Raw genomic sequence first — 112,402 nt, 5'->3', positions numbered from 1 at the left:
CCTGGTTCTGTGCGTCATCGAAATCGATGTGGCCCTTGTCGAACGCGATGGCATTGAGTTCCAGCTGCCATTCGGAGGGGCCGCTGCTTTCCGGCAGCTTGAACGTCCAGGTGTTCGTGCCGTCCTTGCGACGCTCCAGGGCGATGGCCGGCTGGCCGAGGCGAATCTCCGGGACAACGATGCGATGCGTGATCAGCGGGAAGGGCGCGAGGCGGAAGTCGATCGAATCCAGGTGGGCGAAACGCTGGTTAGCCGCCCAGCTGGGGTTCGTGACGACGATATCGCGCGCGGTGAAGTGTGGCCATGGGATCAGGCTGACCAGTCCGCCTTCGCCGGGCTCGCGTGCCCAGTGCGCGGTGATGTCGCCCTGGATCGCGAAGGGCCGGCCAATGGCTTCGGACACCTTCTCGTTGATCGTGGGTTTCAGCCGGTTCCAGTCGAAGAAGGCGATGAACAGGATGATCGCGATGATCAACAGCAGGAAGATGCCCACCACCCACGCCAGGATTTTCCTGCCTCGCCGCATCATCGCTACTCCGCATTAGTGCATACGAGACCGTTGGTAACCCGGTAGGCGCCAAGGTTATGTGTTTTTGATGCGCATCGATTAAGCAACGTGTGTGCCGTGTGAGGATGCCACGACGGCATTCTTGCCTTATTCGCCTAGTCCACTGCCTTATTCGTGCAGCCTCGTCGTACACCCGCTGCCTAAGCTGCCATGGCAACCACCATGGACATGGCAGGGGTGAATAAAATGAGCAAGCGCACCGCGACCGTACGTACTCTTCCACGCCGCAAAGGTATCTACCTCGCGCTGGCTTCGCTGATAAGCGCTTCGTTCCTCCCCAGCACCGCATTCGCCGATTGCACGCAGATCACGACCACGGTCACGTGCTCGGGTTTCTCGGCGATTTCATACACGGTGCCGACCACCGGTGTGGTGGTTAACATCGGCGGCGATGGGCAGCTCTCCGCGCCCTTGCTGGGCGGGCCCATCCTCACCCTGACCGGCAACGGCATCACGGTGAACAACCAAGGGACGATCGACCCGAATTTGGGCGGTGCCCTGAGCATCGTTTCCGGTGGCCTGGTGGTGGGCAACGCATCGGCCAACACCATCAATATCAACAACCTTCCTGCCAGCGGCCCCACGGCGGCCGGGACGATCAAGGGTCTCGTCAACCTGGGATCCCTGTTGGGCGTCGGCGGCCAGGCCATCCTCGCCCAGAACGGCACGGGTGGCACCACCAACATCACCAACAACGGCACGATCGACATGAACGTGCTGGGCATTGGCCTGCTCAACACGTCGGATGCGCCGGCCGTCGTCTCTTACGGCGGCGCGCGGACCAACATGACCAACACGGGTTATATCCGTGGGCGCATCGGTTTCGCGCCGTCGCTGACGGCCGGGCAGGGCAATTCGTTCATCAATGCCGGCACCATCAGTGGCAGCGTCAACCTGGGCGATACCGCCACCGGCAACACCTTCACCGCGGTATCGGGATCTAGCGTCCTCGCGGAAGGCCTTTCGCTCAACGTCCTGAACCTGGTGACGGTCAGCGTGAACCTCAGCGGCAAGGGCATCGTCGATGGCGGTTCGGGCACGGGCCTCAACAACTTCCTCGTGCTGCAGAACGATGTCCTTACGCCAGGATCGGGCACGACCGGTACGCCCACCACCATCGATGCCGCGCAATACATCCACTTCCAGCACCTGCGGGTGAACAGCGGTACGTGGAACCTGCTCGGTGCGGTCGCGCTGTCCGACACCACGATCAACGATGGCCTCGTCAACTTCAACAATGCGGGTGCGTTCGGGCCTGGCACGCTGAACGCCAATGGCGGCACGATCGCGGCATCGGCTGGCGGCCTCACGCTGGCGAACAACGTTTCGTTGAACACCGGCCGCCTTACGCTGGGCGGCACGACAGCGTTCGGGATGAACGGCGTCATCAGCGGCGCAGGCGGCCTTACCATCGCCAATACGGGCATCGTGACGCTCGGCGGCGCCAACCTTTTCAGTGGCGGCGTGAACCTCAACGCCGGCGGCCTGTTGCTCAGCAATGCGGGTGCGCTCGGTGCGGGCACGTTGACGGTGGGCGCCACGGCTTCGCTCGATACCACGGCGCCGTTTAGCCTGGCCAACAACGTGGTCGTCAATGCGGGCCAGCTCAACCTGCTGGGCAGCCAGGCGCTGACGCTCAACGGATCGCTTTCGGGCGCGGGCAACGTGGTGAAGAGCGGGGCAGGCACGCTCACTCTCAACGGCGCCAGTTCCCTCACGGGCTCCCTTGGTGTCACCGGTGGCGCGCTGGCCGTGGGCGCTGGCGGCTCGCTCTCGCCCACGGGTGCCGTGTCGCTGGGTGCGGGCACCAGCATGGATCTGTCGGCGGCGGCGAACCAGACCATCGGTTCCATCGCGGGGGCGGGCAACGTCAACCTGGGCGCGCATACGCTCACGCTTAACGGTATCGGCAACACGACGTATTCCGGGGTGTTCACCGGCACCGGCGGTCTCGTGAAGCAGGGTACCGGCGTGCAGAGGCTGGCGGGTATCAACCTGTTCACCGGGGGCGTCGCGCTCAATGGGGGTGGCCTGCTGCTGGACAATAGCAACGCGCTGGGCCCGGGCGCGCTCTCCGTGGGGGGTGCTGGTGTCACCCTGGACGGGACCACCGGCCTGACCCTCACGAATGCGGTCAATCTGGGCACCGGCGCCTCCCTGAAACTGCTCGGCGGCCAGCCGCTGGTGTTCAACGGCGTGATCGGCGGCGCCGGCGCGTTGATCAAGAATGGCGCTTCGCAACTGACCCTCAACGGTGCGAACACCTTTGGCGGTGGCGTCACCCTCAATGCCGGTGGCCTGCTGCTGGGTAACGACGCCGCACTGGGTGCGGGCACGCTTACCGTCAATGGTGCCGGGACCATCGACGGCAGCGCCACGCGCACGCTCGCGAACAACGTGACACTCAACGGTGGCGCATCGCTCAACGTGCTGGGCGGCCAACCGCTCACCTTCAACGGCGTCATCTCGGGCGCCGGCGGCCTTGTGAAGAATGGCGCCTCGACGCTCACGCTCAACGGCGCGAACACCTTCACGGGTGGCCTCGATATCGCCGCGGGCACGGTGGGCATCGGTGCCGGTGGCCACCTTGCCGCGAACAACGCGGTCACCCTCAGTGGCGTGGGTAGCGTGTTCGATATCTCTGCCGCGGGTAACCAGACCATCGGCGCACTCTCCGGCGTCGCCGGCAGCACGGTGGCGCTGGGCGGCAACGTGCTTACGTTCGGTGACGCCACTAACCAGACGGTGGGCAGCACGATCACCGGCACGGCAACCGGTGGCCTGGTGAAGGCGGGTTCCGGCACCACCCTGCTTACCGGCGCGAATACCTTCGGCGGTGGCGTCAATCTGAGCGCCGGTGGCCTCGTACTTGGCAACGCCGGCGCATTAGGTACCGGCACGCTGACCGTCAGTGGTGCCAGCACGCTCGATACGTCCGCCGCCTACACGCTCGCGAACAACGTCAACCTCGGAGCCAATCTCACCCTGTCGGGCAGCAACAACCTGACACTGGGTGGCACGATCGGTGGCACGGGCAGCCTGACGAAGAACGGCGCCAACACGCTCACACTCAATGGCACCAATACGTTCAGCGGCGGTGTAAACCTCAACGCCGGCACGCTTGGCCTTGGCAACAGCAACGCGCTCGGTACCGGCGTACTCAACGTCGGTGGCAACGCGACGCTGGCGTCCACCGCGGCGCTCAACCTCGCCAACAACGTGAACCTGGGCACGGGCGCGACGCTTGCGCTGCCGGGCGCACAGAATCTCACGCTGGGTGGCGTGATCGGCGGGAGCGGCGCACTCAGCAAGAACGGCGCCTCGTTGCTGACGCTCAACGGCGCCAACACCTTCAGTGGCGGTGTGAACCTCACGGGTGGCGGCCTGCTGCTGGGCAACAACACCGCGCTGGGCACCGGCGCCCTCACGGTCAATGGCGCGGTCACGCTGGATAACAGTGCCGCGCTCAGCGTCGGCAACACGGTGAACGTGCTGGGTGGCGGCACGCTAAGCGTGGCCGGTAACCAGACGCTTGCACTGGGCGGCACCATCGCCGGCACCGGCAACGTGGTGAAGAACGGGCCGTCCACGCTCACCCTTAGTGGCGCCAATACCTTTACCGGCGGCGTGAACCTCAATGCCGGTGGTCTCGTGCTCGGGAATGCGAATGCACTGGGCGTCGGTGGGGCATTGAACGTCGGTGGCAACGCCACGCTCGATGCCAGCACGGCCCTTGCCGTGGGCAACACCGTGAACGTGGGTACGGGTGCAAACCTCGACGTACTCGGCACGAACGCGCTCACCCTGGCGGGCGCGGTGAACGGCGCAGGCAGCCTGACCAAGGATGGCCCGTCGACCCTCACGCTGGGCGGCGTCAATGGGTACACCGGTGGGACCACCATCAACGGCGGCACGCTGGCGCTTGGCGCCGGTGCGAAGCTCGCGGCCGCGGGCAGCGTTAACCTCGCCGGCGCCGGTGGCATCTTCGATATCAGTGGGGCGGGCGCAAACCAGACGGTGGGCGCGCTCTCCGGCGCGGCCGGCAGCACGCTGGCCCTCGGTGGCAACGCGCTCGCGTTCGGCAACGGCACCAACACCACGCTCAACAGCACCGTCACGGGCACGGGCGGCCTGGTGAAGGCTGGGACCGGGGTGGTGACCCTGGGGGGTGCGAGCACCTTCAGTGGTGGCCTGGCGTTGAACGCGGGCGGCCTGGTCGTCGGGAATAACAATGCCCTTGGCTCGGGCTCGCTCACCGTGGCCGGCGCAAGCACCCTGGACAGCAACGGCCCCATCGCGCTGGCCAACAACATCGCGCTTAACGCCGGGCTCACCGTGCTCGGTAACAACGCGCTGACGCTCGATGGCGTGCTCAGTGGAGCGGGCAGCCTGACGAAGAACGGCGCGGCGACCCTTACGCTCAACGGCATCAACACGTATACCGGCGGCACCCTCGTGAACACCGGCACGCTGGCGCTCGGCGCCGGTGCCAGCCTAGCGTCCACGGGCACGGTGAACCTTCTCGCCGGTACGACGCTCGATCTTTCCGCCGGCAACGGCGCGCAGCAGATCGGTACGCTGTTGGGCAGCGGCATCGTGAACCTTGGCGCGAATACGATCACCCTGGGCAGCGCGACCGACGGCACCTTTGCCGGTTCGGTGGGTGGCACCGGCGGCCTGATCAAGGTAGGTACGGGTACTGAAACGCTGACGGGCACGAACGCCTACACCGGCGGCACGCTGATCAACGCGGGCACGCTGGCGATCGGTGCGGGTGGCAGCCTGGCATCGACCGGCGCCGTCACGCTCACGGGTCCCGGCACCGGATTCGATATCAGCGCGGGCGGCAACCAGGCCATTGGCGTGCTCAATGGCGTCACGGGGAGCACGGTGACGCTCGGTGGCAGCACGCTGATCCTGGGTGGGGTCGCCAACGGTGCCTATGACGGCGTCATGGCCGGTACCGGCGCGCTGGTGAAGAACGGGCTGGGCACCCAGGAACTGGGTGGCGCGAACACGTTCAGCGGCGGTGTCACGCTCAATGCGGGTGGCCTGCTGGTGGGGAACAACGGCGCGCTCGGCACGGGCGCGCTCACGGTCGCCGGGAGCGGCTCGCTGGATGCGAGCACGGCGGTGACGCTCAACAACAACGTGGCGCTCGGCTCGGGCAACACGCTCGATCTGCTCGGCAGCAACGCGATGACGCTGGCCGGTACTGTGAGCGGTGCCGGTGGCCTCGTGAAGGACGGTGCGGCCACGGTCACGCTGACGGGGGCGAACACCTACACCGGCGGCACGACGATCAACGGCGGCACGCTGGCACTGGGTGCGGGCGGCAAGCTTGCCGCCACGGGTGACGTGGACCTCGCCGTGGCCGGTGCGGCGTTCGATATCTCCGGCAGCGGTGCCAACCAGACCATCGGCTCGCTCAGTGGCGTGGCCGGTACAACCGTGGGGCTGGGTGCGCAGACGCTGACCTTTGGTAATGCCACCGACCGCACCTACGCGGGCGCGATCACGGGTACCGGTGGCATCGTCAAGGTCGGTACCGGCGTGCAGACGCTCAGCGGTGCCAGCACGTACAGCGGTGGGACGCTGTTGAATGCGGGCGGCCTGATCGTCGGCAACAACAGCGCGCTCGGTACGGGTGCGCTGACCGTGGGTGGCCTGGCCACGCTCGACAGCAATGGCCCCGTCACGCTGGCAAACAACGTGGCGCTCAATGCGGGCCTCACCGTGCTGGGAAACAATGCGCTGACGCTCAGCGGCGTGATCAGTGGCGCAGGCGGCCTGACCAAGAACGGCGCGGCCACGCTCACCCTGACCGGCGCGAACACGTACACGGGTGGCACCAGCGTCAACGCGGGCACGCTCGCGCTGGGCGCGGGCGGCAGCCTTTCCACCGCGGGCACGGTGAACCTCGCCACGGGCGCGACGCTGGATATCTCGGGTGGCAGCGGCACGCAAAGCGTGGGCGCGCTGACCGGTACCGGCACGGTGGCGTTGGGTGCGAATACCGTGGCGCTTGGTGGCGCAGGCAACGGCAGCTTCGGCGGCGTCATCGACGGCACCGGCGGCGTGGTCAAGCAGGGCGCGGGCACGCAGACGCTCACCGGCGCCAGCACGTACACCGGTGGCACGACGATCAACGCGGGCACGCTGGCCCTTGGCGCGGGCGGCAGCCTTGCCTCGACGGGTGCGGTGAACCTCGCCGCACCGGGCACCGTGTTCGATATCAGTGGCGGTGGCTCACAGGCGATCGGTGCGTTGAATGGCGTCGCCGGCAGTGCCGTCAGCCTTGGCGGCAACGCACTGACCCTGGGTGGCGTCGGTAACGCCACCTACAACGGCACCATCGGCGGCACCGGTGGTGTCGTGAAGGATGGTGCGGGCGTGCAGGTGCTCGGTGGCACGAACACCTACACCGGCGGCACGACGATCAACGACGGCACCCTGGCCCTGGGAGCGGGCGGCAGCCTGGCGGCGACGGGCGACGTCAACCTCACCACGGCGGGCGCCGGGTTTGATGTCTCGGCGAGCGGCGCAAACCAGACCATCGGTTCGCTCTCTGGCGTGGGTGGCACCACCGTGAACCTGGGCGGGCAAAGCCTGGCGTTCGGCAACGTGACGGACCGCGCCTTTGATGGCGTGATCAGCGGCACCGGCGGGTTGGTGAAAATCGGTTCCGGCACCGAAGAGCTGGGTGGCGCGAATACCTTCAGCGGCGGCATCACGCTGATCGCCGGCGGCCTGAACGTCAGCAACGATGCGGCGCTGGGTACGGGCGCGCTGACGGTGGCGGGCGCGTCGACACTGGATAGCACCGCGCCGGTCACGCTTGCCAACAACATGGTGCTGAACGCCAACCTGACCGTAGCGGGTTCGAACAACCTCACGCTCGATGGCACGCTCGCGGGCACGGGCGCCCTTATCAAGAATGGCAATGCGCTGCTCACGTTGAATGGCGCCAACACCTACACCGGCGAGACCCAGATCAACGCCGGCACGCTCGCTCTTGGCGGGAACGCCAGCCTCTATGCGGGTGGCATCGTCTACCTTGCCGATGGCGCCGTGTTCGATCTCTCGGCGGGCAACGGCACGCAGACGTTCGGCACGCTGATCGGCAGCGGCCTGGTGAACATCGGCGGCAACAACATCGACGTGGGTGGCCCGGCCGACGGTACCTTCAGCGGCTCGATCGGCGGCACCGGCAGCCTGACCAAAGTGGGCACCGGCACGGAGACGCTGACCGGCACCAATACGTACACGGGTGGCACCTTCATCGACGAAGGCACCCTCGCGATCGGCGCGGGCGGCAGCCTGGCCGCGAACGGCGCCGTGACGCTGACGGCCCCGGGGACGGGCTTCGACATCAGCGCCGCGGATCCCCAGGTGATCGGCGTGCTCAACGGCGTGGCCGGCAGTAACGTGACCCTAGGTGGCAATGCGCTCACCCTCGCGGGCGTCGCCAACGGCGCGTACGACGGCGTGATCGTGGGCACCGGCAGCCTGGTGAAGAGCGGTGCGAGCGTGCAGGAGCTGGGTGGCGCGAATACCTTCAGCGGCGGTGTGACGCTCAACGCGGGCGGGTTGCTGCTGGGCGATGACGGCGCGCTGGGCACGGGCACGCTGAGCGTGGCCGGAAACGCCACGCTGGATACCAACAAGGCGTTGAACGTCAGCAATGACGTGGATATCGCGGCGGGCACGACGCTCGACCTGCTGGGCAGCAATGCGGTGACCTTCGGCGGCGTGTTCTCCGGTGCGGGCGGCCTGGTGAAGGACGGCGTGTCCACGGTGACCTTGACCAACGCCAACACGTACAGCGGTGGCACGACGGTGAACAGCGGCACGCTGGCCATCGGCGCGGGCGGCAGCCTGTCGGATACCGGCCCGCTCAACCTCGCCGGCACCGGCACCTTCGATATCTCCGGCGCGGGCGGTACGCAAACGGTCGGCTCGCTCGGTGGTACCGCCGGCACCAACGTCACCCTTGGCGGCAACTCGCTCGCCTTGGGTGGAGCCACGGATAACGCGTACAACGGCGTGATCACGGGGAGCGGCGGCGTCATCAAGGACGGTGCGGGCGTCCAGACGCTCAACGGCGCGAACACCTTCACCGGTGGCGTCACCCTGAATGCCGGCGGCCTGGTCGTCGGCAACGATGCGGCACTCGGCACGGGCTCACTCACGGTGGGCGGCGCATCGACGCTGGATTCGAACACGGCGGTGACCCTGGCCAACAACGTCGTGCTCAACGCCGGGCTGGACGTGCTCGGCACGAACAACATGATCCTCAATGGCGATATCAGCGGCACCGGTAGCCTGAGCAAGGAGGGCGCGGCGACGCTGACGTTGAACGGCACGAACACCTACACCGGTGGCACCTACATCAACGCGGGCACGCTGGCGCTTGGCGCGGGCGCCAGCCTGGCCTCCTCGGGCGTGGTGAACCTGGCGTCGGGCGCCACCTTCGATCTCTCCGCCGGCAACGGCACGCAGCAGTTCGGTACGCTGGTCGGTAGCGGCACGGTGAACCTGGGTGACAACGCGCTGGTGGTGGGTGGCCCCACGGATGGCACGTTCGGTGGCTCGATCGCCGGCACCGGCAGCCTGACCAAGGTGGGCACCGGCACCGAGACGCTCACCGGCGCCAATACCTATACCGGCGGCACGTTCATCGATGCCGGCATCCTGGCGATCGGCGCGGGTGGCAGCCTGTCGCCCAACGGGGCAGTGACGCTTAACGCGGCGGGCACGGGCTTCGATATCAGCGGCGCCACCAGCCCGCAAACCATCGGCTCGCTGGCGGGCGTGGCGGGCAGCAACGTCACGCTGGGTGCCAATGCGCTCGTGCTGGGCGGCGTAGGCAACGCGTCGTACGACGGCACCATCAGCGGTACCGGCAGCCTGGTGAAGAACGGGGCCGGCGTACAGGCGCTCGGTGGCCCGAACACGTTCAGTGGTGGGGTCACGCTCAACGCAGGGACCCTGGTCGTTGGAAACAACGCCTCGCTCGGCACGGGCGCGCTCACGGTCGGTGGCGCTTCCACGCTGGATGCGAGCGCCCCGGTCACGCTGGCCAACGACGTGGCGCTCAACGCGGGCCTCACGGTTGCCGGCAGCAACGACACGACGCTGGCAGGGGTGATCTCGGGCACGGGCAGCCTGACCAAGAACGGTGCGGCGACGCTGACGCTGACCGGCGCGGATACGCACACCGGCGGCACCACGATCAACGCCGGCACGCTGGCGATCGGCGCGGGCGGCAGCCTCTCGCCGGACGGTGCGGTGAACCTGGCCGGTACCGGCACGTTTGATATCAGTGCCGGCGGCAACCAGTCCGTCGCCACGCTTGGCGGCGTCGCGGGCAGCAACGTGGCATTGGGTGGAAACACGCTCACGCTCGGCGGCGCGACGGATGCCACGCTCAATAGCACGATCAGTGGCACCGGCGGCCTGGTGAAGAACGGCGCGGCCAACCTCACGCTGGGCGGGGCGAACCTGTTCAGCGGCGGCGTGACACTCAACGCCGGCGGGCTGGTGCTCGGCAACGACCAGGCGCTGGGTACGGGCACGCTCACCGTGGGCGGTCCGGCATCGCTCGGCAGCGTGGGTGCGCTCACGCTGGCCAACGACATCGCGCTCAATGCGGACCTGAACACCACCGGCGATGATCCGCTCACCCTCAACGGCGATATCAGCGGCGCGGGTCGCCTGTTCAAGGTGAACCTCAAGGTGCTCACCCTCAACGGCAACAACACCTACACCGGCGGTACCACCGTCAGCGGTGGCACCGTGGTGGTCGGCAACAACAACGCGCTGGGCACGGGTGACCTCGCCATCGATGGTGCCACGCTGCAGGCGGGTACCACGGTGACCCTGCCGAACGCAGTGAGCGTCGGCAGCAACGGCGTCACGGTGGATGGCGCGAACGACCTCACCCTGGACGGTGCACTCTCCGGCAGCGGCGGCCTGGACAAGGAAGGCACCGGCAGCCTGACCCTCGGTGGTTCGCTGGCCGACTACACCGGTGGCCTCACCGTGAACGGCGGCACGCTCACCGCCATCGAGAGTTACACCGGTGCTGTCAGCGTGGGTGCCGGCGCCACGGCGACGTTCAACGGCCCCGCCAACGACATCACGGCCGGGGGCCCTGTGGCAGGCACGCTCAACCTGGGTGGTGGTGATCTGAACGTCACCTACGGCAACCTCCCGGGCATCACCGGTACGGTCAACGGCAATGCCGATGCCACGCTGAACATCACCGGCAGCGGCGAAGGCTCGCTCGCCAACGGCGTGTTCAACGGCATCGGTAACCTCAACGTCGATGCCGGCACGCTGGCCATCGGCACGGGTACGAACGTGACCTTTGCAGGCGGCACCACGATCGGCGGCAACCTTGTCGTGAACGGCACGCTGGGCGGTCCGGTCACGGTCGGTAACGGCGGCGGCGTGGCGGGCGGGGGCACCATCACGGGCCCGGTCACGGTGGATAGCGGTACCGTGGCACCCGGCGGTATCCCCGGTGGCACCGGCGCGGCGGCGGACAACGGTACGCCTGGCACGACGCTCACCACGGGTGGCCTCAGCCAGACCGGCAACTCGCGCACCGTCATCCGTATCACCTCGCACGGCACCAGCGACCACATCGCCTCCAACGGCCCCACCACGGTGGGCGGCACGCTGGTGACCACGCCGACCGGTGGCGGCACGTTCGGTCCGTCGTCCACTTACACCGTGGTCACGTCGTCCACGCCCATCAATGGCAGCTACGGCAGCGTGGTGAAGGGCGACCTTCCGTTCCTCGACGAAGGTGTCAGCACCGTCGGCAACAACGTGATCGTCACCCTGACCCAGGCCGGTACCGGTGGCCCCGTGACCCCGGGTGGCGAGGGCGTGGGCTTCGATCAGTTCCCCGGCCTGAGCACGAACCAGCACAGTGTCGCGACCGCCCTGCAACACGCCGCGGCGTCTGGCAATGACGTCCTGCCGACCCTGCTGGGCGACCTGCGTGGCCTGCGGTCGGCCCAGGTGAACGGAGCGTTCGAGTCGCTGACCGGTGAAACCTATGCCTCGGCCGCCCAGGCCGAGCTCACCGGGCAGAGCCAGTACCAGGATTCAGTGTTCTACCGCCTGAAGCTGGAACGCGACACGGGCGAGAAGGGCACGGCCGTGTGGGCGGAGCCGTACACCTCCAGTAGCGACCTGGCGAGCAGCGCCAACGTGGCGCAAACCGACTACCGCATCCACGGCATCATCGTCGGTACGGATACGGACTTCGGCTCCGACCTGCGTGCGGGTGTGCATGCCAACTTCGCCAATGCGCGCACCGAAGTGCATAGCCGCGGTGACTACACCGACGTGGACCAGGCGGCGATCGGCCTGCATGCGCTGTACTTCAACGACAAGCAGTTCTGGGTGGAAGGCCTGGCGTCGTACGGCTGGCACAACGGTGACAGCCATCGCCGGATCAACGTCGGCGGCTTCACGCCGGAAGCGCGTGGCGATTACGACGGCAAGTCCACGAACGCCGCGATCGAAAGCGGTTTCCGCTTCAACCTCGGCAGCGCCATGCACCTGGAGCCGTTCGTCGGCGCGTACTACAGCAAGGTGAAGTACGACAGCTTCACCGAAAAGGGCGCGGGTGATGCGGACCTGAAGGTGGGTAAGGCCTCGGCCGACAGCCTGCAGTACGGCGCCGGCCTGCGTCTCTCCGGCGATATCGACCTGGGCGTGGCCAACACCAAGCTGCATCCGATCGCCATGGTGCGTTACCTGCACAACACCAAGGACGACATCAGCACGGTGAACAACAGCTTCGCCGGTCTGCCCACCGACAGCTTCACGGTGGAAGGCTCACGCCCGATGCGCAACCACTGGCAGGGCGCCGTCGGCGCCAGCTTCGACATCACGCCGGCGGCCAGCACCTTCGTGTACTACAGCACCGATCGTGGCGGGCATACCCGTAGCGATGCGGTGAACCTGGGGGTGCGGTGGAGTTTCTGATACCGGTTGGTGTCGCGAACGGCGTCGCCCACAGGGTGGGCTCCTACAACCGCGCCATTTTAGGAGCCCACCCTGTGGGTGACATCTTTCGCACCGAACTCCCAATTGCACGCGCTCGCGCTCCTATGCGGCGGTATTCATCAATGGCTGTTTAGCTCACGCCATCGCCCCAGCTCGCCGTACGATTTCGACTGCCAATGAATTCGGCCGCGCTGTCGCAGCATCTTGTCGACGAATGGTTCAGCTCGCTTGGGTCGCGGCTTCCATCGTCGTGCGTCTACAACCATCGCAGTGCCCCACGATGTAACCCCGAACACCCGGTGGCGTCCGCGCGTAGGCGTGGCCCAGATGACTTTCTTCGCAGCATCGAGAAGTACGAGCCTGCCTTCACGCTGCATCGTGGCGACGACGACGCGTCTGCCGCCTGTCTTGGTGGACCAGGCGACCGTGTGGTCGGCAGAACGGTAGACCGCGAAGTTTCCATCCGGAGTAAGCATCGCGAAGAAGGCGCCATCGGCAGAAGGGAGGGGCTGGCCTACGCCAAGCGATTGTCCTGGTCCAAGGACGGCTGCCTTGATTGTTCCGGCTGCAAGCATCATCCCTGAGCTAACGAGCAGGCACGCGATCTTGTGACGTGCGTTCATGGTCTAACCCTTGTTCAAGGCACCGGATTGGTGCGCTTGAAAGGCTAGGTGGCGCGCGCCGCGCTCAACAGAGGCGCGGCGAGCAGCGGGTCGTCAGCATTTCACTTGCATCGGTGTAGGGGATTCACCTCATCGGGTGCGACCGCGGCTCCTACAGGTGCGGGGCGGCGACCCAGTACCCGGTCGCTTTCACCCAGTCCTTGTCGATGCCACGATGCTCAACGAGCAGCGACCGCAAACTACGCGCACGCTTCGATTCGGTCGCCACCCACCAGAACGTGTCGCCCTGCGGAATCGGCAGGGCGGCAACCGCATCGTCCAGCGAGGGTGACGCACCGCGGATGAACCAGGTGACCTCGCGGGCGAGCGTCTGCTTCTCGTCTTCGGAGGCGATTTCCGCCAGCACGGTGACCTTGGTGGTCGCCGGCATTTCCTCCAGCCAGCGCCCGATCGCAGGCAGGGCGGTTTCATCGCCGACCAGCACGTAGTGGTCGTAGTCGTTCGGCACGATCATCGAACCGCGCGGGCCACCGACGCCAAGCTTGTCACCGACTTTCGCGCTTTCCGCCCAGGTGGAGGCCGGGCCGTCGCCGTGGATCACGAAATCGAGATCCAGTTCGAGCGACTCGGGGCGGAACTGTCGCGGCGTGTAATCACGCGCCGGTGAATGTTCCTTGCCCTCCGCGTACACCGGGCCATCCGGCGTCATCGTCGGCAGGTTGAACTCGCCGGTGGAGGTCGGCAGGAACAGTTTCACGTGGTCGTCCGGGGAGGCGGAAGGAAAGCCTTCCAGCTCCGGACCCTGCACGGTGATGCGGACCATGTGAGGGGTGAGGGTCTGCACCTTCACCACGCTGAGGATGCGCATGCGCACCTCGTGGCGAACGCGTTGGATCTGGTGTTTTTCACTCATCCCTGGCGCTCCGCGATCTGTTTGGCGGCGGCTTCGAGGATGCTGGCGACGCGCTTGAATTCCGCCTCGTCCCAGCTCTTGTGGTGGTTGATCAGTTGGTGCTTCAGCACATGCATTGCCTCGCGCACTTCATTGGGCACGGTCATCCGGCGCATGTGCCGGGACATCACCTGCAGGCGTTCGGTCAGCGCGTCCAGCGTGTCGCGGTTTTCGGTGAGGAAGGCGCGGCCTTCGTCGGTGATGGCGTAGAGCTTCTTGCCGCCGGTCTCCGCCTCGACCCGGGCGTAGCCCAGTTCCTCGAGCATGGTCAGGGTGGGGTAGATGGCGCCGGGGCTCGGGCTGTACTGGCCGTCGAACATCTCTTCGATGGTGCGGATGAGCTCGTAGCCGTGGCGCGGCTGCTCTTCGATCAGGGCCAGGAGCAGCAGGCGCAGGTCGCCGGTGCCGAACATGCGGCCGCCGCCAAACCGGCCGCCGCCACGGCCACCGCGGCCGCCTTCACGTTCGTCAAAGCCGAACGGGCCACCGCCGAAACGGCCGCCGCCCCGGCCGATGGCCGCGAAGTGCTCGTGGAAACGCTGGTGCAGGTCGTCGCGGAGGTGGCGCTTGGCGTGGTGGAAAAAGTGCATGGGGGTTCTCCGATATATCGTACGTAGTGATCGTACGATATATCTTAAGAAACACTCTTGGCAACCCCTCGCCGATATATCGTAGGAGACGCCTTTAGCCGAACGTGAAGGTAAAGGCGTGGAAGTTGGCCTTGGGGATCTTGATGGTGAGCACGTGGTCCTTGTAGCCGTCGCCGTCGAACAGGGTGTAGAGCTGCGAGGCCTGGACGGTGACCGGGGCCTGCGGCTTGCCGTCCACGGCGATCTCCAGGGTTACCGGGTCGTTGGCGCTGGCCACCATGTGCACCTTCTTCGCCTTGAAATGCAGGCGGATTTCGCCGCTGGCGCTGTCCAGCGTGGCGTTCTGCCGGCCGATCTCCCAGCGCCCGACCAGGGCGAACTGGTTAAGCTCCAGCCGCGCCGGGGCGGTGAAGTCACGGGTGCCTGTGCGGTCGCCCTCGGGGCTTGCGTTGTTCTTGCTGCGGTCGCTGCCGAAGTACATCTCCGGCGAGCCCAGCTGGTTGAAGTCCGGGGCGTCCTTGTCGGCGCCCGCGGCGGCGTCCGCCAGGCGCGGCAGGCCGAGCAGGGTGCGGATGGCGTTCTCCATCTCCATGTAGTTGCCCTCACCGAAGTGGTGGGCCACGACATTGCCGCGCTGGTCCACCAGGTACTCGGCCGGCCAGTACTGGTTATCCCAGGCGTCCCACGTGGCGAGGTCGTTGTCCTGGGCCACCGGGTAATGGATGTTGAACTTCCTGATGGCGTCGCGGACGTTGCCATCCTGCTTTTCGAAGGCGAATTCCGGGGAATGCACGCCGACCACCACCAGGCCCTTGTCCTTGTACTGGTCGTACCAGCGGGTGACGTGGGGCAGGGTGCGCAGGCAGTTAATGCACGAGTATGCCCAGAAATCGATGAGCACCACCTTGCCGCGCAGGCCCTGCATGGTCAGTGGCTTCGAGTTCTGCCAGGCGGCGATGCCGGCGAACTCAGGGGCGGTCTGCGCCGCGGCGGCCGGCTGGGCAAAGCCCACGGCGGCGGCCAGGAAAGCGAGGGCGAACAGGGCGGTACGGAAGCGGGGGCGCATGGGAACTCCGTTTGCGGGGGTGCCAGGAGATAGACCGGGGCAGGCCCGGCCACCTTACACCGCCTCAGGTAGGCTAAAATTGGTGTTTTGCCAGCCCAGCGAGCCAGCGGAAGCGACATGACCTCGATCAAGCAGGACGACCTCATCCAGAGCGTCGCCGACGCCCTCCAGTACATCTCCTACTATCACCCGGTGGACTACATCCGGAATCTCACCGCCGCCTACGAGCGCGAAGAGTCCCCGGCGGCAAAGGATGCCATCGCCCAGATCCTGATCAACTCGCGCATGTGCGCCGAGGGCCACCGGCCGATCTGCCAGGACACCGGCATCGTCACCGTGTTCCTCAAGGTGGGCATGAACGTGCGCTGGGACGATGCCACGATGAGCGTGGAAGACATGGTGAACGAGGGTGTTCGCCGTGCCTACAACCACCCGGACAACAAGCTGCGCGCTTCGGTGCTGGCGGATCCGGCGGGCAAGCGCATGAACACGCGCGACAATACCCCGGCCGTCATCAACGTCTCCATCGTGCCGGGCGATAAGCTCGACGTGACCGTGGCGGCCAAGGGCGGCGGTTCGGAAGCGAAGTCCAAGTTCGCCATGCTCAACCCCTCCGACTCCATCGTCGACTGGGTGCTTAAGACGGTGCCGACGATGGGCGCCGGCTGGTGCCCGCCGGGCATGCTCGGCATCGGCATCGGCGGCACCGCCGAGAAGGCGATGCTGCTGGCGAAGGAATCGCTGATGGAGCCGATCGACATCACTGACCTTCAGGCCCGTGGCCCGTCCAACCGCGCCGAAGAGCTGCGCCTGGAGCTGTACGAGAAGGTCAACGCGCTCGGCATCGGCGCGCAGGGCCTCGGTGGCCTGACCACCGTGCTCGACGTGAAGGTCAGCGACTACCCGACGCATGCCGCCAACCTGCCGGTGGCGATCATCCCCAACTGCGCGGCCACGCGCCACGCGCACTTCGTGATGGACGGCTCCGGCCCGGTGATGCTCGATCCGCCGTCGCTGGAAGACTGGCCGAAGCTCACCTACGACTCGTCCAAGGGCCGCCGGGTGAACCTCGACACGATCACCCGCGAAGAAGTGAACAGCTGGCAGCCGGGTGAAACCATCCTGCTCAACGGCAAGCTGCTCACCGGCCGCGACGCCGCGCACAAGCGGATGATCGACATGCTCAACCGCGGCGAAACGCTGCCGGTGGACTTCACCAACCGCTTCATCTACTACGTGGGCCCGGTGGATCCGGTGCGTGACGAAGTCGTCGGCCCCGCTGGCCCGACCACCGCCACGCGCATGGACAAGTTCACCCGCCAGATGCTGGAAACCACTGGCCTGCTCGGCATGGTCGGCAAGTCCGAGCGCGGCCCCACCGCCATCGATGCCATCCGCGATAACAAGGCCGTGTACCTGATGGCCGTCGGCGGCGCCGCCTACCTGGTGTCGAAGGCGATCAAGAGCTCGCGCGTGCTGGCCTTCGAAGACCTCGGCATGGAAGCGATCTACGAGTTCGACGTGCAGGACATGCCGGTCACCGTCGCCGTCGACAGCCAAGGCACCTCGGTGCATGAAACCGGCCCGAAGGTGTGGCGCTCGAAGATCGGCAAGATCCCGGTCGTCGTCGTCTAATTCGCCAGGCGGGCGGTGTGGCGGGCGATCTGCGCGTCTTCCTCGGTGGGGATGACGCGGCTGTTGAAGTCGCCCATCCACTGCAGACCCGCGAGGATCGCCTCGCGGGTTTTCACATCGTTCTCGCCGATGCCACCGGTGAAGACGAGCAGGTCCAACCCGCCTAGCGACGCGACCATGGCGGCGATCTGCTTGCGCGCCACGTGGACGAACACATCGAGCGCCAGCTTCGACGCTTCGTCGTTCGACGCATGCAGCTTGCGCATGTCGCTGATCCCGCCGGACAAGCCTTTCAGGCCCGACTCGCGATCCACGAGCGTCTCCAGCCGTTCCGCGTCGTAGCCCTTCTCACGCATCAGGTACAGCAGCACGCCGGGATCCAGGTCGCCGGGGCGCGTGCCCATGACGATGCCGCCGGTGGGGGTGAGGCCCATGGTGGTGTCGATGGACTGGCCATCGCGTACCGCGCACAGGCTGGCGCCATTGCCCAGGTGGGCGATCACCACGCGCGAGGGAAGGCTGGCACCGAGCTGGCGCACGATGGACTCATACGACAGGCCGTGGAAGCCGTAGCGCTCGATGCCGCCTTCGCGCAGGTCCGCGGGTAGCGGCAGGGTTTTGGCGACCAGTGGCATCGTCGCGTGGAAGGCCGTATCGAAGCAGGCCACTTCGGGTGTGCCCGGAAAGGCCTCGCGGGCACGCTTCACCATCGCCACCGCCGCGGGCACGTGCAGCGGCGCGAACGCTTTGGCTTCCTCCAGGTGCTGCATCAGCGCGTCGTCGATCAGCGCATGCGTGCGGATGTTCGGGCCGCCGTGCACGATGCGGTGGCCGATGGCATCGGGCGAGGGCAGCTTCTTCTCGCGCAACGTCGTCACGATCGCCTGCACCGGGTCGGCATCGCCGCCCGGTGCGTCGGCCTGGTCCGATAACAGTGGCTCGCACACCTCGCCATCCACCCGGTAAAGCCCGTATTTCAGGGAGGACGAACCGGTATTGAGGGCGAGGATGTGCCGCGGCATCAGTTCGCGTCCTCGGCTTTCCACTGCCAGTCGCGCACTTCCGGCAGGTCCCAGCCGTGTTCGCTCACGTAAAGCTTGTGGCGCTGGATATCCGCCCAGTAGCGCTGCGTGGCCTTCTCGCGTTCACCGGCAAAGCGGGGCACGCGGTTGATCACGTCCAGGGCGAGCTGGAAGCGGTCCATGTTGTTCAGCACCATCATGTCCAGCGCCGTGGTCGTGGTGCCTTCTTCCTTGTAGCCACGCACATGGAAGTTGTCGTGGTTGTGCCGGCGGTAGGTCAGCTTGTGCACGATGCCGGGGTAGCCGTGGAAGGCGAACACCACGGGCTTGTCCTTGGTGAACAGGTCGTCGAAGCGGTCGTCGTCCATGCCGTGCGGGTGTTCGTCCGGCGTCTCCAGCGACATCAGGTCCACCACGTTGACGACGCGGATGCGGATGTCAGGCACGTACTCGCGCAGCAGCATCACCGCGGCCAGCACTTCCACCGTCGGTGCGTCGCCCGCGCAGGCCATCACCACATCCGGATCGTCACCGCCGCGGCCGGCCCATTCCCAGATGCCCGCACCGGCGGTGCAATGGCGCACGGCCGATTCGATATCCAGCCACTGCCAGTCCGGCTGCTTGCCGGCGATGATCACGTTCACGTAGTGGCGGCTGCGCAGGCAGTGGTCCGCCACGGAGAGCAGGCAGTTGGTGTCCGGTGGCAGGTAGATCCGCACGATCTCGGATTTCTTGTTCGCCACGTGGTCGATAAAGCCCGGGTCCTGGTGCGAGAAGCCGTTGTGGTCCTGGTGCCACACGTGCGAGCTCAGCAGGTAATTCAGCGAGGCGATCGGCGGACGCCATTCCATCTTGCGCGTGGTCTTCAGCCACTTTGCATGCTGGTTGAACATCGAATCGATGATGTGGATGAAGGCTTCGTAGCAGGAGAAGAAGCCGTGCCGTCCGGTGAGCAGGTAGCCCTCCAGCCAGCCCTGGCACTGGTGCTCGCTGAGCACTTCCATCACGCGGCCATCGGGCGCGAGGTCTTCGTCGACGGCTTCGTACTCGGCCAGCCAGGTCTTCGGGCTGGCTTCGTAAATGGCCTCAAGGCGATTCGACGCCGTCTCGTCGGGGCCGAACACGCGGAAGCTGCGCATGTTCTGGCGCATCACCTCGCGCAGGAAACGGCCGAGCACGCGGGTCATTTCGGCCTTGTGGTCGCCCGGTGTTTTCACATCCTCGGCAAACTGCGCGAAGTGCGGCATGTGCAACGGCTTCAGCAGCAGGCCGCCGTTGGCGTGCGGGTTCATGCCCATGCGGCGCTGGCCGGTGGGCGCGAGCGACGCGAATTCCTCGCGGAAGCGGCCTTCCTCGTCAAACAGCTCGTGCGCGTTATAGCTCTTCATCCAGTCTTCGAGCTGCTTCACGTGCTCGTCGGTCTCGAACTTGGACAGCGGCACCTGGTGCGCGCGCCACGTGCCTTCCACGGGCTTGCCATCGACCACCTTGGGCCCGGTCCAGCCCTTGGGGCTGCGGAACACGATCATCGGCCAGCGCGGCAGCTTGGCCTGGTCGGCGCTTTCCTCGCGGGCTTCCTTCTGGATCTGGCGGATCGCATCCAGGCAGGTATCCAGCGCCGCGGCGAAGGCCTGGTGCATGGCTTCCGGTTCATGGCCTTCGACGAAGTGCGGATCGTAGCCGTAGCCGCGCATCAGGTCGCGCAGGTCGTCGTCGCCGATGCGCGCCAGCACCGTCGGGTTGGCGATCTTGAAGCCGTTCAGATGCAGGATCGGCAGCACGGCGCCGTCGGTCACGGGATTGAGGAACTTGTTCGAATGCCAGCTGGTGGCGAGCGCACCGGTTTCCGCTTCGCCATCGCCGACGACGCAGGCGACGATCAGCTCGGGATTGTCGTACGCCGCGCCAAACGCGTGGGACAGCGAATAGCCCAGTTCACCGCCTTCGTGGATCGAGCCCGGGGTTTCCGGCGCCACGTGGCTGGGGATGCCGTACGGCCAGGAGAACTGGCGGAACAGTTCGCGCATGCCGGCCTTGCTGCGGTCGATGCGCGGATAGATCTCGGTGTACGAGCCTTCGAGGTACGTGTGTGCCACCGGGCCGGGGCCGCCGTGGCCAGGGCCCATCACGTAGATCATGTTGAGGTCGCGCTGGACGATGGCGCGATTGAGGTGGGTGTAGATGAAGTTGAGGCCGGTCGTCGTGCCCCAGTGCCCCAGCAGGCGATGCTTGATGTGCTCGCGTTTCAGCGGCTCCTCGAGCATCGGGTTGTCGCGCAGGTAGATCTGCCCGACGGTGAGGTAGTTCGCAGCGCGCCAGTAGGCGTGCATGCGGCGAAGCAGATCCGGATCCAGCGTATCGGTCATGGGGAGGCCTGGGGAGCGACGGAAGTCGCGGCCCAGCCTAGGCCCGGGGGTATGGCAAACGCGTGAACGATCGTGCGGTATTAGTAGGAGCCAACCTCGCGGGTGTTGCGCTCCATCACTTTCAACGCATCTTCGGTTTTCTTGCGATTGCGTGCGGCTTCTTCTTCGCGGCTGGCGCGCTCGCGCTCGGCCAGTTCATGCGCCAGGCGGGCGGCGGCCTCGGCATCGCGGGCGGCGGCCGAGGTCATGACGGGGCGCTCGGGCACGACGGTGGTGGCTGCGGCGGTCGTCGGGGGCAGGGCGCCGGGGTCGGGCGACACGGCGGCAGGCGCCACAGGCGCGGGCGCGGGCGGCGCGGCGGCCTCGGCCACCGGCGGCGGGGCACCATCGCGCGTGCTCATGGCGCGCCAGGCGAACAGGCCAAGCAGGCTGGCGATGACCACGCCCATGACCACCGGGATCACATAGGAGCGACCGCCACGCGAACGGCGCCGCGCGGCGGCGGCCGTGCGCGCCACCTTCTCCGCGGGGCGGCTGCCCGGCGGGGCGGTGTCCAGGTGGTCGGGCAGCTTGAGCATGGCGCGCAGCAGGTCGCCATCCACCAGGTGCACACGCGGCTGGCGGCGCACGGCGTTGCGGGCGGCCTGGGTGAAGCTGCCGCGGGTGACGAGGATGCCGCGGCTGGCCGCCTCGTTCAGCATGGTGCTCAGCAGCTCCTGCACTTCGGCCAGGTCCACGAAGATCGCGTCCCAGTGGCCGCACTGCACGATCACGGTCTCGCTCTGGCGGTGCAGGCGCATGTCCAGGCCGGCGTGGGCCAAGGCCTTGAGGTCGTGCGCGGTGACGAGTTCCACGCGGTAGCCCTGCTCGCGGTAGTGCTCCGCCAACAGGTGCTCGAAATCTTGCCAGCTCAACCGGGCGAGGGCGTCGCCGGCGTCAGAGGCATGCGCGGAAAAGGCCAAAACGGACCCCCTGCCCGAGGATTAGAAAAGAGCAATCATACACTTATAGGGTATTTGCCGGAAATTCCTGCCGCTCGGCCTCGCCCACCATGGCATCGATGGCTCGCTCAATATCCTCGTCCCGCGCCTGGGGATGGACCACCACGCAGACCGACGCGGCCCGCGTGGTGCGCGTCGCCACCGGACAGCACACCCGGCCGTCGCTGGCGCGCATGGCCGGTGGGGTGGCGCGCGGCGTGTAGAACTCGCGCTGGAAGCGCTCGCCGTCCTGGGGGCCACCGGCCATGATGGAGATCCATATGTACATCCAAGGACTATCGGCGGCGCGTGCCCGGCGCGTAGAGGCAAATCCGGCAGAACACACTGTGAAACGGTTCCTTGCCGCCGGTGGGGGCCAGCCGTTACGCTTCTCGACTTGTGTCCGGGGGAAATCAGGGGATTGGAAGTGACGAAGTGTTTGTTGGCCGCCGCCGCGGCCATGTTGTTGTCCGCCTGTGGCGGCAAAGCCGTGATCGATGCCGATGCCAGCCGCATGGTGGCAGCCAGCCCGGATTCGCCGTGGCTCACCGTGGAAAACAAGGGCGCCGCCGTCCTCAACGTCAAGGGCCTGGATACGACGGCCCACGTGCAGGTGGCCCCGGATGTGGTTTCGGTCATCCAGGCGCAGCTGCGCCGTGACCTGCAGCCGAAGTACTTCACCGACCTGATCGTGGGCTGCCGCAACATGCAGGTGGTGGTCGCGGCCGCCCCGAAGGCGGATACCCCGGTGACCACGATCGACATGCAGGCCGATTGCCGCATCGTCGCCCGCGGCAAGGTGGTGGCGAAGGGCTACCGCGTCAGCCAGTCCATGCCGCTGAACGCCGCCGAGCCGCGCTTCGACGTGCAGGTGCCGGCGCTGTTGCAGTCGGCGTCGCGTGACCTCGCCAGCCAGCTGTGGACGGACGTCGTCGCCACGGGCGTGCACCGCTAAGCGAGCAGGTGCCTCAGGCCTCCGCCGCCGTCGGCGTGCGGAGGTCGTCGCGGGCCGCGACCAGGCGCTCCTGGTTGAAGCCCTGGGTCGGCGTGGCCAGCAGCACGCTGTCCGGGTCGGCCAGGCCTTGTTCCACCAGCACATCCAGCATCGCCACGCGGCTGGCCGCCAGCAGCGCGCGCCCCAGCGGCGTGCGTGCGCCCGCGTCCGCGGGATCCGCGCGCTCCGCCAGGGCCTGGACCACGCGGGAAGGAAACTGCCAGTGGCGGGCGGCGTGGAGCGACAGCCGTTCCACCTGCTGGCCGAGTGCCGCGACAAACGGGCGGCTCAGGCTGAGCTGGGCGAGCCCGGCCGCGTCGAGCTCCAGCATGATGGTCTGCGCCCCGGTCTGGCTGACCAGGCCGGCAAGGAAGGCTTCAAACGGATCGGCCGCCGGGCGGCTGAGGAACACGCAGGTGCGCGCGCAGCGCTCGGCGTGCTCCCACAGGCGGTCGCCCGCGGCGCGGCTGAGTGCGTCGGTATCGGTGCGCAGGATCGGCCGCATCACCAGCTGCATCACCACCCGGCGCAGGCCGTTCTGGCCCAGCAGGGTGATCGCCTGCGGCAGGCCGGTTACCGGGCGGGCGGTGCGGAAGTAAGCGCTGTTGGCGACGCGGATGATCTCGCCCACCAGCACGGTATCCCGGCTGATCTGCTCGGCCAGCGTGCGGCTGCTGCTGTCGTCGTTGCGCAGCGAGCGCATCAGCTGCGGCACCACCGACGGCAGGCGGGGCAGGGTGCCGACATCGAAGCGCTCCGTGCCGAAGGCATCGCGCACGCGGCGCGCCGCGGCCTGTTCGGTCGCGCTCATGGCCAGGTCGGCCGACGGCGCCACGCCGAGCAGCATGCGGTAGAAGCGGTCTTCGATTTCCTCGGCCGCGATGGCGTTGGTGGGCCCGGGGTGTTCCACGGCCACGCTCACGAAGGTATGCCCTTCGTGCTTTGCCGGGGGCACGGGCGTGCGGGCACCAAACAGCTTCCTGAAGAACCGGCCGATCACGGGCGAGACTGCCTCGATAGCAAAGGTGGGGACGTGTGATGAGTATATGCTCACGCCGACCCGCCCGGCGTCTTGCGCACAATAGCCCTCATGACCGATCTCCCACGCAGCCGCGTCGTCCTGCCGCCCGATGGCTGGGCCACCGTCCTCGACTTCCTCTGCGATCGGTTTCCCACCGTCCCTCGTGCCGACTGGGCCAGCCGCATGGCGCGTGGCCTGGTGGAAGAGGGTGACGTGACGCTGACACCCGATACGCCGTTCCGCCCCGGCGCCACCGTGGTCTATCGGCGCGAAGTGCCCGCCGAGCCGCGCGTGCCGTTCGAGGAAATGCTGGTCCATGTCGATGACGACCTGGTCGTCGCCGACAAGCCGCACTTCCTGCCGGTGATGCCGGCGGGCGCGTATGTCGAGGAAACGCTGTCGGTGCGCCTGGGCCGTCGCCTCGGCAACCCGGACCTCGTCGCGCTGCATCGGCTGGACCGGGCGACGGCGGGACTGGTCGTGTTCTCCGCGCGGCCGTCCAGTCGCGACGCCTATACGCGGCTGTTTCGCGAACGGCGCATCGAGAAGACGTATGAGGCACTCGCGCCGCCGCTGCCGGGCCTCGCGTTCCCGTATATGCACGAGAGCCGCCTTGAGCGCGGCGAGCCGTTCTTCCGCATGCAGGAAGTGCCCGGCGAACCGAATGCGCGGACCGTGATCGATGTGATCGCGCGCGGCGACACGCAATGGCTGTATCGGCTGACGCCGGTCACCGGCCGCAAGCACCAGCTGCGCGTGCACATGGCCGCGCTCGGTGCGCCCATCGCCGGGGACGTGTTTTATCCCGTGTTGCGCGAGGAAGCGCCGGGTTTCGCCGAGCCGCTTTGCCTGCTGGCACGTGAACTGCGGTTCACCGATCCGCTCGCCGGCCATGAACAAGTCTTTAGAAGCCCGCGCGAGTGGGGCGCCTCTGCTAAAATCCCGTTATCCCCACCGCACGTCCCCGGATGACCACCGCCCCTGGCTTTCGCACTGTTGCCCTGATCATCGCGAGTGCGATGTTCATGGAGCAATTGGACGGGACCATCCTGGCCACCGCGTTGCCGGCCATGGCCGCCTCCTTCGAGGTCTCGCCGCTGCACATGAGCGTGGCGCTGACCTCGTACATGCTCAGCCTCGCCGTGTTCATCCCGGCCAGCGGCGCCATCGCCGACCGCTACGGCTCGCGCAACGTCTTCCGTGCCGCCATCGCGCTGTTCACCGTGGGCTCGATCCTCTGTGGCCTGGCGAGCAACCTGCCGCTGCTGGTGCTTTCCCGCCTGTTGCAGGGCATTGGCGGCGCGATGATGGTGCCGGTGGGCCGCCTCGTGCTGCTGCGCTCGGTGCCGAAATCCGAACTGGTCAGCGCCATGTCGTGGCTACTGGTGCCCGCGCTGATCGGTCCCGTGGTCGGGCCGCCGCTGGGCGGCTTCATCGTCACCTGGGTGTCGTGGCGCTGGATCTTCTACATCAACGTGCCGATCGGCCTGGCCGGCATGTGGCTGGCCTCGAAGTACATTCCCGATATCCGCATCACCGAGCGCGTGCGCTTCGACCGGATCGGTTTCGTGCTCTCGGGTGTGTCGCTGTCGTGCCTGGTGTTTGGCCTGGAAATGGCCAGCCGCGGCGGCCAGTCGTTCAACCTGTCCACGGCGCTGATCCTTGGCGGCATGGTCGCGGGCGGCGTCTACCTCTGGTATTCGAAGCGCATCACGAATCCCATCCTCGACATGTCGCTGATGCGCTTCCAGACGTTCCGCCTCTCGGTGATCGCCGGTTCGCTCACGCGCATCACCGCCGGTTCGGTGCCGTTCCTGCTGCCGCTAATGATGCAGCTGGGCTTTGGCCTGTCGGCAGCGCATAGCGGCGTAATCACCTTCGTCTCGGCCCTGGGCGCCATGCTGATGAAGGCCACCGCCGCGCCGGTGCTGCGCCGTTGGGGCTTCCGCGCCACGCTGGTGTGGAACGGCGTGTTCTCGATGGTCTGCGTCGCCCTGTGCGCGGCGTTCCGGCCGGATTGGCCGCTGTGGATCATCTACGTGGTGCTGCTGTTCTCGGGCTTCTTCCAGTCACTGCAGTTCAGCGCGTACAACACGGTGGCGTATGCGGATGTGCCGAGCGAGCGGTTTTCGAGCGCGACGAGTTTTTACACGACGTTCCAGCAGTTGATGCTGTCGCTGGGGATTTGCGTGGCGGCCGCGGCGTTGCATCTGTCGGTGGTGTGGGGCGGGCGTGAGCATGCGGCGCTGCCGGACTTCTCGGTGGCGTTTCTGGTAGTGACGTTTATTTCGTTGTTGGCTGCGCCGGTTAGTGCGTTGTTGCCTAAGAATGCTGGCGCGGAGATGAGCGGTCATCGGGCGCGTTAAACCTCGTTGATCGTTCGACCGGGCTCGCCTTCGGCTTCGCGGTCGCGCTCTGACGCCTCTGGAAAGAGGTTCTTCGCGCATTACGGGGGCCGCCGCACGCTTTTCGCGCCGAGCGGGACATCGGCGTCGGGAGCGGGAAGGCCCTTGGGTCCGCCAGACGCGGACCTGCGGACCGGGCCGTAGGTGCCCGTGTCGCAAAGATCATTGCGTTACGCGGCCCTCCGCTTATGTCGGCCCCAAGGGCCTGACCACCCGCTGCTTCCCAAACCCCTCGAGCGCGAGGCGGCGAAGCCGCATAAAACACGCATTCTCCACGCGAATGAACCCTTACGTAGGAAGCGGGACCTGGGTCTTGATCCAGCTACCGGGGATACCCGGCATGGCGGCGAGGCGGCGGGCCTGGGCCACGAACTGTTTTCGTGGCATGTCGATCGCGCCCATGCTCACCAGGTGGGGGTTGCTCACCTGTGCATCGAGCAAGGGGAAACCCCAGCCATGCAGCAGCTGGCAGAGGCCGGCCAGGGCGACTTTTGAGCCGCCGGTGCGGGCGCTGAACATCGACTCGCCGCAGAACAGCCGGCCAATGGCCACGCCGTAGATGCCGCCGACGAGTGAGCCGCGATCCCACACCTCCACGCTGTGTGCGTGGCCGAGGCGGTGCAGCTCCTGGTACGCCGCGATCATCTCGTCGCCGATCCACGTACCGGGCTGGCCGTTTCGTGGTTCGGCGCAGGCGCGCATCACGCGGTTGAACGAGGTGTCGGCGGTGAGCCGCCAGTGCGTTGTCGCCAGTTGCTTACGCAGTGAGCGGCTGATGTGCACGCCGTCGGTGCGGAAGACGCAGCGCGGGTCGGGCGACCACCACAGGATGGGCTCGTCGGGGTTGAACCACGGGAACACGCCCTGTGAGTACGCGGCGAGCAGGCGTTCGGCCGAGAGGTCGCCGCCCCAGGCGAGCAGGCCGTTGGGTTCGACCATCGCCCCTTCCGGGTCGGGGAACTGACCGGGGCGGGCGGCGTGGAGCTGGGGCAGGCGAATCATCGGTCCGCGTACGGCGAATGGGTGAGCAGTTCGGCGCGGTAAGCCTCGCGGTGTTCGGCTTCCTGTTCAAGCGCGTCGGCCACGGCGCGGCGGAAGCCGTCGTGGGCGATGTAGTGGCGCGAGTGGGTGAGGGTGGGCAGGAAGCCGCGGGCCAGCTTGTGCTCGCCTTGCGCGCCGGGTTCGAAGCGGGCGATGCCTTCGCGGATCGCATAGTCGATGCCGCGGTAGTAGCACAGCTCGAAATGCAGGCCGGAGATTTCCACGCTGGCGCCCCAGTAGCGGCCGTACAGGGCATCGCCGCCGCGCAGGAACAGCGCCATGGCGACAATCTCGTCGCCGTCGCGGGCCATCGCCACCTGCACGTTCGGGCCGAGTTCGCGGCCCAGGTACTGGAAGAAGCGCGCGGTGAGGGCGGCGTGGTTGCCCTTCAGGTCGAAGGTCAGCTCGTACAGGCCGTGGATCTGCCGCCAGTCCATGTCGGAGAGCTCATCGCCACCGCGCATCTCCAGGGTGAGGCCGGCGGCATGCGCCCTGGCCCGCTCCTGGCGGATGTTCTTCCGCTTCTTGGCGGTGAGCGCGCCGAGGAAGGCGTCGAAATCGGGGTAGCCGCGGTTGTGCCAGTGGAACTGGTAGTCCGAGCGGGCCAGCCAGCGGTCGTCGAAGGCGTCCAGGTCGTCTTCGGCCAGGAAGTTGGCGTGGATGGACGACAGGCCAAGCCGCTCGGCCTCGTCGACAAGGGCGGCCGTGAGCTGGTTGCGCAGCACGTCCGCGCCGATGCCTTCACGCACGAGGAGGCGCGGCCCGGGTACCGGGGAGTAGGGCGACGCGACGAGCATCTTGGGGTAGTACTGCCCGCCGGCCCGTTCCCAGGCGGCGGCCCAGCTCCAGTCGAAGACGAACTCGCCATGCGAGTTGCCCTTCAGGTAGGTGGGGGCGGCGGCCACGAGGCGGCCGTTTTCGAAGATGGCCAGGTGGTAGGGCGCCCAGCCGTAGTCCTCGCGCAGGCAGCCTTTCGCTTCCATCCCGTGCAGGAACGCATGGGACACGAAGGGATTGCCATCCGGGATGAGCGCATCCCAGTCGGCAGCGGGGATGTCGCGCAGGCCCTGCAGGAAGCGGACGTCAGTCATGACGGACGGCCCCGCGCGGTGGAAGGCGCGGGGCCGTGCTCAGGTCAGTCGAGCTTGTGGTTCTGGTCGAGCCAGCGCTCGGCGTCCAGCGCGGCCATGCAGCCGAAGCCGGCCGAGGTGATCGCCTGGCGGTAGACGTGGTCGGCCACGTCGCCGGCGGCGAACACGCCCGGGACCGAGGTCGCGGTGGCCATGCCGGCCAGGCCGGACTGGATCTGGATGTAACCGTCCTTCATCTCCAGCTGGCCGTCGAAGATGCCGGTGTTCGGGGTGTGGCCAATGGCCACGAAGAAGCCCTGGACCTCGAGATCGCGCTTGGCGCCGGTGTTCACGTCCTTCACCCGCACGCCATTCACGCCGGAGTCGTCACCCAGCACTTCGTCGATGGCGTGGTTCCACAGCAGCTCGATCTTGCCGGCCGCGGCCTTCTCGAAGACCTTGTCCTGCATGATCTTTTCGGCGCGCAGCTTGTCGCGGCGGTGGACGAGATAGACCTTGCGGGCGATGTTGGACAGGTACAGCGCCTCTTCCACGGCGGTGTTGCCGCCGCCGACCACGACCACGTCCTGGTCGCGGAAGAAGAAGCCGTCGCAGGTGGCGCAGGCGGAGACGCCGCGGCCCTTGAACTTCTCCTCGGAGGCGATGCCCAGGTACTTGGCGGTGGCGCCCGTGGTGATGATCAGCGCATCACAGGTGTACTCGCCGGCGTCGCCCTTGAGGCGGAACGGGCGGTTCTGCAGGTCCACCTGGTGGATGTGGTCGAACATCATCTCGGTTTCGAAGCGCTCGGCGTGCTCGGCCATGCGGCGCATCAGTTCGGGGCCCTGCACACCCTTTTCGTCACCCGGCCAGTTATCCACCTCGGTGGTGGTCATCAGCTGGCCGCCCTGCTGCAGGCCGGTCACCATGGTCGGCTTCAGGTTGGCGCGCGCCGCATAGACGGCGGCCGTGTAGCCGGCCGGGCCGGAGCCCAGGATCAGGAGGCGGCTGTGCTTGGGGGTGCTCATGTATAATCCTTCAGGTTTGCTGCGGCTGTTTCAGTCGTACCGCTCGCCTCTTGCGGCAGGAAGCTAACGCCGTGTCGAGGTTCCGCGAGATTGCGTCGACCCGGAAGAATGGGGAAGACGGGGGTGCGATTCAAGACATTCCGCTTTGCCGGTGGCTGCCCATGTCCCCACATGGGGGCTTAATTCTGTACTTTCAGGATCTTCCTTAAGATGCGCATTGGTATCCCCTCCGAAACCAAGACCCTTGAAGGCCGCGTGGCCCTCATCCCCGCCGCCGCTGCCGACCTGGTCAGCCGTGGCCACGAGGTCTTCATCCAGTCCGGCGCAGGCACGAAAAGTGGCTACGCCGATAGCGATTATTCGGCCCTGGGCGTCACCGTCGTGGCCGATGCTGCCGCCGTTTATGAAAAAGGCGAGCTGATCGTCAAGGTCAAGGAGCCGATCGAGGGCGATCTCAAGCTGCTCAAGAAGCACCACCTGCTGTTCTGCTACCTGCACCTGGCCGCCGAGCCGGCGCTCACGAAGAGCCTGCTGGACATCGGCCTGACCGGTATCGCCTTTGAGTCCGTGGACGAAAACGGCGTGCTGCCGCTGCTGCTGCCGATGTCCGTCATCGCCGGCCGCATCGCCACCCAGATCGGCACGACCCTCCTGCACCAGCCCAACGGTGGCAAGGGCAAGCTGCTCGGCGGCATGGCCTCCACCCCGCGTGGCAAGGTCGTGGTGCTGGGCGCCGGCGCCGCCGGTGGCAACGCCGCCGCCCTGGCCGCCCAGGCCGGTGCCAACGTGGTCGTGTTCGACAAGCGCCAGGACCGCCTCGCCGAAATGATGGCGATGGGCCCGAACGTCACCGCCCTGTACCCGTACGAGTCGTCGGTGGCCGAAGAAGTGCGCACGGCCGACATCGTCGTCGGTGCCGTCCTCATCCCGTCCGCCAAGGCCCCGCGCGTCGTCACGGAAGCCATGGTCAAGACCATGGAGAAGGGCTCGGTGCTGGTCGACATCTCGATCGACCAGGGTGGCTGCTTCGAGACCTCGCGTCCGACCACCTGGAAGGAGCCGACCTACGACGTCCACGGCGTGACGCATTTCTGCGTGACCAACATGCCGGGCGCCGTGCCGCAGACCTCGTCCACCGCCATCTCGGCCGCCATCCTGCCGTACGTGCAGCGCCTGGCGTCGGGCAACGAGTGGCGCGACTACGCCCCGCTTGCCGCCGGTATCAACATCGAAGGCGGCAAGCTGGTGCACCCGGCGCTTCAGGGCATGGCATGATGCCCCGGTCTGAAGCCGGGGTGGTTCGCTAAGTGGCGCGCAGCGCGAAAGTGGTAAAGAAAACGGCCCGGGCCCAGCCCAAGGCCCAGAAGGAGGGCTTGAGCGACGAGCTCAAGCGCCGCCTGCGCGAAGCGGGAGCCCTGCTGTTGCTCCCGCTCGCCCTGTACCTGCTGGTATGCCTGCTCAGCTACAACGACCAGGATCCCAGCTGGGGTCACATGGGCGTGGCCGAGCACGCCACCAATTTTGGTGGCGCGGTGGGCGCGAACATCGCCAACCTGCTGCGGTACATCTTTGGCCTCGTTTCTTACTTCTTTCCGCTGCTCCTGCTTGCCCTGGGCATCCAGGTCATCCGCCACCGTGGCGAGCGCAACGTCCAGCCGTGGGAACCCTCCCTGCGGCTGATCGGCTTCGTGTTCTTTTTCATCACGGCGCCGGCCCTGATCTACCTCAACGTCGATTCCCCCGTGTTGCCGGAAGGCCCGGGCGGCATCGTCGGCAAGTGGGTAGGCCACGGCCTGCACCGTGCGTTTGGCGACAAGGGCGCACCGCTGCTCCTGCTGGCCGTGTGCCTTATCGCGATCACGCTGGCCACCGGCCTGTCGTGGTTCAAGCTGATGGACGCCACCGGCGAGCTGGTCATGAAGGCCGGCGGCTGGTTTGGCGGCAAGGTGCGCCAGGCCCCCGAGGTGATGGCCGCCCGTTCCGCCCGCGCCGAGCGCGAGGTGGTGAAGAAGGCCGAGGCGGTGAAGCAGGCCAGGCGTGAGCCGGTGCGTATCGAAACGCCCGCGCCCATGGTGGTCAAGAGCGACCGTGCCGTCCGCGAAAACCAGATCCCGCTGTTTACCGGGGCATCGATGGAAGGCGAAGTGCCGCCGCTGTCGCTGCTCGACGAGGCCCCGCCGCAGGGCCCGGGCTATTCGGAAGAAACCCTCGAGGTGCTGTCCCGCCAGGTGGAGCTGAAGCTGCGCGATTTCCGCGTGGAAGCCCGCGTGGCCGGCGTGTACCCCGGCCCCGTCATTACCCGTTTCGAGCTGGAGCCCGCCGCCGGCGTGCGTGGCAGCCAGGTCTCCAGCCTGGACAAGGACATCGCGCGCGGCCTTTCCGTGGTCAGCGTGCGCGTGGTGGATGTGATTCCCGGCAAGAACGTCATCGGCCTGGAAATCCCCAACACCAAGAAGCAGATCGTCTACCTCTCGGAGATCCTCAAATCCGAGCGCTACGACCAGATGAAGTCGCCGCTGGCGCTGGCGCTGGGCAAGGACATCGGCGGCAAGGCCGTCGTGGCCGACCTCGCCAAGATGCCCCACCTGCTCGTGGCCGGTACCACCGGTTCGGGTAAGTCGGTTGCGGTGAATGCCATGGTGCTGAGCCTGCTCTACAAGAGCAGCGCGAAAGACGTGCGCATGATCATGATCGACCCGAAGATGCTGGAACTCTCGGTGTACGAGGGCATTCCGCACCTGCTGGCGCCCGTGGTCACGGACATGAAGGAAGCCGCCAACGCACTGCGCTGGTGCGTCGCCGAGATGGAGCGCCGCTACAAGCTGATGGCCGCGGTGGGCGTGCGTAACCTCGGCGGCTTCAACAAGAAGGTGAAGGAAGCGGAGAGCTCGGGCCAGCCGCTGCTGGATCCGCTGTTCCGCGCCAACCCGGACATGCCGTCCATGGTCGCCGAGCCGCTGGAGCCGCTGCCGCACATCGTCATCATCATCGACGAATTCGCCGACATGATGATGATCGTCGGCAAGAAGGTCGAAGAACTGATCGCTCGTCTCGCGCAGAAGGCGCGCGCCGCCGGTGTGCACCTGATCCTGGCCACCCAGCGTCCGTCCGTGGACGTGATCACCGGCCTGATCAAGGCGAACATCCCCACCCGCATCGCGTTCCAGGTGTCGTCGAAGATTGACTCGCGCACCATCCTGGACCAGTCGGGCGCCGAGGCCTTGCTGGGCCACGGCGACATGCTTTACCTGCCGCCCGGCACGGCCACGCCCGAGCGCGTGCACGGCGCCTTCGTGGACGACCACGAGGTGCATAACGTCGTCGAGTGGCTGCGTGCGCAGGGTGCGCCCAACTACATCGAGGGCGTGCTCGAGGAAGTGCAGAGCACCTCCGACGGCAAGATCATCAACGACGCCGGCCTGCCGCAGGATGCGGACGGCGATGGCGACAGCGATAACGCGTTGTACGACCGCGCCGTGCGCGTGGTGACGGAAACGCGCCGCGCCTCCATCTCCGGTGTGCAGCGTCACCTGCGTATCGGTTACAACCGCGCCGCACGCCTTGTGGAGCAGATGGAGCAGGACGGTATCGTCAGTGCCCCGCAGCACAACGGCAACCGCGAAGTGCTGGCGCCGCCGCCCCCGAAGGATTAACCGCATGAATGCCACGAAACCGGGTGCGCTCCGCCAGCGCCCCTGGAGCCTGCTCGTCACCGGCGACCTGGCACCCAACCGCGAAGTGCTCGACGAGGTCGCCATCGTGTTCGAGCTGAACCCGTCGATCCCCGGGCTGGAACTGCGCGGCGCCGATGGCAGCACGTGCACCATCGTCCGTGAGTACCCGGCCGGCCACACCGCCGAGGTGGACGACGCGCTGGAAGTCATCTTCGCCGAACAGGGCGAGCTGGCCGAAATCGTCGTCCTCGGCCAGGAAGCCCGGCCGGCCCACGTCGCCACCCGCGCCGCGCCTTACTGGCACCGCGACGGCAAGGCCATTGCCGATATCAGCGAGAAGATGGAGGCCGGCGAGATTTCGCCAGCCGAGGCCATCGATATGCTTAAGTCGCTGTTCGAGACCGATCGCTAAAGCGCTGGAGCGTTACCAGCCGGGCTTCTGCTTGCCATCCATCATGGGCACGCAGGCGTATGCGTTGACGTACAGCGTGCCGGAATTGGTGCACTGGTAGGCCTCGCTGCCCTTTTGCAAAAGGACGTAAGCGTAGGTCGTGCCGTAATTCTGAAGCGGGACAGCCGCCTTGATTTCGAACCCCTGCGCAAGGAGTTCGGAAAACTTGGGGTACTTGTTGGCTTTCGCCTCTTCGGCGGCTTGCTGGGCCTCGTAGTCGGCCTTGGCGATCGCTTCGGCTTGTTGCTGCGTGAGCTTCTGTGGTGCGGGCGCGGCGACGAGGGGCGCGGCCAGCAGGGCCATGCAGCAGGCCCATGCGGTCTTCTTCAACGATGTCATCCTGAACTCCTTGTTGGCGTAGTCGCAGCGCGGCCTTGCTGATGCTCCTCAACACACGGCGTTCATGCCATGCTTCGCGCTGTCGCGGCGCATGGTATCCGCTCTTAAGGTGCCGTTCGACACTTAGCGCCGAAAATCGGCACGCATCTCCCGGAATCCACGCCATGAAACGCTTTCTCCTCGCCGCTACGCTGTCGTTGCTCAGCCTGAATGCCTTTGCTGCCGGCCCGGCGCGTGAGCGCCTGGACAGCTTTGCCAAGGGCCTGCACTCGCTCACGGGGCGTTTCAGCCAGACGCTGTTCGACGTGAACGGTGGGCCGGGCAAGACGACGACCGGCACGGTGGCGCTGGAAGCGCCGCGCCAGTTCCGTTGGGAAGTCACGGCACCGTCGAAGCAGACCATCGTCGCGGACGGTAGCCGGGTGTGGCTGTACGACCCGGAGCTGGAGCAGGTGACGGTGCGCAAGCAGAGCTCGGAAGAGGCGCAGAGCCCGCTGACGGTGCTGACCGACCTGTCGCAGCTCGACAAGGGGTTCTTCAAGGTGGCCGAGCAGGGCGAGCATGACGGCCTGCAGTGGCTGCGCCTGACCTCGACGGCGAAGGACCCGGCGTTCGATTTCGCCGACCTCGGTTTTGATGCGAGCGGCCTGGCCCGGATGGAGTTCAAGGACCAGCTCGGCAACACCACCCGCATCCAGTTCGCCGGCTGGCAGAAGAACACCGCCATCCCCGCCGATACCTTCAACTTCGTGCCGCCGCAGGGCACCGACGTCATCGGCGATGCCCCAGTCCTGCAGACCCAGGGCGTTAAATAATCAGCAAGCCTGCCTTTCGGTAGGAACGTCGGGGCACGCTACGGCTTACGTTGTGTCCCAGTCGCTGCGCGGTTATGCCAGACTTCGCCAACGACATCGGATGTGTTGGGGGAGGCGGGCGCATGTACGTGCTGTGGGCCATTGTGGGCGCTGTCGTCGGTGGGCTGGTCGACCAGGGGATACCTGGTGCCGTGGCCGGCTTTGCCATCGGGCTGCTTTGGGCGCGGCTGTCGCAGACGCGCGCTGAGCTGGCCGAACTTCGCACGCGCCTCGCCGCCCCGGACGTCGCCGCGGCCCAGCCGGCAACGCGAGCCCCGGCCGACGAGCCGCCTGCCGCCGCGCAACCCTGGCCCGAGGCCACCCCGCCGTTCCGCAACGTGCGCGCGCCGTCGCCGGCACCGGCGTGGAGCGGCGCTGAGCCGCCGCCGATGCCGTCCGGCGCCACGCCTGCCGCTGCGTCGGCTTCCGTCGCCGCCCCGGTGCCCCCTGCGATTCCCGTGGAACCCGCTGGCCCCTCCGCCATCGAGCGCTTCTTCGATACCGCCAAGCGCTGGTTCACCGAAGGCAATGTGCCGGTGAAGGTCGGCATGCTGGTGCTGTTCGCCGGCATCGCCGCCTTCCTGAAATACGCCGCCGACCAGGGCCTGCTGCACGTGCCGGTGTCGGTGCGCCTGAGCATCGTGGCGCTGGCAGCGATCATCGGCGTGGGCTTTGGCTGGATGCAGCGCGACACGCGCCGTTCGTTCGCGCTTTCGCTGCAGGGCGGCGCGCTCGGCGTGCTGGTGATGACGGTGTTTGCCGCGTATCGCCTGTACGGCCTGCTCGATCCGTTGCCGACCTTCGTGCTGCTGGTGGTGTTCGTCGGGTCGCTGGGCATCCTCGCGGTGCTGCAGGATTCGCTGGCGCTGGCCGTGCTTGGCCTGATCGCCGGCTTCGCGGCGCCGATCATCGCGTCGAGCGGGCAGGGCAACCATGTCGCGTTGTTCTCGTACTACGCGGTGCTCAACCTCGGCATCTTCGGCATCGCCTGGAAGAAGGCCTGGCGCATCCTCAACGTGCTCGGCTTCGTCGGCACGTTCGGCGTCGGCACCGCGTGGGGCGTGCTGGGCTACCGGCCGGCGCTGTTCAACAGCACCGAGCCCTTCCTCATCCTGTTCTTCCTGCTGTACGTCGCCGTGCCCTGGCTGCACGTGCTGCGTTCGCCGCGACGCGACCGGGTCATCCTCGATGGCTCGCTGATGTTCGGCACGCCCATCGTCAGCCTGCTGCTGCAGGGCGCACTGCTCGACTGGCAGCCGATGCCGCTGGCGATGTCGGCCCTGATCGCCGCGGGCCTGTACGTCGCCATCGCCTACGCGGTGCGCCAGCGTGAGGACATGCACCTGCTGCGCGAGACCTGGGCGGTGCTGGCCGTGGCCTTCGCCACCATCGCCGTGCCGCTGGCGCTCAGCGCCACCGTCACCGCCTGCGTGTTCGCGCTGGAAGGCGCGGGCCTGGTCTGGCTGGGCTTCCGCCAGCATCGGCGCCTTCCGCGCTGGTCCGGCATGTTCCTGCAGCTGGCTTCGGGCGTGGCCTGGGCGCTGGCGGATTTCCCGCACAGCAGCGTGCGCGGCCTGCCGTTCGTCAACGCGTACTTCATCGGTGCGCTGCTGATCGCCGCGGGCGGCGTCGCCTGCCTTTGGCAGTACGACCGGCACAGCACCTCCAAGGGCATCGGCAGCCTCGCCCGCGCCGGCCTGCTGCTGTGGAGCACGGCGTGGTGGCTGCTCGGCTTTGGCGCCGAGATCGATGCCTTCCTGCTGCCCGACGCCTCGCGCTGGGCCGGCTGGATGGCCTTGCTGTCCGTCACGGGCTGGCTGCTGGCCGAGGGCACGCGCCACGTGCGCAAGCTCGACCTCGGCCTGTTGCTGGCGTGGTCCGTGCCGCTTGCGCTGCTGGTCACCGCGGCGATGGGGCCGTACGCCAATACGTACGACCTCCAGGTGTTCGCCGGCTGGCCGCTGACCAGCGTCATCGTCGCCGCCGTCACCGGCTGGTTTTCGCTGCGTGCCATCGCCGCACACGCGTACGCCGCGATCACCGCGCAGACGCTGTGGTGGGTGCGCTGGCTGGTCCTGGTGTTCGTCGCCACGCATGTGGCCTTCGGCTTCCGCCCGGCGGTGGGCGATGGCTGGCTGCTGCTCGCCTACGTCGCGCCTTCCTTGCTGGTGACCAAGCTCGCCCTGTGGTGGCCGCGCGCGATCACGCCGCCGCTGTCCATGCACGCGGAAGGCATCCGCCGTTCGGTCGGCATCGGTGGGCTCGGGCTCAGCCTGCTTATCGGCGCGTATGCGCTCACCGTCGCCGGCAACCCCAGCCCCTTGCCGTTCATCCCCGTGCTCAATCCGGTCGAGCTGGTACTCGTCGCCGTGTTTGGGTTGATCGCCCGCGCGATGTGGGATGACGAGACACCCCCCGGCCTGCGTCGCGCCCGCCCGGCGGTGCTCGCGGTGGCCTTCTTCATCATCGCCACCAGCATGACCCTGCGCGCCGTGCATCACCTTGGCGGCGTGCCATGGGATGACCATATGCCTGCCTCCAGCCTGGCCGAATTGTGGCTTACGGTGGTGTGGAGCGTTACAGGGGTGGTCGCGTGGGTGATGGGGTCGCGGCGGGGGCAGCGGATGCTCTGGCTTGCCGGCGCGGTATGCATGGCGCTGGTCCTGGCCAAGCTGCTGCTGATCGACCGCAGCCACCTCGGCAATCTCTTCGGCATCGCCTCGTTCATCGCCTATGGCCTGCTCTGCACGGTCATCGGTTACCTCGCACCCGCACCGCCAAGGCAGGCTTCAACGAATGCAACGGAATCCCCTCATGCGCCGTGACGGACGCATCGGTTTGTTCGTGATCTATGTCGCCGCGCTGGGCGCGGTGCTCTCGCCGGCGCGCGCCGGTGACGATCCGCAGTACGCGTACGGGTGGCCGATCCAGGCGCCGAAGGGCGCGGGCGCGTACCTCGTGGAACTGCCGCGCGAGGCCTACGCCTGGGCCCAGCCCGACGCCGGGCTCGCCGATGTCATCGTGGTGGACGCCAAGGGCCGCGAAGTGGCCTCGGGCCCGTACCGTCCGGCCGCGCCGACCTCGCATCCGCTGACCCTCGACGCGCCGCTGCTGCCCGTGCCCAACGGCAGCGATGGCGTGGCCGGCCCGAGCATCCGCCGCAGCACCAACGGCGACATCGTCATCGAACCGGGCGCCGCGCCCGCCACCGGCCACGTGCATGAGTGGCTGTTCGACGCGCGCAGCACGATCGCGCCGGAACGTCTCGAATTCCCGCCCACGCAGCGTGACGCCAAGCTCAGCGTGGACATCGACAGCAGCAACAACCTGCAGGACTGGACGTCCAGCGCGTCAGGCGCGTCCATCGTCACGCTCGGCCATGGCGAAGGTGCCGTCGATGCCCGCGTGGTGAAGCTCGCCGGCATGGCCGCGCGTTACTACCGCGTGCGCACCAACAGCGACGATGCGCCGTGGGAAGCGGACGCCCGGGTCACGTTGTCCGGCAGCGTCGAGGATGCCGCCGCGCGCGACCAGGCCACGCGTGTGTGGCTGGATGCGGCAAGCACCGCCACGGCCGCCAGCGGCGGTGGCGTCGACTATGACTACAAGCTGCCCGCGGCACTGCCGGTGAGCGCGGTGCGCGTCACGCTGGGTGAGGGCGACAGCGTCGCCCGCCTGGAAGCGATCTCGGTGAACAGCGCCGTGAGCGGCGATACGCTCGGCATCATCGTGGTGACGCCCGGCCAGGACGACCAGCGGCCGCTCGGCGTGCCGCCCCAGCGTCGCCAGCTGATCCGCCTGCACTCGGCCACGCCGCTGCGTAGCGCCCCGAAACTCAGCGTGGGCTGGCGACCGGACCGCTTCGTCTTCCTGCCGGAAGGCGAGCCGCCGTACCGCCTGCAGGTGGGTAGCGCGAGCGCCCGTCGCGCCGCATGGCCCGTGGACGACGCCGTCGCCGCCCTGCGTACCCGCAACGGCCCCGCCTGGCGTCCCGAGGCGGTGACCCTGGGCGAGGCGCACCCGCTGGCCGGCGCGAAGGCCCTGACCAGCACGGCGCCGTTCGACTGGACCCGGCCGGTGCTGTGGATCGTGCTGCTGCTCGGCGCCGCCCTGGTCGCCGGCATGGCCGCCACCCTGCTGCGCAAGCCGCCGCCGGCCGATCCAGGCGACCCGGAGGCCCATTGAGGCAGTGTGCACGGTGAACGCGCGATAATGCGCGTCCACCGTACGCGTTGAGCCCCATGCCGTCCTATTCGCCCCCCGGCCTGTTCGCCGAACCCGAAGCCCTCAAGCCCCTCGCCGAGCGCATGCGCCCGCGCAGCCTCGACGAGATCGTGGGCCAGGTGCGCGTGGTGGGCGAGGGCAAGCCCCTGCGCCGCGCGCTGGAAGCGGGCAAGGTGCATTCGATGATCCTGTGGGGGCCGCCGGGCTGCGGCAAGACCACGCTCGCGCTGCTGGTTGCGCGTTACGCGGATGCGGATTTCCGGGCGATTTCCGCGGTGATGAGCGGGTTGCCCGATGTGCGCAAGGCGCTGGCCGAAGCCGAGGGTAATTTCGCCCAGGGTCGGCGCACCGTGTTGTTCGTCGACGAAGTGCACCGTTTCAACAAGGCCCAGCAGGATGCGTTCCTCCCGTACATCGAACGCGGCGTCATCATCTTCGTCGGCGCGACCACGGAAAACCCGTCGTTCGAACTGAACTCCGCGTTGCTCTCGCGCTGCCGCGTGCACGTGCTGGACGCGGTCAGCCCGGACGACATCGTCGCCGCGCTGCGCCGCGCGCTGGCCGACAGCGAACGTGGCCTCGGCGAGCTGAACCTGAGCGTGGACGATGCGTCGCTGAAGCTGATCGCCTCCGCCGCCGATGGCGACGTGCGCCGCGGCCTCACCCTGCTGGAAATCGCCGGGGAACTTGCCGACGACGGCCGCATCGACGACGCCACGCTCGTGCAGGTACTGGCCGACCGCACGCGCCGCTTCGACAAGAGCGGCGAGCAGTTCTACGACCAGATCTCCGCGCTGCATAAATCCGTGCGCTCGTCCGATCCGGACGCCGCCGTGTACTGGCTCACCCGCATGCTCGACGGCGGCTGCGATCCGCTTTACCTCGCCCGGCGCATGACCCGCATGGCGGTGGAAGACGTCGGCCTGGCCGAGCCGCGCGCGTGGCGCATGGCGCTGGACGCATGGGATACGTACGAGCGCCTCGGCAGCCCCGAAGGCGAACTCGGCCTCGCCCAGCTGGCGATCTGGCTGGCCATTTCGCCGAAGAGCAACGCGGCGTACATGGCGTACAACAAGGCCCGCGACGTGGTGAAGCAGATGGGCACGCTGGATGTGCCCATGCACCTGCGCAACGCGCCAACCAAGCTGATGAAGGGCCTCGGCTACGGCCAGGGCTACCAGTACGACCATGACGCCGAGGGCGGCGTGGCGCTGGACCAGGTCTGCCTGCCGGATGAACTGGTCGGCACCACGTTCTACGAACCCGTCGACCGTGGCCTCGAGCTCAAGCTTCGCGAAAAGCTCAACGCCCTCCGCGCCGCCCGTGCCGCCGCCCGCGAGAAGTAAGCCGCGTCAGTGGGCCTTGTCGGTGTCGAGGGTGGTGTAGAGCTTGCCTAGCGCCGCGGTCTTTCCGCGGATCACGTCCATGTCCGCGCCCACCAGTTCGGCAGGCGTGAGCTCCCGCCCGAAGAACCGCTTCAGGATGTCTTTCGGCGAGGCGTCGAAGCCTTCGGCCATCAACGCCGCGTAGCGCTTCTGGAAGTCGGCGGGATCCTTCGTCGCCATGGCGAACATCTTCGTCGCCAGCAGGCCGGCGTTGAGGTAGTTCACCAGGTACAGCGGATCCTGGAACATCAGGCGCTTGCCAGCCCATGCGTGGGACAGTTCGGGATCGATCGCCGGCCAGATCTCAAAGCGCTTCGTGATATCCAGCGTGAGCGCATCCATGTCCGCCGCGTTGCGGATCTTTCCGGCCACGACGCCGTCGTAGATGCCTTCCTCCAGTTGCGCTTCCTCCGCGGAGGTGAAGATCTCGAAGGTCATCTCGTCCAACTGCGCCTGCAGGTAATACGCCTTCGCCGCCGGATCGTTCGTGTGCTGGTAGAGGTATTCGTAGAACAGCATCTCGTTGAGGATGGCGATGCCTTCGTTCATCCAGCTGGGGCCGTGGTTGAAGAAGGGCGACACGCCGTGTTCGTTCATCAGTTGCGTGTGCATGGCATGGCCGCCCTCGTGCGCGACGACGCTGGCCGCCTTCACCGTGGGCTGCCACACGCCAAGGAACAACGTGCCCGGTGCGCCCGGTGCGGTGATCGAGAAGTTGTCGTCCTCGCGCGTGCCCTGCACGGTGGCGAGATCCGTACGCTTCGTCGCCGGATCGAGCAGTGCGCGGAAATGCGCGGTGTAGTCGGCGCCGAGCGGGGCGAGTGCCGCAGGGATTACCTCGCGCAGCCGGGCTTCATCAAACGCGGGCGGGGTGAAGCCGGGCAGCGGCATGCTCAGGTCCCAGCTGTGTGCCTGGTCGACACCAAGGCGACGCGCGGTGTGGGCGGCGCGCAGCGTCTGGTAGGCCTGCAGTACGGAGGCCTGTGCCTCCACGGCGTTCGCCGTGGCATCGACGTCGGCGCGGGTGAAGAGGCGGCCGAAATACGTGGCTTCCGGTGCGTCTGCAAAGTGGTGAAGCTTCGCGGTGCGGTCGCCCAGGCGGACGATGCCGGCAAGGATCGCGGCATAGGTCTCCGACGATGCCGCCAGCGCCGCCTGCTTTTGCTTCCACGCCTGCTCGCGCACGTGGCGGTCCGGGTCCGTCGCGAGCATGTCGGCGTCCTTGCCCGCGTCGAGGTCGCCCTTCGCGGTATGGACCGTGCCGTAGTGGGTGGCTCGGCGGGTCTTCTGGTAGATGGCCCAGAACGAGCTGCTGTCCTGGTCCGCCAGCGAAGACTCAATGGCTTCCTCGCTTTCGGGCAGTTCATGCGGTAGATCGCGCGTGGCGCGTTCCAGCAACCAGTGATAGTGGGCGAGGGCAGGCAAGGCGGTGGCATCTTTCGCGAAACCGGCATCGCCGACATTGCGCAAGGTTTTACGCGTGCGCTCCGCCACGCTCGCCGCGGCGTCCCCCACGCTCGACGCGGCGTCCTTCGACGCATGGTCATCGATATCCAGCGCCGTACGCAGGTGCAGCCACGCCTGGTGGCGCTGGTTGCGGGCCATCAGTGCTTCGCCGCGGTGGATGTACTCGAGCAGCGCCGCGGGCGTGGGCTTGTCGAGCACCGGCAGGGCCTCGCTGTCGGCCAGCAACTGCGTGCGGTCGGCCGCTTCGGCGGCGGCGCTGGGGAACCAGATCGACGGATCGATGCGGCGGTCCTCGGCGTGGGCGGCGGCCGTGGCGAGGGCGAGGCAGAGGGCGAGGTGGCGTTTTGTCATGCCTGCACGCTAGCAGCGCGTGGCAGGCCGTGCTTTACCCGGATTAGCGCGACCGACGCCAGGCCGTGGGCGTCACCGCATGCACCGCGCGGAACGAGCGCGAGAACTGCGCCGCGCCGGCGAAGCCGCATTCCAGCGCAATCTCCAGCAAGGGACGGCGCGTGCTGCGCAGCAGCTGCGCCGCACGCTCCACGCGCAGGCGGCGCAGGTAATCGCCGGGCGTGCAGTGGTGGAACAGCCGGAAGCTGCGCGCCAGGTGCACGGGATGACGCCGCCGCGAGATCGGCCAGCGTGGCGTTGCGTGCCGGGTCTTCATGCAGGTACTCACGCACCCGGCGCAGCCAGCCCGGTTCCATGAGCGAGAGCTCGGCCATGCCGCGGCCGGTCTCCGCCAGCACATCCAGGGCAAGCGACTGCACGCTGAGCTGGGTGTGGTCGTCGTCCACCGCCATGGCCTGCACGATCTGGGCGCCCATGGCCTGCAGCGTGCGTGAGCGATGCACGAGGGGGCGGCCGTCGAGCCGTGCGCGGTGCTCGGCCAGCAGGCCGCTGAGCGTGTCGTCCGGGGCGAAGATCACCTTGCGCGTGTAGGCGTTGCCAAAGCGCTGGGCGTGCGAGGCATGGGCCGGGCAGTAGAGCAGGTCGCCCGCGGCGTGCTCGTTGCGCATGCCGAGGATGCTTTCCTCGTAGTGGCCTTCGACGACCAGGCAGAACCACGCCTCGTCGTGGCGGTGCTCGGCCATGCGGCCGCCGGGCCGGTACGCCGATACGTGCAAATCCACGATGCCACTCATCGCTCACTCCCTGGCCATGACCCCGGGGACTATGCGCGGCACGGCCCGGACCCCGCAAGACCCCTGCCAAAAGGCGGATATCGAACGGGGGCGGGCGGTCGTACGCTCGGGCAACCACCACGGGAGAGTCGTCATGCGCCTGACTATCGCTACCCTCATCGGCGGACTCGTGATGTTTTTCTGGGGGGCCTTCGCGCACATGGTGCTGCCGCTGGGCAACATGTCCATGCGCGCGCCGCTCGACGAAACGCGCCTCCTCGACACCATGCGCACGGCCCTGCCGCAGGAGCCGGGCATCTACGTGCTGCCGTACTTCGACATGGCCACGCGTGGCGACGACAAGGCCGTGCAGGCGTATGTCGCCAAGACGGAAGCCAACCCCTACGCCTTCATCGTCTACCAGCCGCAGGGCCGCAACCCGATGGCGATGGGCCACAACCTGTTCCACCAGTGGCTGAGCGACACGCTGGCCGCACTGCTCGTGGCCCTGGTGATGCTGCGCGCGGGCGCGAGCTTCAGCCGCGGCCTGCTCATCGGCCTCGCCTTCGGTGTGTTTACCTGGTTGAGCCTCAGCGTGCCGTTCTGGAACTGGTACCGCTTCCCGGCGCCCTTCACCTTCGGTTACCTCATCGAACAAGCCTTCGGCTGGCTGCTCGCCGGTGCGGCGATGGGCTGGTGGTTGTCGCGCAAGCGCGCCTGATCGCGCCGGCGTGATCCTGCTTAGTCGAAGAGGCCGGTGGCGTGGTACGCCTCGATGATGTTGTCGAAGGCATCGATGTCCGCGCGGCCACGCGCAACGAGTTGCGCCCCTTCGATCGCGGCGAAGATCGCCAGGGCGCGAGCGTCCAGCAGGTGCGGTTCGGTGTCGGGGTGTCGCGCCTGCAACACGCCGCGCAGCCAGTGCGTATTCACCGCGGTGAAACGATCCACTTCCACGCGGGCGATGTCGGGCAGGTCGTTGTACTCGGCGGCCATGATCCCGCACAGGCACATCTTGTTGTCGTCGGCGAGCGCCTTGCGGAACGCCGACGTATAGACGTCCATCAGCGCGCGATGCTCACGGGGCGTCGCCTGCAGCTCCTCCAGGAACACCTCCGCCTCGTCGGCGTAGCGCTTGGCTAGCGCCGAGGCGAGATCGCCCTTGGTGGGGAAGTAGTAGTGGACGCTCGCACTTTTTACGCCCACGTCCTTGGCGAGCTCGCGGAAGCTCAGGGCGTTGTAGCCGTGGTGCTGCACGGCCACCCGGGCCGCCGCCATGATGCTTTCGCGCATGTTCGTGGTCATGCGCCCAGTCTACCAGAGGCAGCTATCTATCGGTTGATAGGGGTTGACAGCCGCGCCAGACCGGCCTAGCCTTCGCCTCATTCCATCTATCTATCGATCGATAGGTAGCTCCTCATCAGGTGCCCCCCCATGAAAATCTACGACCGTTCTGGCTTCCCCAACCCCGCCCGCATCCGCATCGTCCTGGCTGCCAAGGGCTTCGACACGGCCGTCGAGTTCGTCCCGGTAGACCTGATCGCCGCCGAGCACAAGCAGGACGCGTTCCTGGCCAAAAACCCGTCCGGTGTCGTGCCGGTGCTGGAACTCGACGACGGCACGCTGATCTCCGAGTCCACCGCCATCACCGAATACTTCGACAACCTCGACGGCGACCCGATCCTCACTGGGCGTACGCCGAAGGAGAAGGCCGTCGTCCACATGATGCAGCGTCGCGCCGAGGCATATGTCACCGACGCGATCGGCCTGTATTTCCATCATGCGACGCCGGGTCTTGGTGCATCGTTGAAGGCCTACAAGAGCCCGGAGTGGGATGGACGCGACGCGATGGGCCAGCGCGAGGGCGAGAAAGTGCGTGCCGGCATGCGGTACTTCAACGAGATTCTGCAAAGCCGTCCGTACCTGGCAGGCGATGACTTCTCGATGGCCGATATCACGCTGTTCGCAGGGCTGATGCATGCGGACGTCTCGGGCATCAACGTGCCGGCGGACTATGCCGCGCTGCTCGACTGGCGGGCGCGCGTGTCCGAGCTACCCAGCGTCAAGAACCGCACCGGCCAGGCCTTCCTGCAGGAAGACCTGACGCGTCTCGGGTTCTGATCAGCCCGCGAGCGGCGCCCCGGCACTCGTTGGCAGTTGTGAGGCATAGGCCCGTTGATACGCGGGCCGTGCTTCACCCCGTGCAACGTAGGCCGCAAGTTTCGGGAACTCATCCAAAAGGCCCGACATCTTCAGGCGGATCAGCACGGAGATCATCATCAGGTCGCCGACGGTGAAGCTGCCTTCTAGCCATTCCGCATCGCCGAGTCTGGCGGAGAGCTGGCCCAGCCGGTTGCGGATGCGATCCAGCACCAGCGGCATGCGCTCGGCGGCCCACGGCTTATCGGCTTCGACGATACGCGCGATGGTGAGGTCCAGGATCGGCGGCTCGACCGTATTCACCGCGGCGAACAACCACATCAGCGCACGCGCCCGGGCGTTCGCATCGTCGGGAAGCAGGACAGGCGATTTCTGTGCGATATGGAAGACGATCGCCCCCGATTCGAAGAGGGTGAGGTCGCCTTCCTGGAACACGGGGATCTGCCCGAAGGGCTGCAGGGCCATGTGTTCCGGCTCCTTCATCGCCTGGAAGGACACCGGGCGCAGCTCATAGGCCAGGCCGGCTTCCTCCAGCGCCCAGCGCACCCGCGTATCCCGTGCCAGGCCCCTGCCGCCGTCCGGCGAACGCTCGAAACACCGAAGGATGATGGACATCGTCTGGCTCCTCGTGGCGGAAGAAGATCGGCGGCGCCTACCTTAAGCCTTTTCGACCGCGCCTGCGTCGACGGCCAGGGCACGCTGGATCGCGTCGCCCTTGCGCTCGCTGTAGCGGCTCACCAGATAGTCGCTGCGGCCGCGCACCATCAGGGTGAACTTCACCAGCTCCTCCATGACATCGACCACGCGATCGTAAAACGGCGACGGCTTCATCCGCCCGTGCTCATCAAACTCCTGCCATGCCTTCGCCACCGACGACTGGTTCGGGATGGTGACCATGCGCATCCAGCGGCCCAGCACGCGCAGCGCATTGACCACGTTGAACGACTGCGAGCCGCCGCACACCTGCATCACGGCCAGCGTCCGACCCTGCGTCGGCCGCACGCTGCCGTCTTCCAGCGGCAGCCAGTCAATCTGGTTCTTGAACACCCCGGTGATCGTGCCGTGGCGCTCCGGGCTCACCCACACCTGGCCTTCCGACCACAGCGACCACTCGCGCAGGCGCTGCACCTCGGGGTGGCTCGACGGCACGCTATCCAGCAGCGGCAATGCATGGGGATCGAAGACACGCGTCTCCGCGCCGAGGTGCTGGAGGATGCGCTCCGCTTCCAGGGCCAGCTTTCGCGAGAACGAGGTGGGGCGCAGCGAGCCGTACAGGAGAAGGATCCGCGGCGGGTGGCCGGCGTCGTCCGCGGCCCGCAGCTGGTCGGTGTCCGGCGGGCGCAGGTGGTCGAGATGCAGGTGGGGCAGGTCGGTCGTCATGGGATTGCTCGGGCTTCAACGTTTCCAGTATTCTAGAATAATGGAAACAAACGTCGCCATCGACTCCCTCGCCGCACTGGGCCACGCCAAGCGGCTGGCCATCTTTCGCCTGCTCGTCGTCGCCGGCCACAAGGGCCGCATGGCCGGCGACATCGGCGACGCCCTCGGGATTCCCGGCGCCACGCTGTCGTTCCACCTGAAAGAACTCCTCCAGGCCGGCCTGGTCACCGCCGAACCGCAGGGCCGCTTCGTCTGCTACCGCGCCGCGTTCGATGCGATGAGCGGCCTGATCGCCTACCTCACCGATAACTGCTGCGCTGATGATCCGCAGGGCGGCTGTGCCCCGCTGAAACGAGAAACCCGATGACCACGTCTCGCCGCATCCTGTTTGTCTGCACCGGAAACTCCGCACGCAGCGTGCTCGCCGAAGCGACGCTGCGCGCATGGGGCGCCGGCCGCTACGAGGCGTACAGCGCCGGCAGCCAGCCCGCCGGCCGGATCAACCCCTACGCCATCGCCACGCTCGACGCCGAAGGCATCGCCAGCGATGGCCTGCGCAGCAAGTCGTGGGATGAGTTCGCCGGCGACAACGGGATGCCCGTGGATGTCGTCGTCACCGTCTGCGACAGCGCGGCCGCCGAGCCGTGTCCGGTGTTCTTCGGTGATTTCATCCGCACCCATTGGGGTCTGCCCGATCCGGCCGCCGTCGAAGGCGACGACGCCACGAAGCGCCACGCCTTCGCGGCGGCGCACGCCACGATCAAGGCGCGGCTGCACGCGTTCCTGGCGTTGAGCGATGGCACCTGGTCCGATCGCGAGGCACTCACCGCGGCCCTGCATCGCATCGGCCATATCGAGGCGGCGGATTCCCCTTCGCGCGCTTGACACACCCGCCATCGACGGTGCATTTGATAAGACACTCCGCCATGCCAAGCTGAGGTGTCCGATGGACGACGTACTCATCGTAGGCGCAGGCCCCACCGGGCTGGTGCTGGCCTTGTGGCTCACGGCCCAGGGCGTGAAGGTCCGGATCATCGACAAGAAGGACGGCCCCGGTGACACCTCCCGGGCCATGGTCGTCCAGGCCCGCACCCTGGAGCTCTACCGCCAGCTCGACCTGGCCGAGACCCTGCTCAAGCAAGGCCACCACATGGCGGCTATCAACATGTGGACGAAGGGCAAGCCTGCCGCCCGGCTGATCTTCGCGGACGCCGGCAAGGACATCTCGCCGTACCCCTATCCGCTGGTCTATCCGCAGGACTACCACGAGCGCACCCTGGGCGAGCGCTTGGCCAGCATGGACGTGACCGTCGAGCGGCGCACCGAGCTGGTCTCGATGGAGCAGGGCGATGACTCGGTCACCGCTCGCCTGCGCCGTGCCGACGGCAGCGAAGAAACCACCACCGCGCGTTACCTCGCTGCCTGCGATGGCGCGCGTTCCACCGTGCGTGAGCAGCTGAAGCTCGGTTTCGAAGGTGGCACGTACCGCTCGGTGTTCTACGTGGCCGACGTGACGCTCGCTGGCTTGCAGCGGCCCGAGGAAGGCCATGTGTCGATCGAGCACGGTGACTTCGTACTGGTGCTGCCGTACGGCACCGAGGGCAAATCACGCCTGATCGGTTCGATCGACGACGAGCGTGCCGAGCGGGCGGAAGAACTGACGTTCGAGGACGTGCACCAGGATGCGATCAAGCGCATCGGCGTCAGTGTGGAGGAGGTTACCTGGTTCTCCAGCTACCGCGTGCATCACCGTGTGGCGGACACGTTCCGACGCGAGCGGATCCTGATCCTCGGTGACGCCGGCCACGTGCATAGCCCAGCGGGCGGGCAGGGCATGAATACCGGCATCCTCGACGCGATCAACCTGGCGTGGAAACTTGCTGCGGTCCTCCAGGACAACGCACCGGATGCCTTGCTCGACACCTACGACCGTGAGCGCCGCGGCTTCGCCCACCAGCTGGTGCACAGCACGGACCGCGCGTTCACGATGATGACCGCCGGTGGCAGCGTCGCGGACTTCCTGCGGGTGAACATCTTCCCGCACGTGGCGGGTGCGGCATTCAAGCTGGAGATGGCGCGCGAGGCGATGTTCCGGCTGATTTCGCAGACGTCACTGGCGTATCCCGAGAGCGCGTTGAGCGACGGGAAGGCTGGCGAGGTGAAGGGCGGCGATCGCCTGCCGTGGGTGAAAACCGAAGGCGGCGACAACTTCGCGCCGCTGGACCGGATCGGCTGGCAGGTGCACGTGTATGGCACGGCCCAGCCGGAGCTGCGGGCCTGGTGCCTGCACCGGGGCGTGGCGCTGCGGGACTTCCCCTGGCAGGCGGAGTACGCCAAGGCCGGGCTGGCTGAGGATGCGGCCTACCTGCTGCGGCCGGATACCTGGGTGGCGCTGGCCGAGCCAGGCGGGGCGGTGGAGGCGCTGGAGACGTATTTCTCCAGCCGGGGTTTCCAGCCCGGGCGGGCCAAAGCCCCGGAGCCCATGCGATAATCAAAGACCGCCAACCACGGATAGCCCCACCATGCTGGATCCCGCACTCCTGCGCGGCCGCCTTGCCGAAACGGCAGAACGCCTCCGCGCCGCCCGCCATTTCGACCTCGACGTTGTCACCATCGAGCGCCTGGAATCCGAGCGCAAGGCCCTCTCCACGGAGACCCAGGAGCTGCAGAACCTGCGTAACACCCGTTCCAAGGCCATCGGCCAGGCGAAAGCCAAGGGTGAGGACGTGGCGCCGCTGATGGCGGAAGTGGCGGGCATCGGCGACACCCTGAAGGCCAACGAGCAGGCCCTGGCGGATGTCCAGGCCAAGCTCGCGGATATCAGCGCCGGTATCCCGAATATCCCCGATGCCGAAGTGGCCATTGGCAAGGACGAGACGGAGAACGTCGAGATCCTGCGCTGGGGCCACCCCAAGGCGTTTGATTTCCCGGTGCAGGACCACGTCGACCTGGGCGGCCGCCACGGCTGGCTGGATGCCGACGCGGGTGCGAAGCTGAGCGGTGCGCGCTTCACGGTGCTGCGCGGCCAGCTGGCCCACCTGCATCGCGCGCTCGCGCAGTTCATGCTTGACCTGCACACGACCCAGCACGGTTACCTTGAGCACAACGTGCCGCTGATCGTGAATGCGGATTCGATGTACGGCACGACGCAGCTGCCGAAGTTCGAGGACGACCTGTTTGGCGTCAACGTCGACGACAAGAAGCGTTACTTGATTCCGACCGCGGAAGTGGCGCTGACCAACCTGGTCCGCGACAGCATCGTCGAAGCCGACCAGCTGCCGATGCGCATGACGGCCCACTCGATGTGCTTCCGTGCGGAAGCCGGCAGCTACGGCCGCGACACCCGCGGCATGATCCGCCAGCACCAGTTCGAGAAGGTGGAGATGGTGCAGATCACCGCCCCCGAGCACAGCATGGCGGCGCTCGAGGAAATGGTCGGCCACGCGGAAACCGTGCTGCAGAAGCTCGGCCTGCCGTACCGCAAGGTGATGCTGTGCAGCGGCGACATGGGCTTCGCCGCCGCCAAGACCTACGACCTCGAAGTCTGGCTGCCCAGCCAGAACACCTACCGCGAAATCAGCAGCTGCTCCAACTGCACCGACTTCCAGGCCCGCCGCATGCAGGCCCGCTGGCGCAACCCGGCCACGGGCAAGCCGGAGCTGGTGCATACGCTTAATGGCTCGGGGCTGGCCGTGGGCCGTACGCTGGTTGCTGTGATGGAGAATTTTCAGCAGAAGGATGGGAGCATTGAGGTTCCTGAGGTGCTGCGGCCCTACATGGCTGGGATCGAAGCCATTAGCTGACCCGTTCAGGTACAATCGGCGCGCTGGGGCAATCCCGGCGCGCTGCGAAAAAATACGGAGAGATGGCCGAGTGGTTTAAGGCAGCAGTCTTGAAAACTGCCGTAGGTGTAAGCCTACCGTGGGTTCGACAAGGCGGCGCAGCCGCCGCAGGACGCCCGGAGGGCGGTCCCGACCACCGGGAGGAATTCGTCGCGAAGCGGCGAACAATCCCACTCGGCGTCCGAGCCACCTGGACGGTGATCGGAGCGAGAGTACGGTGCAGGCGCGCAATGCGCTGAAGAAAATACGGAGGGATGGCCGAGTGGTTTAAGGCAGCAGTCTTGAAAACTGCCGTAGGTGTAAGCCTACCGTGGGTTCGAATCCCACTCTCTCCGCCAAATGCGATTTTTCCAAGTAAAATCAGTAACTTGGACAAGATCGCAAAATCCGTCGTCGGGACACATTTCGGGACACACAAGGTCCCCGAATGCGCATTCCGCACTACCTGCAAATGGCCCCCTCCGGCGTCTGGCATTACCGCCAGCGCGTGCCCGTGTTGCTTGCCTTCCTGCTTGGCAGGGCGGTCATCAAAAAAAGCCTCGCGACGCGCGACCTCGCTGGTGCCCGCGACCTCGCCCTCCAGTGGTGGCGTGCGTATGATGAACTGCATACACACGTGCGGAAGTTCGCAATGGCAGGGATGACGAAAGACGTGCGGTTGCTCGTTGAGCGATTGAAGAAAAACGGCACGCACTACCGGCTCGTCACGAAGCCCGACGGCACCATTGAAGTTGAAGTCACGGGACCCGAAGACCACGCAATGGCGATGGAAGCCATTGCCCGCATCGGTGAGCTCTACAAAGAGCCGTACGTGCGCCGCGCGGACATCGTCGCACCTGACGCACCTGACGCACCTGACGCATCGTCTTCGACCCGTCCGCCCCCGCCACCCGTGCCGGCACCTGCCACGCCGCGTGTGGCGAGTACCGCCCACCTGCCCGACGTTCCAATCGGCAAGGCCATCGACCAGTGGGAAAACGACATCCGTGCTGGAACGCGCCCCAAGACCCTGGTCATCAAGCGGATGGCGGTGGCCGACTTCGTCAAGTCCTTCGGGCTCAAACGCCCTGTCCATGATGTCACGCGGGTCGAAGTCGGCCAGTGGGTCTCCGAGCTCCGTGCAAGAAACCTTGCCACGCCGACCATCGTCAACCGCATCTCGTATCTCAAAGGCTTCCTCGATTGGTGCAAGGGGAAGGGGTACATCGAATTTCCCCGCAACGACTCGCCGGCCGCAGGCCAGGTGTCGTACAAGGCGCGCGAAAAACGCCTGCGGAAAAAGCACGGCTACCGTGCATTCAATGACGCGCAGCTCAAGATTCTCTTTGCACCGGGTGCCATTGCAAGGCTCAACAGTGAAGCGCGTCTTGGCTCCTGGATGGGGCTCTATCTTGGGGCGCGGGTAAGCGAAATCGGGCAGCTGGCACTCGATGATTTTTTTGATGTCGACGGCATGCCGTGCATGCGCATCACGAACGAAGGCGACGGGCAAAGCACGAAGAACGATTTTTCCAACCGTACGATTCCGGTCCATCCCGAGCTCATCCGGATGGGACTGCTCAAGCGCGTCGAGCGTCTGCGGAAGAGAGGCGAGACGCGCTTGTTCCCGAAAGTCGGCAAGGGTGCGATGAATGGCGCGGGCGACTGGTTGTCGAAAGCCTTTGGCCGCCACATCAAGCTCGCGTTGCCCGCACCGGATGTCGGGAAACTCGGCTTTCATTCGTTCCGGAAAACGGTCATCCAGACCCTGCAGGCCGCAGGCGTCACTGCCGAACTCCGTGCGGCGTACGTCGGCCACGAACTCGACGACGAGCATCACAACTCGTACGGTATGGATGCACCGAAAGACCAGGTGTTGGATGCCATCCTCAAACTCGACTATCCCGTGAGACCGGAAGCGGACAGCGTCGTGTGACGACGACGCCCGGCCCTCAGGCATGCCTGGAGGCATGCGGGGTGGCGCATTGCGCTTGATGTGTCGCGGCGCGATGTCTGAAGGGCCGTGCTAGTTGCCGAAACTTCCGAGCGGGCGGCTGGACGGGAATTCGAGCGAGGGCCTGCGAACTTCGGCTGACCAACGGTCGTTGCAGATGCGCAACGCTTCGTCCGCCTCGGCCAGTGCCTGGGGGGGCGGCACTCGCGCGAGCGCCGTGAGGTATGCGGCGACCCAGAACTCGCGCTGGGATATCGGCGTCGTCGGGGTCGGGTTGGAGGGGTGAGGCATGGAATGTCCTTAAGGGGGGGATTTCCATCCTTGCCCTGTCCGGTGAAACGTCAACTGGACAACTTGCCGCGCGACATGGGGCGCGCGTGACAGTTCGCACGACGGCCATCTGGTGCCGGCGCGTCACCGGAAAAATTGAGCGTTGACCGGTGACAAATCAGCGCGGCATCGGACAAGTGGGCGGGGGGCGGGTGGCGCAACGTGGCAACCAGCCGGATGAACGGACCCGTTTTCAAGGCCGGGGCGCGTTGGAATCAATCGATAAGATTTATTCCACCGCAGGTGAGGCGGCCGTTCTGTGGTCGGCCTAACCTAATGCCAGTGCAGTTTCCCCCCATTGTCGGCGGCCACCCCCGGACTGCCGACCTACCGGAGTAAATGAGATGGTTGACGAAAACGGTCCCCACTACTTTGTGGCATTCCAAACCCCCGGCCCGAAGTGGGTCCCGGGCGTAAAGTACAACGAGCAGCCGGAATTCATGAACCACGTCGGTTACATGAACGAGATGCAGGAGAACGGCCAGACCGTCCTCAGCGGTCCGTTCATGAAGAAGGCCGGCGGCCTCAACGGTGAGCTCGAAGAAGGCGGCATGACCATCTTCAAGGCAGCCGACATGGAAGAGGCAACGCGCATTGCCACCGACGACCCCACCGTCAAGTCGGGCATGCTCAACGTTGAGGTCAAGATGTTTTGGGTCCCGTTCCACACCTGACCCAACCCTGGCGCCGCTCACTCCTCCGGAGCGGCGCCATTTCCGTTTTACCGTTTCTCGAAGACGCCGAAGTAGGTATCGCCGGTCAACGTCGGCCGTTGGCCGAGCCGCGAGATGTAGCCGTCGAGGCAGCTTGAAAGGTCGGTGTTTTCCATCCCACCGTACGTTTCAAAGAGCGCAAGGAATCCGCGCGAACGCGCCAAGTCCCGCGTTCTTCCGATAACGCCCGCAATACCGTCTTCAAGCACCACCAGAAGGGTGCCGCGCCGCACCCCGGCCATGAGTGCCGAAACATGGGCAGGCGTCGCCGCCGCAAGCGACGCATAGCCTGACACGACAACATCCACCCGCGACCGGCAATGGACTTCGTCTATTGAGACAGGCTCGACCGTGGCCGGAACGATGGCGGCCACATCGGATACCAGTGCATGGCTCAAATGGTGCCAGGCGCTGGGGGCAATGTGCCTTGCATGGACGGACGGAAACGTACGGTCGTTGTCGATGAGGTGCGCGAGGAACCCGAGCAGCTCGGAACCTGGACCACACCCCGTCGCTGTGACGGAAAGGTCGAGGTGTTCATCGAGCCGTCCATTGAGGATGTCCGCGCAGCTGTTGAGTTGCAGGCGCATGAACTGCGCCCGGCTCGCCGCGTTGGCAAAGCCGTGGGCAAGGCGGGCGATGTCACCGGCCGGACCTTCCCGTGCCGCCTCGCCAACCGGACAGTTGGCATTCGCGCGAAGCTCGCGCACGGCTGCGGCGAGCGCCGCGTCGATACTTTTTTTGTCGGATGTGGCGCGGTAGAACGAATCAAGCACGCTGTTCACCGTTTCGAAAAACGGTGGGCCCATCAGCTGGTTCATTCTTGTCCTCGTTGCCATACAAGCGCACCCGTCCAAGACAGGACCCGTGCGCTACACCAGTGGACCGCAAGTTCGTGCGCAGGAAAACCGCTCGGTCGGAATGACACTTATTCGTTGACGAGAGGGTGAGAAACGCTGGTCGACGGCGCAAAGCGCCGCCTTGCTGGCTGTTCTGGTACACCGGCCCCCTCGCGACCGGTCGGCAGGATGAGCATGCCGCTCACACAATCCCGGGAATGCCTGCTGCCTCGGGTATGGGGTGCGGACTGTCGGGCGCAATGGTGTCGCTCGGGCAGGGAGTGGTGGCGACATCCCCTGTGGTGGAATAAGACAAATCGCACCCCGTGCGTCGCCGGTCCGCCCGAGGTTTGGCATAAGGGTCTCCGGGTGCCGGGGGACACCGGAAATCACGGGCAGACGGCGCTTTTGCACCCAGTCATTTTGCGTTGGTCGACGCCGCCTCGCGGTGTGGCCAGCGTGCCCGTCAACCGACCAGGAGTGTCCATGAACCATGCCGTTGCACGTCGCTTTTCCGTCCGCGTTCTACTCACCGCGACCCTTCTGGCCGTTGTCCTTGGCGCCAGCGTGAAGGCCCAGGGCACGGCTGGGAGCGTCTTCGGCCATGGGCCCGCTGGCGGCGAGGTCACGGTCACCAGTTCAACCGGCGCGCAGCGCCACGCAACCATCAGCAGCTCAGGGCGCTACACCATCTCCCCGGTTCCGACCGGCGTCTGGACCGTGGCACTGTCAACCGGCGGGCAGGCTGTCGATACACGGAAAAACATTCCCGTGACCGTGGGCCGTGGTGCGCAGATTGACTTTGCCTGCCCCAACGACCAGTGCGCGCAAGCGAAGTAATCGCGAGACCATCACGGGTGCCGGCATGGGCCGGCACCTCCTTTGCACCGGCCCTACTGGCCGAGGATTGCGCGCGCTTTGCCGACGAACCACGCGGGTTCCGGTTCCGGATTTCTAAAGGCGCAGTTTCAGCAGGGGTTCCGCTCCAGCGGTGAGCGCACAAAGGCGCATGCGTTCAACGGCGTTGGACACGAGCATCGCCGCTGGCATCAAGTCCATCCCGGGCGGGTCGGGTCGGGCTGCGATGTCGGCATGGAATTGCGCGACGTGGAGTGCAAGCAGGAAAAGGGCAACCGTTGTCGACAGGGCTTCAATATCGGGGCGAACGTTCCCCATCGCAGACAGTTGGGCCACGGGAAGACTTGCGATGGCCTGGACGAGGGGGCGGGCGATGTCGTGCAGTGCCCACGCACACAGTGCATCGTCATCGAACACGCGGACGAAGGGTGCTTCGCAGTAGCCGTTGAGGTCGTCCGGTGGCGGGCACCAGCACATCCATTGGCCCGGATTGTCCGGGTCGCGCTCGAGCGCATGGCCGGTGGCTCCAAGGAGCGGGCGCACGACATCCGTCCATTCAGTGGGGACCGGGGTGTGACGTTGGGGCAGGGCGTGCATGACCCTTTTTTTAGCGCGGAGGCGAGGGCGTGGAAGCGCTGTGCGGCCGATTGCCACCTTGACGGCTGCGCTGCCGGGGCCAGGCTTGGGCCATGACTGCATATGTGCCCGTTCGCCCGACGCCGTTTCCCCCTGCCGCCGTTTCCCTCTGGCCCGGAGAAAGCGCCGTCGAGCGGGCATGGATCGCAGGCGAGCTCGCCTATGTCATGGAACCTGCAGGCGTGAACGTGGGGCGCGTGCCGGAAGGCAACTCAGGCCACGCGACCCGTTTTCCATGGGTCGCGTGGTCCGACGAACTCCACGGTCACGCCGACCTGACCTCGGGCATTTACCGGGGTGATGTAGGTGGTCTTGCGGACTACTGCATCTCGCAGGTCAGGCGTGCGCTCGTCATGGTCCACTACCGGCCCCTGCTCATGTCGCGACTGCAACGTGTGTCAGCCGAAACGCTGGACGCAACACTCGAGTGGCTTGTCCTTCTGCTGGACCATCAGGGCCTTGCCGTTCCCCAATTCCTGCCCGGTCATCTGGAAATCAACCTTCTCGACCCAGGCACGCATCCCCCGCCTGGTTTCGAGCGACTGACCATCGCCGACTGCCGGCGGGGTGCTGCGCTGCTCCGTAACCCCTCTCATTGGCCGCACGGGCTCGCGCTTGTGAGCCTCATCGACGAGCTTGCACACCAGGAATCACGTCGGCGGCTGGACAACCTTCCGACAGCACAGGGGGTGCGGCAGACCGCGAGACTCTAGGGCGGACTTGCCGGGTCGCGGGAGCGCCCTGCAGCCGGAGTGTCTTGTGCGCTGATGGCAACCTTCTCGTCCCGTTTCCGCTGGAGACGGATGAGCATCTCCTGCGCTTCCGTCGCGGCGACCGCGCCGTTGACGAGCAGCTTTTCGAGTGGCGTTCCGGCCGCCTGCAACAACGTACGCGCATGAGCCTTGATGTAGGAAACAGCGAGGTCAAGCCGACCCAGCCCGGGGCTGACATAGGCGGTCGAGGGGGCGATGCGGACGGCAAACATGGGCGAGGAGACCTCGCTACAAACGCGGCTCGTGGGAGGTGCGTGGAAGACGAAATACCGGATTTCATCGACAACGGTCCCCGGCACACTGGCGTCACCCGGATGGATGGCTACGACAGACGCGACAACGGTCTCACTCATGGCTTTTCCACGGCTGCGGGTGAGGGGCGGGCAGTGCGCAACGCATCGCGCAGCGCTTCGATAAGCACGGCTTCGTCGAGCATGCTCTCGACGTCCGGGGCATCGGGTCGTACGGCAACAAGGGTCAGGGCGACCCCTTCCCGCCCGTCGGTGATGGTCGCCTCATGTGTTCCGGAAAAACGTGCTGCAACGGCGAGCAACGCGGCCTCGGTCACGAGCGTTGCGTCAAAATAGCGCTCGACGCGAGCGAGATGGGCATGGGTCATTGGTGGATTATCAATCGGGCCGGACTTGGGTGGTATCGGGTTGACCCCCCGGCAGCGAATAGGTGTTATTCCGCTGCACGATTGCCGGATGGCATTTGGCCGCATCGTCTCTGGCAAAGTTCGCCCGTCTTGTATCCCGTGGTTCTCAGGACAACACGCGCGGCACTCGGGCAGCGTCAGGAGTGGGCCGCTCCGCGCCGGCAGGCCAACCGTCGAGGCACAGCGGCGGACTCAAAATCGGTTTGTGACCGGGTGCGGACAACACCGCCTTGACTTGCCACCCGGCAATGCAACCATGGCGCCCATGACCTTGCTTCGGAGACGGGGAGTGGACATCGAGCAGTATTTCATGGACCTCACCGCCGAATCCCAGGCGCTCAAGAACCGAATCCGGAACCTGATTCGGGACCAGCACTGGCTTTCTGATGGTGAATGGAAGGAGTCGGTGGTGCGCGCGATGATTCGCCGCATCATCGGGCAGGACATCGGGGTGGCGCGTGGATTCGTCGTCAGTGGTGAAAGGGCGTCCAGCCAAATCGACATCCTCCTCTATGACGCCTCGCAGCCGGTCTTGCATCGGGACGGCGACTTCGTGGTCATCACGCCCAATGCCTGCCGGGGCATCATCGAGGTCAAGACAAGGCTGACGCGGACACGGCTTGAGGAAGCCATCGACAAGCTCGCCGACGACGCCGATTTTATCCGGGCGTCAGGCGGGAACCGCCTCGATTTCGTCGGCCTCTTCGATTTTGAAACCGAGTTTGGGATGGAAGCCAGTGAAGATGCACTGCGCATGCTGGCGGAGATTGCACGCCACGAGCGCGCCCGGGTCGTCGACCACGTCGTCCTTGGCCGTTCGACCTTCATGCGCTTCTGGGACAAGGCCGAGGACACCGTGCGGCCGGGACACTGGTCGCTCTACAAGCTCCAGGACATGGCGCCCGGCTATTTCCTCCACAACCTCGCGCTTAGACTCTCGTCCGTACCACCCGGAACCGAGGAGGACTGGTTTCCGCGTAACGGCAAGCAAGCGTTCCGCAGGGCAGATGTGCCACTGGGCCGGGCGCCGCGCCGTGCCTCCCAAAGCCCTGCCGCGCGAAGGCGGCGGTGACCTCCTCCGGTGCCGCCGTCTGGTGCGACGAAACACTGTACGCAGCGCTGTGTGCCAGGCGCGCCAATAGTTGCCACGCCATGCCGTGCAGCGACACGTTGCCCGCCATGACGCCTTGACAGACGCGATGCCCAGGGTACACCTGTGTCTTTGCAGGAGCTGGCATGGAGACGACCTCAAGACAACTGGCCGAGGCCATGGCGCCGTCGGGATGGCGGTTGGAAAAAGCACCAGTGGGCCAGCGAAAAGAGCGCTGGGGCTGGAAGATGGTGCATGGGCCGACGGGCAGTGAGGTCACCTGCGACCTGCTCGGGCAAATCGGGCGCACGTGGCGGGAGTTCTGCCGCATCCAGCTGACGGCCAACATGAGAGCCGAGACGGTGGCGGGCTGGCTCGCGTCTGGGGAAGGACCCGGGTGCGCGGTCATCGGGGAGTGGCTCGCATCGGGCGATGCGGCGATGCCGTCTTGCCTCATCGAAGCGGTCTCGGCGCTCCCGCACGCTCGCTCACCGCGTCAATGGCTCAGCGCCTCTGCCCACATGACCGTGGTGTCACCTCCGGGGCACCATGGCTTTAAGGCGTCGGTGCTCGAGCACCTCGCGCATCATCAGCGCGCCGCCCTCGGTGTATCGCTTCCCAAGGCACCCCAGCGCATGTCGCGCCGTCGCCTGTAACGGCCCTTGCAAGGCAGCCACCCCGGGCATCGCGCCAGGGAATAGGTGTTATGCCGGCCGGACGCATGTCCTTCGCGCCAAGTTCCACCGACGATGCCCCATCACTCGGGGAGGACGGGAATGGGGCTTGCTGAAACGATGGGTGTCTGGTTTCTCGCAACGGGTGGAACGGCGTTGCTCCTGTGGCTCATCGGCCATCTGACCTCGGCTTGGGGAAAGCCCCTGGCGCTTCTTGTCACCCTTCTTGGCGCCCTCGCGCTCGTCTGGCTCGTTGCCTATGCCGGCCCGAAGAACGCCCACGACTTTGCCGACGTCGCCGACAACGGCTCGCTCTTTGTCATCAAGGTGCTCTCGAGCCTCGCCGTTGCTGCAGCCGTTTTTGCCGTCTGGCTGGTGCCACCCCGTCAGTGACAGAAGTGAAGGATCGCTGCGTGGTCGATGCCGGCACCGAAGGCGAGGAGACAGAGGACGAAGACGCCCACGCATTCAAGCGGGCGACGCTCGCGCGGCGTCATCCGCCGGAGCCCGGTATGGATGTCACGGAAGAATTCGCGGATTCGGTAGTGCATGGCAGTCTCCAGGGAAACGTCCAGTTCTAACCGGGCGCGCAATCCGGTCAAGGGACAATCGGTCGCAGCAGGTGTCCGCCGCCTTGGCGTCGTCGGCCAGTTCGGGAACTGCACATTTCCGGCAGCAAAAGCACCACGGTCCGGCTTTGGCGCCGCATGGGCGCCTGGCCGGATGGCCGATGGCGGTTGTCGGCCGCGCGCGTTGCAATGGAACTCCGGAATACAAGGGGAATGCCATGGCCAACCGGACTGTCTTTCTGCGCGTCGCTGCATGCGGCGCTGCAGTGGTGCTCACCGGATGCGCGCGGATGCCGAAGGAGACCCTCGTCTATCGTCAGCCGGGCGCATCCCCTGCCATCGTGGTGACCCAGACCCTGGGCTGCTCGCCAGGCGACGACGCCATCATCGAGAAGGCCGAGGTCAAGGCGGTGGCCGCCTATGGCGCGAGCGACATCACCACGAGCGTCGACCTTCACCTGTTCATTCACCGCGCTGGGAAGCAGTCGGTCGAGTTCACGCTCCGGGACAATGGCACCCTCTCCGGAATCAACGCGACGGGCGAGGGGCAGGGGGTTGCCATCGCAAAGTCGGTCGTCTCCCTCGCGTCCGTCCTCGGCAGGGGAACGAACTTTGCCTATGAGCGAGGGAAAACGGCGACCCCGTGCGCGACACTCCGTGCATTCGCCAAGGCAAAAGCCGGCACCCCGGCCATCGTGACGGTGACCTACAGCGTGCCGGTCAAGCTCGAGCGGAAGCCGACTGCAGCCGGGCGAGCCGACCAGGGCTTCGTGGTGTCGCCGACCGACGACGTGCCGAAGGACGACACCAACTGGCACAACCAGGGGGACCCGTTCCTCGTGCCCGTCGACGCGGCGGGCGTTACGGCAAAGCTGGCGCTCCAGCCACTACTCGGGACATTCGAGGTGAAGGCCGAAGCACCCCACGTCGAAAACATCGCCCTTGCCAATCCCGAAGAGGCAAAGTGCAACGCGGCCGAACCGGGCCAGAGCGGGTTCGTCAGGCTCCCCCTCCGGAGGACCGCCGACGTGACGCTCACCGTCGTCCATGAACGGAACGACTCAAAGGCCCGCACCTTTACCGAGAACATCACCGTGCCGGTCGACGGATGCTATGGCGTCCAGGTGCCCATCGCCCGCGCGTTCGGGACGAACGAGTTCCAGCTCGGGCTCGCCGAGAACGGCCGCATCACGCATATCAAGTACGCCGCTGGCGGTGGTTTGTCCGACGTCGCTTCCGTGCTCGGGTCTGTCACCGACTTGAAGTCGACGGATGCGACCCGCGCAAAGGCCGCGCAGGACAAGGCGGACGTGCTCTTTGAGGAGCACCGGCTGATGACCTGCACCCTCGACATCACCCAGTGCACCCGTTAGCGGGAAACGGCGGGTACAAACGCCGACCGTCATTTGACCTCGACCACCGGCAGCTCCACGGGGAAGGGGGCGAGCGTCGTTGCGTATAGGGCAAGGGCCTCGAATTGCTTGTAAAGAAGGGCAAGCTCGGTAAACGGGTCGGGCCCGGGTGGTGTGCCGTCGAGGGGCACGAGACGCACCGTGCTGACGGGCCCGATGGGCGTAGGGCTCACCGATATCGCCAGGGCGCCCCTGGCCGGGTCTGCACCCATGGGCCGTCGGTGCATGACGGTGTTTCGGAATTCACCGAGCACCCTGAGCCAGCCTGGTGAGGCGACCGTTCCCATCTGCGTCATCAGGAGGGCGACGAGCGGGTGCTGTGCACTTGCCGCGTTGACCGGTTTGGCGACCCAGCGTTCGAGCCACGCAAGGCTGTCGATGGATTCCTTGGCACCGCACCCGATGGCGGCGATGTGGGCCAGGTGGTCACGCGCGGAGCAGAGCTCGCCAGCGAGTGAGTGGAACGCGAGGTGGAGGTCGGTCACCGCGAGGTTTGAAAAGGCCGCACCGGGTTTCTTCCCGGCCATGAGTGCCCAGCGCAGCTGTTCGTGATGGGCATTGGCAAGGTCACGCACACGGACACCGGCAGCATGGATGCAGACCGACACAGAGCGCGCGATGTCGGAGAACACGAGGTCACCCATCGAGCGCGAGACGTTTGCCAGCACGCCCCAGCTGTCGGCCGCGTGGAGCTGCTGGGGTGAGGGCGGCACATCAGGGCGCCACACCTCCGACCGCTCCGGGCTTCCGGTGTCATGCGCCTGGTTGACGCCGAGCATCTCGCACCCGCAGCGCGACGTGATGTCGAGGACCTGGGGCCACATCATCCGGTGACCGGTCAGTCCCGCATCGGTTCGTCCGACAGGGGCGAGGAGAAGATGTCCGTCGGTCAGGGGGTGGGCGAGCAGACCGCCGGTGAAGTAACAGGTCTCCGTCCTCGTCCCGGTCTTGAACTCCAGGCCTGATGCCTCGATGCGCATGGATTGCTCCTGTCGACCGCACGCGGGTCTTCGGTGTCCAGTGTACTGGTCAGGCGGGTGGCGGTATCAGGAGGTGTCACGGTGCGCGTGCCGGGGCGGGCGACACGGGCCCGGGAGCGCCCCTGCAAAAAAACGGAGAGCACGTCTTAGCATGCTGCGCATGCGAGCGGTCCGCGTTGCGTCCCGGGTCGGTGCATGAGGTCCAGTGCAGAGGGGCAGCGGCTCCGATGTCCAGTTGCGTTTCCGACATTCCGGGCTAAACGTCCAAAAATACCTTTGTCGAGGGTGTTTTCCTGATTTCCCGTCAGTCGCGATGCTCTCTTTTAACGTCATCCGGAACCGGTCGCGTTACACCCGGTCCGGTCACCAAAAATAATTCTGCAAGACCCCCTTGACGGCTCCGATATTCGAAGTATGCATATATGAAGTGCGGCCGGGTGTGTGATTGACCCGACTGCGAACCGGCCAGGATGGCCAATTGACTTTACAAGGACTGTAACCATGGCAGAGCACGCCCGCCCGCACCTCCATACCCACAACCGCGACAAGAAGCACAGCGCTGTTGCCGCTGCCGCCTACCGTCTCGGCATCAAGCTCTTCGACGAGCGCACCGAAAAGTGGCACGACTACTCCGGCCGTGCCGGCAAGGCCGTTGTCTTCGGGGAAACCATCGGCCCGAAGGGTGTACCGCAATGGCTCCTCGACCCCGCGTCCCTCTGGAACGCGGTCGAGAAAGCCGAGCAACGCAGTGATGCGCAGATTGCGCGCGATTACCGCATCCCCATTCCCTTGGGGCTCGACGAGAAAGCGGCGATTGCCATGAGCCGCTCGGTCGCCGGCTACATCGTTGCCCGGTTCAATGTCCCCGTCTGTGTCGCAGTCCATCGCGACAACAGTGTCGACCTCGACGGGAAGGTCAAGCCCGATGAGAAGATTGGCTTCCATGCGCATCTCCTGTTTCCCACGCGTGAGTTGGTCCGGGAAGGCGATGGGGCAGGGGATGGCTGGATGTTCTCAAGGAAGTTTACTGAGCTCTCCAACGCCCGCATGTCGTCCGGTGTCGTTGACGCGATGAACGAAAAATGGGCACGCCTTGCCAACCGGTATCTGACCGACGCGGGCCTCCCGGCAACGTATGAATACCAAAGCTACAAACGCCTCGGGCTGGACAAGACACCAAAGCCTGTCCGCGCGCGGAAATACGGGGAGGCAGCAGAGTGGTACAAGCCACCCCGGCCAGCAGGAAAATCGCCCTCAGGCACGAAGGGAGCGGCCGGCCTCAATGCAAGGTCGCCCGACATCCGGCTCGACAAGGCATCCGTCGCAACACGCCTCCAGGCCCGACGTGTGGCAAAGGGCACGCGTGCGGCGGCGACCCAACTCAAACGGCACCAGCGTATCGCTGCAAGGCCCATCCATGGCAAGGCCCCCTTGCTCAACCGCGTGTCTTTCGTCGGAGGACGCACGCTTCGCATTGACTCCAACCTGCGTCTGTCCGAATTGATGCGAAACGCTGGCCATCGCCCGACGAGTGATGCCGAACAGGCTGCCCTCGAGCGCAGCATGTTCCTCGCTGACCTGATTGAAAGCCTGCTCTTCGCGATGGAGCGGGCAAGGCAGGAGCGGGGCGAATTTGCCATGGAGATGCTCCGCCGGCAGATGGCGTTCGATGATGCGCGCGTCAGGCAGGGCATTGTCGACCGCGACTTGCGCCGCGCTGAAGAAAACCTGCAGCGCTGGTTGACCCTCCATCCGCTCCGTCCCCGCCTTCGCCGGCCCACGGATGAGCACCGCCGGCTGGTCGAGGCGCGAGACCGGGCGGCTGTGAGCGTCGAGCGTGTGCATGCGTCGCTTTCGAAGATGACCGAGGAGAAACAGGACCTCGTCCGCGTCGAAGAGCACCTGCGCGGGAACAACGACAAGGCAATGCGTCGAATCCGGGCAACGATTGAAGGCTACAAGCCGGAATTTCGCACTGTGAGTGATGCGCTCAAACGCCATCTCTCCGACCAGCAGAAGCTCGACATCGACAGCCTCGCCCGGCACCTCGGCCTCGACGCGCCAGAGGAAGTGACCCTTTCACGGACCGAGGCGGCGTTTCCCAAGGGAACCCGCCCGTAAACACCACAAGGCCAGGGAGGCCGACATGACACACGAGATCGAACTCGAGCTCCACACCCGCCCCACCGACGGCACCGCTGTTGCCCTCATCGCGCGGCGCCTTTGCATCGAACTCATCGACAAACGCACGGGGAACTTCCATGACCACACCGTACGCGGAACACCCGACTCGTCCATGACCGTCGCCCCACCGGGGGCGCTTGCCTGGTGCTCGCATGCAGAGGAGGTCTGGAACCGGGTCGAGTGGGCGGAACGCCACGGCACGCCGCCCGTGTTCTTCGAGCTCCGCACACCCATCCCGGGCACCATGGACAAGGTCGAAGTCCATGATTTCGCCCGCAACCTTGCAGGCTTCATCGCCCGCGACATGAGCGTGCCGGTGACCTTTGCCGTTCTCGGCGGCACTGTGCCCTGGCCCGTTCGGGACGACCCGGGGCGGCATGTCCGGCTGTGCTTCCCGACCCGCATGCTCGCGCTGGCGGATTACTCAAACGCCATTAGGGACCGCTCGAACGAACCCTCGGGTTTCGCGGGGCGTCTTGCAATGACCACAAACCCGCATCTTGCAAAGCAGTTCACAACGCGCGTGACCCAGGAAGTTGGGCGCCTCCGGCATGCAGCCGGGTCAACCCTTCCAATTGGGAAGATGCGCCCCTTTTTGCCTGACGATGGCGACCTGTTTGACGACCTGCCATTGCCAGCGGCCGTCCCGACAGAGAATCCGGAAACGCATCCACTCCTTGTCCGCCTGCGAAAGGAAGCCCCCCGGGGCATGACGCTCCCGGACCTTCGCGACTTCGAGCTTGCCATGGGGTTTGCCAGGACCGTCGAAGACGCGCTCGGGGACGTCGTCGCTCACGGGAAGGTCGACGAAAACCTCCGTGCCCAGCTCGCCCGGGTCTCGACCAGTGTGCTTGACCACGCCTACCGTCTTGATGAAGCGAGGCGGTATCGGGCAAGGGTCGACCGCGAACTCAAGGAGATGAAGCCATTGAAGAAAAGCTTCTTCGTGTTTTTGAGGGGCAGGATGGAACTTGCCTCCCTCGCCCGACAAAGGAAAATTGACGAGCAGTCGCGGGCATCCCTGCATGTCACCGAGCTCAAAGCTGCGGCGGGCCGCCTGCGGCTCCAGGTCTCAAAACTCAAAGTCGACTGCCGTGTATCAGACCTCGCCCTCTCGACGGCACGCAGTGAGCTCAAAGACGCGGTCAAGGGTCTCCACGGTGCCGACCCGAACCTGCTCACCCACATGCTCGTCATTGCAGGCGACGAGGAGCGCGTGCAGATGAAGCTCGCCATGGCAAGCGTTATCCCGAAGGTGGCAGAGCCGTCCGAGGTTTCGAGCGGAGAGGGTGGACACACGGGTCCTCCCATCAAACCCGGGCGCGGCGGCGGACCGCGCTGACGGCGTCAGTCGGGCGATGACCGGGAGAAGGCGTCGAGGCGCGCTCCGGAGAGTGCACGCGCAACGTCCTGGGCATCAAACGGTGGGGACAGGACCTGGCACGTAGCCGGCAGTGCGCCGTGGTCGTGCGTGGTGGCATTGCAGATGCAAATCATGCCGAGCCCCGGGTGGTGGTCGGCCAACCAGACCGGGAAGGAGGTTGTCCCGTCCTCGGCCAACTCACCGCACCGGCAAACCACCGCACAGACCATCGAACTCGCGCCCAGGACGACCCGGGCGATTTGGACCGAGGACGCCTCGATGACAGCAAACCCCTGGCCCTGCAAGACAATTCCCAGGGCGTCCCGGCTCTGCACGGGGAGGCCGACGAGCAAGACGATGGATTGGGTGTCGGGTGCTTGCTTTGGCATCCGGCGAGTATGCCCCGTTCAGTGGCTGGGTGGCCTGCATCCTCTCCGCTCCGGGGGATGAGGGCCGTCGCTTGATGGGCGAGACCGGCCCGGAGAAATGGCGTGCGGTAGACCGGTTGGCCTGCACACAGGTAAAGCTTCGCTTGCGATTCGCGCATACACGTTGATGAATGCTGGCCAACACAATCGGCAATTTGCATGTTTCTCGACATTTTCAATGCATGGCTGCGTCGAGCATCGGGCGGCCCATTACCGTGGCAGACGACCCATGGAAGCAACAAGCAACGCCATTCGCCGTGCCCGCCTCCTGGAAGTGCTCTCGGAGCTCAAGCGTGATGGCGCCTCCTCGCCTGCCGACCGCGCCATGCTTCTGGGCATTGGCAGTGACGACCTGGCGCGGTTGCTCAAGGGCGCGCCGGTCAGCGATGCGCTCGCCGAGGAAATCGAATTTCTCATGTGCCGTCCCCGGGGCTGGATGGACACGGCAATGGAACCTGCGCTCGCCTGAGCCCAATGGGCGCATACGCCAGCCATCTCCCATGCATACCCGTCCTTCCATCGACAGTGACCTCATCGCCTTGCTCTCGGAGCTCCTCGACGCCGGATTCATGCTCGACGACGACCCTGGGTTCGATGAGGCCGTCAAGGTTCGGGACCGTGGCATCGGCGCCTTGAGTGATGTTGAGCGGGAAGTGTACGGCCGCGAAGTCAGGCCCGTGCTCGAAGCGTATGCACAATCCCGCGCGGAAGACGCCATCCATGGTTGCAAGCCATGGTGAGGCGGAGCGGGGACCGCAAGGGCAGCGGAGGTCGTTCTGCGTGCACTTCGGGCTCACATCCCCTTTCGCATGCTGCCAATGTCTCCCCTCGAGCGTCGCCATTGCGCCCGACCCCGTCCACAGCGGATGTCAGTGCCGTTAGAGGCCCACGTCGCGCCGCATGTACGCAGGCGTTGGATGGCTTGGTCACGACCACGAAAGGGCAGGCGCATAACCCGGACAGGCGTGCAGTGACGATGCGCGCGCACTTTCGCGCACGTGCGCAGTTGGCCGCACGGTCGCCGAACAGGGAAAGGCCGGCCCGGGAGGCCAGACAACTCCCATGGGCGCGACTCACATGAACCGGACAGGCTGCAGGGGATGCGGTGATGCGGAAGCCGTGGCGGCCGGGTTGACGATGGCATTCCAGCCCATTGTTGATGTCGGCGCACGACGCGTCTTCGCCCACGAAGCGCTGGTCAGGGGAACAAGCGGACAGTCCGCCCAGGACGTCCTCTCGGCGGTCGCCCACGACAACCGCTATGCGTTCGACCAGGCCTGCCGCATCGTCGCCATTCGCACGGCCGCCCGCGTTGGCCCGCCGGCGCTCCTGTCCATCAACTTCCTCCCGAACGCGGTCTACAACCCGGAACATTGTCTCCAGGCAACCTTTGTTGCAGCGGCGCAAGCGGGCTGGCCGGTCGACCGCGTCATCTTCGAAGTCACCGAGCACGAGGAGGTCGTCGACCACGGACATCTCGTCGCGATTCTCGCGGCCTACAAGGCACACGGCTTTCTCACAGCGATTGATGACTTCGGCGCCGGATTTGCGGGCATGAACCTCCTCGCAGACTTCCAGCCTGACCTCCTGAAGCTCGACATCGGCCTTGTCAGGGGCATCGACACCGACGCCGCCCGCCGTCGTATCGTCCAGCACCTCGCGGCGATGTGCAGTGACCTCAGCGTGCGCGTGATAGCCGAGGGTGTCGAAACACAAGACGAGTGCCGGGCGCTCCTTGACCTTGGCATCGGCCTGCAACAGGGCTTTTTGTTTGCAAGGCCCGGGCTTGCGTCATTGCCCGCTGTAGCGTGGCCGGACCTGACCGACGGTCCCTAGCGCAGTAACAGGGGAAGCAGGATGGGTCTGGCCCCGGCCGGGAAGTGGGATTGGCAAGGCGTGAGGGTCGCCAGGGAAGTGGCCACGAAAAGGCCTGCGTCCGGGAAGGCACGCAGGCCGGGGCCGTCCATGGCCAATTGGGGGTACCTCCTTGCGGAGGCCGGTGCGATTCTCACGAATGGCGGCGGTAGGGTAGTCAATGCGCGCGTCCAGGAAAAGTGCGCGCCGTCACGCGGACGACGACGGCGAATCGACGCTCTCGGGCGAAGGGGCTGGTCGCCGCCCTGAACTTGCCTTGTCAACGGTGAAACGGTCCTCACGAAGCAGTGACTTTCCACCCCGCATCATCGGCGCCCGTGTCGCAGTCCCTCCCACCCCCACTGCGTCACACCGGCCCCTGTCCATCAGCAGGGGCCTTTTTTCTGACACAGCCGACGAAGTCGGCCAACCGGAAACCGAGGTTGCCTATGGCGCAAGTGCGCATCTACGTCATGTATCCGGCTCACAACACGAGAACATGGCATGTTTCCATCAATGGCCGGGACGGGGAGTCGTACACCGATGGCCTCGTCGCGTTGCATGCTGCATGCGAGCGCGCCCGCGTGATGGAAGAGATGGGTGACGACGTCACCGTGATGCAGGAAGACGCGGCCGGGGCTTGGCACATCGTCCGGGAGTGAGGCCCGAAGGAGCGCAGCTTGTTGTCTTCCCACATGGACGTCTAAACGAATGCTGAATCCTGCTCCTTGAACGGACTGCACTCGGCCCTATCTGCGTTTTTGCCGGGGAACACCGGCCTGGCCTTTAATCAGGCGAGCACCCATTCCATCTCCTTGCACCTTGGAGGATTTGCCATGCGTACTCTCAACCTCAACCCCATCTTTCGCGCCAACTCCGGCCTCGACCGGGTCTTTGACCTCATTGAAGCGGCAGCCCAGCGGCAGGGCGATGATTTTCCGCCCTTCGATTCGCTGCGCCTCTCAGACAACCGCTTTCGCCTGTCCATCGCCGTCCCGGGTTTCCGTGACGACGAAGTCGCGGTCACGCAGCACAAGCGTGAGCTTATTGTCAGCGGTGAGCGCAAGGTCGACACGGAAGGGGAATATCTCCACCAGGGCATTCCCGCGCGGGTCTTCAGCCGCCGGTTCCAGCTTGCCGAACATACGGAAGTCACCGGGGCGACGCTCGCCCATGGCCTGCTGTCGATTGAGCTTGTCCGGAACGTTCCCGACGCCGAAAAGCCCCGCACCATTCCCGTGAGTGTGTCCCCGGACAGTGCCGAGCCTGTGCGTCAGGTTGAGCGCAACGTGGCCTGATGGAGCCGCCCGCCCCCGCAAGGGGCGGGCCTTTCCCGATGGCCAGGTGCCAGGATTCAACGCAGCAATGGTGCGTGACGGCCGCAGACCTCGCGTGGGCAGAGACGTGGCGTCCCCCACCGGGACCTCCCCGCAGGGAATGCATTGACTGCCGCCATTTCATCCCCGACGCCATCAATCCACCCGGTGGGCTTGGGGGTTGCCGCAAGCGGCCGGGCCTGAGCGTGTTTCCGGGCGTGGACATGCGATGCAACCGGTGGACGCAAGCGCGGGCCTCGCCCGGATGGACGCTGCGGGCTGAAACGGATATCTGGTCTTGGCAGGATTCTGGAAAACCGAATTGGCCGTCCAAAAACATCCGTTTTCAAAACGCAAGACGATGGCAAAGGTCGCGGGTTCGCAGGCGGCAACCTCACTCCCTTGGCTTGTCGTCACGCGGCATACCGGGGCCTCGCAGGTATGCCTGGACCGCCAGGGCGTCGGCACCGACCGCAGCAACGGCCGCGTACACCGACGCGGGGTTGACGCCCAGGGCGAGCGCCCAGAGCCGGACGTCTTCGGCGTCGTCGGGGTTGATGCGGGTGATGCGGGGTAATTCGTGCGACACGTCGGGAACCAAGGATTGCCTGGTGCCGAACGTGCCGGTACGCACGTCAACGCATCATCGACGTCGACTCAGGGCACGGATGATGTCTGTGAAATCACGGGGTGCCCGAAGAACTGCGAGAGGCCAAATCAATGGCAGCATTCAGCTCATGGAGGCTGAAAGGCTTGACGACCCGCACGGCGTTCGCGGGTGCGTCGTCCGTCGGCTCATTGGGGTCGGAGAGCATGATGACCACGCTCATCGATGCGTTCTTTTTCCGCGCCTCTTCCAGATACGCGCCGGCGTGGTCCTCTCCAGGGGCGGGAACGGCGGCTACGAGAAAGTCCACGGTATCGAACTTTTCGACCTGATTTGCCGCGCTTGCATGGGTCGATGCCGTCGCCGTCTCGTACCCACGCTGGCCGAGGACATCGGCCACGGTCTGGGCAAGGGACGCACTTGGTTCGATTACAACAGCGAGCATCCGGCGAGGCATGGGAGGACCTTGTTCAAAATGGATACAGCGGCGGCGCTGGGCCCTGCCCGGCACAGGGGGCAACTTGCACACGGTGTGGGGCACGCAGCGGTCAGACGCCGGGTGCGGCCGCAAACCGCCGACCAGTGACTGCCGTCCATTACATGGCAGCCCGGACAAGCATCGCCAATCCACCAGACCAGCGCAATGGGCGGCGGTCAATGCTGGCGGAGCGGCCGGGGTGAACCGGTGGCAACGGGTAAACCACGTGACGACCAACGATTTCCCATTCGTTGGCGGCCGTCGTCGGGGGAGAGGAATGCCTCCCGGTGCGGGACGTGCATTGTCTTCTGCGGAGGCGTGAGACGATTAGGGCCTTCACATATGTGATGAGGCTCCGGTTGAAGACATCATCGTTTTTTCCGATAAACGGGGTGGACCTTTAGGGGAGGGCCGGGATGATGGACGAACTGCAATGCGCGAGGCGGGCGAATCTTCGCCTCCTCCTGAATGAGCTCCGCCGCGAAGGCATCGCCTGTCGCGAAGCCAGAGCTCGAATGCTGGGCATCCCGCCCGAAGAATTCGGCCGCATTGTGAAGGGTGCGCCCGTCAGCGACCGGCTTGCCCGGGACGTGGAATGGGCCATGAACCGTCCTCGTGGATGGCTTGACCGCGTCACCCCGGACGCCATCGCGTAAGGTCATCGCGTCGCAAGACCGGCACGGGATAGCCGATGACGCAGCCGTCGTATTCGAGCCTTTTCAGACATGCCCGATGACGCTTGCACAGGGCGCTTGGATGGCGACGTGCGATGACGGTCCTGCTGCCAGGGTGGCCAGCCGTGCGGAGCCCGTGAGGACTGCACGCAGGGAGTCGATGGCCGCTGCCGGTTGTCGGGGGCCGAGCTGCGTACCAACGTGCGCAAGCTCGATGGCTCTGCCCGTTCCCGATATCGGCGAGAGGACAACCGCGACAGCACAGGGCGCTGTGGTATGCCCGGGCATGGACAAGGGCGGCGGGGGCGGGACTTCGGCGAAGACCAGGAGGCACGGGCGCTCCTCGCACGCCACGTGGACGGCCGCGTCAAACAGGGCCGCACCCAGGGTATAGGGCCCCGCCGTCACTGTCGTCGATGCAGCGTGGTTTTGGGTGCGGGTCGCCCAGTTGCCAGCCAGGGTGCAAGAGACAGACTGCAGGAAGGTGAGCGGCGAGACCGCCACCGGGGAACTGGTGACAGCAACAAGCAACCGGTCGACCGCCTCGGCATCGGCAGAATGGGTGGCAAAGACCGTTTGCAGCGTTGACGTGTTTCCGCCCCAGCTGGTGCATGCCTCGGCCGCAGCATCAAGGGCGAGCCGCTCGAACACCGAGGCCCGCCGGCCATGCGTGCCTTGGGCTGGTGTGGCAGAAGACACGGCCGAAACGCGAATCCTCAGGCGGACGGCTTGATCGTAAGCCGGTCGCAGTGGTTGGGTTGTCGTATGGGCAGGGAGCAGTTGCGCGTTCAGACAAGCATCCTTGCGGTGGGGCGCACAGCATGCAGCCCCTCGATGACTTGGCAGCGTGAAGATGAACACGCGTGGGTGAGCCTTTCATCAACCATTCCCATGCATGCCCTGACAATGCGGGGCTCGACCAAGGAAACTGCCCATGGCTGAACCGACATCGCGCGTGCCGACCCGGATTGATTACCAGGGCGTCGACCACCCCGGCAGCGACATCTTTTTCGCGGCCGTTTCAACGACGCGTATGCCGATGATCGTCACCGACCCGAGGAAGGCCGACAATCCCATTATCTTCGTCAATCCTGCCTTCCTGCGCATGACCGGTTACACAAACGAGGAGCTCATCGGCAACAACTGCCGCCTTTTGCAGGGGCCGGGCACTGACCGGGTGACCATCTCTACCATCCGTGACGCTGTGGCTGCCAATCAGGAAATTGCCACCGAAATTCTCAACTACCGGAAAGATGGCAGCACGTTCTGGAACGCGCTCTTTATCTCCCCTGTCTATGACGGGAATGGGGAGGTGGTGTACTTTTTCGCATCCCAGCTGGACGTCAGCCGCAGGCGCGATGCAGAAGACGCACTCCGCCAGGCGCAGAAGATGGAAGCGCTCGGCCAGTTGACCGGTGGCATCGCGCACGACTTCAACAACCTGTTGCAGTTGATGATTGGCTACGTTGAATCGGTCGAGGCCGGCTTGGCCCGGCCGGACCCGGACCGGGAAAAACTCCTGCGCTTCATCGGGGGCGCAAAGGCCGGTATCAAGCGCGCTTCGACCTTGACGTCCCAGCTCCTTGCGTTCTCGCGCAAACAGACGCTGCAGGGCCGTGTGGTCAATCCCAATCAGGTCGTGGCCGACATGCAAGACATGCTGGGACGCTCGATAGGGTCTGACATTGTCCTCGACCTCGAGCTCTCCCCGGCCACCCGCAATGCACGCCTGGACCCCACCCAGCTGGAAGTGGCCCTGCTCAACGTGGCCATCAATGCGCGGGACGCGATGGACGGACGACCTGGCAAGCGCCTCATCATCCGTGCGCGCAATGCCACGCCGCTTGAAGTCAACAACCTCGGCGAGCTCTCGACGCGGGGTGGTGAGTACGTCGCCATCGACGTCGTTGACAACGGCACAGGCATGCCGCCGGAGATTGCATCCCGTGTGATGGATCCGTTTTTTACCACCAAGGACGAAGGCAAGGGCACTGGCCTTGGCTTGTCGATGGTCTATGGCTTTGCAAAGCAATCAGGCGGCGCGGTGGGTCTGACGTCGAAAGAAGGCGAGGGGACAACGGTAACGATGTACTTTCCCGTGGCCGTCGAAGTCGATGACGGGCGGAGCGTTCCACAGGTCAGCCGCATTGACCGCGCATCGGACCGGTCCGGCCATGAGCGTGTGCTGGTTGTCGACGACCGCCATGACCTGGCCGAACTTGCCCACACGATTCTTGAGTCGCATGGGTACGACGTGGTGTCGCTCAGCGACCCGGAAGAGGCGCTCAGGCAACTCGAGCAAGACGACGGGTTTGACGTGCTCTTTACCGATATTGTCATGCCCGGCGACCTCAACGGTGTGGCGTTGGCGCGAAAGGCGCGCGCCATCCGACCGACAATCAAGGTCCTGCTGACGACGGGGTATGCCTCGCAGTCCGTGCAGCGGTCGGATGCGGGAGGCATCGCTTTTGACGTGCTGAACAAACCGTACTCCCGGATGGACCTCCTCCGGAAGATTCGCTTCGTTCTCGACGGGCCCACGGGCATCAGCTGACGAAGGCGCGCGCTTCAGGAGGTCCCGCCTGCCCTACCATGTGGCCGCCCACACGATATGCTCCTCTGCAGGGGACGGGGCGTGGGCTGCGGGTCAGTCGGACGCTTGGCCGGCTGCCGGCGTCGCCTCGATGGCTGCGGGCGGGGTCGACCCTTCATCGAGATACCCCTGGAGCGCGAGCGCCAGCCGGTCGACGGCGAGCATGAGCACCGCCGGGCTTCCCTCGGCCGCCTCAAGAATGGCGTGATTGAGGCCGGCGGACAAAGCCCCGACATCAGTCATTCCCGCCAAGGCCGCAACGTGCTCGATGGACAAGGTGTGGGCGAGGGCCTGCGTCAGCTGGCCACGCTCGAGTGCCAAACGCGCGCGTCGCAGGTCCGCCGTGAGGCCAGTCAGAATCTGCATGTAACGAGGGTCTGTCACGTCAAGCGATGGCATGGCGAGCGGCGTGGTGGGCATTGGACACGGATGTATTTACCAACAGCCGACGCGATTGAACACCGGAAAAAGTCGAGCCTTTTCACCAATGTGAAGGGTGGCTTATTCAACTGCTGGGAAAAATGGACGACACAGAGAATTGGCCGGGTTCCCGACCGGCGTCACGAGGTGTGCGCAGTGCTTGGCAAGGTCATCTGGTTCCATGAAGAGCTGCGTATGGCGCTCATCGAGCGCTGCGGCGGATTTACAGTGGGCTCCGTGGAGGAAGGAAAGCTGACCCTCGGCGGATGTGTGGAGGGCGAGTTCCGCCAGACTGGGCCGACCGTCGTCAAGGACATTGAAAGCGGCGCTTTGGTCACGTTCTTCGTGGAAGCGGAGGCGATGACCGAAGACGAGGCGAACGAATTGCTCGGAATCGTCAGGACCTGAGGGCTTGGACGGCCCCGTCGGCGCGGCCATCTTGAGCGTCCCGTCGTTTTGTGACCCCGGGCTACCGGACGGCTCACACCAGACGTGTGAACGGCACGACATCCCGGATGTATGCGTCGAAGAACTGTCCCAGCGAGGAGGCGGTCCGGAACCGTGCGTAAAGCGCGCCACTGACAGGCGCATAGCGGTAGACAGCCCCGGATACGAACTCGACTTCCATCACTTGCGCATCCGGGTCGTAGCCGATGGCGGCCATGACCGACGAGTCCACCCGCTCCCGCATCATCTGGTCGCGTTCCGCCAATGCGGCAGGGCGTGCGGCCGAGAAGGACGGGTACCTGCCCGGTGCCCGGCGGTCGTTGCGCCGGCGTTATCTGCGCGGGCAAACAGTGCGCGAGCTGCCGGTTGCCAGTGCGTTACGGCCGAGGTCCGTAATGCGCCACCACCCGGCATTCTCGAGCACAAGTCCGCTGCTCTGCAGCCGTTCGCACGCGCCCTGGTCCAAGGGGCTGCAGGCAAGGCGCGCGGTATCATCGAGCTGACAGAGGGTCTGGAGATCATCGGGGAGGAGCATGGCGGGCGAGGTATCGACCGTTCTGGGAATGCTGACATCGCATCACAGCATTCCCTGCGCCCGCTAGCCCGATATTCGGCAAATCGACCTTCGTTGTGCATCAGCGTCAGACGAGAGCGAAGCAGGCACCAAGGGCCCGGGTGTCCCGGCTACTCCTGCCGCTCCAGTTCATCCCGCCCCATGTCTTCGATTTTCCGCTGTTCGAACGATTCAATGAGCGGTCGGAGCTCGAACTCAAAGATGTCTTGTTCAAGTGTTGTCAGGCTGCCCATGCCCTGGTCCCTTGCCTTGACCGCAACGGCGTACCCGGCGTCTTCACTGGTGAGATAGCCACTGGAAATGGCATCCGTCAGCGACGCAGTCAATTCGTTTGCGATGTGATCATTCCATCCCATTCTTCTCTCTCGCATTATCCGGTTCCGACAGGGATATCGACTGGAGGCGTGGCAAAGCGGGCGGCGCTCACACCCACGGCATCGGGTGTCGACTGAAGGCGGCCCAGTCAGCACCTTTGCCAAGGTCACCGACCCCGCTTGGCCAAGCAACTGCGCTCGTCCTGGACGAGGCAACACCGGTCGGCTGGGCACGCCAGCACGAGCCGTATGACCACCTCCCAATGGCCCGGAAACCAATGGCCCAGAAAGATCGGACGTCTTTGGCCCTGCCGTGCTCGTCTGGTCGGCCGGGCCGGCTGGCAAGGGAGATCATAAACCGCCGGTCCCAGCCGACTCCGCCGTAAACGAGTTCTAACGCTGGGCCGATGACGACGGCGCATGCCTGGGAAAGGCCCGGCTGCACGGAGCGTTCACGGAGTTCGGCTGTACAGGCAGCTGGACGCCGTCATGCCCCTTTGTGTCGTCGTCGAGGACTACCGTCACTGCCGTCGACGGCCCGTCGAGCCACCTGTCGGGCAACTCCATCGCCCATTCGATATCGCGCGCAACGTCGGCGGGCAAGGGGAACCCCGCTGCGTAATTGCGGAGCGCTCCGACCGGGAGACCAAGGCGGATGGCCGGATGGTTCATCGCGGGGTGCCGCACCGGGGACCCGGCGAGCAAAATTCGCCCCAGTAGGCAAGGGGGTGTAGCCCCGAAGCCGGTCATGCCAGCCGATAGGAAACGTCACGTGCACGGACGGACCATTCTGAAAAACGGAATGACGGATGGAACCCATCCGGTTGCCCGGGCGAACGGCGTGAGTCGATGAGTAGCATGCTACGCGCCCTGGGCCGCTACGCAGTATGACATCCGGTAGCGCACGGCCCCCAGGGCCAGCATGACGCCCGCGACGAGGCTCGGGCCTCCAATTAGTCGGCGCGGCCGGCAGAAGAGGCGATGGATGGCACCACCGCGATTGTGTGGGCTTCTGCTGCGTGACGAGGTCGGTGCTGGTGCCCGGGTCGCGCGCGGGGGCGGATGCGCCACACGCCCGTAAAGCCTCCATCGCCTGTTTTTCTTCGGCGCAACCACGCGAAGTAACCTGGACTCCCGTGAAACGGGGCCGACGATACACACATTGGTGAGGACAAGCCCCCTTGTGATTCACATCCGCGCAAGTGGTTCTTGATGCGTCGCGATGCATGGTGCTCAGACATCAAAACGGGAACCTAACCATGGCAGAGCATCGGGACAACCTCATCGACTGGCTGAGGGACGCGCACGCGATGGAGCAACAGGCGGAGCAGATGCTCAAAGCCCAGGCCGGGCGCATCGAGCACTACCCTCAGCTCAAGGCCCGCATCGAGCAACACCTGGACGAGACCCTGGGCCAGCAAAAACTCATCGAAAGCTGTCTCGCCCGGTATGACACAAAGCCTTCCGTGACCAAGGATGCCCTCGGCAAGGTGATGGCGTTCGGTCAGGCCCTCGGCGGTTCGGTCAATTCCGACGAAGTCATCAAGGGCGCAATTGCCGGGTATGTCTTCGAGAACCTGGAGATTGCCACGTACACGACCCTTCGCGCCGCCGCCCTCGCCGAAGGAGACTCGGAGACAGTCCGGGTCGTCGACGAGATCCTTCCGCAAGAGCGAGCCATGGCCGAATGGCTGCTCCACCACCTCCCTGACCTGACAGACGACTTCCTCGCCAGAGACGCCACCCCAGACGTTGAAGCCAAGCGCTGACCTACCGGAGAGATAACATGACCATCAAGACGCTCGAAGACCTGTTCATCCACGAACTGTCCGACATCTACAGTGCCGAAAAGCAGCTTACCAAAGCACTTCCACGTCTCGCGCGCGCCTCGACCCATCCGGACCTGAAGGAGGCGTTCGAGTCACACCTCGAAGAGACCCAAGGGCAGGTCGAACGCATCGACCAGGTTGTCGAGCTGCTCGGCATCCGCCTCAAGCGCATCAAGTGTGCCGCCATGGAGGGGCTGGTCGAGGAGGGCAAGGAAGTCATCGATGGCGTGGAAGAGGGGCCGCTGCGCGACATAGCCCTCATCGGTGGGGGTAACCGCGTCGAACACTACGAGATTGCAGGGTACGGCACGTTGATTGCCCTGGCAAAGCAGCTGGGCTACACCGATGCGGTGCCCTTGCTCGCCGACACGCTGAAAGAAGAGAAGGCGGCCGACGAGAAGCTGACGCTTCTTGCCAGTGCCGTCTCTGCTCAAAAAGCGAGTGAGAAAGCCTGACCTTGGAGAAGATGATGAACGATGAAAAGACCGGTCATGCCGACACCTCGCCACACCAGTACGACGAGTCCGCCGACAAGCGCGTCGAGAAGAAGCCGGCAAAAAAGGAGTCGCCGCAGCAGGAGCACGACAACGAAGACCATGGCTGAGGAGAACCTCATGGCTGACCAGAACCACCAACCGCAGTCGGGCGACCGCAACCTCAACTACGTCGCCAAAAAGGACAAGCCGCAGCAAGAGAGGCGGGACAAGAAAATCGAGCAAGGCGAGGAGAAGATGGACAAAGCGTCGAAGCGGGACGAAGGCATCCGGTGATGCACAAAGATGAGTCGGAGAACGTGGAGACGCCCTCGGCCGTGGGCGTCTCCGTCCTCGCGCATGTCGCTTGGGTCGTCTTTGGGCTCCTCATCATCAGTGCGCTGGCCGCCATGTCCATCTGGCTTGCTGGGAGAGCCTGACCTGCCGTCCCCGTGCACGCAGGCATCACAGGTGCGGTAGGAGGCTCCGGTGCACGGTCCCGAACGGCGGGCCTGGAGCGGGCCGATGGCATCGAAAAAGCAAGGTTTGTTCACGCGCGTCGCGATGGCGGTCTCGAAAGCCGCTGGTGAGCCCGTCACCTTTGCCATCGCACTCCTCGTCGTCATCGTGTGGGCCGCCAGCGGTCCCATCTTCAAGTTTGGTGACACTTGGCAGTTGGTCATCAACACCTCGACCACCATCATCACCTTCTTGATGGTTTTTTTGATTCAAGCCTCCCAAAACCGCGATACGGAAGCCCTGCAAATCAAGCTCGATGAACTCATCAACGCAATAAAGGGCACCAACGAAGCGCTGCTTGACCTTGAACAACTCGACGAGAAGGAGCTCGACCGTGTCCGAAAGGCTTACCTTGAGAAGGCTGAGGCCGCTCGTGCCAGAGAACGGTCTGACTCTTCGCCCAGCGACGCCGGCTGACCTTCCGTCGAAACGCCATCCGGGTGGACGTTGAGATGCCGTGACTGGGGTCGGCGAGGCCCCTCACATACGTTGTGGGTGCCTTCAACATCCTTGCGAGCCTCGTTCACGAGGTCGTCGGCACGCTCGATGCCATGAATGCAACCAGTCGAGCCAGCGCGCTCCGTGAATTTGATGCCCTCCTCGAGGGCGAGACCTTCCCCTGCTTTGCCGGCCGCACGGCTCATCGCCGACACCTCATCGAGCACGTCTTCGCCAGTGCTCTTGCGTGCCCTGCGGACGATGAATCCCTTGCGGAACGAATTGAATCATTCGCAGTGTGTAACAGCCCTGAGGATACATTTCGGAGTCTTGTGGTCCATTTTACCGACCACGCCGTCATACCTGAACCTGTCTTTGAGCGGCTGCTGTTTGCAAGATTGCAGGGTATCCACGAAGCGGATGCTCGGTCACATGACTGGGACCCCGCCGTCAGCAACGACCCGGAGGATCCCGCGTTCAGCATGAGTGTCGGCGGCAGAGCCTTCTACGTCGTCGGTCTCCATCCGGGAGCATCCCGACCGGGTCGACGCCTGGCGCACCCGGCACTTGTCTTCAATCTCCACAGCCAGTTCGAATACTTGCGTAGCCAAGGCCGCTATGACCGCCTGAAGTCCGCGATTATCAATGAGGACATCGAGCGGAATGGGTCCGCCAACCCGATGCTCGCGGTGCACGGCTCGACGTCGGAGGCGGTCCAGTACAGCGGCCGCCATGTCGAAGGGTCCTGGAGCTGTCCGTTTTCCCCTGTCGCTCAACCAAATCCCAGGAAGACCGCGTGACGACCCAGACCATCCCGCCGCAAAGCGGCACTGCGTTTGTGCTTCGCAAGGGCCAACGCCTGACTGTTATTGACCCGCAGGGTCAGCAGGTCAGTGACCTTGTCGCGTTCAATGCAAACGACACAAACGAGTGGCTGTCAAGCGGTCGAACACTCGACTATGCAAGCAAGTTTCTGCTGACCACCGGCGACACGCTGTATTCCAACCGAAGCAGTCCGATGCTTATGATTGAACAGGACGATGTCGGAAGGCATGACTTCCTCCTTGCCCCTTGCTCGAAGGAAATGTTCGCGAAGCTCTACGGGCACACTGAACCGCACCGGGGCTGCTTCGGGAACCTTGTCGAGGCCCTGGCTCCCTTTGGCATCAACCCAGACCAAATCCCGACGGCGTTCAACGTCTTCATGAACGTGCAGGTGGACGGCACCACTGGTGCGCTATCGGTCGAGCCACCGCTGAGCCGGGCCGGGCAGGGCACGACCTTTGTGGCGCTAATGGACCTGGTTGTGGGCTTGACCGCATGTTCCGCAGGGTTGTCCAACAATTTCACGTTCAAGCCCATCGATTTCCAGTTGGAATGAGCCCCCGGCCCCGGGGGCTTGTTGGTTATGGGGTCAAGACCACTTTCCGGCAGTCCTCTTCTTTCTTGTCGAACACCTCATACCCACGTGCGGCGTCAGCGAGCTTCATGCGGTGCGAGATGATGATGTCGGGAGCAAGGCTTCCTTCCTCAATGAAGTCGAGGAGCTCAGGCAAGTAGCGCTGCACATGGGTCTGGCCCATCGCAAGCGTCAGCCCCTTGTCGAACGCGTCGCCGATGAGGAACGCATGGATGAATCCGGCATAGACGCCCGGAATGCTGACGATGCCGCCACGGCGCGTGGCGGTAATGCACTGGCGGAGGACTTCACCGGAGCTGGTTTCAAGCTTCAGCGTGCTGAGCACCGTTTCCGTCGTGCTGCCCTTGGCTTCAAACCCGACCGCATCAATGCTGGCGTCGACCCCACGCCCGGCCGTATTGGCGAGAATGAACTCCGATGGGTCGACACTGCTGAAGTCCACGGGGATGACGTCGTAGGCTGTCACCGCGAAATCGAGCCGGTACTTCTGGTCATCAATCATGTAGATGCGCTCGGCACCGAGCATGCGCGCGCAGGCGGCTGCCATCAGCCCGACCGGCCCTGCGCCGAAGATGGCAACCGTGGAACCGTGCCCAATCTTTGCGTTGAGTACGGCTTGGTAACCGGTCGGCAGGATGTCCGACAAAAACAGCACCCGCTCGTCGCTCAGGCTACCGGGAACCACGAAGGGCCCGACATTGGCCTTCGGCACCCGGACGAACTCGGCCTGACCGCCCGGTACTCCGCCGTACAGGTGCGAATAACCAAAGAGCGCTGCGGGCGGCGTCATGTTCGGACGCTTCCTGAGGCTCGCGCCCTCATCGGGGTTGGTCGTCTCGCAGGCTGCGAACTGCTCGTGCTCGCAGAAAAAACATTTTCCGCAGGCGATAACGAACGGGATGACGACCCGGTCGCCCTTCTTCACATTCGTGACGCCGCGTCCAGCGTCTTCCACGACACCCATGAACTCATGGCCGAAGATGTCGCCGTGTTTCGTTTCCGGAATCTTGCCGTGATACAGATGCAGGTCGGACCCGCAGATGGCCGTGGCCGTCACGCGTAGGAGGATGTCGTCATCGTGTTGGAGAACAGGGTCTGGCACTGTCTCGACGCGCACGTCCTTCGAGCCATGGTAAGTCAGGGCTTTCATTGCGGTCTCCTCATGGAAAGGCTGACCGTCCCACGCGCGGACTCAACATCAGGTGAGCGCAAGGCATGGGAAATTAGACACGGCAGGGACAATCGGAAGCCTACGGTCACCGTTTTCCGCAGGAGCAAGCCATGACCGACACGAAGACCATGCCCTCCCTCGTGAATCCGGTGACCCGCTTTCCCGGTCCGCCGTTTGATACACCCAAGCAGTCCGCGCCCGGTACCGTGCATAAGCTGCATCCGCCTGCAGACCATGGCGAATCGAGTTACCAGGGCAGTGGGCGGCTCAAAGGCCGTCGCGCGCTGGTCACTGGTGGTGACAGCGGCATCGGCCGGGCGGCGGCCATCGCCTTCGCAAGGGAGGGCGCACATGTCGTCATCAATTACTTGCCCGAAGAGGAGGAAGATGCCCGGGAAGTGATTGCCTTGCTTGAGAAGGAAGGCGTCGTCGCCAAGGGTATAGCTGGGGACCTCAAGAACGAAGCGTTCTGCCAGTCCTTGGTCAAGCAGGCGAGCGAAGCCATGGGTGGCCTCGACATTCTGGCCAACGTCGCCGGCAAGCAGACCCACCAGAAGACCATTGAAGACATCTCAACGGACCAGTTCGATGCCACGTTCAAGACTAACGTGTACGGGCTGTTCTGGTTGTGCAAAGCCGCGCTGGAAATCATGCCGTCAGGCAGCACCATCGTGAATACCGCGAGCATCCAGTCGTACGATCCGTCGGCCATCTTGCTCGACTATGCGTCGACAAAGGCTGCCATTGTCGCTTTCACAAAAGCCCTGGCTGGCCAGGTGGCGGAGCGGGGTATTCGCGTCAATGCTGTTGCGCCGGGGCCGGTGTGGACCGCGTTGCAGCCATCCGGCGGCCAGCCCATGGAGAAGCTCAAGGACTTCGGGTCCCAGGTGCCCCTCAAACGTCCGGGCCAGCCGGTGGAGTGCGCGCCAGTCTATGTGCTCCTCGCATCCAACGAGTCGAGTTTCACGACCGGGGAAACGTACGGTGTGACCGGTGGCAACCCGTTGCCCTGAGCAGCCAGGGCGACCACGCGTGACGCGCGATATCGCTAGGCCGAAGGCACTGGCGCACTGGCGCGTGGGTTGCGCCGGATGGTCGATGCCGGCGGACAATGGTCCGGAACCCTTGTCCGTCGGCAGTCACCTCGAGCGATATGCGCGGGCCTTCAGCTGTGTAGAGGTCAACTCGTCGTTTTACCGCCCCCACCGCGAAGCGATCTATGCCCGCTGGGCGTCAGCGGTGCCTCCGTGGTTCCGGTTCAGCGTCAAGGTCCCCCGCGCGGTAACGCATGAGGCACGTCTGCGCCACACTGGGTCGTTGCTCGACGCGTTTCTGGCGCAGTCGAGCGGACTGGGGGACAAGCTCGCAAGCCTGCTGGTCCAACTCCCACCGAGCCTGACGTTTGACGCCCATGTGGCCCGTGTGTTCTTTGCGGCACTACGCGCACGCACCCCTGTGCCAGTGGTGCTTGAGCCGCGTCACGGGTCATGGTTCACCGCGACTGCTTACGAGACGGGGCGGGGGTTCGATGTGGATTGGGTGTATGCGCACCCCCGTCCCGTCGGCAGCGACGGCATGCATCTGCCGGTGCCCACCCGGCTGCTCTATCTGCGCCTCCACGGCGCCCCGGACCTTTACCGCTCTTCCTACGACGCCGCGTTTCTCGAAGAGCTTGCCCGGCGGCTGCTTGCCGCGACGCGGGTAGGGTCGTCTTTCTGGTGTGTCTTTGACAACATGGCTCATGGCCATGCAATCGCGAATGCGCGGACCGTGCTCCGGCACCTCGAGGCCGGCGGCGCGTCATGGCGCCCCCGCTGACCCCGGTCGATGCCCGTCAGAGGGATGCCACCGGGGAAGCGTTCTGGCGTAACCCTTTGTAGACGACCTGTTGATGCAGTCCATGCCACACCACTGGTTCCAACCAACGGGAGAGAATCCATGACACGTTCCATGCTTCGAGTTGCCACGCTCGCCGGGTGCCTCATGCTGGCCACTGGCGTTTCCGTTGCCCAGGCTGCGGACATGCCGGCTGCCGGTCAGGCGGATGCGGCTTTTGTGAAAGCGGCAAGCGCGGCAGGATTGGCCGAGGTCAAGCTGGGCAACCTGGCGACAGAAAATGGAGGATCTGACGACGTAAAGGCATTCGGGAAGACGATGGTCGATGACCATACGGCGGCCGGCGATGAACTGAAAACCATAGCGACCGGCAAGTCGCTTGCGGTCGCAAGCGAACCCATGCCAGCCGATGCAAAGGCCGCCGAGATGATGGGGAAAAAGAGTGGCGCCGCGTTCGACCAGGCCTTCAGGCAGAAGATGATTGCGGACCACCAGAAGGTCATCAAGCTGTTCACGACGGAGTCGACCAGCGGGAAGGACGCAGACTTGAAAGCGTTTGCGACGAAAACCTTGCCGACCTTAAAGCATCACCTCGAGATGGCACAGAAGCTGCCGGGGGCAATGTGATGGCAAGGACCGAACGCACGCTGCAGGACCTCGCAAAGGCAATGGCCAGGATAGACTTTGCGATGCTCCAGACCCACGCTGCCAGCGGCGAGATTGCAGGTCGTCCGATGAGCAACAATGGCGATGTCGAGTACGACGGTGACAGTTATTTCTTCGGCTATGAGGGCACGCACTTTGTTGGCGAGATTCAGGCCAACCCAGCCGTCGCCTTGTCATTTACCGGTGCGAAGTCCCTGCTTGGGAAGCCGCCACTGTTTGTCGCAGTCGAGGGCCGTGGCGAGCTCATCCGGGACAAGGCGTTGATGCAGGCGCACTGGCACAAGGAACTGGATCGTTGGTTCGAACAAGGGGTCGACACGCCCGGCATTGTGATGCTGAAGGTCGGCGCCCGACGCATCACGTGGTGGGAAGGCATGGACGAGGGCGAGATTCGCTTGTAGGGGGAATTCGCCCAGTGAAAGGTGGGTTGCTCCTGTTCGCGGCGCCTTGACCGGACAACGGGAACCATAGGGCCATGCCGACGTTGGGATGGCTCCTCTTTGCCGCAGCGCTCCTGCTGCTGACCTCGTTCCTGTCGGGGTGGATCCATCGCGGGCCGGTTACGACATTTGCCATCTACCTCCTCGCTGGTGTCGGGGTCGGCCCCGGGGTGCTTGCCCTGACCCGTTTGCCGCTCACGGCAGACCATGTTCTCTGGCTTCGGGTGGCGTCCGAGGCAGCCATGGTCGTCTCACTGTTCATCACCGGACTCAAGCTGAGGTTGCGTTTTCGCGACGGTGGGTGGCGAATGGCGGTTCGCCTTGCGCTGACGGCCATGGTCCTCACCGTGCTCGGCGTGATGCTCCTCGGCATTCATGGACTGGGTTGGCCGCTGCCGTGGGCGCTCGCGCTGGCGGCGATGGTTTGCCCCACTGACCCGGTCCTGGCGTCCCTGGTGTCGGTCGACGACGCCAGGGACGACGATGCCCTGCGGGTGGCGATTTCGGGCGAAGCGGGCATGAACGATGCCACAGGCCTGCCCATTCTGATGCTCGCCTTGGCAATGGCGTCCCCTGGGGAAACCCTTGCCAATGTCTGGGCGAACTGGCTGACGGTCGATGTCCTGTGGAATCTGGCAGGCGGCGTCGGGATTGGCGTTCTGGGAGGGTGGGGCCTCGGGCATCTGGGCACGCACCTGCGTCACGCCACGCGCGACGTGGCGCCCAGTGACTTTCTCGCACTGGGCATCATGATCGGTGTGTACGCGCTGGCCGAAGCCGTCCATGCCTCGGGCTTCCTCGCGGCCTTCGCCGCAGGCGTCGGATTGCGGCGCGTCGAGCTCCATGTGAGCCGATACACGCAGGAAGACGGGGAAAGGGACCCGGTTGACCAGGCTCCGGCGGAAACACGGGTCAATCCCAACGAGCGGGCGGGAGCGGCCATCGAGCACCCAGGCCAGACCGTGGGATGGGTCGTCTCCGACGCACTGTCGTTCGGGGAGACTGTCGAGCGTCTCATCGCGGCAGCGCTGGTCCTCGCCGTCGGCGTGGCGGCAGTGCCGGCGCTCAGCTGGACAGGCGTGCTGGTGGCGATGGCACTCATGCTTGTCATCCGGCCGCTGGCGGTGTGGGTAGCGACGATCGGCAGCCCCGTCCCCTGGCAACGGCGGGTCCTCATTGGCTGGTTCGGCATTCGTGGGCTCGGCAGCCTCAATTACCTGGCATTTGCCGTCGGCCACGGGTTGACCGGTGATTTGCGCGCCCCGCTGGAGGGCATCGTCATCACTGTGGTGACGCTCAGCATTCTGCTGCACGGAGGGAGCGTGACGCCACTGATGCGCTGGAGGTCCCGGGCCCTGTCGGCACGAGCAAGGGGAAGCGTCGGCAAGCCCGGCTGATGACCCGGAACCAATATTGTGCGCTGGCGCGGCGGGCGGGCCGACATCGTTGGCCACACCGGGCCGGCCCCTACGGCGGTTGATGATGGACGGCCATGTCGGACAGGTTTTCCAGGCCCTGGGGGCGCGTTTACCACTTCCCGACGCGTTGAAACACAGCACGCCGGGTGGGAGGTCGGTCCGCAACCTCGACTACATCAAGGACGTTTGGCCGCGCTCCTGGCCCTGGTAGAGGCAAGCGTTCCCCGGTCATCGGGTATGCTGTGGCATCGGTTGCCCGGTCGGAGAGGGTTTTGGGAATCGCAAGACGCGTCGCAGGGTTGTGGACACTCATCGAGCCACGGGAACGCGCGGGTCGATGGGTGGCGTCGTGGTCCCTCCATCGCACCGAGCCTGAACCGCAATGGTCGGGGTCCCAGTCGCGGATCTCGGGGGCAACGGCGACGTTTCAGACAGAGGATGAAGCCGTTGCCCAGGCTGAAATCGATGCACTCCGCACCGCACGCACGCTGACGGGGACGGAGCTCGGCTAACGCGCAGCGTCGATGGTGTCCGACAACGCGAGCAACGCCCGACCAATGCCGGGTACAGCGACGGTGTCCGAGCCTCTCAACAGCCAGGCTATTGCCCGCGCTGCACGCGCAACGTCACCTAAGCCTGTGTCGAGCGCCTGCTTCATGACAAGATGCGTGCGGAACCTCGCCTCTTCGGCATCGGCGTCAAGCAGCGCGTGGCCGATGGCCGCCGCTTCGAGCGCAAGATGCGCCCGGGTCAGGATGGTCTCTTCGTCAACGTGTGCCATGGGACGAGACTAGGCCGGCCGGCGTGACGAAACCATCAGCCGGCTGGCCTAGCCTGTGTTCAATACGTCGACCGCCGTGCCGGCTCGAGTCGCAGCACACCCTTTTCCTGGAGTGCCTGGATAGCCGACATCTCACCAGCACTCAGCGAAAAGGTGACGGGCGGATTCGGCATGGGGTAGTCAACATCGATGCTGCGGCCCTTACCCTGGTTTACATTTCCGGCAAAGACGCGAAGGACAGGCTGCGGGATACCCTCAATGCTGTCCATTCCGTAGACAAACCCCGACGGCAGGAAGGCGACGTACGCGTACTGTTCAAGGGTCCGCCCGGTGTCGCATTCAACGACCGGCGTCTCGGGCAGGAGGCGGCGCGCGGCAGCGGCAATCTCCTTCTTCTTCGCATTGAGCGCACGGAAGTGACCCTCGGCGTCGGGCGCAAGCCGGCCGGCGCGGTGGGAAAGCCAGCGCAGGAGGGGGCCGGCATTGTTCGCACCAACCCACACGTCAACGCTGTCCTGAACCGCCACTTGGTCGTAGTCGTTGAACTCGGCGCGGGCATACGCCAGCGGCAGCTTGAACGACGCAATGCGCACGTCGGTGCCGGTCTTCCGCCAGGTCAGCGTGCCGAGCGGCAGGCGGTGCACATCCGTCCGGTCGCCCTGGGTGATGACGAGCTCACCGGCGGCATTGTCGATGAACAGCTGGTTGCGTCCGTCGGAATATCGTTCCCGCCTGACCAACGAGGCCCGGTAGATGGTGCGCACGAGGTAGAGGAAGACGATGAAACCAGCGGCAATGCCGAGGCCGAGGAAGATGTAGAAGAACGACGACATGATGACTCCGAATCAAAGGACGTATTCGCCTCCGCCGAACACGCCGCGCATGGATTGCGGCAGGCGTGAGGTGACGGGGGCGGGAGAAGTGCACCGGGCTCAGCCTTTGTTGCCGGCCGCGTCGTAGCCGGCAATCCACATGCGGTAATCGAATCCGCCGCCCGAGATGCCCGCCCCGAATCCGCTGACACGAAGCAGTCGCGTGATGACCGGCCACTGCGCTGCGCTCAGGGATTCGGGAATCGAACGGATGAAGAGCGACATCGGCGGGTTGGGGCCTTCCGTCGCCACGGTGCCCGTGGACGTCACGGGCGGGTGCGTCTGCGCACCTTGCGCGAGCCGGGCTTCCATATCGTTCGGCATGGCGTATCCGGCTTGTCCCAGGTCATTGGTGATCTTCACCGGTGCGCTCCGGCAAATCTGGAAGCGCTCGTCATGATGACTCGTCGCGTCATTCCAGATGCGGGCACGAATGGTCCAGCAATCGAGATGCTCGCCGTACTCTTCCATCGTCAGTGCGACACGCGGCCAGGCCAGATGGCCCATTTGGGCTTCAGCGGACTGCGTGGCCGGAAAGATGCCCACGAGCTGGGAGGCACCCGGCGTCAGCGGCCGGAAAGCGTCACCCCTCGTCGAGCCCGGATTGCTGATTTCCTGGCCGATGCGATGTCCCGCATCGCGGGCCGTGTTGCCGACCCGCTGCCAGAACGAGGGTTTGGGCGCAGTCGTGGCCGGGGCAGGCGCGTCCTGGGCGGTGGCCAGAGCAGGGACAAGAAGAAGGGCAGCGAGGGCGGTGCGGACGAGCATGGTGAACCCCTGTGCGGACGTCATGTCCGGTTCGGGGCGATCCTACGATCAAATCCACTTACTAAAGTGAAAATGGGCTAAATCAAAATGGGTTGAACACTGGGGCATGGCCGACCGCCCCTCAAGCCCCCGTTCACCGCACCGCGCCGAGAGCATCCTGCTTGCCCGGATGCTGCTGGACGCCCGGCTGGCGGCCGGTCTGACACAATTGGAGGCTTCCGCAGCCCTCGGTGTCGCCCAGACACTGATTTCGAAAATCGAAGTGGGCGAGCGGAAGATTGAGATGGTCGTTGTCCGTGACCTGTGCCGCGTCTACGGCATCGACTTTCTGGAATTCATCCGCGACTACGACGCCGCCGCGAAGAAGGGCAGGGTCACGCCGCCCAAGCGGCTGGTGAGAAAGGACAAGGGTTCCCGCCGGACCTAGGCCCGAGCACAGGGAACATCTGGCGCGACAAAATGCCCGTCGGCCGTTGGTGCCGCCCTCAGCTCCGTGCGGCCGACTGCCGCCTTGCGCCGTCCGGCGTCCGCCCGAGGATGTGTCCCCGCGCGAGAGCGCTCATCCAGGATTTCCCATGGCGAAGGGCCAATCACACCATGCGACCGACCGGTCGGTCTTCCTCGACTTGCTCAAGGAGACCCGCACCAAGGCGAAACTGACGCAGACCGCTTTGGCGACCCTTGCCGGTGTCTCGCAGCCCTATGTCAGTCAGGTGGAGGCAGGAAAAATCCGGCTCGATACGATCCAACTCCGCAACTGGTTGCATGCATGCGGGTCAAACCTTGGGAGGTTCGGACGGGCGCTGGAGAAGCGACTCGCTTGACGCACAGTCGCTATTTTCATTTGGTGCACCACGGGACCATTGCACCGACCTAGTTGCCGGGCCACAAAGCGCCGGCAATTGGAGAGGATGCCCTATCGCGGTTCGGCGAAAGGGTCCGACACGATGGACAACAGCTCACTTGCGGACTGCCGGACCGGAACCCACGAAGGGTGCTTGAATGCAACAAGACAGCCCGCGAATGTCGTCATGCTTTCGCCTTCGGGGATAACGGCCGCATCGGGAAGGTCTTGCAGTAAACGCTTGAACTCGGTGAGTCGGTCGACAGTCGCCGCATTGAGTTGGCCTCGCTGCAACGAAAGAACCGAGCCAATAAAGTCCCCGGCATCTGTCTTCAATTCCCAAGGGGCATTGTAGGAGCCCATGATCTCGCACTGTTCGACAGGATCAGCGCTGGCCACCTCCAACGTCTTCCTCAATTGGCTCAAGTAATTCAAGTAGTCATCGTTCGTATCGTCGGACATTGCTTGCCTCAGAGAATGGGCGGTTCGAAAATCGGGGGAATCGGCTCTATCGGCTCGATAACCGGGGTTTCTGGGATACCCGGTGTCTCCGGAAGCGGCTCTTCAACTGGCTCAGCCGGGCGGGAGGGCCTGGGTGACGGACGAGGGTGTGCTTCCTCGGCTGTCATTGGGTTTCCCTGCTGGTCATACCGTTGCCATCCTTTCATACCGGGCGTCTGGGTTTTCCAATACCCCTTCGAGCCTGGGGTGCCTCCATCTTCCTCCCTGGGCACCCATCGGCACATCACCTTGCCGCCCTGAGGTTGCTGCGGACCCCAGAAATCGCCAGGAAGCTGCCCGTTGGCCGGTGTCCACGGACCGCCAGGAATATTCTCCGGGATATCGGAGGCGTCGGGTAAGCGTGCCGGGGCATCGGGTGGGAAAGGACCGGCAGGTGGCGGGCCAACTGCCAAGCCTGACGGGTCTTGCGATGTGAGCGGCCTCCCGGTCACGTACCCAAAGGTCGACGCGCCGCCTGCGAGTCCGATTGGGTCACTCTGCAGGTAACGGCCCGTCGCAGCCTCGTAGTCACGGAAGCCGTTATGGACTAGGCCAGACTCCTGGTCAAAATACTGACCGGCGTACCGCAGATTCAGGACATACCCGCTCGACGATGTAGGGGCATTCTCGCCAAACGGATTGCTGGCATATGCCCACTGCCATTTCGTCGTGCCCGATGCGTCGACAACTGCACGCGGCGTGCCGAGCCCATCCGCAACGACGTAGGACAGGGTCGACGTCGTGCCGCTCCCGTCAACAATGGCCACCGGGATGCCGCCGAGCCAGACGTAGTCGCGCGTGGTTGTTCCCGACGCCTCACCAATGAGCTGGCTGTCCTCGGTGTAGTCAAACGAAGTGGTAACACCGCCTGCCGTTTTCTGGATGCGCTGGCCCAGGGCGTTGAGCACGTACATACCCACCGTCGTCCCGTTCTGCAGGACCACCGTCATCCGGTTGCGCTGGTTGTAGCCGTAGCCAAAAGTGCCGGAAGCGAGGACATCGGACGTGGTGTTGCCCCGGGCGTCGACCACGCGGGTGGTCGTCCCCACGTTGGTCAGGTGGTGCGTGCCAGTGGCATACGTGTAGGTGCCGGTGAGAAGGCCCGGTGCGGTTTTTGTCAGGCGGTCGCCCGTACGGTTGTAGGTATAGGCCTCGATGATGGTGCCCGAGCCGGCTTTGATCCCGGTCAGCCGGTAGAGTGGGTCTGGCCCTTGTCCTGCAAATGGGACGCCGCCAGCATCATGCCCACGCCCCACACGCCGTTCGCGTTCCTCAGTATCTGGACGAGGAATGCCTCCGGCATGGGGTGGATGAGGTTTGAAAGGGCGAGGGCGCCGCCGTGCACGAATGAATTCAGCTCACGCCACGCGATGGATTTGAACAGCGACAGCAGCGCAACGGCGGGAGGTGGCGCCGTTCGCTCAAGGTCTTTGAGGAGCTCGCCAATCCCTGGCACGTCGGGCTCAAAGGCGCGTCCGTCGCTCTGCCGCAGACGCACGGTCCCCATCGTCTCAATCCAGCGGTCCGGTGCCGCATGGGTCACCCAAAATCCCTTGAGCGTCACCTCAAACTGCAGCCGTAAAAGGGCGATGGCCGGATGGAACAGACCCGACGCCATCAGGCCGCGATGCGCGGACCAATGCTCATGGGCAATCCCGAGAAAAGCCATGGTCAGTTTCGCCCGGTCGGTGTCGTCAAACGGCACACGGTCGACAATGGACAGCACTACTGCTGCAAAGCGGTCGGTTGCGTCGAGGACATCCGACAAAACCGATGCACCTTCATTGATTCGGTCCGTCGTCTCCATGCGGTCAGTCTTCCTGGACGAACGGGTTGAGGGGAGGCGGCGTCGGAGCGGGCGGCGTCGGTGCGCTCACAAGCGGGAACTTCATCACGCGGAGCTTGTTGAGGGGCGACATGGCGGCAATGATGCGAAGTGCCTCGGATGCCGTTTGCGCAATGGCCAGAAGCCGTCCGTCCGTTGAGTTGATTCGCGCAAAGCGAAGGCAGGCATGGACGTACCGGGACAGGTCCTCGTCGGGGCCGGCATTCATGAAGAAGGTCACGTACTCGGACACGGTTGCCGTGGAGAGCACCTCGATGTCGATGGGGTTCCAGCCGCTCTTGTCGACTTGTTCGCGGATGGTCTCGGCAAGGGTTGGTCGATGGGGTGCCTGGGCATGGCCCAGCGCTTCACTGCGGAACATGGGGTCTTCCTCCCGGGGCCCGAAATGCTCCTCGGGAACGACAAGACGCGCCGGGTCAATGGCCGCGTTGATGCGCACCCATTCCCTGGCAAGGTCATCGGCCCTGGCTGCCTCATTGAGCTTTCGCAAGACAACGCAGACGGTCTCGACCTCGCCATACCCCAACCAGCGGGCATGCGCCGTTGCCGTCGTTGCCAGGGTGTCGACAAAGACAGCCCTATTGTCGGCAAAGGTGTTGTGCAAAAGGCGCCATGCGTCAGCCATCGACCCGGAGGCGGCTTCGCGCTCGGCCTGTGCCGTCGCGTCGGCGACGGCGGTGTTGACGGCGTCAGCGTCCAGGTAGCCCCGGTCGAGGGTATTGCACACCTCCTGCACGAGCCCGTGGTAAAGCTGCCCGCCCATGGCCCACAGCGTGTTTACCCAGCCAGCCTCGGGCTCGGCAAGCTTGTCGGTCTCCATGAGCCCTGCAAAGTGGCTCAGCAATACTTCTTTTGCAAACAGGTAACCTGGTGCCCCGGCCGCTTGCCCGTAATGGCACCACACCAGCAGTGCGAGCGTGCGCGCGAGGGACGCCTGCACGGCAGCAAGGGCACTGGCGACGAAGGGCGAGAACTCATCGACTGCCCGTGACAGGCGCTGGAGGATGCGAAGGTTGGTGATGCCAAGCCCGGATGCGACGTCTCCCGCCATCGCTGACATGCCCGTCATGCCGCCGAAAACCAGCTCGCGGCATTCCTCGACGGTCGGAGTGAAGACGACCTCGCGGTCAAGAACCTTTTCGCGGAACCCGGCAAACAGGTCCCGCTCACCGTTCCCCACTGAACCGAGACCTTCTTCGTTCAAGATGAGCACCACGCGACAATTGCGCTGCTCACGAAGGTAGGAAACCAACCCCAGAACATCGGTCATGGGCAAGTCTTTTCCCTTGCGCTCGACGTCATCGATGCAAATGAGGTAATCGCGCACGGCAAGGAAGGTCGCTGAGCGGATGGCGGCGCCCCATGCGGGCAGGAATTGGGCGAGGTTCTGCGCATTCCTTCTCGTCCGCCAAAAGGCCTTCGCGCCGAAGGTCCACGCTGCCCCAACAGCGGTCTCCTCCACGAAGACTTCCCGCATCTCGGTGGCTAGCGTGGCTGGCGTCGCACCCTGCGAGGCTTGCGCCGGGGCAACGGCGTTCTCGAACAGGGCGGCTTTGAGCTCTGCCATCGAGTTCAGACCGAAGAGGGAGACGTAGCTGTAGCGCTTGAAGGGCGGCGGTTCGGCCACTGCGGCCTTGGCGACCACATCGTTCCACAGCCATGTCTTGCCGCTGCCCCAGGGGCCGGTCAGGGCGATGGCCGACGGGCGCTGGGCGGTGACAAAGCAGGTCAGCGCGGTACGGGCGAGGGCAGTGGTCATCGGGGCTCCTTGGTCGGTCCGATTATAGAAGTCGCGGCTGGAAGGACAGGACAAACGGTCGCGGCGGCCTCGACGGGCGTTTGCATGTGACCAGGATGACCATGCCTGTTCTCCGCGAGCGCTTCATGACGCCACAACCCCGCCCAATCAGCCCGGTCATGCCCGCATCCGGCGGCGTGCCGCCCGAAGACGCCGTCGTCGGGTACTTCGCCTCCCTCGGCTATCCGCTGTTCGTCGTGCGCCCCGACGGGGTCCACGCCGGGGAGCCTCCTTTCTGGCGGCTCGACCGCCCGGTCCTGTACAAACCCTGCGAAACCTTCGACACCATTGCCGATGTCTGGAATTGGTGGGAGCGCACTGCGGTATGGGTGTTGACCGCAGACACGCATTTCCGGCTGCTCTGTGCGTTCTACAGGGGCGGCGGGGCAATGATGCGGGCGGAGATGCGGGAATGGGCCACGCCGCAGCCACGGTACTCCCTCGACACGGACTGGACGCGGGACCTGGTCGGCCACTGGCCACCGTTTCGGCGGGACGACCTGCCGCCCGACTGGGTGGAACTCATGCGGGAGGTCGAGCGGGCTTGCGTGACCCCGGGTGAGCGGTGCCGGGACCGGTTCCTCCGGTATTGCAAGGAGTGGGACGAAAGCGAGGAGAGGCGGTATCTCGAAGCTTCTATCCACCCGTCCCGCGTATTGGGGACACGCCGGCGTCTTTGAACTAAAGTTGGCCCATCAAAGGGAGGGTGTCATGGATGACCTGAGGCAGAAGCTGCTCGGCCTGTTCGCTGTATGCGGAATCGTTCCCCCGCCCATCGAGGCGACGTTCCGGCATGTCATCAACCAGATGACAGCCACGGGCATGCTCGAGCGTTTGGATGAGGAGGAAATCAGCGGTGCGCTCCTTGGCGGCTTTGCCGCTGCCTATCCCCTGTGCCTTGGAATATTTACCGAGACCATGGACGAGGCAGTGCGCTTTACCGAGCAGCACAAGTGTGCGTGGGCACAATACAGCAAGAGTCGTACGGCGACCTCCAAGGACAACGAGGCTGACAGTGGCGCTGATTTCGCGCTGGTCATCTGGACCGGGCCCGATACGGCACGCGTCGCGTTGTTCCAGGCCAAGCGGTTTGAAGCGTCGCGCCCGACGCAGAAGACCACTTCCGCGATGGTGCCCCCTGCACCGTATCAACCGCTATGGCCCGTCGCCGGACTCTCGCCCCTATCCGGCGTCGAACCCGGGCTGCACCACATCGACGTGCACCGGGCGAGGTTCGACAAGAACGGCGACCTTGTCGGACGGACGCAGATGGCAACGCTTGCGCAGACAGCACGCCGCATCATGGCGGTCCAGCATCTGAGTGAACAGCGACGGGCAGAGTATGCAGCTGCAAGAGTGATTGCTGATGTGCCCCTGCCCGAACGGCCCGCCGAGAGTAGTGCACTCGACGATGCGGCATTCATGGCTTGGTTGGATGAGTCCACTTCGGCGCGTGAGAAGAAGTCAAAGGCCGAGAGAAGGCTCCGGGACCTTGAGGCAGGTTCCGGTGCGCCCTCGGGCATTCAATACTTTAACTGGCTCCATTATCTCGGCTACGCACGCTCGACAAGGCGAGCAAAGGCCAGTCGTCGAGCGAATGCGCGGTCAGATATTCTCGAAACCGGAGCGGTTTGCGTACCCGTGTCTGCGCTTGCGCCACAGCTCTCGCATGAGGAACGGTTCGGTGCGGGGATGCCCGAACGGACGCTGGTCGACCTGTCGACGGTGATCTGCCACCGTTTGGTCGATGTGATTCTCAACGCCTTCAGCGGCTCTCATTTCGGGAAGGACGTGGACGGCTGGATAAGCCTGGACGCATCGACGATTGAGATTGTCTTGCCGGACCTGCAGCGCTTCGGCCATTTGTTCATGGGAACGGACAAGGGCGGTGCAAGCGTCAACGTGGTCAAAATTCTCAAAGACAGCCAACACTCTGGACAGATCGTTTTCGACGGCCCGAGATCGATCCATGGCTATCTTCCGCGCGCATCGTTGCCGCCGCCGGGCCTGAAGTGATGGCGATATTCTCGGAATGATGAATAAGCCGTTCTTGCAAGCAGAAAGGGGCCATCCGGCCCCTTTTTATTGCCTGCACCGCACACCTCATTCCCCATCGTCTTCGCTTCCTTCGTCCGAAAGCGCGGGCGGGAGCTTCTTACGGGGCGGCATGGTGATGACCTTCAACGGTCGGGGCGCTTTCTTGTTTTCGACCAACCGCAGGTTCCGCTCGAGCTGTACGAAGTGCGGCTCAAACTGCGCGGGGTTGTACGGCGGGATGAAGATGGGCGCGAGCGGGATGCTCATCAGATGCGCCTTTCGCACCGCCAGCGTCGACGACTGCACATAGTTCCTGCGGATGACCGACTGTGCCTGGAGCTTGTGGCCGGTCAGCCGTGCGATGTCGGCGTCGACAAGGCCGGACTTGGCCGCCTGGTCGATGAAATGATGCCGGTGGCAGTGGAAGGTCTTGCCCGGTCCGAGGCCGCAGACTTTCGGGTAATACGTTTCGTTCAACCGCTTGCCCATCAGAAAGCCCGCGTCGCCATGAAACCAGCCCATGCCCGGGAAGAGCCGCTGGTACCCCTTGGCCCGGACCGTGGCCACATAGTCGAGAAAGCCGAGGTCGATGAGTTCGTCATGCAAGGGCACCACTCGCCTGCTCGACTCGTTTTTCAGCTGCTGACCGGGAAACCGGTCGGAGAAATGCACGACCGGCATGCCGAGGATGATTTCGATGTCATCGACATACAGCTGCGAAATCTCCCGCAGCCGTCCACCCGTGAAATGGGCGAGAACCGGCAGCCAGTATCCCTGCGGGGCCAAAAGACGCTTGAGGTGGGCCGGGTGGAAGATGGAGGCGAGCTCCGGCGCGGTAAACGGCAGGCGCACGAACTGGGCGACCGGCGCGGGGAGGGCGACCGAGTCGAACGGATTGAAGCGCAACCCGTTCGTCAGGCGCACGTACTCGAAAAAGCCCCGCACGAAGGCAACCTTGTTGTTGACCGTCACCGGGGAGAGGCGCTTGGCACCAATCTTGTCGGCGGTCTCGAGCACTTGGGCGACCGTCAGCCCCTTGTACGCAGGTTTTTTCGTGGCGTCCTTCGGCCACTTTTCCATCGTCCGCACGAACGCCTGGGCGTCGAGCCGCGTCACGCCCAAGAGCGGCTTGTCACCGGTCACTTCAAGGTAGAGCTTCAATGCCGTCGCACACTCGTACTGGCCCTTTTCGTTGAGCATGCAAGACGAGGGCAGCTGGGCCATGTACTCGTCCATCAGTTCGGTGACCGCGCGGTGCGAGGAATCCGCGATGCGCTGGGGCTTTGCATAGCGGGCCGGGCCGAACGGGCTTTGCTTGATGCGGCGCGCCGCAGGGGCCGCCCCCTCAAGGTAACCGTCCTCATCGATGGTCTGGATACCGGTACCGATGCCATCCCCGTCGAGTGTCCGCCTGGCCGCCTCATGGGACGCATACAGGTCATGGGTCATGGACGGTGCAGGCGGGGTTGCGAAGGGCGAGAGCAGGGCGGCCTGGGACATCGTGTGGCTGAGGACGGTAAGGGCACGGAGCTGTTCGTCGAAGCTGCCGACCTCAATGCTGATGCCGTTCGGCCCCTGGACAAAAAAGCGGGGAGCGGGATGGTCTTGCGGTGGGGAGAGTGCGGCGGTCGAAGCGGCAAGGGCGGTCTGGGCGGGGTTGGGTTTGAACGGGTGCATGGGGATGTCCTTGGGTTGGGGTTTCTTCCATCCAAGCAACATTTCCGACCCTGTCAAGTACACCCGTGGAAGGGAAATGCGGCCTGGGCACCGACGCTAAGGTGCGGGCTTTTTTTCCAGGATTGCGCATTTGTTTTTGCAACAAGGACCCGTGTTTCATGCAGTCAATCAAGGGCTGCGATGACAGCGACGGATTCGATGTCTGCATGAAATGCGAAATTTCAGATGGACGTCCGGATATGCATTCTTTGCATCGGGGTGCGTGTCGACGGGTGCGAGAAAGTCACCATCGAACCCGTCAAGCGGATCACGGCGAATCAATGGGTTGGCCGTTTGGCGGTAGCGTTGGATTCCCTCGGGAATCCAAGAAAAAAATGAAACGAATCAATGCGATTGCCCGGGCGCGGTGGGCGGCAGTTCCGTCAAGTACTAGTAATACCTATGGCGGCCAGGTGTTTCCGCAAAAACGGTCCCGCAAGGGAAATGTTCAACCCACCTCGAAAAAACCGGAAAAAAGGTCGAGGACAGATTGTCGCATTGCCAAACCCATGTTTTTTTCTATGCGGAGTGGAGCAGTGGCAGCTCGCCGGGCCCATGACCCGGAGACCGGTGGTTCGATTCCACCCTCCGCATCCGTCAATACCAACCCGGAGGTTTTGAATGTCTGCAGTTTCAAAAACACGAAAGGAGCGCTCGGGGTGCACGCGGCCGGGCTCGTTCACGCATGCGGCACTCTCGGGCTGGACATGTCTGACCACGGGGGAGCGGCGGGTGTTTCTTGGCGCGTTCATCGGCCTCGGCATCTTCATCGCCTTCGCTGCCGGATATGACTGCGGTCAGGCAGTGTCACGGGCAGTCTCGGGCTCAGCGCCCACCCAGGGCGCCAGCCACGCGTCGCAATACCCATCGGAAGCCGGGTGACACAATGAGGCCAGGAAGTGCGCCCAGCATGCAGACGGCACCATGGATGAGGCTCCACAGAATGGGAGTCAGGACGCCTGCAAGGCCGGCGATGGAGGCGTCGAACCGTGGGAATCTTGCAGGCCAAAGGGCGAAAGCGACGCCGACGAGAAAGGCGAGTGCCAGCGCCCATTTGAACGCGTCGGGCTTGGCATCGGGCCAAAGCGGCAGCCCGACGACGACACCGATGAGGCAGCCAATGCCGGCATCAGACAGAAAATCAGTGAGCATGGTGTCGTCCTTGTACTTTGATGGAAGGATGCACATCACGGCATGGGTGGTCATCCCCGAATGCGGTTGCACGGCGCATCAGTGCTATGCCGATTCGGCGAGCGGCTCTGCCACGCTTCGAATCACGCGCGATGGTTTCTGGATGCGGGCACATCATTGAAGGCGCCTTCCTGTCGCCGCACTTTTTTCCTTCTGTAGTGGAATTCCCATGACCACCAACACCACCCCCACCACCGGCTACCGCATCACCACCCCTGAAGGCTGGGTGATTGAGGCGAAAGACGAACTCGCCCACCGCCGTGTGCTCTCCGCCCTCGCCAGTCTCTCCGACGTGCTCGGGCGCGCCGCCGTCCTGCCACCCGGTGCCCTCATTCCCGTGCCCGACCCGGTGCCACGCGTCCCGCAGGGCTTGACATTCCCCTCGGACGCGAACCCGTCCCGGCGCCGAGTCCCCTGCGGCATCTCGCACCCCTGCAAGGCGAAGCGTTCCGCAAGCTCTGGGACGATGTCTTCGGTTCCCCGGACGGACAGGCAAATGAGGACCCGGCCCACCACTGACGCGGTGTGAACCGGGACGTGCAGCGCGCCTGTTGTGGCGCTCGCCTGAAGCGCGCGAAGGGTTTGGCTCTCTGGTTATATCGAGCGTCGCCTGTCGCATGGCGTCGTCCAGGCTGCCCACGGTCATGCCCCTTGACGGTCGGTCATCCGACGTTACGGTGGGGATTCCCCAACGAACGGACGTTCCCCATGCCATTCCCGAGCGACAAGGTGTACCTCGACGTGTGCGTCCGGCTCGGGCGCCTCATCGGCCGGCGCGTCATCAAGGCCAGGAAATCGAAGGCAGGTTGGCAGACGGGAACAAAGTTCATCCTCCTCTCCTCCGACATTGATGCCGTGGCCTGTGACACATTGACCGATGCCGCACTCGATTTGCGCTGGCACATCGGGAAATGGCTGGACACCAAAGGTGCGGACATCTTTTGCAAGGCGGTCGAACGAGGTGCCGTGACCGCCGATGAACTCATCCTCATTGCCGGTGACGAAGACCACCGTCTGCGTGCGCTGCGGGACAAGGCCCATCTCGGGCTCGGGGTTCCCCAGGCACACACGTCACGGGAAACGCGGCGTCTTTGAGACGACCGGACGGGTCGGTCGTGCATATAACCGAAAAGCCAACCATCCTGTCTTTCCGGTGATAAATCCCCGTCGTTGGTGACCCTCGGTCGCAGCACGGACACGGCGCAACACCGCGTGGTCAATGCGATGGGCAGTCGGTCGCACGCATGTTTCCCACACCGGCCTTCGACCCTACGGTGGGGCATCTCCCAGGGACCCCGACCATGACCATCCGACGACGCCTTCGCCGCAACACCCACGTCAAAAGACCCGGGATGCTCTCTGAGCCCTGTCGGTCAGCCATCGCCTCGGGCAATGTGCGAGGCGCCAGCGAGCATCTCGCCGACGGCCTCGACGGTGCGATGGAGGGTTACTTCTGGGACGACCCCCGGGAGGCCCGGCTAAAGCGCCTCACCTTGCTGTCGTTGGCAACCCTCGTCGATTCCAGGCGCGACCAGCTCCTCATGCTGCCCCTTGTCTTGTCCCGGACCGGCAACGTCAACCAGGTCGATTCAGCAGGCCGGACCCTGCTGCACTTCGCAAAGACACGGCGTGTTGCGCGGTATCTCCTCGAAGCCGGTGTCCCGGTCGAAGAGGGCATGAAAGAACCCTTGCTTGCAGCGCTCAGCGCGGAACCGGGTATTGCGTCATTCGACGACGATATCCCCCTTGCATTTGTCGACCTCCACGGCCATGAGCCGTCCATCCTCGCCTGCGTCCGTGCAATAAGTGCGGAGCGCAGCCCCATGCCCGGCTCGGCGGTCTTCCATGAATCCCACTGGCATCACGTGATGCCGGGTGACACGTGCGATGCGCTCCGTGCGCTGCCAAAAATCCACCAGCAACGGGCCGAAGCGTCCATTCGCATCACGGCCGACCTCGTGGCCCTCGGCAACGAGGGGCGTCTTGCAGAGGCGGGCCGGCTGCTGATGGACAACCTTGGTGTGTTCGGCGCGCAAGACCGCCCCGCACCCCGGGTGGAGATGAGCCTCCGCACCGCTCTTCGCGATGCGCTCGAACAGGGCAGGTCCGACCACGTTTCCCGGCTCGTGGCGCTCGGCGCGGACATCTCCACCCTCTGCTACGCATATGACATCCCCGAGGAGGGTGGTGCCTGGCGGTTCGCGCGTATCTCCGCACTGGGCCTTGCCGCCCTCATTGCCTGCGAGGCCTTTGGCGGGGAGGACGACCAATCACTCGGGAAACGCTCCCTTGCCGCGCTCGCCCACATGATGGAAGCGGGCCCGGCCGGTGGCATGCATGCGGAAGGGGGCGGGACGCTGATGCACCTCGCCCATCACCCTGACGTCGCCCGCTGGCTGCTCGAGCACGGTGCCCCGCACGATGTTCCGGACCTTGCCGGACGCCTTCCCGCCGATGTCTTGCCCTCGTCCATCGGGCGCCTCATCGAAGCCCATCATCTGTCGAAGACGTTGGCGACGGCCAAAGGTGAGGTGCGCAGGTCCGGGCGGTTGTAGCGCGTCCGGTCCAGGTCCGGAGTCTCAGCATCGCGGGCCCCGAAGTCTGAAGGACGTCGGTGCGCAAGAGCTTGAGCCCTCGCCGTCGTGCACCGTCGGTTCAGCATTGTGATGGCAACCAATGTGCTGGAGCTGCATGAAACGTCACGTGTAACGCGCACCAGTCGTTACGGGTGACGCTCTGCACATAGGCGAGCCGTGACCGGCCCATCGACGTATTGCCAACGCCCTTGACGACGTGCCAATCGTCGTTAGCTTGGATGGATTCCCCTGCAGGACGTTCTCCATGACGACACCACCGCTTGTACAAACAACCACCCGACCTGACCCGGCGGATGTTCAAACGTTGTTTCTGGAATGGCTCAGCACTTTTGACCTTGCCAGTTTGATGGAGGTCCTCGATCAGGGCGCCGACCCCAACGTGGAGGGGGACAGGTATCAGGCGGTCGACGGGATGGTGTATGAGGATCTCACCGCTGTCTCGCTTGCCGTGCTGCTCGACGCCGACCACGGGCAACTGCTGCTGACACCGCTCCTGCTCAACCACGGTGGGAACATCCGCCAGGTCGATTCAAAGGGCCGCACGTTGCTCTCCTTTGCCTTCCACCCCCTCGTCGCCGATTACCTGCGTGCGTATGGCGCACCCGAGCCCGAAGGCCCGCTGCCCGACCTCCATGCGCCCGTCTTGGGTCTGGCGCCGAAGGCGTCAGGCGAGGCCGTCACACGTTGGCCAGACCCCATCCCCGACGACGAGTGTGAGGCACTGGTCATGGGCATCTTCAAGGACGAGATGGACCGCCTCGGCTACTTCCGGGAGGGGGTGCCCGAAGACCCTGGCGCGTCCTGGCGGCCGGGTGGGCCGCCCATGACCGCGAGGCTCAATCCGGCCGTCTTCATGGACGACCCCGTCTGGCACGACGATGTGGTGCGTGTGAGCCGGCTCCTTGAGCTCGGTGGCGCACACGGGCGAAGGTGGTGTCACTTCGTTTTTGAACGCGGGGCAACGGCGGAGACGTTCGACGGAATCGGTGCGGTGGGCTTTGCGATGCTGGCCGACTGCCTGAACGGGGAGGCGACTGGCGCCCCGCCGTCTGACGAGGAGTTCTTTGAGCGTGTCGGGAAGCCGAACCTGTTGCCGCTCTTTGCCGGGCGGGTGCCCCTGACCGGACCACAGGACGGGCAGGGCAACACGCTGCTGCATCTGTGCCGTGCGCCGAGAATGGCCGAATGGCTGCTCGACCACGGATTGCCCCTGGATGCCACCAACGATGCCGGTGAGCGACCGTTTGAGGTCCCTCATATGCCGCAGGACGTGCGCACCGTCCTCGAACAGGCAAGGCTCAGGCAAACGGTGAACGATGTGCCGGCAGCAGAGCAAACAGGGCACGAACGGAGCAGGCAGCGGCTCTGACCGGGAGTGCCCGTCTGCAACCGGGCGGGGTGGTCCGATGCATCCCCGGCACGAGCACGGGTTGAGTGCTTCTCCGAGGTCGGCCTCTCCGATTGCCGGAGCCGGTCATGATGGACGGCCAACCCAACCGTCGCAGCATCTGAGACCCGGCCCGTGCACCCTTGCCCAAACCAGGGGGAGGGTCCGATGAGTTACGAGACAAGAATGGTCCTGCGCCTTGCGGCACCAGGCGTGCTGGTCTTCGTTGCCGGCATCATTCTGGCCGTCGCGATGGACGCGCTCGGCAGTCTGCCTGTGGCCATGGGTGGGCAGCCTTTCCTCCCGGGCGTGGGAGACGACCTTGCGTTGGGGACCGGTGTTGTTGCGTTGCTGGTTTACGCCGGCCGCATGCTTCGCTACTGGCGCTGGACCCGTGGCGACACTGACATCTGCTTTGTGTGCAGTTGCCTTCTTGGGCAGGAGCGGCACGGCCGCTTCGGGACCTACCGCAAATGCCTCGGCTGCGGGAAAAAGCACGCGGTCGGACGGCTATGACGAGGAAGACGCGCTCACGGTTCGGGGCCCGTTTCCTCACGCTCCCGGTCCTTTCCGTTGTCATGGCCGGAATTGCCCTTGGCGTCTCCGTCTACCAGGCCGCCACATCCCGCCACTACAGCAATCTGGCGGTCCGGCCACACGTCATCATCACCCCGTACACCGAGGGTCCCGGCATGCGGACCGGGCTCTACCTCGACAACGACGGACTTGGGCCGGCCCTTCTCAAGGACATCCGCATCACCGTCAGCGGGCAGACGTTCCATGGGTTTGGCAGCAGTCCGCTTGCAGACGCCGCCAAGGCCGCCGGCCTCAACCCGATGTGCTTTGCGCGGTCCTGGCCGAAGGAGGGCGCGTGGCTCAAGGTCGACCATGAAGTGCCGTTCCTTGCCCAGACGAAAGCGACCGACGTTGCGCTGTTGTGCACAAAAGAGGCACTGCGCCTGGTCACAATGGTCGACATGAAAATCGAGGTCGACTACGCAGACCTCGACGGGGAGATGCACCAGTTCAAGGGTGACTCCCGGACCAATGATGCGGACGCCTTTGCGCTGTCGCATGAGTTGGGCAATTGAGTTCACCCGCTGCCCGGTACGCAGACGGCGGCTCGTCGTGCTCAAAAGTCGATGATCGGACGTGACGGTATATCTTTCGGTGCTCATGACTCGCTGGGTTGAAGGCGCGTTTCCCTGTTCGCGATGGCCGGGGACGGCCGACACGAACCAGCGCCTTCAACGAAGCTCTCTCGTTCCCGCAATCGGACGCCGGCATCTCGGCGCAGCAGCCTTGATGAGGCGAGCGGCATTGATGTCCCGCTCGTGACTTGCTCCACACGCGGAACAAATCCACTGCCTTACCCGCAGCCCGGTCGACCCTTTCGGGCCTGTGCGTGACAAGCACGCACTGCAGGTCTGCGTCGTGTACTTCTCATCGACCACGTCCACACTTCTGCCGGCCCGATGGCCCTTGTAGTGCAAAAATGCTTTGAGCTGTCCATGCGCGGCATCCCGGGCAGATTTCGCCCGGGTGCCTGCGCCAAGAAACGCTGTACTGACGTCGCCGATTTTGATCCATTGTCCTTGGGAGACCAGGGCGCTGGACAGTTTGTGGTTGTAATCCTGCCTTTGGTTCCTGATTTTCTGGTGGAGCCGTTTCGCTTGCTTCTTGTGTCCCGCCCGCTGCAGGTTTCCAAGCTTTGCCTCGTTGTCCCGGTATGACCGGTTGGGTTCGAAAACCTGTCCTTCACTGGTCGTCACCACCGCTTTCAGCCCCAAATCGATACCGAGGCACTCGATGGGCGCCACCGGCAGTTGCGGGATCCCATTGGCGTCAAACGTGGTGCCTGCCGGATAAGGCATTTGCACCGGCACATTGAGGAACCATTCGCCAAGCGCGTTTTGCGCAAAGTTGCCAGAGCCAAGCTTTGCGCCTGCCATCAACCGGTGTTCCAAAAACCGGTCCATCTCGAACAAGCGGATGGATTTGCCCATGAATCTGAGGCGGTTTCCCTTCAGGCGTAGATTTGCCGCTTTGAACGGGATCCACCCCAACGCCCGTCGTCGCCCACCACTGGCCCGGAACCGCAAGACCGGCTTCCGGAACTGGATGCGCCGTGTGACAAGTTCTGCATTGACCCGTTGAATCACATCGCTGCCGATGCGCTCAAAGCAGTCCCCTGCGCCGACGGCCAACTTGTCCAAATCATAGGCCGACAACCACCGGCCGCCATCGTCATAGGTTTGTATCGCGCGACGGCTGGTTTCATTGGCCCAGTTCCACGCGGTGTTGACCTCACGGCAAGCCTGGTCGAGCCATGCCCATGCATTGGGCTGCACCTTCAGGTGCAAAGTCACTGTCTGCATGAGCGCGTTTGTCACCAAAGGGCCTGTCGTTGGTTGGGTCACTTTCCAACGTAACGAGGTCCCGTCGATCGTCAAGGGGCCTCAGGGCACGTGGGACTGGGCAGAATGTCGCGGCAATGACCTGCGGGGCATCGACAAGGGCGGGACGAAAAAGCACGGAACGAGCTACGTCATGAGGTAGGAGATTTGCCGCGAACCACTCTGCAGTGCATCCGGGGACAAAAGGGTCGAATCCATCCGGGTTTCTTGGTGGTGGATTGACCCCTCGTACCTGCTGGCCAACATCCAGCCGAAATGGCTGCGTACGTGTGATCTGTGCATGATGCTGTTTTTCGGGGCGGTGTTCGGACTCGTTCTCCAGTGGCCGTTCCAGTAGGTGCAGCGAAGGTTGGGGCACGCGATGTGCCCCAACTTTTGCGCGGTCAGCCAGGCGCGGAGAGAGATAAGGATCAGGGCGTTTTTTCCGAGGCCAGCGGCTTGTTGAGCTCGTGCTCGGCAAAGTGGCGTGTCCAGAAGCCGATGGCCCATCCGGCCATGGTGTAGAAAAAGAGGGTTAGTGACATGGGGTGCACCTTTGAAGGGGAGGGAGCTCCACTGTGCGTCGGGAATGCATTCCGTCAAGCGGCCGGACCACGTGTCGTGCAAGACAGAATGCCGCGCGTCCGGCGTTCTTTTGTTACTCGTAACGCTTCGCTTGCGTAACACGTAACGCGGACCGCCCCCGGCCCGCTACGTTGTCCGAGTCCCCCTTGACGAACGGCAAAATCACGCCAGGCTGGAGATTTCCCGACAAGGATGCCTCCCATGACGACCATGCCCGAACGCCTGCCCCAGACGACCACGACCACCAGGCCCGATAAGGCGACGCGAAGGCTGGTCTCGATGCTCGACGACCCGGACGGTGTCCTCCAGGACATCGTCCAGCAAGTCGGGTTGGGCGCCGGGCTGCACAACGAGTGCGGTGAGTTCGACTGCGGTGACGACAATGAATGGACAGACCTGACGGCCATGTCCCTTGCCGTGCTGGTCGATTCCGACCGCCACCAGCTGCTGCTGGTCCCGCTGCTGTTGAACCTTGGGGGCGACATCAACCAGGTCGACTCGAAAGGCCGGACCCTGATGTCATTTGCCTTCCAGGGACCGGTTGCCAGCTATCTGCACGACCAAGGTGCGCCACTCGAACCCAGCGTCGTCGCGGCATTTGCCGCCATGGAGGACGCGGGTGCCCCCTTCGACCTTGCGATTGATGAGCCCATGGTCCCCGACACCGAGTGGGAGACACTACTGCCCGCCTGGCTGAGAGACGACATGGCCGCAATCGGCTATTTCAAGCCCGAGGTGGCAAGCTCGGTCCTCTCCCATGCCGGTCGCCATCCCCTCATCGCCCGCTTCAGCGCGGCACGGCTTCTTGCAAGTGCCGTGTACACAAGGGACGCCTCACGCGTCAGTCGCCTTATCGGACTCGGTGGCCACACGTTCGACCTGCGCCATCCCTACGCCATCGAGCGGGAAGGCCGGAAGTATTTTTTCAGGGAGCTCACCACCCTTGGGTTGGCCGTCCTCATCGACGGCGAGGAGGGTGGGGACGACGGCTTTGGCGGACCGGACGGCGAGCCGCTCATGCTGCCGGCGTTTGCCTCGGCGACGGATTTTTTGGGTGCCCAGGACGACAAGGGCAACACGTTGCTCCACATCACGAAGTCTCCCCGCATTGCAGAATGGCTTCTGCGTTTGGGTCTGCCGCTCGATGTCAAAAACAACAAAGGTCAGACACCGCTCGACGTTGCAACTGCTGCGGTCCGGGCCGTTTTCGAGCAGAAGGGTCTTGACGATGGGCTTGCGCCGGCCGGTTCCGACAGCGGGACGCCGGCGCAAAAGCGACTCTGACCTGCCGTCGCCCGAGTGGGCGGCGTCTCACGGAGACCAGCCACATTGCCTGAATCAGATGCCGCGCATGGGGCCGCTCCGTGGGGTGCCGAACTGTAGCGGGCCGCAAACGTCGTCCTTGTGACCTGCGTCTGTATCAAGCGGCACAACCGAACCGGTGTCAGAAGACGTCAAGCCATGCAGGAAAAAGACAGCGCGAGCGGCCTGGCTCACGCCTCGGTAGCCTCCGGATTACCCCGAACGGCAAGCCGTGGGTCAATCGCAGCCATGGCGTCGAGTGTCGCGAGGCTTGCACCGCCATCATCGGTCATCAGGTCCAGTGCATCGGCCAGTTCCTCCGGCAGCTCGGGAAGAAGGTCGCACCAGCGGTTCACAGGCTCTGGGAGGGTGGGGAATTTACCGTCATTCAACACAAGGAAGGCAACGAGCACTCGGGCAAAATTCCGCGTCTTCCCCCGCTCGAAGGCATTGGTGAACAACGTTTCGCAACGGCCGTTAGCGGCGATGGCGGGGGACGCTTCCTTCAGCGCGTCCCTGTCACCGAGTTTGCAGAGCCGCACCAATATATAGACGGCCGACACACTTGGTATCGGTCCAGCGCCGTTCATGCTCCGCCCAAGCTCTTTGACGAACTCCGTCCCCCACTGCACTTCGATGCGCCGGGCAAGCACGCTGCGAAAGAGTGTTTCAAATTCCGGAGAGTCGGCGTAGCGCAACAGTTCGCCGGGAATATCGCCCTCGGTGTCCAGGAAGGGTAGGGCAGGACTGTCCGCACCCAAGGCGTTCAGCACGTTCAGGAGGTTGGCAGCCGTGCCGTGAATGAGGATAGGCCGATGTGGGCCTACGGAGGGCACACTATCATTGGCGAGAGACGTCTCGAGTGCACGCACGAGATCAAGCAGGCCATAAAACGCCGTCTGTCCCGGTGCTTGCCTCTGCCCAGGTCCGAGCCGTTGCAGGTACAGATTGACCAACAGCAGCCTCGCATCGAGAGACGTGTTCAGTATCATGTCGGCAAGGACCTGCGTCCGGTTGATTACATCGCTGTCCCCGATGCTGCGGGCAAGTGCCTGTGCCAACAAGTCGAACGCTTCGCGTAGCCGGTCGCGCAAAGAATCAGCAAGTGTTGCTGCAAGGGCGGCCGAGTTGAGGATGATGCGGGCCTCAGTCGGTTGCAAAAACGCAGCGACAAAACGGTAGAACGTGCCAGGAAAACCAGCCTTGTACGCCATCCCTGAAAACGCCTTACTGTCTTCCTTCTCAATGACCTTGGGCAACGCCCGCTCTATCAGGACGTCAACGCCGGTGTCGGGGCTGACGCCAAAGTGCATGGCGCAGACCTGTTGGGCCCAGTCGGGTTCGAGTTCTGTAAGCAGGGGCTGGCCCTCGGTCATGCGCCAGATGTCGGCGTCGATTTCCGCTTGACTGATGGCGTAATGGAGCATCGCCGCACAGCCTGCGCCATGGCGCGCCCACAGCAGCCAGAGTACGCCGAAGCGGTTGACGATGGCATTGATTCGCCGGGGCGTGACAGGGTGTTCGTTACGGGCAAGTTCCGAGTCCAGGAGGCGCTCGAGGACACTCACAGTGTCCGCATCCATCCAGCCGCCGAACATTCGCTCGATGCTTGAGCGGAAGTGGCTCCGCCATTCGGTAAAGAGCGGGCGCGGCAGGCGCACTGTCAAATCAAACGTCTTGTCAATGAATGCTTCGGTGAGAACGGCACCATGCTCCTTGTGCTGGCGACGCAACGCGCTGTCATCGAGAGGTACTAGGATGGTGACGCCCCGGAGTTGGTCGCTCCGCGTCTGGCCATCCGGGCCGAGGAAGAGGCTTCGCATCGTGGCCAGCAGCTCGATGGCGTCGCCGTCCGGCAAGCGGTCGAGGTTGTCGATGACCACGAGCAGGCGACCCGTCTGTCCTTCTTCGGCATCGACTTCCGTCAATCCCGCGTGGATGATTTTCCGCACCAAACGCTGGAACTCCATCGTCGTCGGCACGGGGTCCTTGATAATGCGCCGGGTAGTGTGTTTTGCCTCTTCGCGCAATGCGTACAAGAAAGGCGATTGTTTATCTTCGGCTTTTTCCTCGTCTGTCTTTGGGTGTTCGAGGCGCTCCCTGGCCGCACCCGGTTCATTGTCCGGGGCGACGGAGAACCATTTCACATAAAGAGCGGCGGCGAGCGGGGCGAACATACACAGCGTACCAACTGTGGCAATCCATCCGGCACCAATCGACGGCCACGCCCTGCCAAGCACATCGCACCGACCCAGCAGAAGTGTGCCCACCGGCACCCCGAGCGCGCCATACACGACTGGCACGAAGCGCTTTGGAATCTGGCGTACCTCGATCGTTCGGGTGCGCTCCGAGCGACCGATGATTCGGTCAAAGTCGTCCCGCCACGTGGCATAGGCGTGGTCTTTGAGGCCAGCAAAGAAGGCCACCAGGGTTTCGATGAACGAACGCCGTGGTGCATCGCTCTGGTGCATCCAAGCGTCGAATGTGAACACTTCGCAGTGGTGTCGACCTTTGGCGCGATGCAACCGGCGGCCAAGAAGCGCCACGACCGTCGACTTTCCGCTGCCCCAGGGCCCCAGCAGGCCGACGACCTTGATGGTGTCGTTCGACACGATGTTGTGCGCGATGAGCGATGCAATACGTCGGTGCGCACCCCCAAACGAGTCCTTCTTGGCTGGCGCATCCTGGATGAAGGCAAGGGTCTTGGGAAATGGCCGGCGCGGCGTCTTGGGCGACATGGTCAAAGCATTCCGTAGCGTGATGGCGGGTTATCGGCCGGCCGGAGGAATTGTTGAGCGGACCTGTTTTCGCAACACGGGCGCGTTTCCCAGCCGCAGTGGCCTGGCCAGGCACACCTCGCACCGCAGTGCATAAGTCATATTCCAATATCTGGCGAAAAACACGCCAACCCGATGGGACACAACGGCTGACGTGTGCGGGCTGTGCAAGGGCGAGGAATTTCCCGCGCTTGTACCGGTGCGTGAGGGGCATCATGTGGTGCGCTTGCACCCATCCCTGGACGTCCCGTGGACAAGAGCCGCTTCCCCCTCGCGCTGTATCTCCTCACCCTCAGCACCTTCGTCATCGGCACGTCCGAATTCGTCATCCTCGGTCTTCTCCCCGACGTCGCACGAGGTGTTTCCGTCTCCATTCCCGCCGCAGGCTGGCTGGTCAGTGGGTATGCGCTCGGCATTGCCATCGGTGGTCCGCTACTGGCGGTCCTGACGGCGCGCTTCCCGCGAAAGGTCACCCTCATGCTGCTCATGACGGTCTTCCTTGTTGGCAACCTGCTCTGTGCCATTGCGCCTTTTTACGGCGTCCTTATGCTTGCCCGCGTGGTCGCCTCGCTCGGGCAGGGTGCCTTCTTTGGTGTCGGCGCGGTGTTTGCCGCAGGCCTCGTCGAGCCCAAACGCCAGGGCGCGGCGATTGCGGTCATGTTCGCGGGCCTGACGTTTGCCAATGTCATCGGCGTCCCCATCGGCACCGCCATCGGCCACTGGGGCGGCTGGCGCTCGCCGTTCTGGCTCATCGCCGCTGTCAGTGCCCTGGCCCTGGTCGGCCTGTGGCGTCTGCTGCCGCGCCGCCATGATGAGCAGAAAGTTGATGTGGGGACCGAATTCCGGGCCCTCGGCGACGCACGCATCTGGTCGGCACTGGCAACGACCGTGCTCTTTGCCACCGCCATCTTCACCCTGTTTACCTACGCCGCACCCATGCTCGGCGAGCTCACCGGTGTCTCGCCCAATGGCATCACCTGGAGCCTCGTCCTCCTGGGCCTCGGCCTGACGCTTGGCAACGTCCTCGGCGGCCGTCTTGCCGACAAGGGCATCATCCGCGCGCTGACGATCATCGCACTCGCCATTGCCGTCGCTTCAGTCGCCCTCCGTTGGCTGTCGCCGACCCTGGTCACGGCCGAGTTCGGCTGGTTTGCCTGGGGCGTGGTGACGTTTGCCGCCGTGCCGACGCTGCAGGTCAACGTCATGCGCTTCGGTGGTGCGGCGCCGAACCTTGTGTCGACCCTCAATATTGCCGCGTTCAATGCAGGCATCGCGCTCGGTGCCCGCGTCGGCGGAGGCCTGCTCTCATCCGGTTTGGGTCTCGCCGACCTGCCGGTCGCAGCGGGCCTCATCGCTCTGCTCGCCCTCGGTGGTGTCCGGGTGACCGACCGTCTGGCACGCCGTGCGGAGCTCCGTCTGGCGGCGGCCTGACTGCGCCTCGCCGGGTGCCGCCTCGCACATCACGTTTGCGCCGGCGACGATGACTTCTGCCGTGTCGGCGTGAACGCGTCCGCGCTGGAAGCGCCACTCGACGCGGCCGTCCTCGAGCGTCCGGACGGTGATGTTCCGCGCCACGCGGTGCGCATCGTGCCGCTCCGGTCCCACGCGAAAGACCACGAGTGGCCCGACCCGGCAGGTAAAAGTGAAGTCATGCTCGAACGAGCCGGCAACCGGGCCGTCCGACGGTGTGCCCTGTGGGAGCTGGAGGGCCATGGGCAAGAGCAGCGCCAGGCATCGACGCGCCGTGGGCACGCCGTGCGAGGTCCGCTCGCCGGGGGCCGTCCGGCGCATCATGTCAGCACGGCCGGGCTGGTCAGGATGTCCCCGGGAGGGCCAAGCAGCGAGATTTCCATCCAAGCTTCCGTCGGGTCCGTCCGGCTTTTTTCGCGGGGCCCGAACGCTTCAGGCACGCATGCTCCGGAATCGGCATGCCATTCACTCTCAGGCAGGTAAAGCACCTGGTTTGCGGCGGCGTCAACGAGATGGTCAACGGCCCGTCGCGCCTCGTCAGCCGAGTTGAACGGGGTCGCCTGGTAGCGTCCGGTAAACGCGCGCACGAGGTAAAAGCGGCCTGTGGCAAGCCCAGGGGGAGGGGAGGAGCCGCTGCGGCTGTAGACGGTAAATTCGAGGACCGCAAACCAGTAGCCGTTGCAAAACGTGATTGCAGTAAGCCGGTGGACCGTCGTCTGCATGTGCCCGCCCTCGTGATGAAATCGCGCGTCGGTCATCTGCCCTGCGCACCCGCCCCGTTGCTTCACTCCGGCTGTTGCCACAAATGCGCCTCCTCCAGTCGCACTTGATGCAACGATTCATGAGCAAAGCTCCAATCATCCAACGGACCGTCACAGATGACCGGTCAGTTCAACCCCGCTGCCTGGCGACACTACCGGGGCGATGACGGACGCGGGATGGGCCTGTCGAATTTCTGTTATTCCACACCGCGCACGCGAAAGCCTCGTTCAAGTCAAGCAAGTGGGGCAAGGATGATGTAAGCGCTCGTCTCACTGGATTCGTCCGGCCGATGGTTCGGAGCGTCGCGGGTGGATTGACAGCCCTCCATTCTCTGGTACGACTAAAGGCACAACCCGAGGGCATGGAGGCCCGAATGAACCCGCATCTGCAACGGATGCTGTGTGACGCCGCCTGGGATGGCGATGCACGGCTGATTGAAGCGCTCCTCAACGACCCTGACGTCATCCCGGGGGCACACCACTCAACAGCACTCGTGCATGCAGCACACCGTGGGAAAACGCGCTGCGCGGAACTCCTTCTTCCGGTCAGCGACCCCCAGGCCCGCAATGCCGAACCACTCTGGCGCGCAGCACGGTACCGGCGAGCCGCATGTGTTCGCCTGCTTGCCCCGCTCAGTGACACGACTCATTGGGCGCGCTGGCAGTGGGATGAATTGCCATCCGCGATGACTGCGCTGCTCGTTCGCCTTGGCAAGGAAGTCCCTGGTCAGTGACGGCTCGCGGGGCAGGGTGCCGCAGGCGATGCAGCACCGAGGATGACGACCGATTCACCGGCAGCGAGGCGGACCGTCGAGAGGTGATGGTCGCTGATGCGGGCAAGAAGGACGGATGTGCCCATGGGCCGGACGAGGTGCCACGGCGTCGCATCGTCACCCGCACAGGCCAGGGGGTGGCTCTGTGTCGGACCGTTGTTGAGCAGCCCCATCGCGTCAAGCTGACCCTGCTGCCAGGGCAGGACGAACAGGGCCGAGAGCACGAGGATGACCCCGAAGCCGACGGCGATGGATCGGTGTTCGGCGTTGCGGGGGCGCGTGGAAATGACCAGCGTGGCGACCATGCCAAAAAGCAGCGACACGCCAAACGGGAGGGTGATGTCCAGGATGCGCTTGCCCGCTGCCGCCCACGCCGGGTTCACGGAACGAAGCATCAATACGGCGAGAACCGCCACCATCACACCCCAGAAGACCTTGCTGTTGACCACCCAGCCGCCCGGGTGCCGTGCTGCCCAGATGAGGCAGAAGATGGTCGCAAGGGTGACCAGGCTGATGGCGAGCGCCCCGGTCCGCAGCATCGTGGCGTACGGGACAAAGTCCATTGCCCAGCCGGCGCCGAGTGCTTCGAGAAAGGCCTGCAGGTAAAACGCGCCGACAATCGTGGCGATGGCCGATGCTCCGATGAGTCCTGCTCCGATTGCGGGCAGTGCCCTGAGCGAGCGCAAAACGGCATCAATGAGTTCGTCGTGGTCCCGGTAACGTTGCCTGCGTGTCCAGGCGGCGATTCGCGTGTCTTCCCGGGTTTGCCTGCCTTGCATCGT

The 112,402-nt window shown here is 64.9% G+C and carries 107 protein-coding genes and 2 tRNA genes (1 of these 109 cut by a window edge); 65 read left to right on the top strand and 44 right to left on the bottom strand.

The features are described 5' to 3' along the window. A protein-coding gene (locus FIV34_RS12400; RefSeq protein ID WP_246058609.1) for an AsmA family protein crosses the window boundary here: on the bottom strand, positions 1-529 show its 5' portion. 1,628 nt of this gene lie to the left of the window's left edge; 529 of the gene's 2,157 nt are visible here — the first part of the coding sequence; the start codon lies at positions 527-529; the stop codon falls past the left edge of the window. Positions 530-754: 225 nt separating this feature from the next. Between FIV34_RS12400 and FIV34_RS12395 the strand changes: the two genes are divergently transcribed. Further along, positions 755-12,577: an autotransporter-associated beta strand repeat-containing protein gene (locus FIV34_RS12395; protein WP_246058608.1), complete on the top strand. Its 11,823-nt coding sequence runs from the start codon at positions 755-757 to the stop codon at positions 12,575-12,577. A 140-nt stretch (positions 12,578-12,717) separates the two neighbouring features. On the opposite strand, the gene FIV34_RS12390 is transcribed toward FIV34_RS12395, so the two are convergent. From FIV34_RS12390 to FIV34_RS12375, 4 genes are all read right to left on the bottom strand, one after another. After that, positions 12,718-13,221 (bottom strand): hypothetical protein, encoded by a 504-nt coding sequence (locus tag FIV34_RS12390; RefSeq protein WP_139983194.1) that lies wholly within the window; start codon positions 13,219-13,221, stop codon positions 12,718-12,720. A gap of 151 nt (positions 13,222-13,372) precedes the next feature. Next, positions 13,373-14,134: a siderophore-interacting protein gene (locus FIV34_RS12385; RefSeq protein WP_139983193.1), complete on the bottom strand. Its 762-nt coding sequence runs from the start codon at positions 14,132-14,134 to the stop codon at positions 13,373-13,375. After that, positions 14,131-14,763 (bottom strand): PadR family transcriptional regulator, encoded by a 633-nt coding sequence (locus FIV34_RS12380; RefSeq protein WP_139983191.1) that lies wholly within the window; start codon positions 14,761-14,763, stop codon positions 14,131-14,133. Before FIV34_RS12380 ends, FIV34_RS12385 begins: the two co-directional genes overlap by 4 nt. 94 nt (positions 14,764-14,857) lie before the next feature. Then, complete coding sequence (locus tag FIV34_RS12375; RefSeq protein WP_139983189.1) at positions 14,858-15,829, bottom strand: thioredoxin family protein; 972 nt, start codon at positions 15,827-15,829, stop codon at positions 14,858-14,860. A gap of 117 nt (positions 15,830-15,946) precedes the next feature. Here FIV34_RS12375 and FIV34_RS12370 point away from each other — a divergent pair, with 117 nt between their 5' ends. Then, positions 15,947-17,464 (top strand): fumarate hydratase, encoded by a 1,518-nt coding sequence (locus FIV34_RS12370; protein WP_139983187.1) that lies wholly within the window; start codon positions 15,947-15,949, stop codon positions 17,462-17,464. On the opposite strand, the gene FIV34_RS12365 is transcribed toward FIV34_RS12370, so the two are convergent. The 4 genes from FIV34_RS12365 to FIV34_RS12350 all read right to left on the bottom strand — a co-directional run bounded on the left by FIV34_RS12365 (position 17,461) and on the right by FIV34_RS12350 (position 22,100). After that, positions 17,461-18,486 (bottom strand): acetate/propionate family kinase, encoded by a 1,026-nt coding sequence (locus FIV34_RS12365; RefSeq protein WP_139983185.1) that lies wholly within the window; start codon positions 18,484-18,486, stop codon positions 17,461-17,463. The two genes, FIV34_RS12370 and FIV34_RS12365, sit on opposite strands and share 4 nt — an antisense overlap. Beyond that, positions 18,486-20,852 (bottom strand): phosphoketolase family protein, encoded by a 2,367-nt coding sequence (locus tag FIV34_RS12360; protein ID WP_139983183.1) that lies wholly within the window; start codon positions 20,850-20,852, stop codon positions 18,486-18,488. Before FIV34_RS12360 ends, FIV34_RS12365 begins: the two co-directional genes overlap by 1 nt. A gap of 80 nt (positions 20,853-20,932) precedes the next feature. Next, positions 20,933-21,814: a restriction endonuclease gene (locus tag FIV34_RS12355; protein WP_139983182.1), complete on the bottom strand. Its 882-nt coding sequence runs from the start codon at positions 21,812-21,814 to the stop codon at positions 20,933-20,935. 43 nt (positions 21,815-21,857) lie between these two features. Continuing rightward, complete coding sequence (locus FIV34_RS12350; RefSeq protein ID WP_211352631.1) at positions 21,858-22,100, bottom strand: hypothetical protein; 243 nt, start codon at positions 22,098-22,100, stop codon at positions 21,858-21,860. Between the two features lie 174 nt (positions 22,101-22,274). On the opposite strand from FIV34_RS12350, the gene FIV34_RS12345 reads away from it, so the two are divergent. After that, positions 22,275-22,787, top strand: a complete 513-nt coding sequence (locus FIV34_RS12345) for a hypothetical protein (RefSeq protein ID WP_139983178.1) — start codon at positions 22,275-22,277, stop codon at positions 22,785-22,787. 13 nt (positions 22,788-22,800) lie between these two features. Here FIV34_RS12345 and FIV34_RS12340 read toward each other — a convergent pair whose 3' ends face one another. Continuing rightward, on the bottom strand, positions 22,801-23,826 hold the full coding sequence (locus tag FIV34_RS12340; RefSeq protein WP_139983176.1) for an HDOD domain-containing protein: 1,026 nt from the start codon (positions 23,824-23,826) through the stop codon (positions 22,801-22,803). Positions 23,827-23,916: 90 nt separating this feature from the next. On the opposite strand from FIV34_RS12340, the gene FIV34_RS12335 reads away from it, so the two are divergent. After that, positions 23,917-24,819: a pseudouridine synthase gene (locus FIV34_RS12335; RefSeq protein WP_139983174.1), complete on the top strand. Its 903-nt coding sequence runs from the start codon at positions 23,917-23,919 to the stop codon at positions 24,817-24,819. Continuing rightward, positions 24,816-26,213 carry an MFS transporter gene (locus FIV34_RS12330; protein ID WP_139983172.1) on the top strand — a complete coding sequence of 466 codons (1,398 nt, stop codon included), beginning with the start codon at positions 24,816-24,818 and terminating at the stop codon, positions 26,211-26,213. The genes FIV34_RS12335 and FIV34_RS12330 overlap by 4 nt, the downstream gene beginning before the upstream one ends. A gap of 327 nt (positions 26,214-26,540) precedes the next feature. Here the strand turns inward: FIV34_RS12330 and aat are convergent, their stop codons facing one another. Genes aat through trxB form a run of 3 tightly spaced genes read right to left on the bottom strand, consistent with a single transcriptional unit; the run spans position 26,541 to position 29,391 of the window. Further along, complete coding sequence (gene aat / locus FIV34_RS12325) at positions 26,541-27,254, bottom strand: leucyl/phenylalanyl-tRNA--protein transferase (protein WP_139983170.1); 714 nt, start codon at positions 27,252-27,254, stop codon at positions 26,541-26,543. Further along, positions 27,251-28,384, bottom strand: a complete 1,134-nt coding sequence (locus FIV34_RS12320) for a GNAT family N-acetyltransferase (protein ID WP_139983168.1) — start codon at positions 28,382-28,384, stop codon at positions 27,251-27,253. The genes aat and FIV34_RS12320 overlap by 4 nt, the downstream gene beginning before the upstream one ends. Positions 28,385-28,428: 44 nt before the next feature. Next, the gene (trxB, locus tag FIV34_RS12315; protein ID WP_139983166.1) at positions 28,429-29,391 is read right to left on the bottom strand and encodes a thioredoxin-disulfide reductase; all 963 of its coding nucleotides are present in this window, start codon (positions 29,389-29,391) and stop codon (positions 28,429-28,431) included. 210 nt (positions 29,392-29,601) lie between these two features. Between trxB and FIV34_RS12310 the strand changes: the two genes are divergently transcribed. From FIV34_RS12310 to FIV34_RS12300, 3 genes are read left to right on the top strand one after another with little or no spacing between them, the layout of a single operon-like run. Then, positions 29,602-30,666, top strand: coding sequence for an alanine dehydrogenase (locus tag FIV34_RS12310; RefSeq protein WP_139983164.1), 1,065 nt, complete (start codon positions 29,602-29,604; stop codon positions 30,664-30,666). Between the two features lie 32 nt (positions 30,667-30,698). Next, positions 30,699-33,044: a DNA translocase FtsK gene (locus tag FIV34_RS12305; protein WP_139983162.1), complete on the top strand. Its 2,346-nt coding sequence runs from the start codon at positions 30,699-30,701 to the stop codon at positions 33,042-33,044. A 4-nt stretch (positions 33,045-33,048) separates the two neighbouring features. After that, entirely contained in the window at positions 33,049-33,477 is a 429-nt protein-coding gene (locus FIV34_RS12300; RefSeq protein ID WP_139983160.1) for a hypothetical protein, read from the top strand. 12 nt (positions 33,478-33,489) lie between these two features. Here FIV34_RS12300 and FIV34_RS12295 read toward each other — a convergent pair whose 3' ends face one another. After that, positions 33,490-33,855: a hypothetical protein gene (locus FIV34_RS12295; protein WP_139983158.1), complete on the bottom strand. Its 366-nt coding sequence runs from the start codon at positions 33,853-33,855 to the stop codon at positions 33,490-33,492. Between the two features lie 164 nt (positions 33,856-34,019). Between FIV34_RS12295 and lolA the strand changes: the two genes are divergently transcribed. The 4 genes from lolA to FIV34_RS12275 all read left to right on the top strand — a co-directional run bounded on the left by lolA (position 34,020) and on the right by FIV34_RS12275 (position 40,279). Next, on the top strand, positions 34,020-34,670 hold the full coding sequence (gene lolA, locus FIV34_RS12290; RefSeq protein WP_139983156.1) for an outer membrane lipoprotein periplasmic chaperone LolA: 651 nt from the start codon (positions 34,020-34,022) through the stop codon (positions 34,668-34,670). A 122-nt stretch (positions 34,671-34,792) separates the two neighbouring features. Next, on the top strand, positions 34,793-37,534 hold the full coding sequence (locus FIV34_RS12285) for a DUF2339 domain-containing protein (RefSeq protein ID WP_139983154.1): 2,742 nt from the start codon (positions 34,793-34,795) through the stop codon (positions 37,532-37,534). Then, complete coding sequence (locus tag FIV34_RS12280) at positions 37,524-38,894, top strand: DUF3999 family protein (RefSeq protein ID WP_170207620.1); 1,371 nt, start codon at positions 37,524-37,526, stop codon at positions 38,892-38,894. Before FIV34_RS12285 ends, FIV34_RS12280 begins: the two co-directional genes overlap by 11 nt. 56 nt (positions 38,895-38,950) lie before the next feature. Next, the gene (locus tag FIV34_RS12275; RefSeq protein ID WP_139983150.1) at positions 38,951-40,279 is read left to right on the top strand and encodes a replication-associated recombination protein A; all 1,329 of its coding nucleotides are present in this window, start codon (positions 38,951-38,953) and stop codon (positions 40,277-40,279) included. 6 nt (positions 40,280-40,285) lie between these two features. Here FIV34_RS12275 and FIV34_RS12270 read toward each other — a convergent pair whose 3' ends face one another. Both FIV34_RS12270 and FIV34_RS21525 read right to left on the bottom strand, forming a co-directional pair. Next, positions 40,286-42,136: a M3 family metallopeptidase gene (locus FIV34_RS12270; protein ID WP_139983148.1), complete on the bottom strand. Its 1,851-nt coding sequence runs from the start codon at positions 42,134-42,136 to the stop codon at positions 40,286-40,288. A gap of 43 nt (positions 42,137-42,179) precedes the next feature. Next, positions 42,180-42,452 carry a helix-turn-helix domain-containing protein gene (locus FIV34_RS21525; protein ID WP_170207619.1) on the bottom strand — a complete coding sequence of 91 codons (273 nt, stop codon included), beginning with the start codon at positions 42,450-42,452 and terminating at the stop codon, positions 42,180-42,182. Here FIV34_RS21525 and FIV34_RS21520 point away from each other — a divergent pair. Together FIV34_RS21520 and FIV34_RS12260 are read left to right on the top strand one after the other, a co-directional pair. Continuing rightward, positions 42,451-42,630 carry a hypothetical protein gene (locus FIV34_RS21520; protein ID WP_170207618.1) on the top strand — a complete coding sequence of 60 codons (180 nt, stop codon included), beginning with the start codon at positions 42,451-42,453 and terminating at the stop codon, positions 42,628-42,630. The two genes, FIV34_RS21525 and FIV34_RS21520, sit on opposite strands and share 2 nt — an antisense overlap. 433 nt (positions 42,631-43,063) lie before the next feature. After that, the gene (locus FIV34_RS12260) at positions 43,064-43,630 is read left to right on the top strand and encodes a hypothetical protein (protein WP_139983144.1); all 567 of its coding nucleotides are present in this window, start codon (positions 43,064-43,066) and stop codon (positions 43,628-43,630) included. A 20-nt stretch (positions 43,631-43,650) separates the two neighbouring features. Here FIV34_RS12260 and FIV34_RS12255 read toward each other — a convergent pair whose 3' ends face one another. Next, positions 43,651-44,214 (bottom strand): TetR/AcrR family transcriptional regulator, encoded by a 564-nt coding sequence (locus tag FIV34_RS12255; RefSeq protein ID WP_170207617.1) that lies wholly within the window; start codon positions 44,212-44,214, stop codon positions 43,651-43,653. A 129-nt stretch (positions 44,215-44,343) separates the two neighbouring features. Between FIV34_RS12255 and FIV34_RS12250 the strand changes: the two genes are divergently transcribed. After that, complete coding sequence (locus FIV34_RS12250; RefSeq protein WP_139983142.1) at positions 44,344-45,030, top strand: glutathione S-transferase family protein; 687 nt, start codon at positions 44,344-44,346, stop codon at positions 45,028-45,030. Here FIV34_RS12250 and FIV34_RS12245 read toward each other — a convergent pair whose 3' ends face one another. Both FIV34_RS12245 and arsH read right to left on the bottom strand, forming a co-directional pair. After that, entirely contained in the window at positions 45,031-45,684 is a 654-nt protein-coding gene (locus FIV34_RS12245) for a glutathione S-transferase family protein (RefSeq protein WP_139983140.1), read from the bottom strand. It lies immediately after the preceding gene. A 42-nt stretch (positions 45,685-45,726) separates the two neighbouring features. Next, positions 45,727-46,449, bottom strand: a complete 723-nt coding sequence (gene arsH / locus FIV34_RS12240) for an arsenical resistance protein ArsH (RefSeq protein WP_139983138.1) — start codon at positions 46,447-46,449, stop codon at positions 45,727-45,729. A gap of 40 nt (positions 46,450-46,489) precedes the next feature. On the opposite strand from arsH, the gene FIV34_RS12235 reads away from it, so the two are divergent. The 7 genes from FIV34_RS12235 to FIV34_RS12205 all read left to right on the top strand — a co-directional run bounded on the left by FIV34_RS12235 (position 46,490) and on the right by FIV34_RS12205 (position 53,228). Further along, on the top strand, positions 46,490-46,816 hold the full coding sequence (locus FIV34_RS12235) for an ArsR/SmtB family transcription factor (protein ID WP_139983136.1): 327 nt from the start codon (positions 46,490-46,492) through the stop codon (positions 46,814-46,816). Further along, positions 46,813-47,334, top strand: coding sequence for an arsenate reductase ArsC (locus FIV34_RS12230; protein ID WP_139983133.1), 522 nt, complete (start codon positions 46,813-46,815; stop codon positions 47,332-47,334). The genes FIV34_RS12235 and FIV34_RS12230 overlap by 4 nt, the downstream gene beginning before the upstream one ends. A 61-nt stretch (positions 47,335-47,395) precedes the next feature. Then, a complete protein-coding gene (locus tag FIV34_RS12225) occupies positions 47,396-48,940 on the top strand; it encodes an FAD-dependent oxidoreductase (protein ID WP_139983131.1) in 1,545 nt (514 codons plus the stop codon). A 31-nt stretch (positions 48,941-48,971) separates the two neighbouring features. Then, the gene (gene serS / locus FIV34_RS12220; protein WP_139983129.1) at positions 48,972-50,252 is read left to right on the top strand and encodes a serine--tRNA ligase; all 1,281 of its coding nucleotides are present in this window, start codon (positions 48,972-48,974) and stop codon (positions 50,250-50,252) included. A 287-nt stretch (positions 50,253-50,539) separates the two neighbouring features. Continuing rightward, positions 50,540-50,629: transfer RNA gene (locus tag FIV34_RS12215), tRNA-Ser, on the top strand. Positions 50,630-50,718: 89 nt separating this feature from the next. Then, a complete protein-coding gene (locus FIV34_RS12210; protein WP_139983127.1) occupies positions 50,719-52,206 on the top strand; it encodes a site-specific integrase in 1,488 nt (495 codons plus the stop codon). A gap of 692 nt (positions 52,207-52,898) precedes the next feature. Further along, entirely contained in the window at positions 52,899-53,228 is a 330-nt protein-coding gene (locus FIV34_RS12205; RefSeq protein WP_139983125.1) for a YciI family protein, read from the top strand. A 47-nt stretch (positions 53,229-53,275) separates the two neighbouring features. Here FIV34_RS12205 and FIV34_RS12200 read toward each other — a convergent pair whose 3' ends face one another. Then, complete coding sequence (locus FIV34_RS12200; protein ID WP_139983123.1) at positions 53,276-54,088, bottom strand: hypothetical protein; 813 nt, start codon at positions 54,086-54,088, stop codon at positions 53,276-53,278. Between the two features lie 504 nt (positions 54,089-54,592). On the opposite strand from FIV34_RS12200, the gene FIV34_RS12195 reads away from it, so the two are divergent. Further along, positions 54,593-54,946, top strand: a complete 354-nt coding sequence (locus tag FIV34_RS12195; RefSeq protein WP_246058606.1) for a carboxypeptidase-like regulatory domain-containing protein — start codon at positions 54,593-54,595, stop codon at positions 54,944-54,946. A gap of 114 nt (positions 54,947-55,060) precedes the next feature. Here the strand turns inward: FIV34_RS12195 and FIV34_RS12190 are convergent, their stop codons facing one another. Next, positions 55,061-55,507: a hypothetical protein gene (locus FIV34_RS12190; RefSeq protein ID WP_139983121.1), complete on the bottom strand. Its 447-nt coding sequence runs from the start codon at positions 55,505-55,507 to the stop codon at positions 55,061-55,063. Positions 55,508-55,653: 146 nt separating this feature from the next. Between FIV34_RS12190 and FIV34_RS12185 the strand changes: the two genes are divergently transcribed. Continuing rightward, positions 55,654-56,313 carry a hypothetical protein gene (locus tag FIV34_RS12185; protein ID WP_139983119.1) on the top strand — a complete coding sequence of 220 codons (660 nt, stop codon included), beginning with the start codon at positions 55,654-55,656 and terminating at the stop codon, positions 56,311-56,313. Here FIV34_RS12185 and FIV34_RS12180 read toward each other — a convergent pair. Both FIV34_RS12180 and FIV34_RS12175 read right to left on the bottom strand, forming a co-directional pair. After that, positions 56,310-56,726 (bottom strand): hypothetical protein, encoded by a 417-nt coding sequence (locus FIV34_RS12180; RefSeq protein WP_139983117.1) that lies wholly within the window; start codon positions 56,724-56,726, stop codon positions 56,310-56,312. The two genes, FIV34_RS12185 and FIV34_RS12180, sit on opposite strands and share 4 nt — an antisense overlap. Further along, positions 56,723-56,992, bottom strand: coding sequence for a hypothetical protein (locus FIV34_RS12175; RefSeq protein ID WP_139983115.1), 270 nt, complete (start codon positions 56,990-56,992; stop codon positions 56,723-56,725). Before FIV34_RS12175 ends, FIV34_RS12180 begins: the two co-directional genes overlap by 4 nt. Positions 56,993-57,320: 328 nt before the next feature. On the opposite strand from FIV34_RS12175, the gene FIV34_RS12170 reads away from it, so the two are divergent. From FIV34_RS12170 to FIV34_RS12155, 5 genes are all read left to right on the top strand, one after another. Beyond that, positions 57,321-58,103: a DUF6602 domain-containing protein gene (locus tag FIV34_RS12170; RefSeq protein WP_139983113.1), complete on the top strand. Its 783-nt coding sequence runs from the start codon at positions 57,321-57,323 to the stop codon at positions 58,101-58,103. Positions 58,104-58,267: 164 nt separating this feature from the next. Beyond that, positions 58,268-58,777: a hypothetical protein gene (locus FIV34_RS12165; protein ID WP_139983111.1), complete on the top strand. Its 510-nt coding sequence runs from the start codon at positions 58,268-58,270 to the stop codon at positions 58,775-58,777. A 120-nt stretch (positions 58,778-58,897) separates the two neighbouring features. Beyond that, entirely contained in the window at positions 58,898-59,188 is a 291-nt protein-coding gene (locus FIV34_RS12160; RefSeq protein ID WP_139983109.1) for a hypothetical protein, read from the top strand. 20 nt (positions 59,189-59,208) lie between these two features. Next, positions 59,209-59,376 carry a hypothetical protein gene (locus FIV34_RS20995; RefSeq protein ID WP_170207616.1) on the top strand — a complete coding sequence of 56 codons (168 nt, stop codon included), beginning with the start codon at positions 59,209-59,211 and terminating at the stop codon, positions 59,374-59,376. Between the two features lie 206 nt (positions 59,377-59,582). Then, positions 59,583-60,737, top strand: a complete 1,155-nt coding sequence (locus tag FIV34_RS12155) for a hypothetical protein (RefSeq protein WP_139983107.1) — start codon at positions 59,583-59,585, stop codon at positions 60,735-60,737. A 29-nt stretch (positions 60,738-60,766) separates the two neighbouring features. Here FIV34_RS12155 and FIV34_RS12150 read toward each other — a convergent pair whose 3' ends face one another. After that, a complete protein-coding gene (locus FIV34_RS12150; protein WP_139983105.1) occupies positions 60,767-61,756 on the bottom strand; it encodes a hypothetical protein in 990 nt (329 codons plus the stop codon). A gap of 501 nt (positions 61,757-62,257) precedes the next feature. Here FIV34_RS12150 and FIV34_RS12145 point away from each other — a divergent pair. From FIV34_RS12145 to FIV34_RS12110, 7 genes are all read left to right on the top strand, one after another. Then, positions 62,258-63,877, top strand: a complete 1,620-nt coding sequence (locus FIV34_RS12145; RefSeq protein WP_139983103.1) for a MobA/MobL family protein — start codon at positions 62,258-62,260, stop codon at positions 63,875-63,877. A gap of 25 nt (positions 63,878-63,902) precedes the next feature. Continuing rightward, a complete protein-coding gene (locus FIV34_RS12140; RefSeq protein WP_139983100.1) occupies positions 63,903-65,282 on the top strand; it encodes a hypothetical protein in 1,380 nt (459 codons plus the stop codon). A gap of 678 nt (positions 65,283-65,960) precedes the next feature. Beyond that, the gene (locus tag FIV34_RS12130; RefSeq protein ID WP_139983096.1) at positions 65,961-66,200 is read left to right on the top strand and encodes a hypothetical protein; all 240 of its coding nucleotides are present in this window, start codon (positions 65,961-65,963) and stop codon (positions 66,198-66,200) included. A gap of 31 nt (positions 66,201-66,231) precedes the next feature. Then, positions 66,232-66,471, top strand: coding sequence for a hypothetical protein (locus FIV34_RS12125; RefSeq protein WP_139983094.1), 240 nt, complete (start codon positions 66,232-66,234; stop codon positions 66,469-66,471). A 337-nt stretch (positions 66,472-66,808) separates the two neighbouring features. Next, positions 66,809-67,567, top strand: coding sequence for an EAL domain-containing protein (locus tag FIV34_RS12120; RefSeq protein ID WP_139983092.1), 759 nt, complete (start codon positions 66,809-66,811; stop codon positions 67,565-67,567). Positions 67,568-68,034: 467 nt separating this feature from the next. Then, positions 68,035-68,247: a hypothetical protein gene (locus FIV34_RS12115; protein WP_139983090.1), complete on the top strand. Its 213-nt coding sequence runs from the start codon at positions 68,035-68,037 to the stop codon at positions 68,245-68,247. Between the two features lie 174 nt (positions 68,248-68,421). Then, positions 68,422-68,883, top strand: a complete 462-nt coding sequence (locus tag FIV34_RS12110; protein ID WP_139983088.1) for an Hsp20 family protein — start codon at positions 68,422-68,424, stop codon at positions 68,881-68,883. A 412-nt stretch (positions 68,884-69,295) separates the two neighbouring features. Here the strand turns inward: FIV34_RS12110 and FIV34_RS12105 are convergent, their stop codons facing one another. Continuing rightward, on the bottom strand, positions 69,296-69,535 hold the full coding sequence (locus FIV34_RS12105; RefSeq protein ID WP_139983086.1) for a DUF3606 domain-containing protein: 240 nt from the start codon (positions 69,533-69,535) through the stop codon (positions 69,296-69,298). A gap of 49 nt (positions 69,536-69,584) precedes the next feature. Continuing rightward, entirely contained in the window at positions 69,585-69,965 is a 381-nt protein-coding gene (locus FIV34_RS12100) for a response regulator transcription factor (protein WP_139983084.1), read from the bottom strand. Between the two features lie 437 nt (positions 69,966-70,402). Between FIV34_RS12100 and FIV34_RS12095 the strand changes: the two genes are divergently transcribed. Continuing rightward, positions 70,403-70,642 carry a hypothetical protein gene (locus tag FIV34_RS12095; RefSeq protein ID WP_139983082.1) on the top strand — a complete coding sequence of 80 codons (240 nt, stop codon included), beginning with the start codon at positions 70,403-70,405 and terminating at the stop codon, positions 70,640-70,642. Positions 70,643-70,705: 63 nt separating this feature from the next. Here the strand turns inward: FIV34_RS12095 and FIV34_RS12090 are convergent, their stop codons facing one another. Then, a complete protein-coding gene (locus FIV34_RS12090; protein WP_139983080.1) occupies positions 70,706-71,521 on the bottom strand; it encodes a beta-ketoacyl synthase chain length factor in 816 nt (271 codons plus the stop codon). A 73-nt stretch (positions 71,522-71,594) separates the two neighbouring features. Between FIV34_RS12090 and FIV34_RS12085 the strand changes: the two genes are divergently transcribed. Beyond that, complete coding sequence (locus FIV34_RS12085; RefSeq protein ID WP_139983078.1) at positions 71,595-73,214, top strand: histidine kinase famiy protein; 1,620 nt, start codon at positions 71,595-71,597, stop codon at positions 73,212-73,214. 93 nt (positions 73,215-73,307) lie between these two features. On the opposite strand, the gene FIV34_RS12080 is transcribed toward FIV34_RS12085, so the two are convergent. Then, entirely contained in the window at positions 73,308-73,619 is a 312-nt protein-coding gene (locus tag FIV34_RS12080; RefSeq protein WP_139983076.1) for a hypothetical protein, read from the bottom strand. A 63-nt stretch (positions 73,620-73,682) separates the two neighbouring features. Between FIV34_RS12080 and FIV34_RS12075 the strand changes: the two genes are divergently transcribed. After that, positions 73,683-74,081: a hypothetical protein gene (locus tag FIV34_RS12075; protein ID WP_139983074.1), complete on the top strand. Its 399-nt coding sequence runs from the start codon at positions 73,683-73,685 to the stop codon at positions 74,079-74,081. 73 nt (positions 74,082-74,154) lie between these two features. Here FIV34_RS12075 and FIV34_RS12070 read toward each other — a convergent pair whose 3' ends face one another. Together FIV34_RS12070 and FIV34_RS12065 are read right to left on the bottom strand one after the other, a co-directional pair. Further along, positions 74,155-74,337, bottom strand: a complete 183-nt coding sequence (locus FIV34_RS12070; RefSeq protein ID WP_170207615.1) for a KTSC domain-containing protein — start codon at positions 74,335-74,337, stop codon at positions 74,155-74,157. 467 nt (positions 74,338-74,804) lie between these two features. Further along, entirely contained in the window at positions 74,805-75,050 is a 246-nt protein-coding gene (locus FIV34_RS12065) for a hypothetical protein (RefSeq protein WP_139983070.1), read from the bottom strand. Positions 75,051-76,267: 1,217 nt separating this feature from the next. On the opposite strand from FIV34_RS12065, the gene FIV34_RS12060 reads away from it, so the two are divergent. From FIV34_RS12060 to FIV34_RS12040, 7 genes are all read left to right on the top strand, one after another. After that, entirely contained in the window at positions 76,268-76,777 is a 510-nt protein-coding gene (locus FIV34_RS12060; protein ID WP_139983068.1) for a ferritin-like domain-containing protein, read from the top strand. Positions 76,778-76,794: 17 nt separating this feature from the next. After that, positions 76,795-77,292 carry a YciE/YciF ferroxidase family protein gene (locus FIV34_RS12055; protein WP_139983066.1) on the top strand — a complete coding sequence of 166 codons (498 nt, stop codon included), beginning with the start codon at positions 76,795-76,797 and terminating at the stop codon, positions 77,290-77,292. An 11-nt stretch (positions 77,293-77,303) separates the two neighbouring features. Next, positions 77,304-77,441: a hypothetical protein gene (locus FIV34_RS20990; protein WP_170207614.1), complete on the top strand. Its 138-nt coding sequence runs from the start codon at positions 77,304-77,306 to the stop codon at positions 77,439-77,441. Positions 77,442-77,451: 10 nt separating this feature from the next. After that, the gene (locus tag FIV34_RS20985; RefSeq protein WP_170207613.1) at positions 77,452-77,607 is read left to right on the top strand and encodes a hypothetical protein; all 156 of its coding nucleotides are present in this window, start codon (positions 77,452-77,454) and stop codon (positions 77,605-77,607) included. Positions 77,608-77,835: 228 nt separating this feature from the next. Next, positions 77,836-78,246, top strand: a complete 411-nt coding sequence (locus FIV34_RS12050; protein WP_139983064.1) for a low affinity iron permease family protein — start codon at positions 77,836-77,838, stop codon at positions 78,244-78,246. A gap of 74 nt (positions 78,247-78,320) precedes the next feature. Beyond that, positions 78,321-79,067, top strand: coding sequence for a guanitoxin biosynthesis heme-dependent pre-guanitoxin N-hydroxylase GntA (gene gntA, locus FIV34_RS12045; RefSeq protein WP_139983062.1), 747 nt, complete (start codon positions 78,321-78,323; stop codon positions 79,065-79,067). Then, a complete protein-coding gene (locus FIV34_RS12040; RefSeq protein WP_139983060.1) occupies positions 79,064-79,648 on the top strand; it encodes a DUF1989 domain-containing protein in 585 nt (194 codons plus the stop codon). The genes gntA and FIV34_RS12040 overlap by 4 nt, the downstream gene beginning before the upstream one ends. A gap of 25 nt (positions 79,649-79,673) precedes the next feature. On the opposite strand, the gene FIV34_RS12035 is transcribed toward FIV34_RS12040, so the two are convergent. After that, a complete protein-coding gene (locus FIV34_RS12035; RefSeq protein ID WP_139983058.1) occupies positions 79,674-80,837 on the bottom strand; it encodes a zinc-dependent alcohol dehydrogenase in 1,164 nt (387 codons plus the stop codon). A 131-nt stretch (positions 80,838-80,968) separates the two neighbouring features. Here FIV34_RS12035 and FIV34_RS12030 point away from each other — a divergent pair, with 131 nt between their 5' ends. From FIV34_RS12030 to FIV34_RS12010, 5 genes are all read left to right on the top strand, one after another. Next, on the top strand, positions 80,969-81,871 hold the full coding sequence (locus tag FIV34_RS12030) for an SDR family oxidoreductase (protein WP_170207611.1): 903 nt from the start codon (positions 80,969-80,971) through the stop codon (positions 81,869-81,871). An 85-nt stretch (positions 81,872-81,956) separates the two neighbouring features. After that, positions 81,957-82,676: a DUF72 domain-containing protein gene (locus FIV34_RS12025; RefSeq protein ID WP_139985905.1), complete on the top strand. Its 720-nt coding sequence runs from the start codon at positions 81,957-81,959 to the stop codon at positions 82,674-82,676. A 120-nt stretch (positions 82,677-82,796) separates the two neighbouring features. Beyond that, complete coding sequence (locus FIV34_RS12020; protein WP_170207610.1) at positions 82,797-83,321, top strand: DUF4142 domain-containing protein; 525 nt, start codon at positions 82,797-82,799, stop codon at positions 83,319-83,321. Next, positions 83,321-83,761 carry a pyridoxamine 5'-phosphate oxidase family protein gene (locus FIV34_RS12015; protein WP_139983054.1) on the top strand — a complete coding sequence of 147 codons (441 nt, stop codon included), beginning with the start codon at positions 83,321-83,323 and terminating at the stop codon, positions 83,759-83,761. Before FIV34_RS12020 ends, FIV34_RS12015 begins: the two co-directional genes overlap by 1 nt. Positions 83,762-83,835: 74 nt before the next feature. Continuing rightward, positions 83,836-85,197 carry a cation:proton antiporter gene (locus FIV34_RS12010; protein WP_139983052.1) on the top strand — a complete coding sequence of 454 codons (1,362 nt, stop codon included), beginning with the start codon at positions 83,836-83,838 and terminating at the stop codon, positions 85,195-85,197. 529 nt (positions 85,198-85,726) lie between these two features. Here FIV34_RS12010 and FIV34_RS12005 read toward each other — a convergent pair. The 3 genes from FIV34_RS12005 to FIV34_RS11995 form a co-directional block, all read right to left on the bottom strand. Next, positions 85,727-85,999 carry a hypothetical protein gene (locus FIV34_RS12005; protein ID WP_139983050.1) on the bottom strand — a complete coding sequence of 91 codons (273 nt, stop codon included), beginning with the start codon at positions 85,997-85,999 and terminating at the stop codon, positions 85,727-85,729. A 59-nt stretch (positions 86,000-86,058) separates the two neighbouring features. Further along, positions 86,059-86,832, bottom strand: coding sequence for a hypothetical protein (locus FIV34_RS12000; protein ID WP_139983048.1), 774 nt, complete (start codon positions 86,830-86,832; stop codon positions 86,059-86,061). Positions 86,833-86,931: 99 nt separating this feature from the next. Next, positions 86,932-87,639: a hypothetical protein gene (locus FIV34_RS11995; protein ID WP_139983046.1), complete on the bottom strand. Its 708-nt coding sequence runs from the start codon at positions 87,637-87,639 to the stop codon at positions 86,932-86,934. Positions 87,640-87,745: 106 nt separating this feature from the next. Here FIV34_RS11995 and FIV34_RS11990 point away from each other — a divergent pair, with 106 nt between their 5' ends. Then, complete coding sequence (locus FIV34_RS11990) at positions 87,746-88,066, top strand: helix-turn-helix domain-containing protein (RefSeq protein ID WP_139983044.1); 321 nt, start codon at positions 87,746-87,748, stop codon at positions 88,064-88,066. Between the two features lie 148 nt (positions 88,067-88,214). Beyond that, a complete protein-coding gene (locus FIV34_RS11985; protein WP_139983042.1) occupies positions 88,215-88,463 on the top strand; it encodes a helix-turn-helix domain-containing protein in 249 nt (82 codons plus the stop codon). Between the two features lie 92 nt (positions 88,464-88,555). Here the strand turns inward: FIV34_RS11985 and FIV34_RS11980 are convergent, their stop codons facing one another. From FIV34_RS11980 to FIV34_RS11965, 4 genes are read right to left on the bottom strand one after another with little or no spacing between them, the layout of a single operon-like run. Then, positions 88,556-88,945, bottom strand: coding sequence for a hypothetical protein (locus FIV34_RS11980; protein ID WP_139983040.1), 390 nt, complete (start codon positions 88,943-88,945; stop codon positions 88,556-88,558). Between the two features lie 8 nt (positions 88,946-88,953). Beyond that, a complete protein-coding gene (locus FIV34_RS11975) occupies positions 88,954-90,240 on the bottom strand; it encodes an RHS repeat-associated core domain-containing protein (protein WP_139983038.1) in 1,287 nt (428 codons plus the stop codon). Next, positions 90,171-90,791: a DUF6988 family protein gene (locus FIV34_RS11970; protein ID WP_139983036.1), complete on the bottom strand. Its 621-nt coding sequence runs from the start codon at positions 90,789-90,791 to the stop codon at positions 90,171-90,173. Before FIV34_RS11970 ends, FIV34_RS11975 begins: the two co-directional genes overlap by 70 nt. Positions 90,792-90,795: 4 nt before the next feature. Beyond that, positions 90,796-92,589: a P-loop NTPase fold protein gene (locus tag FIV34_RS11965; protein WP_139983034.1), complete on the bottom strand. Its 1,794-nt coding sequence runs from the start codon at positions 92,587-92,589 to the stop codon at positions 90,796-90,798. A gap of 101 nt (positions 92,590-92,690) precedes the next feature. On the opposite strand from FIV34_RS11965, the gene FIV34_RS11960 reads away from it, so the two are divergent. Next, positions 92,691-93,308, top strand: a complete 618-nt coding sequence (locus FIV34_RS11960; protein ID WP_139983032.1) for a hypothetical protein — start codon at positions 92,691-92,693, stop codon at positions 93,306-93,308. Positions 93,309-93,339: 31 nt separating this feature from the next. After that, a complete protein-coding gene (locus FIV34_RS11955) occupies positions 93,340-94,644 on the top strand; it encodes a hypothetical protein (RefSeq protein WP_139983030.1) in 1,305 nt (434 codons plus the stop codon). An 87-nt stretch (positions 94,645-94,731) separates the two neighbouring features. Here FIV34_RS11955 and FIV34_RS11950 read toward each other — a convergent pair whose 3' ends face one another. Then, positions 94,732-96,342: a site-specific integrase gene (locus tag FIV34_RS11950; RefSeq protein ID WP_139983028.1), complete on the bottom strand. Its 1,611-nt coding sequence runs from the start codon at positions 96,340-96,342 to the stop codon at positions 94,732-94,734. 561 nt (positions 96,343-96,903) lie between these two features. Between FIV34_RS11950 and FIV34_RS11945 the strand changes: the two genes are divergently transcribed. Continuing rightward, positions 96,904-96,975 (top strand) — tRNA-Met (locus FIV34_RS11945). A gap of 231 nt (positions 96,976-97,206) precedes the next feature. Here FIV34_RS11945 and FIV34_RS11940 read toward each other — a convergent pair. Further along, positions 97,207-97,587 carry a hypothetical protein gene (locus FIV34_RS11940; protein ID WP_139983026.1) on the bottom strand — a complete coding sequence of 127 codons (381 nt, stop codon included), beginning with the start codon at positions 97,585-97,587 and terminating at the stop codon, positions 97,207-97,209. Positions 97,588-97,741: 154 nt separating this feature from the next. Between FIV34_RS11940 and FIV34_RS11935 the strand changes: the two genes are divergently transcribed. The 6 genes from FIV34_RS11935 to FIV34_RS11910 all read left to right on the top strand — a co-directional run bounded on the left by FIV34_RS11935 (position 97,742) and on the right by FIV34_RS11910 (position 102,647). Next, complete coding sequence (locus tag FIV34_RS11935) at positions 97,742-98,101, top strand: hypothetical protein (protein ID WP_139983024.1); 360 nt, start codon at positions 97,742-97,744, stop codon at positions 98,099-98,101. 179 nt (positions 98,102-98,280) lie between these two features. Then, positions 98,281-98,667, top strand: a complete 387-nt coding sequence (locus FIV34_RS11930) for a hypothetical protein (RefSeq protein WP_139983022.1) — start codon at positions 98,281-98,283, stop codon at positions 98,665-98,667. 206 nt (positions 98,668-98,873) lie between these two features. Beyond that, on the top strand, positions 98,874-100,127 hold the full coding sequence (locus tag FIV34_RS11925) for a hypothetical protein (protein ID WP_139983020.1): 1,254 nt from the start codon (positions 98,874-98,876) through the stop codon (positions 100,125-100,127). Positions 100,128-100,413: 286 nt separating this feature from the next. Next, positions 100,414-101,538, top strand: coding sequence for an ankyrin repeat domain-containing protein (locus FIV34_RS11920; protein WP_139983018.1), 1,125 nt, complete (start codon positions 100,414-100,416; stop codon positions 101,536-101,538). 186 nt (positions 101,539-101,724) lie between these two features. Next, positions 101,725-102,072 carry a hypothetical protein gene (locus FIV34_RS11915; RefSeq protein WP_139983016.1) on the top strand — a complete coding sequence of 116 codons (348 nt, stop codon included), beginning with the start codon at positions 101,725-101,727 and terminating at the stop codon, positions 102,070-102,072. A gap of 62 nt (positions 102,073-102,134) precedes the next feature. Then, a complete protein-coding gene (locus FIV34_RS11910) occupies positions 102,135-102,647 on the top strand; it encodes a hypothetical protein (protein ID WP_139983014.1) in 513 nt (170 codons plus the stop codon). Between the two features lie 156 nt (positions 102,648-102,803). Here FIV34_RS11910 and FIV34_RS11905 read toward each other — a convergent pair whose 3' ends face one another. Next, a complete protein-coding gene (locus FIV34_RS11905) occupies positions 102,804-103,934 on the bottom strand; it encodes an RNA-guided endonuclease InsQ/TnpB family protein (protein ID WP_139983012.1) in 1,131 nt (376 codons plus the stop codon). An 804-nt stretch (positions 103,935-104,738) separates the two neighbouring features. Here FIV34_RS11905 and FIV34_RS11900 point away from each other — a divergent pair. Further along, positions 104,739-105,821, top strand: coding sequence for an ankyrin repeat domain-containing protein (locus tag FIV34_RS11900; protein WP_139983010.1), 1,083 nt, complete (start codon positions 104,739-104,741; stop codon positions 105,819-105,821). Positions 105,822-106,030: 209 nt separating this feature from the next. Here FIV34_RS11900 and FIV34_RS11895 read toward each other — a convergent pair whose 3' ends face one another. After that, positions 106,031-108,577, bottom strand: a complete 2,547-nt coding sequence (locus FIV34_RS11895; RefSeq protein ID WP_139983009.1) for a P-loop NTPase fold protein — start codon at positions 108,575-108,577, stop codon at positions 106,031-106,033. 288 nt (positions 108,578-108,865) lie between these two features. Here FIV34_RS11895 and FIV34_RS11890 point away from each other — a divergent pair, with 288 nt between their 5' ends. Beyond that, complete coding sequence (locus tag FIV34_RS11890; protein WP_139983007.1) at positions 108,866-110,047, top strand: MFS transporter; 1,182 nt, start codon at positions 108,866-108,868, stop codon at positions 110,045-110,047. Positions 110,048-110,406: 359 nt separating this feature from the next. Here the strand turns inward: FIV34_RS11890 and FIV34_RS11885 are convergent, their stop codons facing one another. Then, positions 110,407-110,808, bottom strand: a complete 402-nt coding sequence (locus tag FIV34_RS11885) for a hypothetical protein (RefSeq protein WP_139983005.1) — start codon at positions 110,806-110,808, stop codon at positions 110,407-110,409. Between the two features lie 413 nt (positions 110,809-111,221). Here FIV34_RS11885 and FIV34_RS11880 point away from each other — a divergent pair, with 413 nt between their 5' ends. Beyond that, positions 111,222-111,581: an ankyrin repeat domain-containing protein gene (locus FIV34_RS11880; protein ID WP_170207609.1), complete on the top strand. Its 360-nt coding sequence runs from the start codon at positions 111,222-111,224 to the stop codon at positions 111,579-111,581. Here FIV34_RS11880 and FIV34_RS11875 read toward each other — a convergent pair. Then, a complete protein-coding gene (locus tag FIV34_RS11875) occupies positions 111,575-112,399 on the bottom strand; it encodes a hypothetical protein (RefSeq protein WP_139983001.1) in 825 nt (274 codons plus the stop codon). The genes FIV34_RS11880 and FIV34_RS11875 overlap by 7 nt on opposite strands. Between the last annotated feature and the right edge of the window lie 3 nt (positions 112,400-112,402).

The organism is Luteibacter pinisoli (assembly GCF_006385595.1).
In the GTDB taxonomy this organism is placed as follows: domain Bacteria; phylum Pseudomonadota; class Gammaproteobacteria; order Xanthomonadales; family Rhodanobacteraceae; genus Luteibacter; species Luteibacter pinisoli.
This window is presented reverse-complemented; position numbering and strand designations above follow the sequence as displayed.

Excerpts from the sequence above, each read along its gene's own strand:
- FIV34_RS12380 (WP_139983191.1), bottom strand. The coding sequence starts at position 14,763 with ATGCACTTTTTCCACCACGCCAAGCGCCACCTCCGCGACGACCTGCAC.
- FIV34_RS11885 (WP_139983005.1), bottom strand. The coding sequence starts at position 110,808 with ATGCAGACGACGGTCCACCGGCTTACTGCAATCACGTTTTGCAACGGC.
- FIV34_RS12310 (WP_139983164.1), top strand. The coding sequence starts at position 29,602 with ATGCGCATTGGTATCCCCTCCGAAACCAAGACCCTTGAAGGCCGCGTG.
- FIV34_RS12200 (WP_139983123.1), bottom strand. The coding sequence starts at position 54,088 with ATGAACCAGCTGATGGGCCCACCGTTTTTCGAAACGGTGAACAGCGTG.
- FIV34_RS12110 (WP_139983088.1), top strand. The coding sequence starts at position 68,422 with ATGCGTACTCTCAACCTCAACCCCATCTTTCGCGCCAACTCCGGCCTC.
- FIV34_RS12365 (WP_139983185.1), bottom strand. The coding sequence starts at position 18,486 with ATGCCGCGGCACATCCTCGCCCTCAATACCGGTTCGTCCTCCCTGAAA.
- FIV34_RS12115 (WP_139983090.1), top strand. The coding sequence starts at position 68,035 with ATGGCGCAAGTGCGCATCTACGTCATGTATCCGGCTCACAACACGAGA.
- FIV34_RS12255 (WP_170207617.1), bottom strand. The coding sequence starts at position 44,214 with ATGACCACGAACATGCGCGAAAGCATCATGGCGGCGGCCCGGGTGGCC.
- FIV34_RS11960 (WP_139983032.1), top strand. The coding sequence starts at position 92,691 with ATGCCTGTTCTCCGCGAGCGCTTCATGACGCCACAACCCCGCCCAATC.
- FIV34_RS12130 (WP_139983096.1), top strand. The coding sequence starts at position 65,961 with ATGGAAGCAACAAGCAACGCCATTCGCCGTGCCCGCCTCCTGGAAGTG.
- FIV34_RS12235 (WP_139983136.1), top strand. The coding sequence starts at position 46,490 with ATGGAAACAAACGTCGCCATCGACTCCCTCGCCGCACTGGGCCACGCC.
- FIV34_RS12335 (WP_139983174.1), top strand. The coding sequence starts at position 23,917 with ATGACCGATCTCCCACGCAGCCGCGTCGTCCTGCCGCCCGATGGCTGG.
- FIV34_RS12095 (WP_139983082.1), top strand. The coding sequence starts at position 70,403 with ATGATGGACGAACTGCAATGCGCGAGGCGGGCGAATCTTCGCCTCCTC.
- FIV34_RS12005 (WP_139983050.1), bottom strand. The coding sequence starts at position 85,999 with ATGGCACACGTTGACGAAGAGACCATCCTGACCCGGGCGCATCTTGCG.
- FIV34_RS11935 (WP_139983024.1), top strand. The coding sequence starts at position 97,742 with ATGACCACCAACACCACCCCCACCACCGGCTACCGCATCACCACCCCT.
- FIV34_RS12225 (WP_139983131.1), top strand. The coding sequence starts at position 47,396 with ATGGACGACGTACTCATCGTAGGCGCAGGCCCCACCGGGCTGGTGCTG.
- FIV34_RS12330 (WP_139983172.1), top strand. The coding sequence starts at position 24,816 with ATGACCACCGCCCCTGGCTTTCGCACTGTTGCCCTGATCATCGCGAGT.
- FIV34_RS21525 (WP_170207619.1), bottom strand. The coding sequence starts at position 42,452 with ATGAAGACCCGGCACGCAACGCCACGCTGGCCGATCTCGCGGCGGCGT.
- FIV34_RS21520 (WP_170207618.1), top strand. The coding sequence starts at position 42,451 with ATGCAGGTACTCACGCACCCGGCGCAGCCAGCCCGGTTCCATGAGCGA.
- FIV34_RS11980 (WP_139983040.1), bottom strand. The coding sequence starts at position 88,945 with ATGTCCGACGATACGAACGATGACTACTTGAATTACTTGAGCCAATTG.
- FIV34_RS12370 (WP_139983187.1), top strand. The coding sequence starts at position 15,947 with ATGACCTCGATCAAGCAGGACGACCTCATCCAGAGCGTCGCCGACGCC.
- FIV34_RS12140 (WP_139983100.1), top strand. The coding sequence starts at position 63,903 with ATGACACACGAGATCGAACTCGAGCTCCACACCCGCCCCACCGACGGC.
- FIV34_RS12280 (WP_170207620.1), top strand. The coding sequence starts at position 37,524 with ATGCGCCGTGACGGACGCATCGGTTTGTTCGTGATCTATGTCGCCGCG.
- FIV34_RS12125 (WP_139983094.1), top strand. The coding sequence starts at position 66,232 with ATGCATACCCGTCCTTCCATCGACAGTGACCTCATCGCCTTGCTCTCG.
- FIV34_RS12180 (WP_139983117.1), bottom strand. The coding sequence starts at position 56,726 with ATGAGTGAGACCGTTGTCGCGTCTGTCGTAGCCATCCATCCGGGTGAC.
- FIV34_RS12275 (WP_139983150.1), top strand. The coding sequence starts at position 38,951 with ATGCCGTCCTATTCGCCCCCCGGCCTGTTCGCCGAACCCGAAGCCCTC.
- trxB (WP_139983166.1), bottom strand. The coding sequence starts at position 29,391 with ATGAGCACCCCCAAGCACAGCCGCCTCCTGATCCTGGGCTCCGGCCCG.
- FIV34_RS11895 (WP_139983009.1), bottom strand. The coding sequence starts at position 108,577 with ATGTCGCCCAAGACGCCGCGCCGGCCATTTCCCAAGACCCTTGCCTTC.
- aat (WP_139983170.1), bottom strand. The coding sequence starts at position 27,254 with ATGATTCGCCTGCCCCAGCTCCACGCCGCCCGCCCCGGTCAGTTCCCC.
- FIV34_RS12320 (WP_139983168.1), bottom strand. The coding sequence starts at position 28,384 with ATGACTGACGTCCGCTTCCTGCAGGGCCTGCGCGACATCCCCGCTGCC.
- FIV34_RS11910 (WP_139983014.1), top strand. The coding sequence starts at position 102,135 with ATGGCCGGAATTGCCCTTGGCGTCTCCGTCTACCAGGCCGCCACATCC.
- FIV34_RS12175 (WP_139983115.1), bottom strand. The coding sequence starts at position 56,992 with ATGACCCATGCCCATCTCGCTCGCGTCGAGCGCTATTTTGACGCAACG.
- FIV34_RS12075 (WP_139983074.1), top strand. The coding sequence starts at position 73,683 with ATGTATTTACCAACAGCCGACGCGATTGAACACCGGAAAAAGTCGAGC.
- FIV34_RS12030 (WP_170207611.1), top strand. The coding sequence starts at position 80,969 with ATGACCGACACGAAGACCATGCCCTCCCTCGTGAATCCGGTGACCCGC.
- FIV34_RS12185 (WP_139983119.1), top strand. The coding sequence starts at position 55,654 with ATGACTGCATATGTGCCCGTTCGCCCGACGCCGTTTCCCCCTGCCGCC.
- FIV34_RS12160 (WP_139983109.1), top strand. The coding sequence starts at position 58,898 with ATGGGGCTTGCTGAAACGATGGGTGTCTGGTTTCTCGCAACGGGTGGA.
- FIV34_RS12025 (WP_139985905.1), top strand. The coding sequence starts at position 81,957 with ATGCCGGCGGACAATGGTCCGGAACCCTTGTCCGTCGGCAGTCACCTC.
- lolA (WP_139983156.1), top strand. The coding sequence starts at position 34,020 with ATGAAACGCTTTCTCCTCGCCGCTACGCTGTCGTTGCTCAGCCTGAAT.
- FIV34_RS12245 (WP_139983140.1), bottom strand. The coding sequence starts at position 45,684 with ATGTCCATCATCCTTCGGTGTTTCGAGCGTTCGCCGGACGGCGGCAGG.
- FIV34_RS11905 (WP_139983012.1), bottom strand. The coding sequence starts at position 103,934 with ATGCAGACAGTGACTTTGCACCTGAAGGTGCAGCCCAATGCATGGGCA.
- FIV34_RS20985 (WP_170207613.1), top strand. The coding sequence starts at position 77,452 with ATGGCTGACCAGAACCACCAACCGCAGTCGGGCGACCGCAACCTCAAC.
- FIV34_RS11900 (WP_139983010.1), top strand. The coding sequence starts at position 104,739 with ATGACGACCATGCCCGAACGCCTGCCCCAGACGACCACGACCACCAGG.
- FIV34_RS11915 (WP_139983016.1), top strand. The coding sequence starts at position 101,725 with ATGAGTTACGAGACAAGAATGGTCCTGCGCCTTGCGGCACCAGGCGTG.
- FIV34_RS12035 (WP_139983058.1), bottom strand. The coding sequence starts at position 80,837 with ATGAAAGCCCTGACTTACCATGGCTCGAAGGACGTGCGCGTCGAGACA.
- FIV34_RS11965 (WP_139983034.1), bottom strand. The coding sequence starts at position 92,589 with ATGACCACTGCCCTCGCCCGTACCGCGCTGACCTGCTTTGTCACCGCC.
- FIV34_RS12260 (WP_139983144.1), top strand. The coding sequence starts at position 43,064 with ATGCGCCTGACTATCGCTACCCTCATCGGCGGACTCGTGATGTTTTTC.
- FIV34_RS11925 (WP_139983020.1), top strand. The coding sequence starts at position 98,874 with ATGACCATCCGACGACGCCTTCGCCGCAACACCCACGTCAAAAGACCC.
- FIV34_RS12055 (WP_139983066.1), top strand. The coding sequence starts at position 76,795 with ATGACCATCAAGACGCTCGAAGACCTGTTCATCCACGAACTGTCCGAC.
- FIV34_RS12300 (WP_139983160.1), top strand. The coding sequence starts at position 33,049 with ATGAATGCCACGAAACCGGGTGCGCTCCGCCAGCGCCCCTGGAGCCTG.
- arsH (WP_139983138.1), bottom strand. The coding sequence starts at position 46,449 with ATGACGACCGACCTGCCCCACCTGCATCTCGACCACCTGCGCCCGCCG.
- FIV34_RS12210 (WP_139983127.1), top strand. The coding sequence starts at position 50,719 with ATGCGCATTCCGCACTACCTGCAAATGGCCCCCTCCGGCGTCTGGCAT.
- FIV34_RS12285 (WP_139983154.1), top strand. The coding sequence starts at position 34,793 with ATGTACGTGCTGTGGGCCATTGTGGGCGCTGTCGTCGGTGGGCTGGTC.
- FIV34_RS11875 (WP_139983001.1), bottom strand. The coding sequence starts at position 112,399 with ATGCAAGGCAGGCAAACCCGGGAAGACACGCGAATCGCCGCCTGGACA.
- FIV34_RS12065 (WP_139983070.1), bottom strand. The coding sequence starts at position 75,050 with ATGGGATGGAATGATCACATCGCAAACGAATTGACTGCGTCGCTGACG.
- FIV34_RS12050 (WP_139983064.1), top strand. The coding sequence starts at position 77,836 with ATGGCATCGAAAAAGCAAGGTTTGTTCACGCGCGTCGCGATGGCGGTC.
- FIV34_RS11940 (WP_139983026.1), bottom strand. The coding sequence starts at position 97,587 with ATGACCACCCATGCCGTGATGTGCATCCTTCCATCAAAGTACAAGGAC.
- FIV34_RS11970 (WP_139983036.1), bottom strand. The coding sequence starts at position 90,791 with ATGGAGACGACGGACCGAATCAATGAAGGTGCATCGGTTTTGTCGGAT.
- FIV34_RS12015 (WP_139983054.1), top strand. The coding sequence starts at position 83,321 with ATGGCAAGGACCGAACGCACGCTGCAGGACCTCGCAAAGGCAATGGCC.
- FIV34_RS12145 (WP_139983103.1), top strand. The coding sequence starts at position 62,258 with ATGGCAGAGCACGCCCGCCCGCACCTCCATACCCACAACCGCGACAAG.
- FIV34_RS12080 (WP_139983076.1), bottom strand. The coding sequence starts at position 73,619 with ATGCAGATTCTGACTGGCCTCACGGCGGACCTGCGACGCGCGCGTTTG.
- FIV34_RS20990 (WP_170207614.1), top strand. The coding sequence starts at position 77,304 with ATGATGAACGATGAAAAGACCGGTCATGCCGACACCTCGCCACACCAG.
- FIV34_RS12295 (WP_139983158.1), bottom strand. The coding sequence starts at position 33,855 with ATGACATCGTTGAAGAAGACCGCATGGGCCTGCTGCATGGCCCTGCTG.
- FIV34_RS12270 (WP_139983148.1), bottom strand. The coding sequence starts at position 42,136 with ATGACAAAACGCCACCTCGCCCTCTGCCTCGCCCTCGCCACGGCCGCC.
- FIV34_RS11985 (WP_139983042.1), top strand. The coding sequence starts at position 88,215 with ATGGCGAAGGGCCAATCACACCATGCGACCGACCGGTCGGTCTTCCTC.
- FIV34_RS12350 (WP_211352631.1), bottom strand. The coding sequence starts at position 22,100 with ATGGCCGGTGGCCCCCAGGACGGCGAGCGCTTCCAGCGCGAGTTCTAC.
- FIV34_RS12120 (WP_139983092.1), top strand. The coding sequence starts at position 66,809 with ATGAACCGGACAGGCTGCAGGGGATGCGGTGATGCGGAAGCCGTGGCG.
- FIV34_RS12195 (WP_246058606.1), top strand. The coding sequence starts at position 54,593 with ATGAACCATGCCGTTGCACGTCGCTTTTCCGTCCGCGTTCTACTCACC.
- FIV34_RS12230 (WP_139983133.1), top strand. The coding sequence starts at position 46,813 with ATGACCACGTCTCGCCGCATCCTGTTTGTCTGCACCGGAAACTCCGCA.
- FIV34_RS12000 (WP_139983048.1), bottom strand. The coding sequence starts at position 86,832 with ATGTCGTCGTTCTTCTACATCTTCCTCGGCCTCGGCATTGCCGCTGGT.
- FIV34_RS12375 (WP_139983189.1), bottom strand. The coding sequence starts at position 15,829 with ATGCGCCCCCGCTTCCGTACCGCCCTGTTCGCCCTCGCTTTCCTGGCC.
- FIV34_RS12250 (WP_139983142.1), top strand. The coding sequence starts at position 44,344 with ATGAAAATCTACGACCGTTCTGGCTTCCCCAACCCCGCCCGCATCCGC.
- FIV34_RS12085 (WP_139983078.1), top strand. The coding sequence starts at position 71,595 with ATGGCTGAACCGACATCGCGCGTGCCGACCCGGATTGATTACCAGGGC.
- FIV34_RS12060 (WP_139983068.1), top strand. The coding sequence starts at position 76,268 with ATGGCAGAGCATCGGGACAACCTCATCGACTGGCTGAGGGACGCGCAC.
- FIV34_RS12165 (WP_139983111.1), top strand. The coding sequence starts at position 58,268 with ATGGAGACGACCTCAAGACAACTGGCCGAGGCCATGGCGCCGTCGGGA.
- FIV34_RS11880 (WP_170207609.1), top strand. The coding sequence starts at position 111,222 with ATGAACCCGCATCTGCAACGGATGCTGTGTGACGCCGCCTGGGATGGC.
- FIV34_RS12390 (WP_139983194.1), bottom strand. The coding sequence starts at position 13,221 with ATGAACGCACGTCACAAGATCGCGTGCCTGCTCGTTAGCTCAGGGATG.
- FIV34_RS11990 (WP_139983044.1), top strand. The coding sequence starts at position 87,746 with ATGGCCGACCGCCCCTCAAGCCCCCGTTCACCGCACCGCGCCGAGAGC.
- FIV34_RS11955 (WP_139983030.1), top strand. The coding sequence starts at position 93,340 with ATGGATGACCTGAGGCAGAAGCTGCTCGGCCTGTTCGCTGTATGCGGA.
- FIV34_RS12100 (WP_139983084.1), bottom strand. The coding sequence starts at position 69,965 with ATGCCTCGCCGGATGCTCGCTGTTGTAATCGAACCAAGTGCGTCCCTT.
- FIV34_RS11930 (WP_139983022.1), top strand. The coding sequence starts at position 98,281 with ATGCCATTCCCGAGCGACAAGGTGTACCTCGACGTGTGCGTCCGGCTC.
- FIV34_RS12360 (WP_139983183.1), bottom strand. The coding sequence starts at position 20,852 with ATGACCGATACGCTGGATCCGGATCTGCTTCGCCGCATGCACGCCTAC.
- FIV34_RS12020 (WP_170207610.1), top strand. The coding sequence starts at position 82,797 with ATGACACGTTCCATGCTTCGAGTTGCCACGCTCGCCGGGTGCCTCATG.
- FIV34_RS12155 (WP_139983107.1), top strand. The coding sequence starts at position 59,583 with ATGGCCAACCGGACTGTCTTTCTGCGCGTCGCTGCATGCGGCGCTGCA.
- FIV34_RS11920 (WP_139983018.1), top strand. The coding sequence starts at position 100,414 with ATGACGACACCACCGCTTGTACAAACAACCACCCGACCTGACCCGGCG.
- FIV34_RS12070 (WP_170207615.1), bottom strand. The coding sequence starts at position 74,337 with ATGGCCGCCATCGGCTACGACCCGGATGCGCAAGTGATGGAAGTCGAG.
- FIV34_RS12010 (WP_139983052.1), top strand. The coding sequence starts at position 83,836 with ATGCCGACGTTGGGATGGCTCCTCTTTGCCGCAGCGCTCCTGCTGCTG.
- FIV34_RS12385 (WP_139983193.1), bottom strand. The coding sequence starts at position 14,134 with ATGAGTGAAAAACACCAGATCCAACGCGTTCGCCACGAGGTGCGCATG.
- FIV34_RS11950 (WP_139983028.1), bottom strand. The coding sequence starts at position 96,342 with ATGCACCCGTTCAAACCCAACCCCGCCCAGACCGCCCTTGCCGCTTCG.
- serS (WP_139983129.1), top strand. The coding sequence starts at position 48,972 with ATGCTGGATCCCGCACTCCTGCGCGGCCGCCTTGCCGAAACGGCAGAA.
- FIV34_RS12395 (WP_246058608.1), top strand. The coding sequence starts at position 755 with ATGAGCAAGCGCACCGCGACCGTACGTACTCTTCCACGCCGCAAAGGT.
- FIV34_RS12150 (WP_139983105.1), bottom strand. The coding sequence starts at position 61,756 with ATGCGCATCGAGGCATCAGGCCTGGAGTTCAAGACCGGGACGAGGACG.
- FIV34_RS11995 (WP_139983046.1), bottom strand. The coding sequence starts at position 87,639 with ATGCTCGTCCGCACCGCCCTCGCTGCCCTTCTTCTTGTCCCTGCTCTG.
- FIV34_RS12205 (WP_139983125.1), top strand. The coding sequence starts at position 52,899 with ATGGTTGACGAAAACGGTCCCCACTACTTTGTGGCATTCCAAACCCCC.